The sequence below is a fragment of the Pseudonocardia lacus genome (genome assembly GCF_018531445.1).
Classification (GTDB): domain Bacteria; phylum Actinomycetota; class Actinomycetes; order Mycobacteriales; family Pseudonocardiaceae; genus Pseudonocardia; species Pseudonocardia lacus.
On the sequence record NZ_JAHDTH010000001.1, the window covers coordinates 56,952 to 138,319 of the forward strand.

Here is an 81,368-nt window from a genome sequence, read left to right on the forward strand (position 1 = left end):
CCGCCGCCCGCCCGGCCGCCGGGTTGACCTGGTCGCGCCCGGCGAACGTGGTCGGCTCGGTGCGCATGGCGGTCGCGTGGATCCAGGCCGGGCGCTGCGCCGCGTCGCCGGCCGCCTCGTCGCCGATCACCACCGCGCAGGCGCCGTCGGAGGAGGGGCAGGTCTCGTCGTAGCGGATGGGGTCCCACAGCACGGCCGAGGCCCGCACCGACTCCACGGTGATGTCGGGCTGGTGCAGGTGGGCGTAGGGGTTGCGGGCGCCGTTGCGCCGGTCCTTCACCGCGACCATGGCGCCGATGTGCTCGGGCGCGCCAGAACGTCGGATGTAGGAGCGCACGTGCGGGGCGAAGTAGCCGCCCGCGCCCGCCCCGACCGGCATCGAGAACGGCGGCACGATCGACAGCGCCCACATCGCGTTGGACTCGGACTGCTTCTCGAACGCCACCGCCAGCACCCGCCGGTGCACGCCCGCCTGCACCAGGCTCGCCGCGACGACACCGGTCGAGCCGCCGACCGAGCCCGCCGTGTGCACCCGCAGCAGCGGCTTGCCGGTGGCGCCGATGGCGTCGGCCAGCATGAGCTCGGGCATCATCACGCCCTCGAACAGGTCCGGCGCCTTGCCGAGCACGACGGCGTCGATGTCGGCCATGCCGACGCCGGCGTCGGCCAGCGCGCGGTCGATCGCCTCCCGGCACAGCCCGGCCATCGACACGTCGGTGCGCCGGCTGACGTGGTGGGTCTGCCCGGTGCCCAGCACCGCCGCGAGCTGCCCAGCCCCGGACGTCCCTGCCCCGGCCATCAGTCGCGTCCTTCCATCACGCACACCAGGTTCTGCTGCAGCGCCGGACCGTTGGTGGCGTGCGCCAGCACCCGGTCGGCGCTGCCGTCCATCACCCGCGACGCCGCTTCGCCGATGCGGGTCAGCCCGGCGGCGAACATCGGGTTGCCGCACAGCGGCCCGCCCGACGGGTTCACGCGCGCGGAGTCGGGCAGCCCGACCTCGCGGCGCAGCAGCAGCTCCTGGGAGCTGAACGGGGCGTGCAGCTCGGCGACCTGCACGCCGTCGGTTCCGATATCGCCGCAGGCGGCGGCCGCGGCGGCCGCGGTCGACGGGCTGCGGTGCAGCTCGCGCGCCCCGAGCACGGGGGAGTCGATGCGGTGCTCCAGCCCGGTGATCCAGGCCGGGTGCTCGCACAGGTCCTCTGCCGCGCTGGCGGCCGCCAGCACCACCACGGCGGCGCCGTCGGTGACCGGGGGGCAGTCGTGGGCGCGCAGCGGCTCGGCCACGTAGGGCTGGTCGAGCAGGGTGGCCGCGTCGACCTGGTCGCCGAGCTGGGCGTAGGGGTTGGCGATCGCATCGGCGCGGCTGCGCGCGGCCACCTCGGCCATGTCCTTCTCGCTCCACAGCCCGGCGTCCAGCCCGGCCCTGGCCTGCAGCGCCGCGACGCTGACCGCGTCGGGCCACAGCGGCGCGACCGTGTAGGGGTCGAGCTGAAGCGCCAATACCCGGCGCAGGTCGCCGGCCGAGGACTTGCCGAACCCGTACACCGCGGCCGTGCGCGCCTGCCCGGTGCGGATCTTGACCCAGGCCTCGTAGAACGCCCAGGCGGCGTCGGCCTCGACGTGCGACTCGACGATCGGCGGCACGGCGCCGATCGCGTCGACCGCGGAGACGAACGAGAACGCGCGCCCGGCCAGGTAGTCCGAGGAGCCCGAGCACCAGAAGCCGACCTCGCGCCGCGGCAGTCCGGTGGTCTCCAGCACCTCGGTGATGATCGGGACGAGCATCTCCACGCCGTTGGTGGTGCCCGTCGTCTCGGCCACCTGGGGCGCCTGCGCGAACCCCACGACCGCGATGTCGGTGCGATTCACTCTCCCTCGCTTCGCTCGGTCGGTGCTGTGTTGAATGGTTCGCCCGCAAGCTCGCTCACTACAGGTGCTCCCGGTAGGACTCGAAGGGGGCGTCGGGTTCGCCGGTGGGCCGGAAGTGGTCGACGTTCTCCAACGAGGTGGTCCACCGCTCGCGCGGCTTCCACGCCGCCTCGACCCGCATCCCCATCCGCACCTCATCGGCAGCGCAGCCCAGCACCAGGTGCAGGAACGCGATGTCGGCCCCGTCGAGCAGCACGTACGCCGCGACGTAGGGGGGTGTGATCCGTTGCCCCAGGAAGGGCACGTTGACGATGCAGAAGGTGGTGACGATGCCGCGGTCGGGCAGTTCCACCTCCTCCTCGGTGGGCACCCCGTCGGCCGGGCAGGCGCCGCGCGGCGGCACGTAGACCTTGCCGCAGGCCGGGCAGCGCTGGCCGATGAACCGGCCCTCGGCCAGCGCGCGCAGGTAGCGGCTCTCCTGCACCGAGGCCGAGTGGCGGTAGGCCAGGTGCACCGGGGTGGTCAGCATCGTCACCGGCTCGGTGCCGGCGGGGGGCGGCGCGGCGGGTCCGCGCGGCTCGGCGCCGGGTCCGGCGGGCTCGAAGCAGGCGATGTCGCGGATCGAGCCGACCGGCTCGTCGACCCAGCGCGCCCGCACGCGCATCCCGGTGCGCATCCGGTCGGGTGAGCCGGCGTCGACGGCGTGCAGCAGCGCCGTGTCGGCGCCGTCCAGGCGCACCAGCGCCCAGCCGAACGGGTGCTGCAGCGGCTGGCCGGCGATCGGGTCGGGCATCCACGACCAGGACACGACGGTGCCCTCGTCGGCCACCCCGACCGGCTCGGACAGCGCCTCGGAGGTCACCGGGTCGAACTCCACCGGTGGTACGTGCACCCGGCCGTCCGAGCCGCGGACGCCCTCGATCCGCCGCTCGCGCAGCGCGGTCATGAAGCGGCCGAGCACCGGACCGAGCGATCGCGTGTAGTCGAAGCCGACGTCCAGCGGCGCGGAGAGCGGGGTGTCCGGAGCGAGCGGGGTGGCCACCGAGCAAGTAGAACAGGTTCTCGATCGGCTCGGCAACCACCGCCAGCAACGCTGCCGCGGACCGCTGGGATCGAATAGAACAGGTTCTCGACCGGACTGGCAGGATGGTCGGCATGCGACTGGGGCTGCAGCTGGGGTACTGGGGAGCGCGTCCGCCCGCGGGGGCCGCTGAGCTCGTGGTGGAGGCCGAGCGGGCCGGCTTCGACGCCGTGTTCACCGCCGAGTCCTGGGGCTCGGACGCGTTCACGCCGCTGGCCTGGTGGGGCGCGCGCACCGAGCGCGTGCTGCTGGGCACGTCGGTGGTTCAGCTGTCCGCGCGCACCCCCACGGCGTGCGCGATGCACGCGCTCACGCTCGACCACCTCAGCGGCGGCCGGGCCGTGCTGGGGCTGGGCGTGTCCGGGCCGCAGGTCGTCGAGGGCTGGTACGGCGCCCCGTTCGGCAAGCCGCTGGCGCGCACCCGCGAGTACGTCTCGATCGTGCGCCAGGTGCTGGCCCGGGAGGCACCGGTGCGCAACGACGGTCCGCACCACCCGCTGCCCTACACCGGGCCGGGGGCCGTCGGGCTGGGCAGGTCGCTGCGCCCCATCACCCACCCACTGCGCGCCGATCTGCCGATCTGGCTCGGTGCGGAGGGCCCGCGCAACGTCGCGCTGGCGGCCGAGATCGCCGACGGCTGGCTGGCGATCTACTGGTCACCGCGGCTGGCCGCGACCTACGAGGAGTGGCTCGCCGAGGGCTTCGCCCGCCCGGGAGCCCGTCGCACCCGCGAGGAGTTCACCGTCGCGGCGTCGTGCCAGGTGGTGATCACCGACGACCCCGCGCCGGCCGTGGCCCGGACGAAGCAGACGATGGCGCTGTACCTGGGCGGCATGGGCGCGCCGGGGATGAACTTCCACGCCGACGTCTTCGCCCGCATGGGCTACGCCGACGCGGTCGCCGAGATCGGCGCGCTGTTCCGGGAGGGTCGCAGGGACGACGCGGCCGCCGCGGTTCCCGACGAGCTCGTCGCCGACACGGCGATCATCGGTCCGGCCGGGCACGTCCGCGAGGAGGTGGCGCGCTGGGAGGCGGCCGGCGTCGGCATGCTGCTGGTCGGCTGCGCGGACGTCGAGCAGGCGCGGTTGCTGGCGAGCACGCTCGGCGCGGGACGGGCTCTTGTCACCGAGTGAAACACGTTCTAGTTTCCCGGTGTGACCGCGCTGGGCCTGTGGGGCATCGCCGCTGACGAACCCGACCGCACCGCCGTCGTCGACCCCGACGGGCGGTCGGTCACCTACGGCGAGCTCGCGGCGATGGCCGACCGCTACGGCCGGGGGTTGCAGGCGATGGGCCTCGGGCCCGGCGACGCCGTGGTGCTGATGCTGCCCAACGGGGTCGAGATGGTCGCGCTGCACTTCGCGGCCCAGCAGACCGGCCTTTACACGGTGGCGGTCAACTGGCACCTCGTCGGCCCGGAGGTCGCCTACATCCTCGCCGACAGCGGCGCGAAGGCGTATTTCGCGCACGAGCGCTTCGCCGACGTCGCGGTGGCCGCGGCCGAGGAGGCGGGCTTCCCGGAGCCCGGCCGCTTCGCGGTGGGTGACGTGCCCGGCTTCCGCCCGCTGGCCGACCTGGGCGCCGCCGAGCCCGCCGGCCGGCCGGACGTCCGCACCCTCGGGGCGCCGATGCTCTACACGTCGGGCACCACCGGCCGGCCCAAGGGCGTGCGCCGCCCGCTCACCGGCGCCGACCCCGACGACGCCCCCGGCACCGCGCTGTGGTTCTTCGGCATCTTCGGGCTGGCCCCGCACGACGGGCACGTGCACCTGTGCGGGTCGCCGCTCTACCACACCGCGGTGCTGAACTTCGTGACCATCTCCGTCCAGCTCGGGCACACCGCGGTGCTGATGGACCGCTGGGACCCGGCCGAGATGCTGCGCCTCGTCGAGCGCCACCGGGTGACCCACAGCCACATGGTGCCCACCCAGTTCGTCCGGCTGCTGGCCCTGCCCGAGCGCGAGCGCACCCGCTACGACCTGTCCTCGCTGCGCACGATGATCCACGGCGCCGCGCCGTGCCCGCAGGAGGTCAAGCGGCGCATGCTCGACTGGTGGGGGCCGGTGATCACGGAGTACTACGCGGCCACCGAAGGCGGCGGGACGACCGCCACCGCCGAGGACTGGCTGCGCAAGCCCGGGACCGTCGGGCTGCCCTGGCCCGGCTCGGTGGTCAAGGTGCTCGACGAGCGGGGCGAGGAGCTGCCGCCCGGCGAGCCCGGCCTGGTCTACCTGCGGATGGGCACCTCGACCTTCTCCTACCACCGCGACGAGGCCAAGACGCGCGCGGCCCGCGTGGGCGACCTGTTCACCCTGGGCGACGTCGGCCACCTCGACACCGACGGCTACCTGTTCCTGCACGACCGCAAGGCCGACATGATCATCGTCAACGGGGTGAACGTGTACCCGGCCGAGATCGAGGGCGAGTTGGCCGCGCACCCGAAGGTCGCCGACGTCGCGGTGTTCGGCGTGCCGCACCCGGAGCGCGGCGAGGAGATCAAGGCCGTCGTGCAGCCCGCCGACGGGGCCGAGCCGGGCGACGCGCTCACCGCCGAGCTGCTGGAGTTCGCCGGCACCCGGCTGGCCCGGTTCAAGCTGCCGCGCAGCATCGACTACGTCGACGCGCTGCCCCGTGACCCCAACGGCAAGCTCTACAAGCGCAAGCTGCGCGAGCAGTACGTGCCGGCCTGACGGGGTCGGATCCCCGCGGTGACCGGCACCCTCACGCACCTGGACCGGCTCGAGGCCGAGAGCATCGACATCCTGCGCGAGGGGGTGGCCGAGAGCGAACGCCCCGTCCTGCTGTACTCGATCGGCAAGGACAGCTCGGTGCTGCTGCACCTGGCCCGCAAGGCGTTCCACCCGTCGCCGGTGCCGATGCCGCTGCTGCACGTGGACACCACGTGGAAGTTCCGCGAGATGATCGCCTTCCGCGACCGGACGGCCGCCGAGCTGGGCCTGGACCTGGTCGTGCACCGCAACCCCGAGTGCGTCGCGCTGGGGATCAACCCGTTCGACCACGGCTCGGCCGCGCACACCGACCTGTGGAAGACCCAGGGCCTGCGCCAGGCGCTCGACGAGCACCGCTTCGACGTGGCGTTCGGCGGCGCGCGCCGCGACGAGGAGCGCTCGCGGGCCAAGGAGCGGGTGTTCTCCTTCCGGACCGCGCAGCACCGCTGGGACCCGCGCAGCCAGCGCCCGGAGCTGTGGCGGCTCTACAACACCCGGATCGGCCCCGGGGAGGGCATCCGGGTGTTCCCGCTGTCCAACTGGACCGAGCTGGACGTGTGGCGCTACGTCGAGCGCGAGTCGATCCCCGTGGTCCCGCTCTACTTCGCCGCGCCGCGCCCGGTCGTGGACCGCGACGGCGCGCTGATCGTGGTCGACGACGACCGCATGCGGCTGGAGCCGGGGGAGCGGCCCCGCGTCGAGTCGGTGCGCTTCCGCACGCTGGGCTGCTACCCGCTGACCGGCGCCGTCCGCAGCACGGCCGCGACGCTGCCCGAGGTCATCGCGGAGATGGCGGCGGCCACCAGCTCCGAGCGCGCGGGCCGGGTCATCGACCACGACCGGTCGGGATCGATGGAGCGCAAGAAGGCGGAGGGCTACTTCTGATGGCCCCGGTGCCGACGGAGCCGGACCTGCTGCGCTTCCTGACCTGCGGCAGCGTCGACGACGGCAAGAGCACGCTGATCGGGCGGCTGCTCTACGAGTCGGGGCGGCTGCCCGACGACCAGCTCGCCGCGCTGGAGGCCGACTCCAAGCGCGTCGGCACCCGCGGCGGCGACCTGGACTTCGCGCTGCTGGTCGACGGGCTCACCGCAGAGCGCGAGCAGGGCATCACCATCGACGTGGCCTACCGGCACTTCGGCACCGCCCGGCGCCGGTTCGTCGTCGCCGACACGCCGGGCCACGAGCAGTACACCCGCAACACGGTCACCGGGGCCTCCACCGCCGAGGCCGCGGTGCTGCTGGTGGACGCGCGCGCCGGTGTCGTGCGCCAGACCCGCCGCCACACCCACCTGGTCGGGCTGCTCGGCATCCGGCGGGTGGCGCTGGCGGTGAACAAGCTCGACCTGGTCGACTTCGCCCGGCCCGTCTTCGACCGGATCGCCGCCGAGTACCGCGCGGTCGCGGCGGGCGCGGGGATCACCGAGGTGAGCGCCGTGCCGGTGTGTGCGCTCGACGGCGACAACGTGGTCACCCCGAGCCCGCGCACCCCCTGGTACGCCGGGCCGACGCTGCTCGACTGGCTGGAGTCGGTCCCGGTCGACGACCAGGCGGCGGCGGGCCCGCTGCGCGTCGTCGTGCAGTGGGTGAACCGGCCGGGCCCGGACTTCCGCGGGTTCTCCGGGCGGGTCGTGGGCGGCTCCGTGCGCCCCGGCGACCGGGTCGTCGTGCTGCCCGCCGGCAAGCGGGCCACGGTGGCCCGACTGGTCACCTACGACGGCGAGCTGGACGTCGCCACGGCCGGGCAGTCGGTCACGGTGGTGCTCGCCGAGCCGGTGGACGTCGGCCGGGGCGACCTGCTGGCCGCCGTCGACGACGCGCCGGTCCCGGCCGACCGGTTCGAGGCCGACCTGATCTGGATGGACGAGCAGGACCTGCGCCCCGGCCGCCAGTACCTGGCCAAGATCGGCGCCCGGACGCTCGGGCTCACCGTCGACGCCGTCGCGCACCGCCTCGACGTCACCACCCGGGAGCGGGTCGCGGCGACCGGGCTGCGGCTCAACGAGATCGGGCTGGCCGAGGTCCGCTTCGCCGCCCCGGTGGCCGCCGACCCCTACACCCGCAACCGCGACACCGGCGGCTTCCTGCTGATCGACCGGCTGACCAACGCCACCGCCGGCGCCGGGCTGCTGCGCGGCGAGCTGCGCCGCCCCACGAACGTCCGCTGGCAGGCCCTCGACGTCGACCAGGCGATGCGCTCGGCCCTGAACGGCCACCGCCCCTGCGTGGTCTGGTTCACCGGGCTGTCCGGCGCCGGCAAGTCGACGATCGCCAACGTCGTCGAGCGCAGGCTGCACGTCGAAGGCCGCCACACGATGCTGCTCGACGGCGACAACGTCCGCCACGGCCTCAACCGCGACCTGGGCTTCACCGCCACCGACCGCGTCGAGAACATCCGCCGCGTCGCCGAGGTCGCCGGGCTGATGGTGCAGGCCGGGCTGATCGTGCTGGTCGCGTTCATCTCCCCGTTCCGCGCCGAGCGCGAACTGGCCCGCGGCGTGGTCGGGTCGGAGGCCTTCCGCGAGGTCTTCGTGGACACGCCGCTGCCGGTGGCCGAGCAGCGCGACCCCAAGGGCCTCTACGCGAAGGCGCGCCGCGGCGAGCTGCCCGACTTCACCGGCATCGACTCGCCCTACGAGCCGCCGCTGGACCCGGACCTGCGCATCGACACGACGACCACGGACCCGGATGAGGCCGCCACCCTCGTCATCGACGCCCTGCGCGCCGCGGGCATCGTCTAGCCGGCTCGGCGGCTACCGACCCGGCGCACCGCGTATCACGACGTCCCCTTCTGCCATCTTCACGAGTCCGGCCAGTCAGAGCGGGCCGGCGCGGCGGCGACAGGATGGGGCGAGTAGTGAGCGCGGTGGACTCGACAGCACAGTCGACGGCTCCTGCGGCGACCGTTCTCGGGCTCGTCGCGGAGTACGGCCACTCACCGGCGCCCGCGATGCAGGACTTCGTCGCTCTCGCGGCGGCAGCCCAGCGCATGCGGTCCGCCCGTCGTGCCAGCGCTGCCGACTCGGTCACCCGATCCACCGCCCTCTGGGCCGTGATGCACCTCGACGCGGGCATCGCGACGATCTGTGCGGACGCGGGGGCGTCCGAGACCGGCTTCGGCCACCTGCTCGGGCTCGATGATCCGCCCGACCCGAGCGAGGTCTCCGACGCCCAGGTGAACCACTCGTTCGCGCGGGCACTCGACTCCCACCTCGCCGCGCTTCCCCCGGCTCAGCGGGTGGGTCTGCGCGACATCTCGGTCGCGGTGCTGCGCGACGCACAGGACGAAGGCGGTGCGTTGCGCGAGCGACTCGCCGGGCTGTACATCGACGTCGGTGCCCTTCTCGCCCGACTGTCGCGGTCGGTCGCCGGGTCGACGGCGTCGGCGCAACACGAGGTGCTCAGCCCCGCTGCCGCGGTCCACCTCGGCCTCTACGAGGCCCTGCGGCAGGTGCACCCGGACGTTCCCGTGGGCGGTGACGCCGACGGGGCGCTGTGGGCGGCGCTCGGTCTGCTCGCCTGCCGGGCGGAGGGGCGGTTCACGCTGGCCCCGGTGCTCACCCGCGTGGTCCTGCGGCTGCAGGGCGAACGCGTGTCCCGGGTCGACATCGCCGCCGTGCGAAGGGCGTTCGGTGTGACCGGGGAGGTCGACCCGATCCCGGTCGAGCGCATTGCGGACCTGTCGAGCCACCCGTTGCTGGTGCAGGCGCGCCACGTGCGGGACCGGGTGGAGCCGGGCGAGAGCGTCCACCTCCGGCACCTCATCGCCGCCGGGTTCGAGCAGCGCTCCGGCCCCCGCGGAGCGCGGACCCGTGCGGAGGACGTCCGGACCCTGCAGCAGGCGTTCCTGCGGCAGATCGGGACCGATGCAGAGCCGGACGTCGCCACGAGATGGCGGGCGCACTTCGCCGACGAGCCTGGTAGGAGACGCGCCGCGGTGGTGGCCACCGCCGGGCCTTCCGGTCGAGCGGTGGCGGGGCACCGCGTAGACCTGGTCGACGATCGCACCGTACTGGGCGACGAGTTGAACGTCGTCGACGACGTCGTGACGCTGTGCGACGTCCTGGCGGCCAAGGACGCGCCCCCACCGATCTCGGTGGGGCTGTTCGGGCGCTGGGGGAGTGGCAAGAGCTATTTCATGGCGCTGATGCGCCGCCGCATCGACGAGATCCGGCTCGCGGCGTCTCACGCGAAGGAGAACGGTGGGGAGACCGCCTACTGCACCGAGATCGTGCAGGTCACGTTCAACGCCTGGCACTACATGGACGCCGACGACCTGTGGGCCACGCTTGCCGTCCACCTCTTCGGGGCCATCGCCCAGATCGATCCGGACGACGACAGCGCCCGCCCTCGCGCCGACGTCGTGCGAGAGCTCGAGCAGCGCGAGCGAGAGATGGAGACGGTCGACCGCAAGATCACCAGGGTGCTGGGCGATCGGCGGGTCGACGCGGTCGCCGAGCGCATGGGGGTCAGCGGCGCGCGGGCCGACATGCTCCGGCTGCTGCACGAGGTGGGCAGGTCGGCGGGCCTGGTGGCGGCGGTGCGCGTTCTGCTCACCGCGAGGGGGCGCTCGCGGGGTCGGCGCTGGTGGGGTGCCGGCCTCGGTGTGCTCCTGCTCGCGTTGGTCGTGCTCGGTGCGCTGATGATCTCCGGCGTCCTACCGGCCGGGGTACTGGTGGCCTGGGTGCCGGCCGCCGCGACGGTGCTCGCGACCGGGGCCACCTGGCTGCACCGGATCACCGAGGGACTGGAGCAGCTCAACCGCATCGCCGCCGAGTCCGGGTTGGAGCCGGAGGACCTCACGGTGCAGCGCGTGGCGCGAGACGACGAGGTCCGCGCCCTGCGCGCCGAGCTGGAGGCACTCGACCGGCTGTCGGGCATGCGCGAGTTCGTCCAGGCGCGTGCGCTGAGCGCCGACTACACACGGCACTTCGGTGTCATCTCGGTCCTGCGGGGCGACCTGGAGGCGTTGGTGGAGAAGCAGCGGCGCGACGCCCCCGACCGACGGATCATCCTCTACATCGACGACCTGGACCGCTGCGCGCCGGCACGGGTCGTGGAGGTGCTGCAGGCCGTGCACCTGCTGCTCGCTTTCCCACTGTTCGTCGTGGTCGTCGGGGTCGATCCCCGGTGGTTGCTCGGCTCCCTGGAGCGCCACTACCGCCGGGTTCTGTCGGTCTCCGACGGCGGGAGCGACCCGCTGACCGGGACGACCCCGCACGACTACCTGGAGAAGATCTTCCAGATCCCCTTCTCCCTGCGGCCGATGCAACGCGAGGCGTTCGGTCGCCTGATCAGCTCCCTGACCGGACACACCGAACCGGCGCCTGGTTCCGCCGACGTCCCGGTGCCACCACCTGTCACCGATGACCTCGTCGCCCCCGGCCCGCCGCCCTCCCGATCCGAGGATGACCCGGCTGGTCCGGCGGTGCCGGTCGACTCCTCGACCAGTACCCTCCCCGGCCCGGATGCCGGTCGAGGCTCGGGGTCGGAAGGCGAAGCGCAGGCTCTGGACGAGGTCGCATTGGTCTCGCCCAACCCGCCGCAACTGCAGATCACCGCGGAGGAGGTCGCGGCGCTGCGGCGGACGGCCCCGCTGATCGGCACGCCGCGGGCGGCGAAGCGGCTGGTGAACCTCTACCGCCTCATCCGCGCCGGCCTGGCCGACGACGAGGTCGAGGCATTCGTGGCGCAGGCGGAGTTCCGGACGTTGTTGGTCGTGCTGGCCGCCCAGATCGGCTTCCCGCGAGCGGCGGCATCCCTCGTCGAGGAACTGGTGCTCACCGGCGAGGCGAACCTGGCCGCCGCGCTCGACGCGCTCGACGCGCAGCAGTCGCGCGTCGATCCGGCCGGATCCGACCGCGCCCGCCTCCGGGTGGCTCTGCGGGCGATCTGCGTCGACGACGAGGGCCGCCCGAGCGCCGAGTCCTCGACGCCCGTGCCCGAGCTGGGGACCAGAGCGCGGGAGCTGCGGCGCTACTCCTTCGACGGCGCGCTCGGCCGGTCGGTATGACCAACCTTCGGGGCCCGACGACGGCGCCGCTCGAACTCAGCAGAGCGCCTGCCGGTGGTGGAGGGGCCGGGGACTCCCGCGCTCAGGCCGACGGGGCGACCAGCTGCTCGTGCCCGGCGAGCAGGGCGTGGAACCGGCCGTGCGCCCGCCGCTCCAGCCGGTTGATCACGCACCCGCACTGCCCGCAGGTGACCAGCAGGCCCGGGTCGACCGTCTCGGCCGTGGCGATGTCGACCGGGAGGGCGAGGTAGCCCGCCGGGGTGGGCGGGGGCGGCGGGTCGAGCCGGAAGCCGGCCGTGCGGGCGGCGAGCATCCAGCGCCACGCCTCCCGGGTCGCCGCGACGCGCCGGCGGGCGCTGAACCCGTCCCAGCGCAGCCCGTCCGCGTCGGCGCGGGCCTGCGCCAACTCCTCGGCCGCGGCGGCGTCGGCGGGCTCGGGCGGGCGGGGTTCGGCGGTAGCCGTCCGGCGACGGAGCGGGTTGCGCATCTCCCCATGGTGCCGCATCCGCTCTGCACCCCATCCGTCGAGAACGTCGTTCGACGGTCAGGGGGTGGGGCGGAGGGACTCGGCGCGGGCCTTGAGGGCGTGCGCCACCGCGTCGAAGCCCTGCTTCACCCACCGGCCGTGCGAGGCGAACAGCGACCCGGCGTACTTCCCGGAGAACGTGTCGGTGGTGCGGTACGCGCACCGGTCCGGGCCCAGCGGCTCGATGTGCTGGTCGCGGACGCCGTGGATGCCGGGGATCTCCTCGCCCGTGTCGTAGCGGAGGTGGCCCGGCCGCACGTCGGAGGGTGGCTCGACCACCCGGATGTACTCCCGGTTGACGAACGTGCCGGGGGAGCCGTCGGGGTTCGGCACGTCCAACTCGATCGGCGAACCGATGGCCAGCGTCGTACGGGCCGCGACGGTGTAGGGGTTCCACTCGGGGTAGCGCTCGTAGTCGACCAGCACCGCCCACACGAACCCGGCCGGCGCGTCGATCTCCACCGTCACCGACTCCACGACCAGCTCACTCACGGCGTCGGAGGGTTCGTTCGCGAGCTCACTCACGGCGTCGGATGGTTCGTTCGCGAGCTCACTCACAGCGGCATGTACCCCCCTCCGTTCACGTCGAGGACCGCGCCGGTGACCTCGCTGGCGTAGCGGGAGAGCAGGAACAGGATGGGGCCGGTGCAGGCCTCGTCGGTGGGGATCCGGCCCAGCGCCAGGTCGGCGGCGATCTCGTCGTAGACCTGCTGCTCGGTGATCCCGCGCTGCGCGGCGGTCATCGACAGGTAGAGCCGCACGCCGGGGCCGTCCATCCAGCCGGGGGTGGCCTCGTTGACCCGGATCCCGTGCCCGCCCAGCTCCACGGCCAGGTACTTCGACGCGCAGGACATCGCGGCCTTGGTCAGCGCGTAGCCGGCTTCGCCGCGGGCGGGCCTGCGGGTGGCCATCGTGCCGATGTTGACGATCGAGCCGCGGCCGGCGGCCTTCATGTGCGGCACGACGGCGCGGGTCATCGCCAGCGCGCCGTGCACGATGATGTCCATCGAGCGCCGGACGGCCTTCTCCGGGGTGTCGACCAGGTCGGCGAAGCCGGGGTGGCCGAAGGCGGAGTTGACCAGGCCGGTGACGGTGCCGAAGCGCTCGACCGCGGTGGCGACGACCCGCTGCACGTCTTCCGGGCGGCGCACGTCGCAGGCCACCCCGACGGCGTGGCCACCCGCCTCGGCCACCTCCTTCCCGACGCGGTCCATCACGTCGGTGGAGCGGGCCGCCATCACCACCTTCGCGCCCTCGGCGGCGGCGCGCGCGGCCAGCTTGGCGCCGAGCCCGGGGCCCACCCCGGTGATCACCACGACCTCGTCGGACAGGATCACGGGCGGGCCTCCGCGTAGAAGGAGAAGTCGCGTTCGAGCTGGTCGGTGGACAGGCCGAAGTCGGCGGCGGTGTAGCGGTGGCCACCGCCGCGGCGCTCCCGGCGGTTCTGCTCCAGGTAGGCGGTGAACGCCGCGTCGTCGGCCGCGTCGGCCGGGGTGCCGAGCTCGTCGAGCACCCGGCGGGCCTGGCCGAGGGGGTCGTCCAGCAGGGCCCGGTAGCCGACGTCGACGACGCGGTCCGGGCGAGCCGCGCGCACGGCGTCGAAGCCGCGCAACGACTCCGCGAATCGCCGCGACCAGTACCGACCGGCCGCGACGGGGTCGACGTCGTCGCTGTACTGCCGGCTCATCGTGGTCACCATCGAGGCGTAGGAGGGCACGGCGTCGACCGGGGAGCGGTGGGTCATCACGATCCGCGCGCCGGGGAACGCGTCCAGCACGGTGTCGACCGCGGTGAGGTGGTGGGGCGACTTGAGCACCCACCGCGCGCCGGCCCGACCGGGGTCCTGCCACTGCAGGACCTGCAGCCACTCGCGCAGCTCCCGGTAGGCCGGGGCCTGGTCGAACGAACGCAGCCAGACGCCGTAGGTGGGCGCCCAGTAGAACGAGTCGAAGCTCATCGTGGTGAACGAGCGGTCGAGCAGGATCACGTCCTCCTCCGGCCCGTCCCAGATGACGGTGTGGATGGCGGCGAAGTCGGGCGACAGCGCCAGGAACGCCTCCATCTGCTCCTGCGCGCGGCGCTTGCGCAGCGGCGCCCCGGCCGGCTCGTCGGGGAAGGGCAGCGGGAACGACGTCTCCCACGACAGCGTCGCGGTGAGCCGGGGCGAGGCGGCCAGCAGCCGGTGCACCAGGGTCGACCCGGTGCGGGGCAGCCCGCAGATCGCGGCGGCGACGCGGACCGGCTCGTCGAGCACCTCGGGGTGGCGGCGCTGGAACTCCCGCAGCCGCAGCCGGTCGGCCAGCAGCGCGATGAGCCGGCGGCGGGTCAGGTCGAGGCCCAGCGGCGACAGCCGGGCCTCGTCGTTCAGGCTGGCCACCAGCACGGAGAGCGGCTCGACGAACCAGCGGTCGCCGAACTCGGCGAGGCCGGTCTTGGCGCTGGCCGCGTCGAGCAGGTCGACGACGCGCAGCTCGCCGCTGCTCATCGGACCCACTCAAGCGCGCCCAGCTCGGACAGCGGCACCACCCGGCAGCGGGGGAGGGGGTGCTCGGTGGCGCCGAGCCAGCGCAGCAGCGCGGTGCCGCTGGTGTGCCCGGCGGTGTCGATCCAGTTGCCGTGCCCGGGATCGGTGTCGGCGACGACGATAGTGAGCCCGCCGTCCTCGTCCAGCGTCGCCGTGTGCTTGTTGACGGTGATGCGGCGTTCGTGGTCGAGCGACTCCATCCACCAGTTGTCGAGCTGGAAGTTCCAGTACGGGCAGTCGGGCACCGCGGTCTCGATCACCCAGGCCTCGCCGGGGCGCAGGGTCCAGTAGCCGTGCAGGTAGAAGATCTCCGGGTCGCCGCCGGCGCGCTGGAACATGGCCTGGCCGAAGTCGGGCAGCTCGTTGGGCCTGGTCATGAACAGCTCGGTCCACCCGGCGAACGTCTCGGCGGTGCCGTGCACCCCGAGCGCGGCCCGCTGCAGGGCCGTGACCAGGGTGGCGGGGTCGAGCGGCGGGGGCGGGCCCGGCGGGTCGAGCCGCTCGATCCGCCAGCTGCCCGGTTCCTCGGTGGCGCGGTCGAGGTAGGACTGGCGCACCACGAGCCCGGTGGAGTCCGGCGCGAGCGGCAGCCAGTTGTGGCCCTGCCGGGTGGCGCTGGCGATGATCTCGATGCGGCCGTCGGGCTCGACCACCAGCTCGGCGTCGGTGAGCTCGCCGGTGGAGGCCATGGTGCCGTCCTTGGCGTACCGGTTGGCCTTGGAGCCGATGGAGAAGTAGGCGATGCTGCCGCGCCGGCCGGTGATCCGGTAGCTGCGGTCGCCGCGGACCGGGGCCGAGAGGTAGACGTTGTCGGGGTTGTCCGCGCCGATCTTGACCAGGTCGAGCTGGTGGAAGCGCGGCCGGTCGGGGTCGGCGTTGTCGACCGTGGAGTAGAGCATCTCGCGCAGCAGCCGGGTGAGGTAGCGGTAGCCCTCCGCCCGGTCGAGCGCGGTGGCCGGGGCGCTGTCGCGCAGCACCGCCCGCCCGGCCCGTTCCAGCGCCTGGCAGAACTCCGACCAGGCCCTTCCGCTCAGCACAGCCTCTTCGGCGTCGGCCACGGGTCCCCCACCGCTCGTAGGTAGAACACGTTCTACCACGGTGGTGCGCGGGCTGTGAACGCCTCGGTCAGCGGTCCTCGAACCGCGGGCGGCGCTTCTCGGCGAACGCCCGCGGCCCCTCCTTCGCGTCCGCGCTGCGGAACACCGCCGTGCCGATGCCGGCCTCGACGGCGAACGCGTCCTGCTCGGCCATGCCCTCGGTCTCCCGGATCGTGCGCAGGATCGCCCGCACGGCGACCGGACCGTTGGCCGCGACCAACCCGGCCAGCTCCATGGCCTTGGCCAGCGCCTCCCCGTCCGGGACGACGTGCCCGATCAGGCCGAACTCCAGCGCCTCGGCCGCGGTGATGTGGCGCCCGGTGAGCAGCAGGTCGGCGGCCACGGTGTAGGGGATCTGGCGGGGCAGCCGCACCGCCGAGCCGCCCAGCGGGAACAGCCCCCAGCGGGCCTCGGAGACGCCGAAGCGGGCGCTGCGCCCGGCCACCCGGATGTCGGTCGCCTGCAGGATCTCGGTGCCCCCGGCCACCGCGGGACCCTCGACGGCGGCGATCAGCGGCTTGGTCAGCCGCCTGCCCTTGAGCAGCGGTTCGATCACCCGCAGGCCGGCGCCGCCGTCGGTGAACGAGTCGCCCGGGTGGCTCGCGGTCATCGCCTTGAGGTCCGCGCCGGCGCAGAACGCCCCGCCCGCGCCGGTGAGCACGCAGGCCCGGACGCCCGGGTCGCGGTCCACCTCGTCCCAGGCCTCTTTCATGATCGCCATCATCTCGGCAGAGAGCGCGTTGCGGGCCTGCGGCCGGTTCATCGTGACGACCAGGACCGCGCCGTGCCGCTCGACCAGGCAGTGCGGTTGGGCGGCGGGGACGGCGGAAACTGAGCTCACCCATTACCTCCAGGACCAAGTGGCGGATTGTCGCGAACGATAACAGGTTCTAGTTTGTCCGGATGGCGGCCAACATCGCGGATCTCGTTGAGCATGCTGTGGACCTGGTGCCGGAACGGGTCGCGATCATCTGCGGCGACCGGCGCGTCACCTACGCCGAGCTGGAGCAGCGGGCCAATCGACTGGCCCATCACCTGGCCGAACAGGGGGTGGGGCCGGGGGCGCACGTGGGCTTCCAGTGCCGCAACTCCGTCGAGGCCCTGGAAACGATCGTCGCGGCGTACAAACTGCGCAGCGTCCCGGTGAACATCAACTACCGCTGGGTCGAGAACGAGTTGCACTACCTGTACGACAATGCCGATCTTGTCGCGCTGGTGCACGACCGAGCCTTCACCGACCGGGTGCGCGCCGTGCTGCCGCGGGTGCCGAAGCTGCGCCACGTGATCGTGCTCGACGACGGCGAGGGCCCCGAGGTCCCCGAGGGACACGGCGTCGACTACGAGCAGGCGCTGGACGGCTCCCGCCCCGAGCGCGACTTCGACGAGCGCAGCGGCGACGACATCTACATCCTCTACACCGGCGGCACCACCGGGCACCCCAAGGGCGTGATGTACCGCCACCACGACGTCTGGTGCGCGCTCGGCGGCGGCATCGACTTCTTCACCGGTGAGCCGCTGGCCGACGAGTGGGTGCAGTCGCGCACCGGCAAGGACTCCGCCCTGGTCCGGATGAGCCTGGCGCCGCTGATCCACGGCGCGGCCCAGTGGGCGGCGCTGCAGGCGCTGTTCACCTGCGCCACCTACGTGCAGATGCCTCGGTTCGACCCGCACGCGGTGTGGCGGGCCGTCGACCAGCACAAGGTCAACATGCTGACCCTGGTCGGCGACGCGATGGGCCGCCCGCTGATCGAGGCCTACCACGAGGGCGACTACGACGGCTCGTCGCTGTTCTCGATCTCCAGCCAGGCCGCGCTGTTCTCGCCGTCGGTGCAGCGCCAGTTCCTCGACGCCTTCCCCAACGCCGTGCTGACCGACGCGGTCGGCTCGTCGGAGGGCGGCTTCAACGGCATCCAGATGATCACCAAGGACGGCGCCTACACCGGTGGGCCGCGGATCACGATCGGTCCGGACGTCATCGTCATCGACGAGGACGGCCGGCCCGTCGCGCCCGGCTCCGGGGTGATCGGCAAGATCGGTCGCACCGGTCCGGTCCCGATCGGCTACTACAAGGACCCGGAGAAGACCGCGGCGCTGTTCGTCGAGGTCGACGGCAAGCGCTACGTCGTCCCGGGCGACTTCGCCCGCGTCGAGGACGACGGCACGGTCACCCTGCTCGGCCGGGCCAACACCTCGATCAACACCGGCGGGGAGAAGGTCTTCCCCGAGGAGGTGGAGGGCGCGCTGAAGTCGCACCCGGACGTGTTCGACGCCCTGGTGATCGGGGTGCCCGACGAGCGCTTCGGCCAGCGCGTCGCCGCGGTGATCGCGCCCCGGCCAGGGGCGGTTCCCGACCCGGCGGCGCTGGACGCCCACGTCCGCGGCCTGATCGCCGGCTACAAGGTGCCGCGCACGCTGTGGCTGGTCGACGAGATCGGCCGCCTGCCCAGCGGCAAGCCCGACTACCGGTGGGCGCAGCGCCACGTCGCCGAGCACGACCCGGTCCCCGAGGCCGGCACCGCGGCGCCGGTGGAGGCCTGATGGTGCGCACCGAGCTGTGCGAGCGCTTCGGCATCGCGCACCCGATCGTCGGGTTCACGCCGTCGGCGCACGTGGCGGCGGCGATCAGCCGGGCCGGCGGGCTCGGGGTGCTGGGGTGCGTGCGCTACAACGACCCCGCCGACCTCGACGCCGCGCTGAGCTGGATGGACGCCAACACCGACGGCCGCCCCTACGGCGTGGACGTGGTGATGCCCTCGACCGTCCCGACCGAGGGCACCCAGCTCGACCTGTCCGAGCTCATCCCCGCCGAGCACCGCGCCTTCGTCGAGAGGATGCTGGCCGACCTCGGGGTGCCCCCGCTGCCGGAGGGCGGCGGGGCCGGTGGCGGCGTGCTGGGGTGGCTGCACTCGATCGCCCGCTCGCACGTCGACGTGGCGCTCAAGCACCCGGTGCGGCTGATCGCCAACGCCCTGGGCTCGCCGCCGCCGGACGTCATCGAGCAGGCCCACCGCTGCGACGTGCCGGTGGCCGCGCTGGCCGGCACCGCCGAGCACGCCCGCCGCCACGTCGCCAAGGGCGTCGACGTGGTGGTGGCGCAGGGCTACGAGGCCGGCGGGCACACCGGCGAGATCGCCTCGATGGTGCTGCTGCCCGAGGTGGTCGACGCCGTCCGCGACGCCGCGGGCGACCGGGTCCCGGTGCTGGCCGCCGGCGGGATCGGCAGCGGGCGCCAGATCGCCGCGGCACTGGCGCTGGGCGCGCAGGGGGCCTGGATGGGGTCGATCTGGCTGACGACCGCCGAGTACACCGAGGGGCTGGCCGCGTCGGCCACCCAGCAGGCGCTGCTCGCGGCCACCTCGGCCGACACGGTGCGCTCGCGCATCTACTCCGGCAAGCCCGCCCGGCTGCTCAGGACCCGCTGGACGCAGGCGTGGGCGGCGCCGGGCGCGCCGGAACCGCTGCCCATGCCGCTGCAGAACATCCTGGTCAGCGAGGCGCACGAGCGCATCCAGCGCTCCGCCGACCCGGAGGTCGTGGCGATGCCCGTCGGGCAGGTCGTCGGGCGGCTGAACGAGATCCGCCCGGTCTCCGAGGTCGTGGCCGACCTGCTCGCCGAGCTCGACCGCACCCTCGACCGGCTGAGCACCCTGCGCTGACCCCGCCGTCGGCCCCCTCCCCGTCGGCCCCCTCCCCGTCGGCCCCGGTTCAGGAAAGCCACGTTCCTGCCCGCAGAGGGCAGGAACGTGGCTTTCCTGAACTCCGGGCCGACGGGTCAGGTCAGGCGCGGGCGGCGAGGAGGTCGCCGAGGGTGCGCAACTGCTCGGTGGCCCCGCCCAGGCCGAACTCGATGCGCTTGGCCGCCACGAAGTAGCGGTGGATGCCGTGGTCGAGGTCGATCCCGACCCCGCCGTGGACGTGCACGGCGGCGTGCGCGACGCGGTGCCCGCCGTCGGCCGCCCAGAACTTGGCGGTGGCGATCGCGGCGTCGGCCGGCCGGTCCGCGGACAGCAGCCACGCGGCCTGCCACAGCGTCAGCCGGATGGCCTGGACGTCGACGTAGGCGTCGGCCAGGCGCTGCGCCACGGCCTGGAACGCGCCGATCGGCCGGTCGAACTGCACGCGGGTGCGGGCGTACTCCGCGGTGAGCTCCAGGGCCCGCTCGGTCACCCCGAGCTGGGCGGCGCACAGCCCCACCGTGGCGTGCGCGGTCAGCCGGGCCGTGACGGCGTCGCCTGCGCCGACCCCGCCCAGGACGCGGTCGGCGTCGAGCTCGACCCCGGCCAGCTCGACCCAGCCGGCGTCGTCGCCGTCCACCATCGCCTGCCCGGTCACCGTCACGCCCGGATCGTCGGTGTCGACGACGAAGACGGTGCTGCCGGCGTCGGTCGACGCCGGCACCAGCACCGCGTCGGCGATCGTGCCGGCCGGGACCGTGGCCACGGTGCCGGTGAGCGACCAGCGTCCGTCGGCCCGCCGGGTGGCGGTGACCGGCTCGGCGCCGTGCGGGGTGCCGTCGAGGGCGGCGGTGAGCACGAGCTGCCCGGCCCCGGCCGGCGCCGCCCAGCGGGCCCGCTGCGCGGCGTCCCCGAAGTGGGCGACGGCCGAGGCGCCCACCAGGATCGAGGCGACGTAGGGCGCCGGCGCGACCGCGCGTCCGATCTCGACGGCGATGCTGCACCGCTCCAGGATCCCGAGGTCGTCGTCGCCGCCGGCGTCCGCGGGCAGCGCGGCGGCCAGCACGCCGGCCCCGGCCAGCGCCGACCACAGCGCCCGGTCGAACCGGCCCGGCGCCGCGTCGACCTCGCGCAGCCGTTCCGGGGTGACCCGGTCGGTCAGGATGGTGCGGGTCAGCGCGGCGAGGTCGGTCTGCGCCTCGGTGGGGGTGAAGTCCATCGCGGTCCGTCCGTTCCCGGGGAGTCGGGGTGGGGTGGCGGGGAGCGGGGTCAGCGGCGGAACGGCAGGCCGAGCGCGGTGGCGGCGATCATGTCGCGCTGCACCTCGTTCGTGCCGCCGCCGAAGGTGAGGATCAGGGCGGAGCGCTGCATGCGCTCGATGCGCCCGCCCAGCACGGCGCCCGGCGAGCCGTCGCGCACGGTGGCGGCCGGCCCGAGGACCTCCATGAGCAGCCGGTAGGCCTCGGTGGACAGCTCGGTGCCGTAGAGCTTGGTGGCCGAGGCCTCGGCCGGGCCCGCGTCGGTCGCCGCGGCGGCGATCCGCCAGTTCATCAGCTTGAGCGCCTCGGCCTTGGCGTGCACCCGGGCCAGGTGCACGCGCACCCACTCCTGGTCGAGTGCGCCGGTCTCGCGGGCCCATTCCAGTACCGCGTGCAGGGCGCTGAACAGCGGGGCGGCCCCGGTGAGCGCGACCCGCTCGTGGTTGAGCTGGTTGGTGATCAGCCCCCAGCCGCGGTTCTCCTCGCCGACCAGCGCCGTGCGCGGCACCCGCACGTCGGAGTAGTAGGTGGCGCTGGTGGTGACCCCGGCCATGGTGCGCACCGGCGTCCAGGAGAACCCGGGGGCGTCGGTCGGCACGATGAGGATCGACAGGCCGCGGTGGCGGGCCGCGTCCGGGTCGGTGCGGCAGGCCAGCCAGACGTAGTCGGCGTGGTCGATGAGGCTGGTCCACATCTTCTGGCCGTTGATGACGTAGTCGTCGCCGTCGCGGACCGCGCGCGTGCGCAGCGCGGCCAGGTCGGTGCCGGCGTCGGGCTCGGAGTAGCCGATGGAGAAGTGCAGCTCGCCGGCGGCGATCCGGGGCAGGAAGAACGACTGCTGCTCTGGCGTGCCGAACCGCATGATCGTCGGGCCGATGGTGTTGAGGGTCAGGAACGGCACCGGCGCCCCGGCCACGGCGGCCTCCTCGGCGAAGACCAGCTGGTCGGCCGCCGAGCGCTGCTGCCCGCCGAACTCCTTGGGCCAGCCCAGCACCAGCCAGCCGTCGGCGCCCATCTGCCGGACGACGTCGCGGTAGACCGAGCCGTCGCCGTACTCGCCCGAGCCGGAGCCGAGCGCGGCCCGCCGCTCGGGGGTCAGCAGCGCCGCGAAGTACCGGCGCAGCTCCGCGCGCAGGTCCTCCTGCTCCGGGGTGCTCGCGACGTGCATCGGCCCTCCTCGAGGAGATGGAACAGGTTCTACTCACCATAGATCGGCGGGCGCTGGTGGTCGATGGGCGATCCTGGACGGCTATGGGAACACGTTCTAGTGTGGGCCCGGGTCGGACGAGGGGGTGCACGTGGACCGCACGCCGGGGCTGAGCCTGGAGGGCACGGTCGCGATCGTCACCGGGGCGGGGGCGGGCCTGGGCCGGGCCGAGGCGCTCGCGCTGGCCGCCGCCGGCGCCGACGTCGTGGTCAACGACGTCGATCCGGCCGCCGCGGCGGTGGTCGAGGAGATCGAGCGGATCGGCACCAAGGCCGTCCTGGTGACCGGCGACGTGGGCGAGCGGGCCACCGCCGACGCCCTGCTCGCGACCGCGCTGGAGCGCTTCGGCGCCCTGCACATCGTGGTCAACAACGCCGGCGTGCTGCGCGACCGGATGCTGTTCAGCATGTCCGACGAGGAGTGGGACCTCGTGGTGCGGGTGCACCTGCGCGGGCACTTCCTGCTCTCGCGCAACGCCGCCGCGCACTGGCGGCAGCGGTCCAAGCAGCGCGGCCGGCCGGTCCACGGGCGCATCGTCAACAGCACCTCCGAGGCGTTCCTGCTCGGCTCGGTCGGCCAGCCCAACTACGCCGCGGCCAAGGGCGGCATCGCCGCGTTGACCGTGTCGTCCGCCCGCGCGCTGCGCCGCTACGGCGTCACGGTCAACGCCATCTGCCCGCGCGCCCGCACGGCGATGACCGCCGAGGTGTTCGGGCCGCCCCCGACCGACGGGCCCGACCCGCTCTCGCCCGACCAGGTCGCCCCGTTCGTCGCCTACCTCGCCTCGCCCGCGGCCGGGTCGATCAGCGGTCAGGTGTTCGTCGTGCACAGCGGGGTGGTTGCGCTGCTCGCCCCGCCGACGGTGGAACGGCGCTTCGACGCGACCGGCGACCTCTGGACCGCCGCCGACCTCGACGCCCAGGTCGGGGCGTTCTTCGCCGACCGGGACCCGGAGCGCACGTTCGCCAGCACGGACGTGCTCGACCTGCCCTAAGGCCGGCGGACCGGGCTGCTGGTGCCCTACCGGGCCGACTCGATGCGCAGGGGCACCGACACGCAGCCGATCTCCGGCATGCGGGCGCCCTCGATCGGCCCGTCGACGTGGAACCGGGTCGTGGACGTGAGGAGCTCACCCAGCGCGACGCGCAGCGCCATGCGGGCCAGCGGCATCCCGGCGCAGGCGTGCCGGCCGCGCCCGAACGCCAGGTGCGCGGCGATGTTGGGGCGGTCGAGGACGAACCGGTCCGGGTCGGGGAAGACCGACTCGTCGCGGTTGGCCGAGGCGTAGACCAGCGTCACCGGCTCGCCGGGGCGGATGGTGCGCCCGTGCAGCCGCACGTCGTGCGCGGCGGTGCGGGCGAAACCGCGGTAGGGGGTGTGCAGCCGCAGGAACTCCTCGACCGCGGCCGGCAGCAGCGCCGGATCGGCGCGCAGCCGCCGCTGCAGGTCCTGGTCGTCGGACAGGTGCGCGCAGATCGAGCCGAGCAGGATCGGCGGCGCGACCATGCCGACCACCAGCGACTGGCGCAGCGCCCCGACGATGTGCTCCTCGTCCAGCGGCTCGCCGCCGGGGCGCTCGGCCAGCAGCGAGCTGGCCGGGTCCTGCTCGACGGGGCGGGGCGCGCGGCGCCGGTCGCGGACCAGGTCGCGGGCGATCCCGTACATCCGCTCGCTGGTCTCGTTGACGACGTCGCGGTCGAGTGCGCGCCAGGCGCGCACCCACGTGGCGGCGGTCTCGGCCAGCACCGGGGCGACCTCGGGCTCCAGGTTGAGCCACTCCGTGGTGACCCACGCCGGGAACCGGGCCCCGTACTCCTGGGCGATGTCGCCGCCGCCGCGTTCGAGCAGCGGCGCCAGCTCCCGGCCGGCGTGCGCGCGCAGCGCCGGTTCGAGGCGGGTCAGTCGGGCCCGTTGGAGCGTGCGGTCGAGGGCCCGCCGGTAGGGGGTGTGCGCGGGGGCGTCGTAGTTGAGCGGCGGGCGCCGCAGGCCGCGCGGGTCGCTGGGCACCACGGCGCGCACCGAGGAGATGAAGGTGGTGGAGTCGCCGGCCGCCGCCGCGACGTCGGCGTAGCGGGTCAGCGCCCAGAAGCCGCCGTGGGCGTCGCTGCGGGCCACCGGGCACTCGTGGCGCAGCCGCCGGTAGAGGGCGTGCGACTCGGCGGGGGAAGAGGCGGTCGCCGGGTCGAAGTCCGGTGTCGGGCGCTGCCCGGTCACCGGCGACCGACCGTCGAATTGCCACCAGGAGTAGCGACGACAGGACGTCTGTTCGTCGTGTGACTCTGGTCCCGCGCCGACGCGGCTGGCAACCTCCGGTCAGAGGTTACCCGCATTGACCAGTGTCCGACCGTGCAACGGCGCATCATGTGGCAGAAGTGTTGACGGTCGACGTGTCATGTGCAAGCTTTGCGTCCACTTCTTTCCCGACGAGGAGCGACGATGACGTCAGCCGTTCGCAGGTCCCCCGCTCGCCGGATCGCCGTGGCCGCCCTCGCGGTGGGGACCGCGGCGGTGCTCGTCGCCTGCGGGTCGCGCGGCCCCGCCGCCGTCGAGGAAGCCGGCCCGCCCCAGCGCGGCGGCGACGCCACGATCGTGTTGGGCGTCGAAGCCGTGCGCGGGCTCGACCCGGCGATGCTGTTCAACCTGACCCCGTCCGGCGACGCCAACCGGATGTCGGCGATCTACGGCACGCTGCTGTGGGCCGACGCGGCCACCGGCGCGGTCTCGCCCGGGCTGGCCGAGAGCCTCACCCCGAGCGCCGACGGCGCGCAGTGGACGCTGGTGCTGCGCCCCGCCCTGACGTTCTCCGACGGCACCCCGCTCGACGCCGAGGCCGTGCGGTTCAACTACGCCCGCATCGCCGACCCGGCCACCCGCTCGCCGCTGGCACCGCTGCTGGCCGGCGTCACCACGACCGTGCGCGACGCCCGCACGCTGCAGATCGACCTGGCCACCCCGAACTTCAGCTTCGACCGGGTGCTGGCCACCAACCTGACCTTCATCGGCTCGCCGACGGCCATCGCGGCCGACCCCGCGGGCTTCGCGAACGAGCCCGTCGGAGCCGGGCCGTTCGTGCTGCGGGAGTGGGTCCGCGACGACCACATGACGCTGGAGCGCAACCCCACCTACGCCGGGCCCGACGAGCCGCTGCTGGACACGGTCACCTTCACCGTCATCGCCGACCCCACCCAGCGCATCAACACCGTCGCCTCCGGGCAGGCCCAGGCCGCGGTGCCCGGCTCGGACCTGTCCTTCCGCGACGCTGCGGCGCAGCGCCGGCTCGCCGTCACCGAGGCGCCCGCCGGCGGCGGCCCGACGTTCCTGTTCAACACCGCCCGCGCCCCGTTCGACGACGTCCGGGCCCGGCGGGCCGTGGCGATGGCGCTCGACCTGGCCGACCTCGACTCGGTGATCGACCCGGGGTCGGCCGCTCCGGAGGGCCTGTTCGGGCCGGGATCGCCGTTCGGCTCGCCCGGCCCGCTGGTCGAGCACGACGCCGCCGGGGCGCAGCAGCTGCTCTCCCAGCTGGCCGCGGAAGGCAAGCCGGTCGAGTTCACCGTCACCCTGACCCCCAGCGGGCTGTTCAAGCGGACCGCGGAGTACGTGCAGAGCAGGCTGAGCACGTTCCGCGACATCGCGGTGACCATCGACATCGTCGACAACGCCACGATCGACCAGCGGGTGTTCCGCGACCGCGACTACGACATGTCCGCCCAGATCGTCCCGGTGCCCGACCCCGAGCCCAACCTCTACAAGCTGCTGCACTCCACCGGGCAGACCAACTACACCGGCTTCGCCGACCCCGCGCTGGACGCCGCGCTCGACGCCGCCCGCTCCACGCAGGACACGGCCGCTCGCGAGGCGGCCTACGCCACCGTGCAGCGGATCGTCGCCGACCAGGTGCCGATCCTGCCCTTCCGCGAGCAGGTGGCCTACACCGTGCACCGCCCCGAGCTGACGGGCCTCGTTCTGCACGGCGACGGCGCGCTGCTCTACGACCGGCTCGGCCTGGCCGCGTCGTGACCCCAGCCGCACCGACCGTCCCGGCCACGACCGCCGCGGCCGAGCGCCCCACCCGGCGCCGGCGGCACGGCCGCCTCCTGGCCCGGCTCGCCCACCTGGTCGGCGTGCTGGTGCTGGTGACCCTGGCCGCCACCGCGCTGGTCGACCTGCTGCCGGGCTCGCCGGCGGCGACCATCCTCGGCCCGACGGCCACCGCGGAGGCGATCGCCGAGCTGGAGGCCGAGACCGGCTACGACCGGCCGCTGCCCGAGCGCTACGCCACCTGGCTGGGCAACGCGCTGACCGGCGACCTGGGCAGCTCGGTGCAGTCCAACCGGCCGGTGCTGGAGCAGATCCTGGACCGGGTTCCGGTCACCCTGGAGCTCACCGTGCTGGCGCTGGTCATGGCGCTGGCCGCGGCCGTGCCGGCGGCGCTGCTGGCCGCGCACCGGGAGGGCGGGCCGGCCGACCGGGCCGCCACCGGGCTGGCCTCGGGGCTGCTGTCGGTCCCGGTGTTCGTGGCCGGGGTGCTGCTGATCTACGCCTTCGCGGTGGTGACCGGGTGGTTCCCGGTGTCGGGGTGGTCGCCGCTGTCGGACGGGCTGGTCGACAACCTGGCCTTCGCGTTCCTGCCCGCGCTGGCGCTGGCGATCGGGGAGGCGCCCGGTTTCTACCGGCTGCTGCGCGGCGACCTCGTGCACACGCTGCACCAGGACTTCGTGCGCACCGCCGAGGTGCGCGGGCTGCCCCGGCGCTACGTGCTGCTGCGCCACGCGCTGCGGCCCTCGTCGTTCTCGCTGCTCACCGTGGCCGCGATGACCTTCGGGCGGCTGCTGGCCGGCTCGGTGGTCGTGGAGAGCCTGTTCGCGCTGCCCGGGCTGGGCGCGCTGGCCCTGCAGGCCATCCCGGCCCGCGACCTGCCGCTGATCCAGGGGATCGTGGCGCTGGTCGCGGTGGTCTACGTGGTGGTCAACATGGTGGTGGACGCGGCGTACGCGGTGCTGGACCCGCGGGTGCGGGCCGCATGAGCACCGGCACCGGCACCGCCGTCGCGACGCCGGTCGCGAAGCGCCGTCCCGCGCTCTGGCTCGCCCTGGGCTGGCTCGGGCTGGTCGTGCTGCTCGCGCTGACCGCCGACCTGCTGCCGCTGCCGGCGCCCGACGAGCCGGTCGGCGCGCCCAGCCTGGCGCCGTTCGCCCCGGACGGCCCGCTGCTGGGCACCGACCCGATCGGCCGCTCGGTGGCGTCCCGGCTGGTGCACGGCGCCCGGCTGTCGCTGCTGGTCGGCCTGTCGGCCACGCTGATCGCCGCGGTGGTCGGCACCGCGCTGGGGCTGTGCGCGGCGTACCTGCGCGGGGCGGCGGAGCGGGTGATCGCGCTGGTCACCGACTCGCTGCTGGCGTTCCCGCCGCTGCTGGTGCTGCTCGCGCTGGCGGCGGTCGTCCGGCCGGGGCTGACCACCCTGGCCGTCAGCCTCGGGCTGTTGTTCGTGCCGGCGTTCACCCGGCTCAGCAAGGCGCTGGCGGTGGTGGAGATGGGCCGGGAGTACGTGCTGGCCGCGCGCGTGCTGGGGGCGTCCGGGCCGCGGATGCTCACCCGCGAGCTGCTGCCGGTGTGCCTGGCTCCGGTGGCCGCGTACGCGGTCGTGGTGCTGGCCACGATCATGGTGATCGAGGGGTCGCTGAGCTTCCTGGGCGTCGGCATCCCGCCGCCCGCGGCCAGCTGGGGCTCGATGATCGCCGGCGGGAAGGACTTCCTGTTCGACGCGCCGTACCTGATCGCGCTGCCCTGCCTGGCCATCTTCGCCACGGTGTTCGCGCTGAACACCGCGGGTGATTGGTTCCGCGGGCTGACCGCGCGGGGCGAACGGTGACCGCCGCGACCCGCCGCGGCGGCGACGCGGCCACCGACCTCGCCACGCCCGTGCTGGAGGTCGTCGACCTGGGCTGCGCGTTCCCCAGCGCCCGCGGCCCGGTCCGGGCGCTGTCCGGGGTGTCGCTGCGGGTGCCCCGCGGCCGGGTGCTCGGGATCGTGGGCGAGTCCGGCTCCGGCAAGTCCACGCTGGCCAGGGCGGTCGTCGGGGCCACGCCGGCGACGGCCGAGCTGACCGGCGGCATCCGGGTCGGGGGCGCCGACCTGGCCGAGCTGCCCCCGGCGCGGCGCCGCGAGCTGCGCGGGCGCCGGATCGGGATGGTGTTCCAGGACCCGATGATGGCGCTCAACCCGGTCGTCCCGGTGGGCCGCCAGGTCGCCGAGGCCGCGCGCCACCACCTGGGGCTCTCGCGCCGTGATGCGACCGAGCGGGCGGTCTCGCTGCTGGAGCAGGTGGGCGTGCCGGCGGCGCGCTCGCGGCTGCGGTCCTACCCGCACCAGTTCTCCGGCGGGCTGCGCCAGCGGGTGACGATCGCGATGGCGCTGTCCTGCGATCCCGACCTGCTCATCGCCGACGAGGCCACCACCGCGCTGGACGTCACCGTGCAGCGCCAGATCCTCGACCTGCTCGCCGCGCTGGTCGCCGAGCGGTCCATGAGCATGGTCCTGATCAGCCACGACCTGGGCGTGGTCGCCGGGCGCACCGACGAGGTGGCCGTCATGTACGGCGGGCGGGTCGTCGAGCACGGCCCGACCCGCGAGGTCTTCCACCGCCCGCGCCACCGCTACACGCGGGCGCTGCTGGACAGCGTGCCCCGGCTCGACCGGGTGCCCGACCGGCTCTCGGCCATCCCCGGCCAGCCGCCGGACCCGGCGGCGCTGCCGCCTGGCTGCGCCTTCGGCCCGCGCTGCCCCGCCACCGCCGAGGACTGCCGGTCCGCGCCGCCCCGGATGGTGGCGGTCGACGGGCACCGGGCCGCCTGCCTGCACCCACCGGAGGAGCCGTGAGCGCCCTGCTGGAGGTCCGCGACCTCGTCAAGACCCACCGGGTCGCCGCCGGCACCGTGCACGCGGTGTCCGGGGTGAGCCTGCGTCTGGACGCGGCGGAGACGCTGGCCCTGGTCGGCGAGTCCGGCTGCGGGAAGTCCACGGTGGGTCGGGCGATCCTGCAGCTGCCCCCGCCCGACAGCGGCCGGGTCGCGTTCGACGGCACCGAGCTGACGACGCTGAGCCGGCGCCGCATGCGGGCGCTGCGCCCCGGGCTGCAGATGGTCCTGCAGGACCCGCGGGCCGCGCTGCACCCGCGCCGCCGGGTCCGCGGGATCGTGGCCGAGGGCCTGGTGAACGCGCGCCGCCCGAAGGGCGAGACCGCGGCGACCGTCGACGCCGTGCTCACCGCCGTGGGCCTGGACCCGGCGCAGGTGGCGGACCGCAGGCCCGAGGAGTTCTCCGGCGGGCAGTGCCAGCGCATCGCCATCGCCCGCGCGCTGGCCGTGCAGCCGCGGCTGCTGGTGTGCGACGAGCCGGTGGCCTCGCTGGACGTCTCGGTGCAGGCCCAGGTGATCAACCTGCTGGCCGACCTGCGGGCCGAGCGGGGGCTGGCGATGCTGTTCATCTCCCACGACCTCGCCGTCGTGCGCACCATCGCCGACCGGGTCGCGGTCATGTACCTGGGTCGGGTCGTGGAGACCGGCCCGGTGGCCGAGGTCTACGCCCGGCCGCGCCACCCGTACACCCGCGCGCTGCTGGACTCCAGCCCGGTGCCCGACCCGGACGCCCCGCCGCTGGGACCGGCGCTGAGCGGGGAGGTGCCCTCGCCGCTGGACCCGCCGTCGGGCTGCCGGTTCCGCACCCGCTGCCCGCTGGCCGAGGCCCGGTGCGCGGCCGAGGTGCCCGCGCTCGCCGAGGTCGGGGCCGGGCACCGGTCGGCCTGCCACTTCGCGGCGGACCTGTGACGGCGGACCCGACAGCGAACCTGACAGCGGACCTCACGGCGGCGCTGGCCGGTTTCGCCGCCGGCACCACGGCCGACCTGCCCGAGCCCGTGCGCGAGCGGATCGCCGTGCACACCGTCGACGCGCTGACCGCAACCGTGGTCGGCGCGGCGATGCCGTGGACGGCGGCGGTGCGCGGGTACGCGGTCGAGGAGTCCGCGCCCGGGCCCAGCTCGGCGGTCGGTACCGCGCGGCGGCTGCGCCCGGAGCTCGCCGCGCTGGTCACCGCGACCGCCGCGCACGGCATGGAGATCGACGACTACGCGCTGCCCGCGCTGTCGCACCCCGGCTGCGTGGTCGTGCCGGTGGCGCTGGCCGTCGCCGAGGACGTGGGCGCGGGCCCGGCCGAGGTCACCGCCGCGCTCGCCGCCGGGTTCGAGACGGCGCTGCGCATCGCGGAGGCGGTCACCCCGTCGCTGACCAGCGACCGCGCCTTCCACGTCACCAGCGCGATCGGCGTGCTCGCCGCGGCCGCCACCGCCGGGCGGCTGCACCGGCTCCCGCCGCCGGTCATGGCGCACGCGCTCGGGCTGGCCGCGGCGCACGCCGGGGGCACCGCGGAGTTCTCCCGCACGGGCGGCGACGTCAAGCGCGCGCACGCCGGATTCGCGGCGGCGGCCGGGATCCGGGCCGTGCGCCTCGCCGGGCACGGGCTCACCGCGCCCCGCCGGGCCCTCGACGGCGAGCGCGGGTTCCTGACCGCGTTCTCGGCCGGGGTGGGCGCCGCGGCCCGCGAGCGCCTGGCCGACCGGCTCGGCGTCGAGTGGCGCACGGCCGCGCTGGCGGTCAAGGCGTACTGCGCCTGCGCCGGGCTGCAGGCCCCGATCGCCGCCGCCGAGGCGCTGCGCGCCGACGGCTGGCGCGCCGCGGACGTCGACCGGCTGGTCGTCGGCCTGGACCGGGCCACGCTCGCGCACGTCGGCACGATCGGGCCGCGCCCACCGGACCTCACCGCCGCACAGCTCAGCGCCCACCACGCGGTCGCCACCCGGCTGGTGCTCGGCGGCAACGACCCCCGTCACCTGCGGCGCACACCGCCGGAGGTGACGGCGCTGGCCGAGCGGGTCGACGTCGAGCTCGACCCGTTGGCCGAGGAGCTGTTCCCGCACAGGCTGGTCGCCTCGCTGCGGCTGCGGGCGCGCGACGGCCGACAGGTCGCGCTCGCCGTCGAGGCGCCCGGCTCGCCAGGGCGCCCGCTCGACCGGGCCGCGGTGACGGCCAAGGCGGCCCGGCTGGCCGGTCCGCTGATCGGGGCGGACGGCACCGCCGCCCTGGTGGCCGCCGCCGATGCCCTCGATGTCCCCGCCGTCGCCGCTGTGCTGCGCGGCGTCCCCGCCCGTCCCGGACAGGAGTGAAGCCCGTGCTGCTGCGCGCCGTCGGCGACATCGGCCCCGAGCGGGCCGACCCGGACACGCTGTTCGACCGCGTCCGCGACCACCTCCGGGGGGCCGACATCACCTTCGGCCAGCTGGAGGTCACCCTCACCGAGCGCGGCACGCCCGTCCCGCAGGTCCGCCACACCGCCCGCAGCGCACCGGCCGCGGCGCACGCCCTGCGCCGCGCCGGGTTCGACGTGATCTCCTGGGCCGGCAACCACTGCCTGGACTGGGGCAGCGACGGCTTCCTCGACACCATCGACGCGCTGGAGTCGGCCGGGCTGACCCCGCTCGGGGTGGGCGTCGACATCGCCGCCGCGCGCCGGCCGCGGATCGTCGAGCGCGACGGCGTGCGGGTCGCGTTCCTGGCACTGTGCAGCATCCTGCCCGCCGACTACTGGGCCACCGAGCGCAGGCCCGGCTGCGCCCCGATGCGCGCGCACACCGTCTACCAGCCGCTGGAACCCGACCAGCCGGGCACCGGGTGCCGCATCCTGACCTTCCCCGACGGCGCCGACCTGGCCGCGCTGCTGGCCGGGATCCGCGAGGCCCGCGCGCAGGCCGACGCGGTCGTCGTGTCGCTGCACTGGGGCATCCACTTCGTGCCCGCCGTGCTCGCCGACTACCAGCGGGCCGTCGCGCACGCCGCGATCGACGCCGGGGCCGACCTCATCCTCGGCCACCACGCGCACATCCTGAAGCCGATCGAGGTCCACCGCGGCCGGGCGATCTTCTACAGCCTCGGCAACTTCGCGATGGACCTGCCGATGACCTCCGAGCACGCGCAGCGCCCGACCTTCCGGATGCTGCAGTCGCTGCACCCCGGCTGGGAGGTCGACCTGGCCAGCAGCTACAACTTCCCGCCCGACTCGCGCCGCACGGTCGTCGCCGAGGCGGAGATCACCGCGGCCGGGGTGGGCCGGGTCGGGCTGCGCCCGGCCCTCATCGGCGTGCACAACGGCACAGACTCCGTGCCCGCGCTGCTCGACGCCGCCGACCCGCGCCACGGCGAGGTCGTCGACTACCTGCGCGAGATCGGCGCGGACCAGGGCATCGACACCGAGTTCGGCACCGGGTCCGCCGCCGACGGCGACCTGGTGGTGCTGCCCGCGACCGCGTCCTGAGCGGCTGCGATCCTTGCCGGTGACAGGCATGGAGGTCAGCAGGTGAGCCCGCAGGACAGCGCCACCGCCCTGCCCCGCCGGCAGGCCGGGGCCAGCCCGCAGCACCTGCTGGCGACGTTGCTGGGCGAGTACTTCGACCCCGCGGGCGACGCGGTGCCCTCGGCCGCGCTCGTCGCCCTGATGGGGGAGTTCTCGGTGTCGGAGGCCAGCGCGCGCACCGCGTTGAGCCGCGTCGCCCGCCGCGGCCTGCTGCAGGCCGTGCGCCACGGCCGGGCGTCGGCCTACCGGCTCACGCCGGAGGCGTCGTCCAAGCACAAGCAGCGGATGCAGCACTTCCTGACCTTCGGCGCGGCCGGGTCGGCGGGGGCGTCGTTCTCGGGGGAGTGGACCGTCGTCGCGTTCTCGGTGGCCGAGGAGCAGCGCTCGGTGCGCGCCACCCTGCGCCGCGAACTGCAGGCGCTGCGCTTCGGCCGGCTGTTCGACAGCGTCTGGGTCCGCCCCGGCGACCACACCGACGCGGTCCGCGCGGTCGTCGCCGACGTCTCGCGCGGCGGCGCGGACGTCGGCGCCTCGGTGATGCTGTCGCGCTTCGCCGCCGGCCGCGGCGTCGTCGACCCGCTCTCGGCCTTCGACCTCGCCGGCCTCGGCGCGGACTACGCGGCGTTCACCGCCCGGTTCGCGCCACTGCGGGCGCGCACGCGCGACGGCGCCGTGCCCCCGGCCGAGGCGCTGGTCGCCCGGACCGAGCTGATGGACACCTGGCGCGCCTTCACCGACACCGACCCCGACCTGCCGGCCGAGCTGCTCCCGGCCGGTTGGGAGCGCGACGGGGCGCGCCGGACGTTCCTGGAGATCCACACCGGGCTGGGCCCGCTGGCCGAGCAGCGGCTGCGCCAGATCGTGGCGCGGTACTCGGCGGAGGCGGCCGAGGCGGTGCGCCACTACTCGGCCGACTGACCGTCGAGAACGACGTTGCGGTGATTGTGGACCGGTCCAATCGACAGCAGCTTCGTTCTCGACGGGGCGGGGCTAGTTGGTGCGCAGCACCACGAACTGGAAGCGGCCCTCGACGAAGTAGGTGCGGCTGTGCGCCACGGCGGTGCCCCGCCGGCTGAAGTGCACCTGGTCGAGCAGCACGTACAGGCCGGGCACCGGCTTCTGGGGGCCCCACCCGATGGTCTCGTCGCTGATCGCGTGCACCTCGGCGAGGGCGCGGGCCGGCATCAGGCCGGCCCGGTCGAGCGTGGCGAACAGGCTGCCCGCGCCGAGCTGCTCGACCAGCTCGGCCGGGAAGCCGGCCAGCGGCACCACGTCGTAGGAGTAGGCCACGGCCTGGTCGTCGGCCAGGATCATCCGCTCGACCGCGAGCACGTCCTCGCCCGCGGCGATGCCGAGCTTGCCGGCCTCGGCCGCGGTCGCCGGGCGGCGCACGCGGGCGTGGCGCTCCATGCGCGGCTCGTGGCCCATCTCCCGGATGGTGTCGCTGATCGAGCGCAGCTCCTGCAGGCCGGCGCGGATCCCGGCGCCGAAGTCGCTGACGAACGAGCCCGAGCCGTGCCGGACGTCGACCAGGCCCTGGGCCTCCAGCGTGCGCAGCGCGGTGCGCACCGTGACCCGGGAGACCTCGTAGTGGCGCACGAGTTCGGCCTCGCTGGGCAAGCGCTCTCCGGGTGCGTACTCCCCGGACATGATCCGGGAGCGCACGTCCTCGGCGAGCCGGCGCGCCAGCGAGGTGCGGGCACCCAACGATGTCGACACGGGCACACAGTAACGGTTGACAGTCGTCCTACATCTCCTTAGCGTGCGGTTTCCGCACGAGTTGTAGGACGACTGACAGATCCGGGAGGCAGCGTGCCGGTCAGGACGGTGGAGTGGCTCGACGGGCCGGTCCCCGCCGTGCGGTTGATCGACCAGACCCGCCTGCCGGTGGAGGAGGTCTACGTCGAGGCGATCGACGTCGACGCGCTGGTCGACGCGATCGTGCGCCTCGCCGTGCGCGGCGCGCCCGCGCTGGGCGCGGTGGGCGCGCTCGGGGTCGTGGTCGCCATGGCCCAGGGCGAGCGCGAGGGCTGGGACGACGTCCGGCTGCGCGGCGAGGTCGTCCGCCTGCGCGACGCCCGCCCGACCGCGGTGAACCTCGCCTGGGCGGTCGACCGCGTGCTGCCGCTGCTGCCCGACGGGCGCGACGCGGTGCTCGCCGAGGCGCTGCGCGTGCTCGCCGAGGACGAGGCGGCCAACCGCTCGCTGTCCGCGCAGGGCGCCGACTGGCTGCTCGCGCGGTGCGCCGAGCGCCCCCTGCGCCTGCTCACCCACTGCAACACCGGCACGCTCGCCACCACCGCGTGGGGCACCGCGCTGGGGATCGTGCGCGAGCTGCACGCCCGCGGCCGGATCGAGCTGGTGCACGTCGACGAGACGCGCCCGCTGCTGCAGGGCTCCCGGCTCACCGCGTGGGAGCTGCGCGCCGACGGCATCGACCACGTGGTGCAGGTCGACAGCGCCGCGGCCGGCGCGATCCTGCGCGGCCTGGTCGACGCCGTCGTCATCGGCGCCGACCGCATCGCGGCCAACGGCGACACCGCCAACAAGGTCGGCTCCGTCGGCCTGGCGCTGGCCTGCGCCGACGCCGGCATCCCGTTCGTGGTGGCCGCGCCGTGGTCCACCGTCGACCTGGCGACGCCCGACGGCTCGGGCATCGCCATCGAGGAACGTGCCGCGGACGAGGTGGTCGCCTTCGGGGGTGTGCCCACCGCGCCGGCCGGCAGCCGGGTGTTCAACCCGGCGTTCGACGTCACACCCGCCCGGCTGATCGACGCCGTCGTCACCGAGCGCGGTGTCGTCGAACCGAAGCTCCGCCCCGACATGTCCGCGGTCCACCAGCCCCTGTAACTCCACGCCGCAACTCCACGCCGCGACGAAGGCGCCTCACCCCGAAGGAATCTGTCTGCCATGTCAAAGTCGTCAACGTCGACCCACCTGACACGCGGCCGTGCCACCGTCCGCGCCGGCGCCGCGCTGCTGGGCTCGGCCCTGCTGCTCGCCGGCTGCTCGCAGGACCTGGGCCCGACCGGGTCGGCGGCCCCGCCCCCGGAAACGGCCACGGTCGGCGAGGCCACCGGGCAGAAGCCGGCCCCCTTCGACGGCGCCGAGCCGGTGAAGATCGCGCTCGTGCAGAACAGCGGCGCCGGCGACTACTTCCAGCAGTGGACCAACGGCGCCCGCCAGCAGGCCGAGGCGCTGGGCATCGAGATCCAGGTCTACGACGCGCAGGCCGACAACGCGCGCCAGGCCACCGACATGCAGACCGCGATCGGCTCCGGCGTCGACGCCATCATCGTCGACCACGGCCAGTCCGACACCATGTGCCCGCTGATCAACGACGGGCTCGACGCCGGGCTGCCGGTCGTCATCTACGACGTCGAGATCACCGCCTGCGCGCCGAAGGCCGTGGAGACGGCCCAGGACGACGCGAGCCTGGCGAGCCTGATCCTGGACAAGATGACCGAGGACATCGCCCCGGGCTCGCCGGTCGGCTACGTCAACGTGCTCGGCATCGCCCCGCTCGACCGGCGCAACGCGGTCTGGGACGAGGTCCGGGCGAAGAACACCTGGGACCAGAAGTTCTTCGTCGGCGAGTTCACCAACTCGGTGGCCACCGACAACGCCCAGCTGGTCGACGCGGCGCTGAAGGCCAACCCCGGCGTGGCCGGCATCTTCGCGCCCTACGACGAGCTGACCAAGGGCACCGTCTCGGCGGTCCAGCAGAACAACCTGCAGTCCCAGGTCAAGGTCTACGGCGTGGACATCTCCACCGCCGACATCGAGGTCATGACGGCCGAGGGCAGCCCGTGGGTCGCCACCGCGACCACCGACCCCAACGCCATCGGCGCCGCCGTGGTCCGGGTGACCGCGCTGGAGCTGGCCGAGCAGCTGGACTCCCGCGAGGTCGTCTTCCCCGGCACGCTGGTCACCCAGGAGCTGCTCAAGCAGAACAGCATCCAGAACCTCGACCAGCTGCGCGCCGAGCTGCCGGAGCTGAACATGACCGAGGTCGCCACGGCGGACTGGATCCCGGTCGTCTCCTTCTGACCGGGCGCACCCGGCCCTCGTACTGACCGACCACCTCGGAGTCGAACTCGTGGCGATGATCGAGCTGCACGACGTGCGGCACGCGTTCAGCGGCAACCCCGTGCTGCGCGGCGTCAGCCTGTCCTGGGACGCCGGCGAGGTGATGGGCCTGATGGGGGCCAACGGCGCGGGCAAGTCCACGCTGATCAAGGTGCTGGCCGGGGTGCACCCCCTGCAGCACGGCCGGATCAGCGTGGACGGCGCCTCGCCCGACGCCGCCGACGGCCCGCTCGCCGCCCGCAGGCTGGGAATCGAGACGGTGCACCAGCGGATCGACGAGGGCGTGGTCCCCGGCCTGTCGGTGGCCGAGAACCTGCTGTTCGAGCGGATCGCGCAGGGCGAGCTACCGGCGGTCGGCTCGCTTCGGGGCCTGTTGCCGGCGGCGCGGGGGGTCGCCGCCGGCCTCGGGCTCGACTGGGGCGACGCGGTCCTGCGCCGCGACGTCCACGAGCTGGGCATCGCCGACCAGCAGCTCGTGCTGCTGGCCAGGGCGCTGTCGCGGCGCCCGAAGCTGCTGGTGCTCGACGAGCCGACCTCGGCGCTGTCTGCCGCGGAGACCGAACGGCTCTTCGGCGTCGTGGAGGACATGCGCCGCGGCGGCGTCGCCGTCCTCTACGTCTCCCACCACATCAACGAGGTCGACCGGCTGGCCGACCGGATCGCCGTACTGCGCGACGGCAGCATCCGCTCCGAGCAGACCCAGCCGTTCGACTGGTCGGTCGCGGTGCGCGACATGCTCGGTGAGCGCGGCGTCCGGGAGCTGGCCGAGAAGAACGACCAGCGCGGCGAGGACACCGTGCTGGAGCTGCGCGGGGTGCAGCTGTTCGCCGGCAGCGCGCCCTTCGACCTCGACCTGCGCCGCGGCGAGGTCACCGGGGTCGTCGGGCTGCTCGGGGCGGGCAAGAGCGAGCTGGCGCTGGGCGTGTTCGGAGCCCAGCCCTTCCAGGCGGGCACGATGCGCCTGGACGGTGCGCCATATGCGCCGAAGTCGCCGGCGAAGGCGGTCGCCGAGGAGGTCTACCTCGTCCCGGAGGACCGCGCCGCCCAGGCGATGCTGCCCGGCTGGTCGATCGCGCGCACGGCGTCGCTGCCGTTCCTGCGGGCGCTCTCGCCCAGCGGTGTGCTGCAGCGCCGCAAGGAACGCGCCGACGGGCGCGCCGTCATCGACCGCTTCGGCGTCGTGGCCTCCTCGGAGGCCCAGGGCGTGGACTCGCTGTCGGGCGGCAACCAGCAGAAGGTCGTCGTGGGTCGGTGGCTGCGCGGGCGACCGCGGGTGATGCTGCTCGACGAGCCGTTCCGCGGCATCGACATCGGCGCCCGCCACGACCTGTCCGCGCGGGTGCGGGAGCTGGCCGCGGGCGGGTCGGCGGTCGTCGTGCTCGCCTCGGACGTCGACGAGGTGCTGGAGGTGGCCGACCGGGTCATCGTGCTGGTCGAGGGGGTGCCGCGGCTGGACTCCTACGCCGTCGACGTGACCCGGGATCGGATCGTCGCCCGGACGGCGGCGCTCAACGGAGAGGACGTGGCCTGAGTGGCTGTGCCGGAGGTCAAAGGGCCGCAGGTGGACGGGGACGGCGCGAAGGCCGACCCCGCGGAGAAGGTGACCGCGACGGCACCGTCGCCGCGGACGGGCGTGCGAGAACTCGCCGTCCGCTACGGGTTCATCGCGATCACGGTGGTGCTCTTCGTCTACTTCGCCGTGGCCGAGGAGAGCTTCCGCCAGCCGAGCACGCTGTTCTCGATGCTGAAGTTCGCCTCCGTCGTCGCCGTGGTCGGGCTCGGGGTGACCCTGACGATGGTGGTGGGCGGGCTCGACCTGTCGGTCGGGTCGGTCGCCGGCATGTCGGTGACGATCTCGGCGATGGCGATGGTGTTCTACGCCCAGGTCGGCGGTGTGGCCATCGCGGTCGTGCTGCTCGCCGGTGCGCTCGTCGGGGCGGTGAACGCGCTGCTCATCGTGGTGCTTCGGATCCCCGACCTGCTGGCCACGCTGGCCTCGATGTTCGTGATCATGGGCCTGAAGCTGGTGCCGGTGGACGGCCAGTCGGTGTCCTCGGGCATGGTGCTGCGCGACGGCAGCGTGGCGCCGGGCAAGTTCACCCCGGACTTCCTGGCCATCGACCGCGCGTTCATCGGCCCGGTGCCGCTGCCGGTCGTGATCGTCGGCCTGCTCGCCGTGGGCACCTGGTTCTTCCTCACCCGCACCCGCTGGGGCCGGCTGATGTACGCCGTCGGCGCCAACCCCGAGGCCGCCCGGCTGGCCGGCGTCCGGGTCGGGCGCTACCGCGCGCTGGCCTACGTGCTGTCGGGGGTGTTCGCCTCCATCGGCGGGCTCATCCTGTCCTCGCGCATCGGCCAGGGCGACATCAGCGCGGGCAACTCCCTGCTGCTCGACGCCGTCGCCGTGGCGCTGGTCGGCACGTCGGTGCTCGGTCTGGGCCGCCCCAACGCGTGGGGCACGATCCTGGGCGCGGTCCTCATCGGCATCCTGATCACCGGGCTGACCATCACCGGGTTCCCGTACTACGGCCAGGACATCGTCAAGGGGATCGTCCTGCTGCTGGCCCTGCTGTTCTCGTTCACGCTGTCGCGGCGCCGCTCCCGGTACGCGCCCGCCGCGGTCATCTGAGGGAGTGACATGACGACCGACGCGGCGCTCGACGCGCCCTACGAGCTGCTCACCCCGGACACCGCGGCCGCCTTCCTGCGCTCGCGCCCGGCACTGGCCGGCCGGATCGACGCCGACGACCTGCGCTCGGTGCGCGAGATCGGCGACGGCAACCTCAACCTCGTGTTCATCCTGGCCGACGGGGCCGGGCGCGGGCTGGTGCTCAAGCAGGCGCTGCCCTACGTGCGGCTGGTGGGCCCGAGCTGGCCGCTGGGGCCGGACCGGGCGCGCCACGAGGCCGAGGCGCTGAGCCTGCACGGCCGGCTCGCCCCCGACCTGGTGCCGGCGCTGCTCGACTACGACCCCGACCGCTACGTGCTGGCGATCGAGGACCTGTCCGACCACTCGGTGTGGCGCACCGCGCTCAACGACGGCCTGCGCCACGACGGCGCCGCCGAGGCGATGGGCCGCTACGTCGCCGCCGTCGCCTTCGGCACCTCCGTGCTCGGCATGGACGCCGCCGAGCGGGCGCGCACCCTGGCCAGCAGCGTGAACCCCGAGCTGTGCCTCATCACCGAGGACCTCGTGTTCACCGAGCCCTACGTCGACGCGGGGCGCAACAGCGTGCTGGCGGCCAACGAGCCCGACGCCGCCGAGCTGGCTGCCGACCGCACCATGGTCGAGGCGATGGGCCGGGCGAAGTGGACGTTCATGACGCGGGCCGAGGCGCTGGTGCACGGCGACCTGCACACCGGCTCGGTCATGGTGCGCGCCACCGACGGTGCGCAGGGTCCGGTGGACTCGGCGAAGGCCTTCGACCCCGAGTTCGCGTTCTACGGCCCGGTGGCCTTCGACCTGGGCGCCCTGTGGGGCAACTACGTCATCGCCGCGGCCCGCGCCACCGCCCTCGGCGACGACGACCGCGCCGCGTGGGCGCTGGGGCTGTGCACCCGCACCTGGGACGCCTTCGAGGCCGAGTTCCGCCGGGTGTGGACCGACGGCCGGGTCGATCCCCGCATGTTCGGCGACGACCTGCGCGAGCACCTGCTCGCCACGTGGCGGTCGGAGGCGTGGCTGTTCGGCGCGGCGAAGATGACCCGGCGCATCGTCGGGCTGGCCAAGACCACCGACATCGAGTCGCTCCCGCCCGAGCTGCGCGAGGGTGCGGCCCGGGGGGTGCTGCGCACGGCGCGCCGGTGGGTCCGGGAGCACGAGGGCGACAGCACCCCTCGGCGTGCGGAGGAGGTCGCGGGGCAGTTGCTGGGGGAGTCGGCGACGCGCTGACGCGGGCGCGTCACCTCAGCCGCGCTGCGGCAGGCGGGGCGGCAGCGGGGCGTCCCACCCGCGCAGCAGCGCGACGACGCGGATGACGAGCACGGCACCGGCCGCGCAGAGGGTCGTGGGCCCGGGCGGCAGGCCGCTCTCGTGGCCCACGACCACCAGCGCGGCGCCGACCAACGCCGGGACGGCGTAGATCTCGCGGCGCAGCACGTGCGGCACCTCCCCGACGAGGAGGTCGCGCAGCACGCCGCCCCCGATCGCGGTGATCAGGCCGACGACGACGGCGGTGACGGCGGGGGCGCCGGTGGCCAGCGCGGTGCCCGCGCCTGCGGTGGCGAACAGCGCCAGGCCGAACGCGTCGGCCCACTGCACGGCCCGGCGCAGCTTGCTCACCAGGGGGTGGAAGGCGAACACGGCGATCCCGACGACGACCGGCACGAGCAGGTAGGGCCACTGGCGCAGGCTGGTCGGGGGAGTGATCCCGAGCAGGACGTCGCGGACGACACCGCCGCCCAGCCCGGTCAGCGCCGCGACGGTGACGACGCCGAAGACGTCCATCCGGGCGGCGACGGCGGCCAACGCGCCCGACACGGCGAACACGGCGATGCCGGCCAGGTCGAGGACGATCAGCAGCACGTCACGACTCGCGTCGAGGACTGATATATCACTGCCGCCACGGTAGTGCGTGCCGACGGCGCCGTCAAAGCGAGCCTGGCCACCCGCACCGGATCTGCTGCCGCGGTGGACGGGCAGCGGTCGGACCTCTCAGACGCGCCTCAGCCGCGGTGGCGCAAGATGGAGGTGCCGGTTCCGGGCGGATGCTCCGGTTCGGCCCCCGAGGAGGACCTGGATGTCGGCGATCGGCTCGTTGCTGGGTGTGCTGCTGCTGCTGTTCGGGCTGGTCATGGTGGCCCGGTTGGTCGTCGACTGGGTGGGGGTGCTGGGCGACTCGCGGGCGAGCTGGCTGCCCCCCGCCCGCCGGGTCACCCACGGGATCACCGAGCCGGTCATCGCGCCGGTGCGGCGCGTGCTGCCGGCGATCCGGACCGGGTCGGTGGCGATCGACCTGGCGTTCACGGTGGTGTTCGTCGCCGTGTGGATCCTGCAGTCGATCGCGTTCTCGCTCTGAACCGGGCTCAGTCCGGGCGCCCGCCGCGGCGGCGGTCGGCGGCGTAGACGGCGGCCTCGGTGCGCCGCGCCATGCCCAGCTTGTGCAGCAGGGAGGAGACGTAGTTCTTGACGGTCTTCTCGGCGAGGAAGAGCTCGGCGCCGATCTGGCGGTTGGTGAGCCCGTCGGCGATGTGGTTGAGGATGCGGCGCTCCTGGGGGCTGAGCGAGGCGTAGCGCGGGTCCTCGGGTTCGTTGCCCTTGCGCAGCCGCTCCAGCACGGCGGCGGTGGCGCGGGGGTCGAGCAGCGAGCCGCCGGCGGCGATGGTGCGCACGGCGCCGACGAGGTCGGTGCCGGTGACCTGTTTGAGCAGGTAGCCCGCGGCGCCGGCCATGATGGCGCCGAAGAGGGCCTCGTCGTCGGAGTACGAGGTGAGCATCAGGCAGGCCGGTGGGGGGTCGATCGCGGCGCGGACGTCGCGGCAGACGGATATGCCCTCGCCGTCGGGGAGGCGGACGTCGAGGATGGCGACGTCGGGGCGCAGGGCGGGGATGCGGGCGAGGGCCTGGGCGGCGGTGCCGGCCTCACCGATCACCTCGATGTCGTCCTCGCTCTCCAGGAGCTGGGCGATGCCGCGCCGGACGATCTCGTGGTCGTCGAGCAGGAACACGGTGATGGCCACGGGTCCACGGTAGGGCCGTGGACCCGTGCCGCGCAGGAGCCCGCCGGCCTAGGCGCGACGGGACTTCGGTCCCGTCCCGCCCGCCGATGGTCCCGGCGGGGGCGACGGGTCGAGCCGCGCCCTCCCGGCTGGGCGGCGGGCAGGCGTCCTCGGTGAACACGACCCGCCCGACCGCCGTCTTCGCGAGCAGGCGCAGGCACTCGACCGGTCGAGCTCGACGAACTCGGCGGCGGCGCCGTCGGAGTCGGTCGGGACGCGCATCCGGTGATCATCGCGCTTGGCGGAGCCGGCGCGCGGACGCAAACGCTGGGCGCGCTCGCAGCGCCGGGTGTGTGGTTGCAGCTCGCCGGCGCGCTGCGACGACCCAGCCAGCGCTGCGAAGTCTCCCGTCAGCGCTCGACGACCCGACCCGACCGGCGCTCCGACCACCTAGGCGGGTTCGAGGACGACCACGGGGATCCGGCGCTCGGTGTAGCTCTGGTAGGTGGCGTAGGGCCGGTAGACCTCGACCAGGCGCGGCCAGAGCGCGTCGCGCTCGGCGCCCTCGGCGACGCGTGGGCGCACCTTCCGGCGCAGGCCGCCGGGCAGTTCGACCTCGGCTGTGTCGGCGGCCATGAGGTTGTGGAACCAGGCGGGGTGCGCGTCGGTGCCCCCCTTCGACGCGACGATCACCAGGTCGGGGGCGTCGTCGAGGTAGATCAGCGGGCTGGTCCTCGCCTGGCCGCTGCGGCGGCCGACGTGGTCGAGCAGCAGCACCGGCGAGCCCCGGAAGCCGGCGCCGAACCTGCCCCTCGTCGCGCGGAACACCGCCGTGTTCAGCCGGGCGAACTGGCGGTGCAGGGTCCAGTAGGGGGAATCGGGACGAGGTGCTTTCGGCATGCCGACGATTCTGTCGGTGTATGACAAATGGCAGCAAGTGCCAGATCATGGACGTGGCGGTCGTCGCACCCCGACCGCGGGCCAGCGGCGCATAGGCTCGGGCGATGAGCACACCCGGTCTCCGGGAGCGGAAGAAGCAGCGCACGCGCGACGCCCTCACCGATGCCGCCTACGCGCTGTTCCGCGAGAAGGGCTTCGACGCCACGACCGTCGACGAGATCGCCGCGGCCGTCGAGGTCTCCCCGCGCACGTTCTTCCGGTACTTCGCCTCCAAGGAGGACCTCGCACTGGCGCCGCTGAACCAGCAGCTCGCGGCGATGCTGACGGCGCTGGCCGCCCGGCCGGCCGGCGAGTCGGTGCTCACCGCGCTGCGCGCGGCGACCGTCGAGGTGCTCGAGGCGTGCGAGGCGGGGATCGGCGGGTTCGACGGCGAGCGCTTCCGCGCCATGCAGGCGCTGCTCGCCGAGAACCCCACCCTGCGCGCCGCCGGCCCCGAGTACAACGCCGCCGTCTTCGACGAACTGGCGGAACTGGTCGGCGCCCGGATGGGGGTCGACCCGACCGGCGACCCGCGGCCCTACCTGGTGGCCTCGGTGACGCTCGGCGCGGTCCGCACGGCGGGCGACGCCTGGCGCGTCCACCACCCGGAGGTCCCCGCGTCCCGGCTGTTCGCGGGCATGATCGACCTGCTGGCCGCCGGCGTGGACTACCCGTCGGCCGCCGGCAGCTGAAGCACCGGGCAGAACAACACCGGCAGAACAACGACGTCGAACCGGGAGCGATCGATGGCGCAGGGCTGGGAACAGATCGACCACGGCGCGGTGGCCGTGCTGCGGGCGGCCAACGGCGGCGGCTACCCGTACGGGAACTCGCTCGTGGTGCGCGGGTCGGGCGGGTCGCTGCTGGTCGACCCGTCCCTGGCGCTGGGCGGCGCGGAGGAGCTGCCCCCGGTGGACGCGGTCGTGGTCAGCCACGCCCACGAGGACCACGTCGTGGGCCTGGGCGAGATCGACCGGCCGGTCCACGTGCACGAGGCCGACCTCGCCGCGGTGCGCTCGACGCGGGCGCTGCTGGACGGCTACGGGCTGCCGCCCGCCGCGGCCGCGGACATGGAGCAGAGCCTGGTCGCGGAGTTCCGGGTCGGCTCCCGGCCCGACGCCCTCCCCGTCCCGGACGGCCACGTGTTCGACCTCGGCGACCGCACGGCGACCGTCGTGCACCTGCCCGGGCACACCGCCGGGCACAGCGGGTTGCTGGTCGAGCCAGACGGCTTCTTCTACATCGCCGACATCGACCTGACCTCGTTCGGTCCGTACTACGGCGACGTCGGCAGCGACCTGGAGGCCTTCGAACGCTCCATCCGCGCCTGCGCCGAGGTCGACGCCCGCTGGTACGGCACCTTCCACCAGAAGGGCGTGGTCGAGGGGGCCGAGGAGTTCCGCACGCGACTGCAGGCCTACCGGGCGGTGATCGCCCGCCGCGACGCCGCGCTGACCGCGTTCCTGGCCGAACCGCGCACACTGGCCGACGTCGTCGCGCACCGCCTGGTGTACCGGCCGCACGTCGACACGGCCTACGTCGACACGGTCGAGGAGCGCACGGCCGAACTGCACATCGACCGGCTGGTCCGCGCGGGCTCGGTCGCCGAGGTCGGGCCGGGGACGTACCGGGCGGTCTGAGCGCGAACCGTCCTCAGTGGACGGCCGGGGGGAGCGTGTACTCGAACTCGTCGTCGTGCACCTGCGGCCTGCCCTGCCCGCCCAGCGCCACCGTCACCGGCGCCAGCGCGTCCGCGTCGGTCCTCGACCAGCCGACGACGAGGTGCTGGGCCTCGTCGATCGTGACGATGAGCGGGTAGCCCTGCGGGATCATGTCCATGCCCGTGCCCTCCCGGCCGGCGTCGCTGGGACCGGCCGCGCCCATCATCACCCGATCCGGTGGACCCGGCTCGGCGGCGGCATCGGGGTGCGCCAGGTCACGCCCTCTAGCCAAGAGCCACAGCTCTGGTTAGCCTCCCCTAACTGAGGGCCGCCTCGGCTCACCTCGTCGACGTGAGAACGGAAGACCCAGCATGCGCGTGTGGCGTTCGGTCCTGGCCGTGGCCGCTCTGGGCGTGGCGCTCGCCGGTTGCGGCGCCGAAGCCCCCTCCTCCGGCGGCGCCGCCCCGGAGGCGTCCGGACCGTGGTCGTTCACCAGCGGGAGCGGCGAGGTGGTGACGGCGGAGCGGGTCCCGACCCGGATCATCGCGCACGCCGGCGAGGCGGCCGCGCTGATGTCGTTCGGCATCCGGCCCGTCGGCATCTACGCCGACGAGGCCGTCACGACCGACCCCAACCTCAAGGACCTCGACCTGAGCGGGATCGAGATCCTCGGCGAGGAGTGGGGCAAGATCGACGTGGAGAAGGCGGCCTCGCTGCGGCCGGACCTGATCGTCGGCGACTGGTGGCCGGCCGAGAAGGCCTACAGCGGCCTGGAGGAGGGCGTCGACGAGAAGAGCAAGAAGCTCGCCGAGCTCGCCCCCGTCGTCGGGGTCTCGCAGGGCAAGTCGATCGTCGAGCTGGCCGAGGGCTACGAGGACCTGGCCGAGAGCCTGGGCGCGAAGGTCGACGACCCGCGGATCGCGGCCAACAAGCAGCGGTTCGAGGAGTCGGTCGCGCGGTTCAAGGAGGCGGTCGCGGCCAAGCCCGGCCTCACGGTGCTGGCGATGTCGCCGGCCGACGACATGGTCTACGTGGCCAACCCCGAGTACGCGCCCGAGCTGCTGGACCTGCAGAGCTGGGGCCTGCAGGTCATCAACCCGGACAGCCCCGACCCCGGCTTCCCGTACTGGGAGAACCTCAGCTGGGAGAACGCCGACAAGTACCAGCCCGACCTGATCCTGTGGGACGGCCGCTCGTTCACCCCCACCGCCAACGCCGAGTGGGGCGCCAAGCAGCCCACCTGGTTCCAGATCTCGGCGGCCGGCGCCGGCGCGGTGGCGGCCTGGCCGGCGTACTGGCTGCACACCTACGGCCACTTCGCCACCGAGCTGGACAAGCTCAGCGAGGCCGTCACGGCCGCGAACGCGGACATCGGCACCTGACCCCCGCGTGAAGACCACCTCCACCCGCACGGCACGGCGCGCGTCGGCACTCGGGCCGGGGCTCGTCGTGCTGGGCGCGGTGCTGGCGCTGGTCGCCTTCCTCAGCATCACCCAGGGCTCGCGCTCCATCGGCCTGGGGGAGGTGCTCGCCGCGCTGGGCAGCATGCACGGCGACGGGACGATCACCAGCACGGTGACCCTCGACCTGCGCGTGCCCCGCACGCTGCTCGGCGTCCTGGTCGGTGCCGCGCTCGGCGTCGCGGGCGCCGTCCTGCAGGGCGTCACCCGCAACCCCCTCGCCGACGCCGGGATCATGGGCGTCAACGCGGGCGCGGCCGCGTTCGTCGTCCTCGCCGTCACCGTGCTGGGCGTGCGCGGAGTGGGCGTCTCGGTCTGGTTCGCCTTCGCCGGCGCCATCGTGGCGATCGTGCTGGTCTACGCGGTCGCGTCGATGGGCCGGGAGGGCGCCACGCCGGTGAAGCTGGCGCTGGCCGGGGCGGCCGCCACCGCCGGCTTCGGCTCGGTCACCACCGGGATCGTGATGACGAACATCGACGCGCTCAACGAGCTGCGCTTCTGGCAGGTGGGCTCGCTCGCCGGGCGCTACGCCCCGGTCCTGCTCGGGGTCGCCCCGTTCCTGGTCGTCGCGCTGGTCGTCGCGCTGGGCTTCGGGCGCGCCCTCAACGGGCTGGCGCTGGGCGAGGACACCGCCCGCGGGCTCGGCCTGCGGGTCGCCCGCACCCGGGCCGCCGCGTTCGTCGTGGTCGCGGTGCTGGCCGGCGCGGCCACCGCCGCCTGCGGGCCGATCGTGTTCGTCGGGCTCGTCGTGCCGCACGTCGCCCGGTTCCTCTGCGGGCCCGACTACCGCTGGGTCCTGCCGTACTCGATGCTGCTGGGCCCGGTCGTGCTGCTGCTGGCCGACGTGCTCGGACGGGTGGCAGGGGCGCCGGGGGAGCTGCAGGTCGGTGTCGTCCTCGGAGTGCTCGGGGCGCCCGCGTTCATCGGCATCGTCCGTCGCGGCCGGCTGTCGGAGGTGTGAGCGCGATGTCGGTGATCACCGCCGCTGGGCCGGCCGCCGTGGACGGCGCGCTGCGCGCCGGCCGGCGCCGCCGGACGACGCGCGCCGCCCTGGTGATCGGTGGGCTGGCCGCCGTCGCGGCGGGCCTGTTCGTGGTGACGATGATGGTGGGCAGCTTCGCGCTCACCGCCGTCGAGGTCGTCGGCTCGCTGCTGGGCCTGCGCGACGACCCGAGCGTCGACTTCATCGTCCTGGGGCTGCGGCTGCCCACCGCGACCGCGGCGTTGGCGGTCGGGCTGGCGCTCGGCGCCTCCGGCACGATCTTCCAGCAGCTGCTGCGCAACCCGCTGGCCTCGCCCGACTTCGTCGGCATCACCTCCGGGGCCGGGCTCGCCGCGGTGAGCGGGATCGTGTTCCTGCAGGTCGGTGGGATCGTGATCAGCGGTTTCGCGCTCGGCGGGGCGCTGCTGGCGGCCGTGCTCATGTACGCGCTCGCCTGGCGGGGCGGGGTCAGCGGCTACCGGTTCATCCTGATCGGGATCGGCGTCCTGGTCTTCTTCGACGGCCTGATCGGCTACGTGATCAGCCGGGCCCAGCTCACCGAGGCCCGCCAGGCCATGCACTGGCTGACCGGGTCGATCGGGCAGGCCGGCCCCGACGAGCTGCGCCTGCTGCTGGGCGCGCTCGTCGTCATGCTGCCGCTCGCCGTGCTGCTGCAGCGCCAGCTGCGGGCGCTGGAGCTCGGCGACGACGCCGCCGCGGCGCTGGGCAGCCGCACCGAGCTCAGCCGGGCCGGACTGCTCGCGACGGCGGTGGTGCTGGTGGCGCTGGCCGTGGCCGTGGCGGGCCCGCTGCTCTTCGTCGCGTTCGTCGCGGGCCCGGTCGCCGACCGGCTGCTGGGCCCCGCGACCGGGGGCATCCTCGCGGCGGCGCTGGTGGGTGCATCCCTGCTGCTGACCGCCGACCTCGCCGCCGTGCACCTGATGCCCACCCCGCTGCCGACCGGTGTGGTGACCGGCGCCGTCGGGGCCCCGTACCTGCTGTGGCTGCTGGCCACCACGAACCGGCGAGGAGCGGGCGGATGACCCGGTTGAACGCGCGCGGCCTGACCCTGGGCTACGACGACCGCGCCGTCGTGCAGGGCCTCGACATCGACGTGCTCGACGGCAAGGTGACCGCGATCGTGGGCGCCAACGCCTGCGGCAAGTCGACGCTGCTGCGCGGGCTGGCCCGGCTGCTGGCACCCCGCGAGGGCGCCGTGCACCTCGACGGGACGGCGCTGGCCGAGCTGCGCACCCTCGACATCGCCAAGGTCCTCGGGCTGCTCCCGCAGACGCCCGTCGCCCCGGACGGGATCACCGTCGCCGACCTGGTCTCCCGGGGGCGCTACCCCCACCAGGGCTGGTTCCGGCGCTGGACCGACGACGACCAGGACGCCGTGGCCCGCGCGCTGGAGGCCACCGGCACCGCCGACCTGATCGACCGCCCCATCCGCGAGCTGTCCGGCGGCCAGCGCCAGCGGGTCTGGGTGGCCATGGCGCTGGCCCAGGACACCGACCTGCTGCTGCTCGACGAGCCCACCACCTACCTCGACATCAACCACCAGGTGGAGCTGCTGCGGCTGCTGCGCCGGCTCAACGCCGACTCGGCCAGGACGATCGTCGTGGTCATGCACGACCTGAACCTCGCCTGCCGGTACTGCGACCACCTGGTGGCGATGGCCGACGGCGCGATCGTCGCCGAAGGCGCGCCGACCGAGGTCGTCACGGCCGAGCTGGTGGAGAAGGTCTTCGGGCTGTCCTGCGTCGTGGTGGCGGACCCGGTCGCCGGGACCCCGATGGTCGTGCCGGCCTGATCAGCCCGCGTCGCGCAGCCGGAGCAGGTAGGTCGCGGTGAGCGCCACGGCGCGGTCCGCGTCGTGCGTGAGGTCGGCGAGGGCGCGCGACGCCGTGGGCCCGGGGATGTCGGCGAACGCCTGCGCCAGCCGTCGACGCGCGGGCTGGTCGGTGGTGGCGTCGGCGAGGCGCTCGACGAGCCGGGCGGCGCTCGCCTCCGCCACCGCGGCGTCGCCGGCCAGTGCGCCGAGCGCATCGGCGGCGTCGGTGTCGTTGGTCCCCTCGACGACCACGTCGACGAGCGCCGGCACCGCGTCGGTCGAGCCGCGCGCCCCGAGCGCCAGCGCCGCCTGCCGGCGGACCACGGCGTCGGCGTGTGTGAGGGCGTCGCGCAGCAGCGCGGTGGCCGCATCGCCCGGGATCTCGACGACCGACCGGACGGCGCGCTCGCGCACCTCGGGCCGCGGCGAGGCCAAGGCCTCGGCCAGCGGTTCGAGGCCGCCGCCGTCCGAGCGCGCCAACGCCCACCGCAGGGCCCCGGCGACGTTCGGGTCCGCCTCGCCCAGCACGGCCTCGACCAGCGCCTCGGCCGGCACCTCGACCTCCTCGGCGGCCGACAGCGCCGCCCGCTGGCGCTTCCCGGCGCTCTCCGACCCCAGGCCGTGCAGCAGCGCCACCACCTTCAGGACGTCCTCCCAGCCGGCGGGCTCGGCCGCGTCGATCCGCCGCAGCCTGGTGAGCAGCTCGGTCTCGGCCGCGATGCGCTCCCGCGTCCGCCGGACGAGGTCCTCGACCAGCGCCGACGGCGCGAAGCCGGGGTCGTCGAGCGCGCGCCCGACCTCGCGCAGCGACAGCCCCAGCGACCGCAGGCTCTCGATGTGGAAGATCCGCCGGATGTCGTCGGCGGAGTACTCGCGGTAGCCGGCCGCGGTGCGGCCGGTGGGCCGCACCAGGCCGAGCGAGTCGTAGTGCCGGAGCATGCGGGCACTGACCCCGGAGCGCCGCGCCACGTCGCCGATCAGCATGGCACCAGCATGGATCAACCCCTTCCGTCGCCGAGGGCCACGATCCGCTTCGCCTCCTCGACCGCGAACTCGAAGCCGGCGTCCGGGTCGCGCAGCAGCAGTTCCACGACCACCGCGTGCCGGCGGACGTGGGGGTCGGCGTGCGAGGTCGCGGCGTGCAGGGCCGGCACGGCCGCCTCGCCGAGCGCCACCAGCGCCCGACCGAGGCTCAGCTGCACCTCGCGCCCGCCGCGCCCGAGCTGCGTCGCCAGCGCGGCGGCCAGCTCGGTCCGCGCGCCGTCGGGCACGAGCACCACCGCGGCCCGCCACGCGCTGCGCGCCACCTCGTCGTCGGCGTCGGTGAGCAGCGCCCGGGTGATCGCCGGCCAGGCCCGCCGGTCGCCGATCTTGGACAGCGTGTGCAGCGCCTGGCCGCGGGCCTGCGCGATCCGCGAGCCCAGCTCGGCGACGAGCGCCGGGACCGTCGTCGAGGCCGGGTGGCGGGTGAGCGCCCAGGTCAGCATCTCGCGCACCGAGAAGTCGGGCTCGACCGCGCACCGCGCGACGAGCGCCTCGACGGTCCGCGGGTCCGGGGCCGTGCCGATGGCCAGGGCCGCCCGCAGCCGCACCGACGCGCTGTCGGCCTCCAGCGCCCGCAGTGCCTGCGGCGTGTTCGTGTCCTCGTCCGTCACGGTCATCGCGACCACCTCCGGGAGGCAGTCCAGACCTTGTCACCGTGTCAAGGTCAAGCGGTGTCGCGGTCGAGCACACTCGGCCGGGCCCGCCCGCGGGTGGTGGGCTACTTGCCGAGCCGGCGTTCCCGGCGGCCGTAGTCGCGCAGCGCCCGCAGGAAGTCGACCTTGCGGAAGGCGGGCCAGAAGGTGTCGCAGAAGTACAGCTCGGCGTGTGCCGACTGCCACAGCAGGAACCCGGACAGCCGCTCCTCGCCGCTGGTCCGGATGATCAGGTCGGGCTCCGGGCGCCCGGCCGTGTACAGGTGCGCGGCGATGGCCTCGTCGGTGATCCGGGAGGCGACCTCGGCCAGGTCGGCCCCGGCGCGGGCCTCGGCCTCCAGCAGCGAGCGCAGCGCGTCGACCACCTCGACGCGGCCGTCGTAGCCGACCGCGATGGTGGCGTGGGCCCCGGTGGCGCGGTCGCGGGTGCTCTCCTCGGCGAGCTTGAGCGCGTGCGCCGTCGAGTCGGGCAGCACGTCGAGCCGGCCGGCCAGGTGGACCTGCCACGGGCTGGCCGGGCCGGCCAGGCGCTCGGTGACGACCTCCTCGATGACCTCGAGCAGGTGCGCGACCTCGTCGCCGTGGCGCTTGTGCAGGTTGTCGATGGAGGCGACGTAGACGGTGACGTGGTCGATGCCCATCTCCCGGCACCAGCCCAGGACCTCGTGCACGTGCTCGGCGCCGTAGCGGTGCCCGAGGCGGCCGTCGATGCCGCGCTGGCGGGCCCAGCGGCGGTTGCCGTCCATGACCAGGGCGACGTGGCGGGGCAGGTTGCCGGCCGACACGCGCTCGGCGAGCCTGCGCTCGTAGAGCCGGTAGATCGGTGAGGACGCCCGGCCGTGTCGCACCGTGGGAGGCTACCGGTGCCGCCGCCGGCCGCGGACGAGGTGGTCGAACCCGCCGCGCTCGGTCTCAGGCGTCGGCGCGGATGTTCTCGCGCGCCCAGGTCTCGAAGCTGGTGAGCGGGATCCCGAGCTCCCGCGCGTACTGCGGCCGCCCCGGCTGCTCGGCCACGTTCATCCAGTCGTGCCCGGCGCCCATCGGCGGCATCCCGGCGGCGACGGCCTCGTCCAGGGTCATGTCCGGTGCGGACAGCGGTGTGCCCAGTGCCCGGGAGAGCACGTCGGCGATCCCGGTCATCGACAGGTGGTCGCTGGCGAACTCCAGCTCGACCCGGTCGAAGCGCTCCGGCTCGGCGATGGCGGCGGCGGCCGCGCGACCCACGTCGGCCACGTCGACCAGGGCCAGCCGGGTCCGCGGCTTGAGGACGCTGACCAGGCCCCCTTCGATGCCGCGCGGGAACAGGAACCGCATCGAGGGCAGGAAGTTCACCATGAAGAAGCCGGGCTTGATGATCGTCCAGTGCTCGAAGTCCGCCTCGCGGACGCTGTCCTGCACGGCGCTCTTGGCGCTCATGGTCGGCTCCAACGGCGCCCAGCGGCCCTCCGCCCAGCCGGGGGTCTCGGTGTGCTGCCCGGCGCCGGTCACGGAGGTGTGCACGAACTGCGCCACGCCGGCGGACTTCGCGCCCTCGACGAGGTTGATCCCCTGGGTGGCCTCCCCGGCGAAGTCGAAGCCGTCGCCGGTGAAGGCCGGCATCTGCACGGAGAAGACGGCGCGGGCGCCCTTGGCGGCCCGCACGATCGAGTCCCGGTCGTGCAGGTCACCGGTGACCAGTTCGGCGCCGAGCGCCTCGACCGCCCGGGCGCGCTCGGTGGTCGTGTCGCGCAGCAGCGCGCGGACGGGGACGCCGGCCGCGAGCAGGGCGCGGGCGGTGGCGCCGCCCTGGCGGCCGGTGGCGCCGGTGACCAGGACGGGTGCGGGATCTGCTGACATGGTGCTCCTCGACCGTGCGGCAAGAAATGGCGGGGTCCGCCAGTTATGCTGCCGGACGATATGGCGGACCCCGCCACTTATCAAGCCCGTCCGCCGCGGCGGGCCGATCGGAGGACGACGCCGTGCCCGACCGCCAGCGCGCCGACGCCCGGCGCAACTACGCGCGCGTGCTCGCCGTCGCCGAGCGGGAGGTCGCCGCCCACGGCGCCGGCGCCTCCCTGGAGCAGATCGCCCGCACCGCCGGGGTCGGCTCGGCGACGGTGCGCCGGCACTTCCCCACCCGCCGCGCGCTGCTGGAGGCGGTCTCCCACGGCCGGATCGAGGCGCTGTGCGCGCGCGCCCGTGAGCTGACCGGGGTCGGGGACAGCCGCGACGCCCTGCTGGAGTGGCTCGACGACGTCGTCGACTACTGCGTCGCGGCCCGCGGGCTGGCCGAGGCGCTGGCCTACGACCCCGCCGGCGCCGACCCGGTGCGCGGGAACAGTTGCGCCACGACCCTCCAGGACGCCGGTGAGCCGCTGCTGCGCGCCGCCGTGCGCGACGGCGCCGTCGCAGCGGACGTCACGGTGGAGGAGTTGATCACGCTGATCGTCGGCATCGTGCTGGCCACCGAGCACCACCCCGGCCCGTCCGCCGCGGCGACCCGGTTGTTCCGGTTGGCCGTGGCCGGGGTGAGCCCGCGCGATTGACACCGCGACCCGCGATGGCGCCGGTCGGACCATTGCCCGTCGGACAGCAAATGCTGCCGCTGCCGGCAGGCATCACATCCGCCATCGACCCTGTCCGGCGACCCCGCGCCGTGATGTGCTCTCCCCGCACGATTCGATTCATGGGGGGAACAATGGGACTTGTCACCACCGATGCCGGGCGGCGTTGGCCGCGCGGCGTCATTCCGTTCGAGATCGACGAGATCGCGTTCCCGGAGGGGACGCCGCAGCGCCGGCTCGTCGAGGCCGGAATCACGCTGTGGAACAACGGGCAGCAGTTCGTCCGGCTGGTGCCGCGCGACGGGCAGAGCGACCACGTGCAGTTCCGGGAGAGCCCGACGGACTTCGCGAGCCCGGTCGGGCGCCAGGGCGGTCGCCAGCCGCTGTGGTGCGACGTCGGCTCCAGCAACGAGGTGCGCATCCCCGGCCAGCAGAGCAAGGCGACCCCCGCGCTCGCCGCGTTCGGGGGCCAGCTGCACATCGTGCACCTCGGCGACGCCTCGAACGACATCTGGCACTCGGTGTTCGACGGCAGCACCTGGACCGCGAACGTGACGATCCCGGATCAGCAGAGCAAGGCGACCCCGGCCCTCGCCGCATTCGGGGGCGTGCTGCACATGGTGCACCTGGGAAACACCTCGAACGACATCTGGCACTCGGTTTTCGATGGCACCGCGTGGTCGTCGAACGTGCGGATTCCCGGGCAGCAGAGCAAGGCCGCGCCGGCGCTGGCGGTGCTGGACGACCGGCTGCACATGGTGCACCTCGGGGACGGCTCGAACGACATCTGGCACTCGGTTTTCGACGGCAGCGGGTGGTCGTCGAACGTGCGGATTCCCGGGCAGCAGAGCAAGGCCGCGCCGGCGCTGGCGGTGCTGGACGACCGGCTGCACATGGTGCACCTCGGGGACGGCTCGAACGACATCTGGCACTCGGTTCTCGACGGCACCGGGTGGACGCCGAACGTGAAGGTCCCCGACCAGCGCAGCTGGGCCACTCCGGGCCTGGCCGCGCTGAACGGCCGGCTGCACATGGTGCACCGGAGCGAGAGCTCCAGCGCCCTGTGGCACTCCACCTGCGACGGCACCACCTGGACCGCCGCCGTCGAGGTGGCGGGGGAGAAGAGTTCCGCCGGTCCGGCGCTGGCCGCGTTCGCCGGCCGCGTGCACACGGTGCACCTGGGCGAGAGCTCGACCGACCTGTGGCACTCCCGCGTCGACCAGGGCGTGTCCGGCTCGGCGACCACGATCGTGCACGAGATCGGGCACGCGGCCGGGCTGCACCACGAGCAGTGCCGCGAGGACCGCGACGAGTTCGTCCTGGTCGACGAGGACCGCATCAGGGACGGGTACGCGAAGGCCTACCGCAAGCACACCGACGACGCCGACGACAGCGGCCCCTACGACTACGGCTCGGCCATGCACTACTCGGCGATCGGCTTCGCGAAGGACCCGAGCCTGCCGGTCATGTCGCCCGGCCCGGCGACCGGCGGGTTCCTCAGCTCGTTCCCGAACATCGGCCAGAGCTTCGGCCTGTCCGCGGGCGACGGCGAGACGCTCTACGCGCTCTACCCGGCCTGGACCGCCACCACCCGCACCGTCGGGAAGACCAGCCGGCTGGCCCCGGCCGTAGCGGCGCTCGACGACCAACTGCACCTCGTGCACGTCGGCGAGGGTGGCAACCAGCTCTGGCACGCCCGGTTCGACGGCTCGACCTGGACCGTCGACGTGGTCGTCCCCGGCCAGTCCAGCAAGGCCACCCCGGCGCTCGCGGCGTTCGGCGGCGAGCTGCACATGGTCCACCTCGGCGACACCGAGAACGACCTGTGGCACTCCCGGCTCACCGCCTCCGGGTGGACGCCGAACGTGCGCATCCCCGGGCAGCAGAGCCGGGCCACGCCCGCGCTGGCCGAGTTCGACGGGGCGCTGCACCTGGTCCACCTGGGCGACGACTCGACCACCCTGTGGCACTCGTCGACCACCGACGGCAGCACGTGGACGCCGAACGTGCGGATCGAGGACCGGGCCAGCGGCGCGCCGCCGGCGCTGGCCGCCCTCCCGGGCGGGCTGCACATGGTGCACGTGGCGGAATCATCGACCGAGCTGCGGCACTCGGTGTTCGACGGCGCCGGGTGGTCGCCCGCCGAGCGCATCCCCCACCAGAGCACCCGGGCAGCGCCGGCCCTCGCGGCCTACCGGGGCCGGCTGCACCTGGTCCACCTCGGGGAGAGCGCGACCACCGTGTGGCACTCGGTCTTCGACGGCAGGTGGCGGCCGAACGTGCCGATCGAGGGGCACTCCAGCACGACCCCGGTGGCGCTGGCCGCGCACCTGGACCGGCTCGCGATGCTGCACCGCGGGGCGGGCTCGGCGAACCTCTGGATGAGCCACCACGACCGCTGAACCCGGCCGGTGGGTCGCGGCACCGCCCGCGGCCCACCGGACGTCGCGCTGCCGGCGGGCGCGGGTCAGGCGCGGGACTTGCGCCCGGTCACCTTGTTGTAGATCACCAGCACGATCACCGCGCCGATGACCGAGCCGATCCAGCCGGCCGGCTGGAAGCCGCGGAACCCGACGGTGAGCAGCCCGAACACGAAGCCGCCCACGACCGAGCCGACGACGCCGAGCAGGATCGTGCGCACCAGGCCGATGTCGTCCTTGCCGGGCACGATCGCGCGGGCGATGAAGCCGGCGATCAGTCCGAACAGGATCCAGCCCAGGATGGTCAGCAGCATGTCGCTACTCCTTCTCTCGTGATGGTGGGACGGTCGGACGGGTGCACCGCTCGTATGCGGGCACGAGCGCGCGGACGGCGAGCAGGTAGCCGGCGACGATGACGGCCAGCCAGGCCAGCGCGGCCGGCGGGATCGCGGTCATGTCGACCGCGGCGGCGAGGGGGGTCGCCGGCAGGGCCAGCGCGAGCACGGCGACGGCGGTGGCGACCACGGTGAGCGCCGTGGACGGGCCCGGGGCGCGGCGCGGGCGCAGCACCAGCAGGACCAGTATCTGCGACAGGATGCCCTCGATGAACCAGACCGCCTGGAACACCTGCTGCTCGGCGGGGGTGTCCATGCCCAGCACGCTCCACACCACCAGGAACGTGAGCAGGTCGAACGCGGTGCTCAGGCCGCCGAGCAGGAGCATGAACCGCAGCAATCCGCGGTGCTGCCAGCGGTGCGGGTGGCGCAGCCGGTCCGGGTCGGCCCGGTCGTGCGGGATGGCCAGGGCCACCGCGTTGTAGAGCAGGTTCTGCAGGATCAGCTGGACCGGCAGCAGCGGAAGGAACGGCAGGAACGTGCCCGCCAGCGTCATCGACGCCGCGTTGCCCAGGTTGAGCCCGGCGGTGATGGTGCTGTAGCGGGTGGCCGCGGTGAGGGTGCGCCTGCCCTCCTCGATGCCGGTCGCGACGACGCCGAGGTCGCCGCGCAGCACGACGAGGTCGGCCGCGGCCCTGGCCGCCTCGGCGCCGTCGGCCAGTCCGATGCCGACGTCGGCGGTGCGCAGTGCGTCGACGTCGTTGACGCCGTCGCCGAGGAAGCCGACCGAGCGCCCCTGGCGGCGCAGCGCCGCGACGAGGCGGGCCTTGTGGTGCGGGCGCAGGCCCGCGAACAGCGCGGCGTCGCGGACGACCGCGTCCAGTTCGTCGTCGTCGAGGGCGTCGACGTCGTCGCCGAGCACCGCCCGCCGCGCGGAGCCGCGGGCCGGCAGCGGGATCCCGGCCGCGAGGCAGACCCGCTCGGCGACCTGGGGCGCGTCGCCGGTGAGCACCTTGACCGCCACACCGAGTTCGGCGGCTCGCGCGACGGCCGCGGCGGCGCCGTCGCGGACGGGGTCGACGAAGCCCACGAAGCCCAGCAGCGTGAGGTCGCGCTCCAACTCGCGCACCGGGCCTGCGGGCCGGCCGACGCGCCGGGTGGCCACGGCCAGCACCCGCATGCCCTGGCCGCGGTGCTCGTCCAGGCAGCTCGCCGCCCGCTCGCGCAGGTCGGCGTCGAAGGCGACGGTGGCGCCGTCGGAGACCACCGTGGCGCACAGCGGCAGCAGGGCGTCCGGGTCGCCCTTGGTGACCAGTAGCAGCGGCGCCCCGTCGCCGTTGAGGGTGGCGCGCAGGACCAGGGTGCTGCGGCGGCGCCCGTGGTCGAAGGGCAGCTCGTCGACCAGGTCGTACACGGCGTCGCTGAGCAGGGTGTCGGCGTCGGAGACCAGCTCGGCCAGCGCCTCGTCGAGCGGGTCGGCCGGCACGGTCTGGAAGTGCGCGGCCAGGAACGCGTGCCGGGCCACGCCGGCGTCGGGGCGCGAGCGGATGTCGACGGCGTGGGTGTAGACGACGCGGCCCTCGGTGAGGGTGCCGGTCTTGTCCAGGCAGAGCACGTCGACGCCGCCGAGGTCGTGGATGGCGTCCAGGCGCGAGACGAGCACGCCCGCCTCGCGCAGCCGGCGCGCGCCGCGCGCGAGGGTGGTGGTGACGATGATGGGCAGCAGTTCGGGGGTGAGCCCCACGGCGACGGCGACGGCGAAGGTGGCCGCGGTGGCCCAGTCGCCGGTGAGGGTGCCGTTGACCAGCAGCACCACCGGCACCAGCACGAGCATGAACCGCAGCAGGTCCCACGTGGTGGCGCGCACCGCGGACTCGGCGGCGCTGCGCGGGCGGGGCCGGGGGAGCGCCGTGGCGTGCAGGCGGGTCCGGTCGCCGGTGGCGACGACGACCGCCGTGGCGGTGCCGCGGACGACGGTGGTTCCGGCGAAGCCGATGGTGGGCGGCTCGTCGGTGGGCCCGGTTGCGCCCGCCGGTCCGGGCGGGGTCGGGTGGGGTGCGTGCTTGGCCACCGGCAGTAGCTCGCCGGTCAGCACCGACTGGTCGATCAGCAGGTCGGTGCAGCTCAGCAGGCGCACGTCGGCGGGGACGAGGTCGCCGGCGGCGAGTTGCACGACGTCGCCGGGAACCAGGTCGGCGACGGGGATCTCGCGCTGGTGGGTCGGCCCGTCGCCGATGCGGCGGCGCACCAGCGCGGTGGTCGTGGTGTGCGAGCGCAGGGTCCGCAGCACGCGCCGCGCGCGCAGCTGCTCGGCCAGCCGCAGCGCGATGCCGCACGCGGCGATGGCCAGCACCATGGCCGCGCCTGCGGCGTTGCCGACGGCGAGCAGGATCGCGCCCAGCACCAGCAGCATCCCCGCGAACGGGCTGCCCACCGCCGTGCGCAGGTGGGTGGCGAGCCCTGGGTCGCGGGCGGGGGTGGGCGCGTTGTCGCCGTGACCGGCCAGGCGCCGCGCGGCGTCGGCCTCGTCCAGGCCGTTGAGCGAGCTGCGCGTGCGGCGCAGGACCACCAGCGGCGGGGCCTGGGCCAGGTCCTCGGGAGCCGTGCCCGCGCGGGGGGCCGGCCGGGTCGTCGTCGGCTCGTGCCGCTCGTCCATCCGCCTCCCGCCAGCGCTTTCCATGGGACACCCCGGATGGGCCTCCGCCCGACCGACGGTATCATTTGCGCAAGTGACGCAAGTGTTGGAAGCTGCACAGGCACCCGGAAGGAGCGCCGTGCCCGAACTCGAACCGGTGGCGGTGCCGGTGCTGGAGCCGCACCTGCTGCACGACGTCGCCTCGGTGTTCGGCCTGTTGAGCGCCACCGCCCGGCTGCAGATCATGTGGCTGCTGTCGGCGGGCCCGCGCGACGTCGGCACCCTCGCCGCCGACCTGGGCCAACCGGTGGCCGCGGTCAGCCAGCACCTGGCCAAGCTCAAGCTGGGCGGGCTGGTGCGCGCCCGTCGCCAGGGCAGGCGCCGGATCTACGCCGTGGACGACGAGGTCATGGGCGAGGTGGTGCGCATGGTCGTCGCACGCCTCGACGGCGGCGGCGCGGCCGGCGCCGCCCGGCGGGTCGGACCGGCCTGAGAGTGGTCAGGGAGTGCGCCGTGGGCGCGTTGGGACGCCCCCGGCAGTGCCCGGGGCGTGGCGGGAAGGGCGTGGAGCTCAGGTGAGGACCGTGCGCGTCACCGAGGTCGTCGGGATCAGTGCGGAGTCGTGGGACGCGGCGGGTCGCGCGGCGGTGGCCGAGGCCACCAGGACGGTGCGCGGGCTGCAGGCCGCGGAGGTCGTCAAGCAGGACCTGGTCATCGAGGACGGCGTGGTGGTCGGCTACCGGGTGCGGCTGGCGATCGCCTTCGACCCCAGCCTGCCCGCCCCCGCCCCTACCGCCACCTCTACCGGGGCCCGGACCGGTGGCGCAGCCCTCGCCGCGTCCGGCGCACCCAGGGTCGCGATCGTGCAGGGCCCTCCCGCGCCGTCGGCGCTCAGAATGTGAGCACCAGCCGCCCGCGCACCCCGCCGGCCTCCAGCCGGCGGTGCGCCTCGGCGGCCCGCTCGGCGGGCACCGTGTCGGCCACGCGCAGGGTCAGCTGACCGGCCAGCACCAGCTCGGCGAGGCGCGCGATGCCGGCGCCGTCGCGCAGGTGGTCGCGCACCTTCACCGGGTGGACCCGGACGCCGCGCTCGGAGGGCCCCGACCAGAACCGCACGGTGGCCAGCACCCCGCCGTCGCACACGATGCCCAGCGCGGCGGCGTCCAGCACGGCCGCGTCGATCAGCCCGTCGACGCCGTCGGGCACGGCGTCGCGGAACGCCGCCACCTCGGCCGCGGCGTCGCGGGAGGACGGCACCACAACGTCGGCGCCCAGCCGGGTGACCAGATCGTGGTCGCGTTCGGAGGTGTCGGCGACGACCCGCAGCCCGGCGACCTTGCCCAGCTGGATGGCGTATCCGCCCACCGCGCCCGCCGCCCCGGTGACGCCGAGCGTCGCGCCAGGGGCGAGCGCCATGTGGTGCAGCGCGGAGGCCACGGTCAGGCCGTTCATCGGCAGTGTCGCGGCCTCGGCGTCGGAGATCGCGTCGGGCACGGCGGCCACGGCGTCGGCCGCCACCACGACCCGCTCGGCGTAGGAACCGCCCTGCGCGCGCCGGGGCGTGACGATCGCCATGACCCGCTGCCCGGGCTCCCACGCGACCCCCTGGCCGGCGGCGTCGACGACGCCGGCCAGCTCCATGCCGGGGATCCACGGCGGCGCCAGCCCCTCGTCGGCAGCGGGGCCGACCTGGCGGAACACGGTGTCGGTAGGGTTGACCGCGGCGGCGGTGGTGCGGATGCGGACCTCACCGGGACCCGGCTCGGGCACCGGCAGCTCGACGGTCTCGAGCGCCTCCGGGCCGCCGGGGGAGCGGACGCCGATCGCGTGCATGGTGGTCGTCATGCCCCACACCTACCGTGATCCACCGGTCGGGGCAGGGTGGGCGGCGGACGCCTCACCCGCCCGCGGTGCGCGCCGCGCCGAGCATCCGCCCCACGACCAGGTCGACGTAGCCGACCACCACCGCCTCCAGATCGAGCTCGCCGTCGTCGTGGAACCAGTTGCTGATGCCGTTGAGCGCGTCGCACATCGCGAACGCGGCCAGCCGGGCGTCGGGCACGTCGAACTCGCCGGTGCGCATCCCCGCCACCACGACGTCGCGGACCCGGCGCTGGTAGTAGCGCCTGTGGTCGTCGACGACCGCCCGGTGCCGCGGGGTCAGCGAGGCCAGCTCGTGCAGGCCGACGAGGTGCTCGACCCGCCTGCGGTGCAGGTGCTCCAGGTGCGCGCGCACGAGGGCGGACATCCGCTGCGCCGGCGTGCCCGGCGCGTCGAGCAGCGGCAGGTTCAGCTCGTTGGGCTCCTCGGTGACGGTCAGGCAGATCGCGTAGAGGATCTCCTCCTTCGAGGCGAAGTGGTGGTAGAGGCTCGCGCCGCGGATGCCGACGGCCTCGGCGACGTCGCGCATGCCCACGGCGGCGTAGCCGTCGCGGGCGAACGTGCGCGCCGCGGCGCGCACGATCTCCTCGCGCCTGCCTGTGCCGGCCCGGCGCGAGGAGATCGGTCCCGGTGTGCCCCGTGCCTGGCTCATGCGGGCAGCTCGACCACCCGCAGCTCGCGCTTGAGGACCTTGCCCTGCGCGTCGACCGGAAGCTCGGCGACGACGTGCACCGCTTTGGGCGCCTTGAACACGGCCAGGTGCTCGCGGCAGAACGCGATGAGGGCGGGCGGGTCCGGGTCGGCGCCCGGGCGGGGGATGACGAACGCGGTGACCGCCTCGGACCAGTAGTCGGCCCGGCGGCCCACCACCGCGGCCCGCAGCACGTCGGGGTGGGAGTGCAGGACCCGCTCGACCTCCTGCGAGGACACGTTCATCCCCCCGGACTTGATCATGTCGGTGAGCCGGTCGTGGAAGAACAGGTTGCCCTCGGCGTCGACGCGCACGATGTCGCCGGTGTGCAGCCACCCGTCGCGCAGCACCGCGGCGGTCTTGTCGGGGTCGCGGTGGTAGCCCAGCATCACCGACGGCGACCGGCACACCAGCTCGCCGACCTCGGCGTCGCGGCCCTCGTCGTCGACCACCCGGACCTCCAGGTGGGTGACCGGCTTGCCGATCCAGGACGGGTCGCCGCCGGGGATGTCGTCGAGCGTGGCGAACCAGCCGACCGTGCCCAGCTGCGACAGCTCCGACTGCCCCCAGTAGGTGCCCCAGCGCGCGTCCGGCGCGGCCGCCGCCCACGCCTCGATCGCCGCGGGCGCCACCTGCCCGCCGTAGGTCATGCACCGGCGCACCGCGCCCACGGCATCGGCGCCGAAGCCCGGCTGCGCGGCCAGCCCCAGGTAGAACGTCGGGGTCTGGGCGATCACCGTGACCCGCTCGCGGGCGATGATCTCCAGCGCGGTGGCCGGCTCGACCGTCGAGGGCAGCACCAGGGTGGCGCCCATCAGGGTCAGGGTGGTCATGGAGCCGAGCCCGGCGATGGTGAAGAACGGCATCACGAACAGCCAGGTGTCGTCCGGGCCGGTCTGCAGGCCCCAGCTCCACGCCGGCGCGGTGGAGATGAGGTAGTTGCGGTGCGGGATGAGCACGCCCTTGGCCGCGGCCTCGGTGCCGCTGGTGTAGACCAGCATCGCCACGTCGTCCTCGTCGACGTCGGCGTCGGGCTCGGTGTCGGGCAGCCCGGCCAGCTCGGCGTCCATGCCCGGGCCGAGCAGCACCGGCTCCGCGCCCGCCCCGGCGAGCCGCTCGGCGAACTCGGCGTCGCCGAGCACCAGCGCGGGCCGGGCGTGGGCGAGCTGCTCGCCGATCTCGCGCGCCCCCAGCAGCACGTTCACCGCGCTGAACGCGGCGCCGACCTTCAGCGCCCCGTAGTAGGCGGCGATCATCGCGACGCTGTTGCGGCCCATCGCCGAGACGACGTCGCCCCGCCCGACGCCGCGGGCCCGCAGCAGGTGCGCGTAGCGGTTGGCCAGCCGGTCGAGCTCGCCGTAGGTGACCTCGGACCGCTCGGGCGCGTAGGCCACGACGGCGAGCTCGTCGGGCTGCGTGCGGGCGTGGCGGCGCAGCTGGTCGCCGATCGTGGCGCGACCGACCCGCGTCCGGTACTGGGCGCGGTCGAGGCCCGCCCAGCCGTCGTGGCCCATCGGTCAGGCCTCCGCGGGGGTGGGGAAGCAGGGGCGGCCGAAGGTCTCGGCGAACACGATCTCCTCGACCGGGGAGCGGGAGAGCTTGCGCGGGAACGGCCGCTCCGGGTACCCGACGGCGATGTGGCCCGCGGTGATGAAGTCGTCCGGGATGGCCAGCAGCTCGCGGACGGCGGGCTCGGTGATGCAGAGCAGCGTGGTGAACGCCGTGCCGACGCCCTCGGCGCGCAGCGCGAGGCACAGGTTCTGCACGGTCGGGTAGATCGACCCGCCGCCCACCACGGACAGCCTGCCCAGCTCGGTGTCGGTGGGGTGCAGCCCGGCCAGCTCCGCGCAGGCCACCACGATCGCCGGGACCTCGGCCAGGTGCTCGGCGAAGTGGTCGGCGTCGAGCACCGTCTGCGGCAGCGCCCCCACGTTGACGTCGCCGGAGGAGATGCCGTCGAAGTAGGCCTTCCACAGCGGGAGGTAGAGGTCGGCGAGCGCCTGCTTGGTGGCGGGCTCGCGCACGACGACCCAGCGCACCGGCTGGCGGTTGCCGCCCTGCGGGCCGAACCGGGCGACCTCGAACGCGCGGTGCAGCACCTCGTCGGGAACGGGGTCCGGGCAGAAGTACCGGCAGGTCCCCGTGGTGCGCATGGCCTCGGTCAGCTCCATTGCTGTCCTCCCTGTCCGCGGTTAGGTCGGGCCCGGGAAGGATGGCGGTGATCGCCGCGGGTCGTCAACCACTGCTTTCGTCCGGACCTAACGGCGGTTAGCTTGGGGGGATGAGCGCCGACCCCCTGACCGAGCCCGTCCCCGGGACCCCGCCGGACCGCGACGCGCTCGCCGCGGCGCTGGAGCACGCCAACTTGCCCTCGCTGGTCCCGGTCCTGCACCAGCTCACCGGCGAGCGCCGCTGGCTCGCCGAGCCCTACCGGCCCGAGCGCAGCCGGGGCATGGACGACAACGACGACGGCGGGTTCGCGCCCGAGGTGCGCGCCGAGATCAGGGCGGCCGCCCTGGAGGCCGTGCTCGCCTGGTCGGCGGGGCGCCCGCCCGCCGTGCCGGCCCCGACCGGCGAGGCGCTCGTCGAGCTGATGGGCCTGGCCGTGGGCGAGCCGGTGCCCGCCGAGTACGCCGCGATGACCGCCGAGGACATGGGCTTCGCGCCGCCCGAGCCGGTCCGCGTGGTGCCCGGCTCGGACCTGCGGGTGGTCGTGATCGGCGCGGGCGTCTCCGGGATGCTCGCCGCGATCCGGCTGCACGAGGCCGGGATCTCCCACGTCGTGCTGGAGAAGAACGACGACGTCGGGGGCACCTGGCTGGAGAACGCCTATCCCGGGGCGGGGGTCGACACCCCGAGCCACCTGTACTCCTACTCATTCGCGCCGCGGCGGTGGTCCACCCACTTCGGCAAGCGCGACGAGGTGCTGGCGTACCTGCGCGAGGTGGCCGACCGCTACGACCTGCGCTCGCGCATCCGGTTCGGCGTCGAGGCCGCCGGCGCCGACTACGACGCCGACCGCCGCCGCTGGACGGTGCGCACCACCGACGGCGAGCGCATCGAGGCGCACGCCGTGATCACCGCCGTCGGCCAGCTGAACCGGCCCAAGGTGCCCGACCTGCCCGGCATGGGGGAGTTCCGCGGGCGGCTGTTCCACTCGGCGCGCTGGCCGGCCGACCTCGACCTGACCGGCAAGCGGCTGGCCGTGATCGGCACCGGGGCCAGCGCGATGCAGATCGTGCCCGCCGTCGCCGGCACCGCCGCGCACGTGACGATCTTCCAGCGGTCGCCGCAGTGGGCCGCGCCCAACGGCGTCTACTTCAGCCCGATCGACGAGCACGTCCAACTGCTGATGGACGCCGTGCCGTTCTACCGGCGCTGGTACCGCACCCGGCTGGCCTGGAACTTCAACGACCGGGTCCACCCGTCGCTGCAGATCGACCCCGAGTGGGAGCACCCGCGGCGCTCGGTCAACGCGGTCAACGACGCCCACCGCCGCGTCTTCACCCGCTACCTGCAGTCCGAGCTGGCCGGCCGCGACGACCTGGTGGCCAAGGCGCTGCCGGACTACCCGCCCTTCGGCAAGCGGATGCTGCTGGACAACGGCTGGTACGCCGCGCTGCGCCGCGACGACGTCACCCTGCTCACCGAGCCCGTCGCGGCGATCACCCCGACCGGGGTCCGGGGCGCCGACGGCACCGAGGTCGAGGCCGACGTCGTCGTGCTGTGCACCGGCTTCGAGACGCACAAGCAGTTGCACCCGCTCGACATCCGCGGCCGCGACGGCGCCTTGCTGCGCGAGCTGTGGGGCCCCGACGACGCCGACGCGCACCTGGGGATCACCGTGGCCGGCTTCCCGAACCTGTTCCTGACCTGCGGCCCGGGCACGGTCCTCGGGCACGGCGGCAGCTACATCACCATCGCCGAGTTCCAGGTGCGCTACATCGTCGAGGCGCTGGTGACGATGGCCGAGCGGGGGATCGGTGCCGTCGAGTGCCGCCCGGAGGCGCACGCCGACTACGCCGCCCGCCAGGACGCCGCCCACGAGCGGATGATCTGGACGCACCCGGGAATGGGCAACTGGTACCGCAACCCCGCCGGGCGGGTGGTCTGCACGCTGCCCTGGCGGATCGTCGACTACTGGGCGATGACCCGCCACGTCGACTGGGACGACTTCAGCACCGAGCCGGCGCGGTGAGCCGCGGGCCTCAGCGGCCGGTGGAGCTCGCGACCGGCTCCGGCGCGCCCACCGCCACCGGGGCGTTGCGGCCGGTCCGTGCGGAGCGCCGGGCGCCGAGCACCGCCAGGATCGACAGCGCCGAGACGACCGCCATGCCGGCGAGGGTGACCCGGTAGCCCAGCACCAGCTGCTCGACCGCGGCGGGCGCCACGTCGGCGAGCGTGCCGGCGAACACGGCGGGGCGCAGCGCCGCGGGCAGCGCGGCGGTCACCGAGGTCAGCGCCAGCGCCGTGGTCACCACGATCGCGGTGTTGATCACCATCAGCCGCATGGCGTTGACGATGCCCACCCGGTTGGCCGGCAGCTCGTCGAGCAGGGCGGTGGTGTTGGCCGGCACGAACAGCCCCGAGCCGACGCCCAGCAGGACCAGCGCGACGCAGACCGTCGCGTAGCCGCCCGTCGCCGAGATGCTCGCGGTCAGCAGCAGCAGGCCCGCGGTGCTGACCGCGTTGCCCAGCACGGCGACGCGGCGCGCGTCGAGCCAGCGGTGCAGCAGCCCCGAGCTCGCGGAGAAGACCATCATGGCCGCCGACATCGGCAGCACCCGCAGCCCGGCGGTGATCGGGTCCTCGCCGTGCGCTGCCTGGTAGAACAGCGCGACCAGCAGGACGACGGCCATCCGCGACGACGTGCTGAGGAACGACGCGGTCAGCCCGAGGCTGAAGACGCGGTCGGTGAACAGTCCCATGTCCACGACCGGGTTCGCGCTGCGCCGCTCCACCACCACGAACACCGGCAGCAGCACCACGAACAGGGCGATCCCGATCAGCACGACGGGGGCGGTCCAACCGTGGTCGGACACCTGCGACAGCCCGATGAGCAGCCCGCCCAGCGACACCAGCACCAGCAGGTTGCCCGGCAGGTCCAGGCCCCGCTCCCCGGTGGTGGGGGGCGCCCGGCGCAGGGCGACGATCCCCCACACCAGGCAGACCAGCCCCAGCGGCACGCTGAACCAGAACACCCACTGCCAGCCGAACCGGTGCGACAGGAACCCGCCCAGCGTCGGCCCGACCACCTGGGCCACCGAGAACGAGGCGATGTAGACGCCCATGCCGCGCCCGAGCAGGTGGCGCGGGAAGGCGTCGGTCAACAGCGCGGCGCTGTTGGCCAGCAGCATCGCCCCACCGGCCGCCTGCACGACCCGCAGCCCGACGATCCACCACTCGTCGGGCGCGAAGCCCAGCGCCAGGCTGGCGGCGGTGTAGGTGGCCAGGCCCCACAGGTACATCGAGCGCCTGCCGAACATGTCGGCCAGCCGCCCGAAGACCACCATCAGCACGGTGTTGGCCAGCATGAACGACAGCAGCATCCAGCTCGCGGCCGCCGCGCTCGCGTCGAAGGCCCGCACGACGTCGGGCAGGGCGACGTTGAGCGAGCTGGTGCCCAGCGCGAAGGCGATGCTGGCCATGCTGACCACCGACAGCACCCGCCACGCGTAGCGCGTCCGGTCCCGATCGGTCGGGTCGGGCGCCACCACAGCCTCCAGCCGCCCGGGGGCCGGGCGTCGACGGTCGAAAAACTTGTTCGATGCTAAGTGTTGATCCGGGGGTCGGGGAGTGGCCTTCCTCACCGCTGGTCAGACGTGGATCACCCGCGGAAGTCGATGACGCTGCGCACGACGTCGCCGCCGTCCATCGCGGCGAACGCCCCGTCGATGCCGTCGAGGGTGATCCGCCGGGAGACCAGACCGGTCAGGTCGAGCCGCCCGGCCCGCCACAGCGCCAGCACCCGGTGGAAGTCGGTGCGGACGTCCGCCGAGCCGTACAGGCAGCCGAGCAGCCTGCGCTCGGCGGAGAACAGCTCGCCCACGCTGAACGAGACCATGTCGGTGCGGCTGCCCGCGCCGACCACCACCGTCGTCCCGCCCCGGCGGGTGGCGTCCCACGCCGCGCGCACGGTCTCCGAGCGCCCGACGACCTCGAACGCGTAGTCGAAGCCGTCGCCGCCGGTCAGGTCGTCGGTGGCGGCGCGCAGCCCGTCGGGCGCGACCGCGTGCGTCGCCCCGAACCGCCGGGCGATCTCCAGCTTCCCGGGCGCGCGGTCGACGGCCAGCACCGTCGCGGCCCCGGCCAGCCGGGCGCCCTGCACGACGTTGACGCCGACCCCGCCGCAGCCCACCACGACCACCGACGAACCCGGCACGACCCGCGCCGTGTTGATGACCGCGCCGACCCCGGTCATGACCCCGCAGCCGACGAGCGCGGCCACGTCGAACGGCACGGCCCGGTCGATCGGCACCACCGACTCCACCGGCACCACGGTCTGCTCCGCGAACGTGCCCACGCCCAGCGCCGAGGCCACCGGGCCGTCGGCGGTCGACAGTGCCGGCTCGCGCTCCGCCCTGGCCAGCCGCCCGGCGGTGCACAGCTGCGGCTGGGCGCCCAGGCAGAACCGGCAGCGCCCGCACGGCGGGATCCACACCAGGATCACGTGGTCGCCCTCGGCCGCGCCGCGCACGCCGGGGCCGACCTCCACCACCACGCCCGCGCCCTCGTGGCCGAGCACGGCCGGCACGACGCCGGCCAGCGTCCCGTTCTGGATCGACAGGTCCGAATGGCACACCCCGCTGGCCCGCAACGCCACCCGGACCTCGCCCGGGCCCGGCGCGCGCAGCCGCAGGTCGTCGCGGACCACCAGCGGCTCGCCGATCCCGGTCAGCACCGCGCCGCGCACGGTGGTGCTCACCGGTAGACCAGGCCGTCGTCGAGGTCGGCCACCGGGAGCGTGGTGCGCTCCTCGTGGAACTCTCGCATGTGCGTCCACGGCTCCCGGTCGCCCTGGCGGAACATCCGGTGCTGCGAGCGCAGGACGTAGCCGGCGTTGAAGTTCTCCGGGTCGGCCCAGGGCAGCAGCGCCATGTCGGCGTCCTCGGGCCGCAGCGTCGGGACGACGCTGCGCGCGCCGCGCTCCTTCATCCGCACCATCAGCCGGCAGACCACCTCGCTGACCAGGTCGGCGCGCAGGGTCCAGCTGGAGCGGAAGTAGCCGAACACGTAGGCCATGTTCGGCACCCCGCTGACCATGAACCCGCGGTAGGTGACCCGCTCGGTGAAGTCGACCGGCTCGCCGTCCACGGCGAAGGCGATCTCGCCGAACAGCGACAGGTCGAAGCCGGTCGCGGTGACCACGACGTCGGCCGCAAGGAAGTGCCCGGAGCTCGTGCGGATGCCGTCATCGGTGAACTCCTCGATCGTGTCGGTGACCACCGAGGCCCGCCCGTCACGGATCGCGGTGAACAGGTCGCCCTCGGGCACCACCGCGATCCGCTGCTGCCACGGCCGGTAGGCCGGGTTGAAGTGGCGCTCGACGTCGAAGCCCTCCGGCAGCAGCTTGCGCATCTCCTCCAGCAGGAACGCGCGCAGCTTCTCCGGCTCCTCGAACGACATCCGGGTGACTTCCTCACCCTGCTTGAAGTAGGCGCGCCGGACGATCTCGTGGGTCCACTCCTCGGGCACGTCGAGCTCGCGCAGCGTCGTGGCCAGCTCGTGGGTGCGCGGCCGGGCGATGAAGAACGTGGGCGTGCGCTGCAGCATCGTCACGTGCTCGGCCGTCTCGGCCAGCGCCGGGATCAGCGTGGCCGCCGTCGCGCCGGAGCCGATGACGACGACCCGCTTGCCGGTGCAGTCGAGGTCCTCCGGCCAGCGCTGCGGGTGCACGACCGGCCCGGCGAAGCGCTCCAGGCCCGGCCACCGCGGCACGTAGCCGGCGTCGTGGCGGTAGTAGCCCTGGCACATCCACAGGAAGTCGGTGGTGAACCGCACCGGCTCGCCGGTGCTGGTACGCACGGCGTCGACCGTCCAGCGCGCGTCCTCGGAGGACCACGAGGCGGCCGTGACCCGGTGGCCGTGCCGGATGTGCTCGCCCAGCCCGTTCTCCTCGACGACCTCCTCCAGGTAGGAGCGGATCTCCTGGGCGGTGGCGATCGACGGCCCCCGCCACGGCTTGAACGAGTAGCCGAAGGTGAACAGGTCGCTGTCGGACCGGGCCCCGGGGTAGCGGTGGGTCCACCAGGTGCCGCCCGCGCCGTCGAGTGCGTCGAGCACGGTGAAGCTGCGTTCGGGGAAGTGCTGGCGCAGGTGGTACGCGGCGCCGATGCCGGAGATCCCGGCCCCGACGACGAGCACGTCCACGTGCGCGGTGGGGGTTGCGACCGGAGGGTGTGGTGTCGCCAAGGTCGAGGGCCTCCTTGCCCGGCGCGGGTGCCCGGCCGGCGCGGGTGCCCCACCCCGGCACCCGACTTCAGAGAGGACTTCTAGAAGAATATTCTAGGTTGATACGCCGATCAACCTGGTCGAACGGTCCGTGGGCTACCGGGGGGCGAGCGCCCGCACCGTCGCGACCGGGTCGCCGCCGCCCAGCGGCGCGAGCACGGGGGTGGTGATGCCGGCCTCGACGTAGGCCCGCACCTGCTCGCGCACCGACTCCGCGGGACCGTGCAGGATCAGCGCGTCGACCACCTCGTCGGGGATGGCGGCGAGGGCGCCGCGGCGGTCGCCGTCGGCCCACAGCTTCCACATCCCGGCCAGCTCGGTGCGCCCGAGCCACTCGTGGAAGGCGCGGTAGACCGGGACGTTGAGGTAGGCGGCGATGGCGCGACGGCCCAGCGCGCGGGCCTCGTCGGCGGGCACGTCGGGCAGCACGAAGATCCGGGCCACCAGCTCGGCGTCGGGCTTGCCCTGGCCGCGCACGTGCGGGGCGACGGTGGCGACGTCGGTTGCGGCGAGCCAGTTCAGGATCGCGCCGTCGCCCTCCCGCCCGGCCAGGCGCAGCATCCCCGGGCGCAGCGCGGCCACCAGGACCGGGGGAGTCGGGTCGGGGGCCTCCGGGAGGCGGAAGCCGCGGATGGTGAAGGACGGGTACTCGCGTTCGACCTTCTCGCCGGCCAGGGCCGGGCGCAGGAAGCGCAGCAGGTCGCGCGTGCGGGCGTAGGGCTCGTCGAACGGGATGCCGTTCCAGTTCCGCACGATCACGTCCGAGGACGTGCCGATGCCCAGGGCGAAGCGGCCCGGCGCGAGCCCGGCCAGCGTGGCCGCCGACATGGCCACGGTGGCCGGACCGCGGGTGAAGGCCGGGATGATCGCCGTACCCAGCCGCAGCGCAGGCGCCCACTGCGAGGCCAGCACCAGCGGGGTGAACCCGTCGGTCCCGCCGGCCTCGCCGGTCCAGGCGTCGGTGTAGCCGAGGTCGGGCAGCCCCGCCACGACCTCCCGCTGCTCGCGCAGCGGGAGGCCGGCCAGCGGGAGGGTGATCCCCCAGCGCTCGGTCACGACTTGCGCACCCCCAGCGTCCGGAAGTTGATCTGACCGGTCACCAGCGTCTCGAAGCCGACGACGGTGTCCTTGGTCGCGATCACCGACTGGTCGGAGGCGATCGGCACCTGGAACGCCTGCTCCACGAGCTCACCGACCTCCTCGTGGATCGTCGCCGTGCGCTCGTCCGGGTCGAGGGTGTCCAGTGCCTGGCGCTGCAGCTCCTCCAGCCGCGGCGTGGTGTGCCGGCCGGGGTTGGAGAACCCGTCGCCGGTGAACTGCAGGTCGATGGTCATCGACGGGTCCGGGCGCCCGCCCCACTGCGAGACCAGCGCGTCGCCCTGCTGCTGGCGGTAGTAGACGTCGGCGGTCTGGGCGGCCTCCACCGAGCGGATGTTCGCGGTGATGCCGACCTCGGCCAGCATGTTCTGCACGGCTTCGCCGGCCTGGATGTAGGTGCCCAGCGAGGTCACCAGCATCTCGAACGAGAAGCCCCCGGCCAGCCCGGCCTGGGCCAGCAGGTCGCGGGCCTTCTGCGGGTCGTAGGGGTAGTAGTCGCCCGGGTAGGCCGGGTTGTGGGCGTAGTAGCCCTCCGGGAACGGCTGCACGGTCGGGGTGCCCGCGCCGAAGTAGATGCCGTCGACGATGGCCTTGCGGTCGATGGCGTGGTTCAGCGCCTGGCGCACCAGCGGGTTGCCGAACTCCGAGCGCGCGCGGTTGAGGTAGAGCACCAGGTAGGTCAGCGTCGGGTCGCGGTGCACCACCGTGCCGGGCAGGCCCTCGGCCTCGGCGGCCAGCCGGCCGGTCAGCAGGGCCATGTCGACCTCGCCGGTGCGCAGCGCGTTCATCCGGGTGACCTCGTCGGGCAGGATCCGCAGCTGCAGCTCCTTGACCCCGACGACCTCGGTGTCCCAGTAGTCGGGGTTGCGCTCGTAGAAGATGGTGTCGTTGGGCCGGTACTCGCGCACCTTGTACATGCCCGTGCCGACCGGCGCGAGGTCGAGGTCGGGGTTGTCGAAGGCGGTGGGGCTGACCATCGCCCCGGCCCGGTGCGAGAGCAGGCCCGGCAGCATGCTGTTGCGCTCGCTGAGCCGCAGCCGCACGGTGAACGGGTCGACCACCTCGACGGTGCTGATCATGGCGAGGTCGGAGGCGACCGAGGAGCCCTCGACGGTCTTGGCCCGCTCGATGTTCGCCCGCACCGCCTCGGCGTCGAAGGGGGCGCCGTCGTGGAAGGTCACGCCCTGGCGCAGCACCATCTTCAGGGTGAGCCCGTCGTCCTCCCAGGTCCACTCGGTGGCCAGTCCGGGGATCGGCTCGCCCTCGGGGGACAGGTGCACCAGCCGGTCGTAGACCGGCGCGAAGAACCGGATGTCCTGGCCGATGGTCGAGCGGTGCGGGTCGAACCGGCTGGGACCGACCGCGTCGGCGAACCGGATGGTCGCCTCCGGGTCGATGTCCTCCGGCGCGACCGGCGCCTGCTCGGCGGGTTCCGGTCCGCCGCCTCCGGCGGGCTGGATGGGCGCGCAGGCCGCCACCGGCAGCAACGCCGCCATGGCGGCGGCCAGGGCGGGCACGAGTGTTCGCAGCTTCATGTTCCGGTTCACCCTCCGGTTCCGCGGCGGTGCGGGCGAGGCGAATGCAGGCACTGTTCTGGGGGTGTGGCGCGTCGTTCTGGAGGTGCGCGTCGTCCTGCGGATGGCGTCGTTCTGGAGATGGCCGCGGCGAGGCGCCGGACGCGATCACGGTACCCGGTCGTCGTGCGATTGAGTAGACCGAATTCGGAGGCGGCGGGAGCCGTCGCGGCGCGGCGGACGGGTGGTCCGCGGGCGTCCGGGCATGGAGGCCGGTGGTTACCGAGAGGTAGGCGGCCGTCCAGAGGACGCCCTGACCTGCGGCGCAGCTGCGCCCGAGTGACCCGATCCGGGCAGGCGGGTGACCGTGCGTTGACCATCGGGGTGGCCTCGGTTTACCTTAACGGCCGATCAGTCAGTCCCCGGCTTCCTGGAATGAGTTTCCTGCAAGTTCCGGTGGTGCCCCATCACCAGCCACAGCGAGGTGGCGCGCGGACGCGTCGCCCTCGCTGATCCGATGTGCGGGGGAGAGTGCCTGGAATCGTGCTGCAATACACCGTGAAACGGGTCCTGATGATGGTCCCGCTGCTCTTCCTGGTCTCGCTCGGCGTATTCGCGCTGGTGCTGCTCATCCCGGGGGACCCGGCGATCACCATCGCCGGCGAGAACGCCACCGTGGCCGAGATCGAGGCCACCCGCGAGCGGCTGGGCTTCAACGACCCCGTCATCGTGCAGTACCTGGGGTGGGCGGGCTCGGCGCTCACCGGCGACCTGGGCACCTCGCTGTTCAGCAACGAGTCGGTGACCGGGGCGATACTGGGCCGGTTCCCGGTCACCATCTCGGTCGCCGCGGCCGCGATGACCGTGGCGCTGCTGATCGCGGTGCCCGCCGGCATCATCGCCGCGGTCCACCGCGGCCGCTGGCCCGACCGGCTGGCCACGCTGCTGGCCTCGATCGGCATCTCGATGCCCAACTTCTGGGTGGGCATCCTGCTGATCATCGTGCTGGCCCTGATGTTCCCGATCTTCCCGGCGGTCGGCTACACGCCGATCACCGACGGCGTCGGGGCGTGGGCGTGGGGTCTGGTGCTGCCGGGCATCACCCTGGGCACCACGGTCGCCGCCGAGATCACCCGCCAGTTGCGCGGCTCGCTCCACGACGTCATGCAGCAGGACTACATCCGCACCGCCCGGGCCAACGGCCTGCGCGGCGGGGTGATCATCGCCAAGCACGGTCTGAAGAACGCCGCGGTGCCGGTGGTGACCGTCATCGGCTTCCAGGTCGGCTTCCTGCTGGGCGGCTCGGTCATCGTGGAACGGGTGTTCGGCCTGCCCGGGCTCGGTGACCTGGCCATCCGCGCCGTGCTGCAGCGCGACATCCCGATGATCCAGGGGATCGTCGTGGTCACCGCGCTGGTCGTGATGCTGATCAACCTCGCCGTCGACCTCAGCTACGGCTACCTGAACCCGAAGGTGAGGCAGCAGGGATGAGCGCGGCGACGCTGGACGAGCGCGAGGCGCTCGAGACCCCCGAGCTCAGCGCCAAGGCCCGGTTCTGGCGCCGGTTCCGCCGGCAGGTGCCGGCGCTGCTGGCGCTGGGCTGGTTGGCGCTGGTGGTCCTGGCCTCGATCATCGCGCCGCTGCTGGCCACGCACCCCCCGCTGGAGCAGGACCTCGGCGCGGTGCTGCGGGCCCCCGGCCAGGACGGGCACCTGCTGGGCAGCGACGACCTCGGCCGCGACGTCTACACGCGCGCCCTGTACGCCGGGCGGATCTCGCTGGTGGCCGCCGCCCAGGCGGTGGCGGTCGCGATCGCGCTCGGCGTGGTCCCCGGCCTGGTCGCCGGGTACGCCGGTCGCCGGGTCGACTCGGTGATCATGCGGATCACCGACGGCGTGATGTGCTTCCCGCCGCTGATCCTGGCCATCGCGTTCGTCGGCGTGCTCGGCCCGAGCCTGACCAACGCCATGTTCGTGATCGGGGTGATCTTCGCGCCGCGGTTCGTCCGGCTCGTGCGCGGCAGCGTGCTGTCCGTGCGCCAGGAGACCTTCATCGAGGCGTCGCGCTCGATCGGCACCCCGACCCACCGGGTGATCCGCCGCCACGTCGTGCCCAACGTGCTCTCCCCGCTGATCGTGCAGATCTCGCTGGCCGCGGCGATGGCGATGCTGGCCGAGGCCAGCCTGTCGTTCCTCGGCCTTGGCGTGCAGCCGCCCGACGCCAGCTGGGGGTCGATGATCGAGCGCGGCTTCCGCTACACCGCGGCCGCGCCCTGGCTGACCGTCTTCCCCGGCCTGCTCATCGCGCTGACCGTGCTCGCCTTCAACGTGCTCGGCGACGGCCTTCGCGACTCGCTGGGCCGCGAGGAACGGAGGGCGGCATGACCGCGGCGACGCACCCGGCCGCCGGCGGCGCGGCCGCGGGAAAGACCGACCCGGTGCTGGTCGTCGAGGACCTGGAGGTGGAGTTCGCCACCGACAGCGGCTGGCTGGGCGTGCTCGACGGGGTGTCGTTCGCCGTCGGGCGCGGCGAGACCGTCGGCATCGTCGGTGAATCCGGCTCGGGCAAGACGGTGACCAGCCTGGCCGCGCTGGGCCTGCTGCCCCCGCACTCGTCGCGGATCCCCCGCGGCAGCGTGCGCCTGGACGGCGTGGAGCTGGTCGGGATGCCGCGGCGCAAGCTGGAGGCGATCCGCGGCGACGACATCTCGATGATCTTCCAGGAGCCGATGACCAGCCTGAACCCCGCGTTCAAGGTGGGCGACCAGATCGCCGAGGTGGTGCGCCGGCACCGCGGCGGGTCGTGGCGGTCGGCGATGGCGCGCGCGGTCGAGGTGCTGAGCGAGGTGGGCATCCCGAACGCCGCCCAGCGCGCCCGCAGCTTCCCGCACGAGTTCTCCGGCGGCATGCGGCAGCGCGTGATGATCGCGATGGCGATGGCCTGCCAGCCCAAGGTGATCATCGCCGACGAGCCGACCACCGCGCTCGACGTCACCATCCAGGCCCAGGTGCTCGACCTGATGCGGCGGATGAGCGAGGAGCACGGCACCGCGGTCGTCTTCGTCACCCACGACCTGGGGGTGGTCGCCGACATCTGCGACCGGGCGGTCGTCATGTACGCCGGGCAGGTCGTGGAGCAGGCCGAGGTCGACGACCTCTACCACCGCCCGCGCCACCCCTACACCGCGGCGCTGATGACGGCCATGCCGCAGCTGACCGGCCGGTCGGGCCGGTTGGCCACCATCCCCGGCCGCACGCCGGCCCCGGGCTCGATGCCCCCCGGCTGCCGGTTCCACCCGCGCTGCGCGCACGCCCTCGACACCTGCCGGGCGGGCGACGACGGTGCCGGGGGCCGGGTCGCGATCCGCGAGCTGGACGGCGGGCGGACCAGCCGCTGCCTGCGGGTGCACGAGCTGACCCTGGAGGGGACCGAGTGACACCGCCGGCCGACCGCCCCGCGGTCCCGTTGCGCAAGCCCGGTGCCGCGGTGGCGGACCCACCGGTCCCGGTCGCCGAGGTCGAGGGCCTCGACGTCGAGTTCCGGCTGCGGCGCGGACCGCTGGGCGGCACGGTGCCGCTGCGCGCGGTGCGCGGGGTCGACCTGAGCATCGGCGAGCGCGAGACCGTCGGCCTGGTGGGGGAGTCCGGCTCGGGCAAGTCCACCACCGGCCGGGCCCTGCTGCGGCTGATCGAGCCGACCGGCGGGCGCATCCGGCTCGACGGCCAGGACATCACCGCCCTGCGCGGCGAGGCGCTGCGCGGCGTGCGGCGCAAGATGCAGATGGTCTTCCAGGACCCCTACTCGTCGCTGGACCCGGCGATGGTGGTCGCGGAGAGCATCGCCGAGCCGCTGGACACCCACCTCGACCTGACCCGGGAGCAGCGCACCGCCCGGTTGGCCGAGCTGATGGAGCACGTCGGCCTGTCGCGGCGCCACCTCAACCGCTACCCCTACGAGTTCTCCGGCGGGCAGCGCCAGCGCATCGCGATCGCCCGCGCCGTCGCGGTCAACCCGCGCCTGGTGGTGTGCGACGAGGCCGTGAGCGCGCTGGACGTCTCCACCCAGAACCAGATCCTCAACCTGCTCGAGGACATCCAGGCCGAGTTCGGGATCTCCTACCTGTTCATCGCCCACGACCTGGCGGTGGTCCGGCACATCGCCCAGCGGGTGGCGGTGATGTACCTGGGCGAGATCGTCGAGACCGGACCCATCGACCGGCTCTTCGACCAGCCCGCGCACCCCTACACGGAGGCGCTGCTCTCCGCGGTGCCGCTGCCCAGTCCGCGCCGCCAGCGCGAGCGGGAGCGGATCGTGCTCACCGGCGAGATGCCCGACGCGACGAACCCGCCGCCGGGCTGCTCGTTCCACACCCGCTGCCCGTACGCCATGGACGTCTGCCGGGTCGAGGTGCCGGCGGAGACCCCGGTCGAAGGCGGGGGAAGCGTGCGCTGCCACCTGCGGGGCTGACCGCCGCGCACTAGCCGGCGGCCTGCGCGGCCTCCTGGACCTCGGCGTAGAGCCGCTGCATCTCACCGATGAAGCGCTCGTTGTCGTGGACCTTGTGCAGCCAGTACCCGCAGAACTCGACGCGGCGCTTGTGGACGCCGCGCTCGCGCACCAGGTGCCGGCGAACGTCCTTGACCATCCCGGATTCGCCGGCCACCCACGCGAACACCTCGCCCTCGGGCAGCGCCGCGTCGCGCAGGGTGCGCACCACGACGTCGCTGCGCCCGGCGGTGACGCCGTCGCGGTGCAGCCAGACCACGTCGACGTCGGGGCCGGTGGCCAGGTCGATCCGGTCCTCGGGGCCGCCGACCTCGACGTAGGCCAGGGTCCGCAGGCCCGGCGGCAGCTCTTCGAGGATGACCGAGAGCGCGGGTAGGCCGGTCTCGTCGGCGACGAGCAGCAGCCAGTCGGTCTCCTCCGGCCACTTGGCGCTGGTCCGGTCGTGGCAGACGCCGACCACGTCGCCGGGCGCCGCGCGCAGGGCCCATGCCGAGGCGGGGCCCTCGTCGCCGTGCAGCACGAAGTCGACGTCGAGCTCCAGGGCGTCGGCGTCGAAGCGGCGCACCGTGTAGTTGCGCAGCGCGGGCCGGCGGTCCTCGGGGATCGCCTGGTAGGTCTCCCACCAGTCGCCGCTGTCGGGGATCACCGGCTCGCGTTGCCCGGGCTGCGGGAAGAACATGCGCACGACCTGGTCATGGCCGATGCCGACGAACCGGGCCAGCTCCGGGCCGCCGAGGGTGATCCGGGTCATGTGCGGGGAGACCGGTGCGGTGCGCAGGACACGGGCCGCCATCGCGGCGGGTCGCGAGCTCATCGCCTCAGCTTAGGCTTACCTATTCCAGACGCAAGGTGACGAACGTCAGGTCGCGCGCAGCCACGTCGAGCCGTCCGGGCCGGAGTTCAGGACGTGGCGGTCGCCCGTGCCACCGCGTCGGCCGCGCGCGACGTGACCTCGGACCACCGGCCGTCGGCGAGCAGCGCGGGCTCGACCATCCAGGTGCCGCTCACCGCCGGGACGGCGGGCAGCGCGAGGTAGTCGGCCATGTTCTCCGCCTTGACGCCGCCCGACGGCAGGAACGCCATGGCGGGGAACGGCGCCGACAGCGCCGCGATCGCGGCCGGCCCGCCGAGCAGCCCGGCGGGGAAGAACTTGACCTCCGTCAGCCCCCGCTCCACCGCGGCCATCAGGTCCGACGCGCCGGACGTGCCGGGCAGCGCGGGGACCCCCAGCTCGGCGCAGCGGTCGACGACCGACCCGGAGAACCCGGGGCTGACCACGAACCGGGCCCCGGCCTCGACGACCTCCTCGACGTGCCGGGGGACCAGCACGGACCCGGCGCCGACGAGCAGTTCGGGCAGCGACGCGAGCGCGCGGATGCCGGCCAGGCCGGCCGCCGTGCGCAGGGTGATCTCGACGACGTCGATGCCGCCGGCCAGCAGGGCCTCGCCCAGCGGGAGGGCCTGGGCGGGATCCTCGAGGACCACGACCGGCACGACGGGGCAGCGGGCCAGCAGGGAGGCGCTCAACCGGGGCTCCTCGGGTTCGGCGGACGACATCCGGAAACGGGACCGATCGTCGGGATCGGGGGTCGGGGGTCAGGGGTCGAGAACGGCGTTCGGAACAGGGTCGAAATCAGCGGAGGACCTCGGCGGGTGGGGCGGAGGCGTCGGCGAGCTCGGCCCGGGTGGGCAGGCCCTCCCAGTCGCCGGGGACCCCGCACACGGCCCCACCCGCGGCGTTGCCCGTCGCCAGGCACCGCTCGACGGGGTGGCCCTCGACCAGCTCGGCCAGGTAGCCGGCGACGAACGCGTCGCCCGCGCCGACGGCGTCGACGACGTCGATCGGCCGGGTCGGCGCGTGCACGGGAGCGCCCCCGCCGACCGCCACGGCGCCCAGCTCGCCCAGCTTCACCACAGCGGTCGCCGGCCCGAGCCCGGCCAGCCCGGCGGCCAGGCTCGCGCCCGTCGCGGCGTCGGCCGGTCCGGGGTCGCGGCCCAGCACCAGCGCCGCCTCGTCGGGGCCGGCGAACACCAGGTCGACGGCGGCGACCAGCTCGGCGAGCGCCGGTCGGGCCGCGTCGTCGGTCCACAGCGTGCGGCGGTGGTTGACGTCGACCGAGACGAGCACGCCCGCGTCGCGCGCGATGGCCGCGGCGTGCAGGACGGCGGCGCGCGGCCCCGGACCGAGCGCCGCGGTGATGCCGGTCAGGTGCAGCACCCGGGCGGCGCGGATCTCCCCGGCGACGGCGTCGACGTGGGCGGGGGACAGCCGCGAGGCCGCGCTGCCCGCGCGGTAGTACCGCACCCGGTGCGGCCGGCCGCCGCGCATCTCCTTGAGCATCAGCCCGGTGGGCGCGTCGGCGTCGACGTCGGCGACCACCCGCACGCCCTCGGCCCGGATCTCGCGGACCACGGCCCGGCCGAGGTCGTCGTCGCCGACCCGGGAGATCCAGGTGGCCACCGCGCCGAGGCGGGCCAGGCCGATGGCGACGTTGGACTCCGCCCCGCCGATGCCCACCACCAGCGACGATCCCGCGACGAGCCGACCGGGCGGGGTCAGCAGCGCCATCGTCTCGCCGAGGGTGACGACTCCACTCACGCAGGCTCCCCGTCCGCCGGTCCGGCCCGGGCACGACCTCGCACCCCCCGGGCCGCACCAGCCTGCCACGCCGCCCGCCGGCTCAACTGCGCAACACCGACCACAGCGAGCCGCCCAGCAGCTGGTCGGTCGGGGCGAAGTCGTCGGTGAGCACGTCCGCGCCGGTGGCCAGGGCACGAACGGCGGCGTCGTCGACGACCGAGCCGGGCTCGCCGCGCGACGCCGCGCGGTCGGCGAGGGCGCCGAGGTCGAGCGGGCGGTCGGAGGCGACCAGCACGACGTTGCCCCCGCCCCCCGGCGCGAGCTGGTCGGGCCGGACCAGCAGCGCGACGTGCCCGAACCGGGTGGCCAGCGTCGCGGCCTCGGCGGCCACCAGCGCCATCGGGTCGGCGTCGATGACGTTGAGCAGGTAGACGCCGTCGGGGCGCAGCACGCGGTGCACCTGCCCGACGAACTCCGCGGTGGCCAGGTGCCAGGGCACCGTGCGGGCGCCGAACGCGTCGCCGACGACGAGGTCGGCCGACGCCGCCGGGAGCTGGGCCAGCGCCGTGCGCGCGTCGGCGATCCGGACGTCGAGGCCGGGGATCGCGTCGACGCCCAGCTCGCGCCGCCCCAGCTCGACGACACCCCGGTCGACCTCGAGCACGACCGACCGCGATCCGGCGCGGGTGGCCGCGAGCCAGCGCGGCATGGTGAAGCCCCCGCCGCCCAGGTGCACCGCGTCCAGGGCCTGCCCGGCGGGGAAGGCGGTGTCCACTGCGTCGGCGAAGCGCTGGGTGTAGGCGAAGCGCAGGTGCCGGGGGTCGGCGAGGTCGACCGCGGAGTGGCGCAGGTCGTCGAGGACGAGCACGCGCGTGGAGGGGCCGTCGGACTCCACCCTGGCGCAGTGGTGCACGGTGTCGGTGTCGCAGCGGCCGGGCACCGCCACCAGCGCGACGGCGAGCAGCGCCGCGGTCGTGCCCACCCGCGCCGCGTGGGCGCGCGACGCGGCGGTGAGCAGGGCCAGCAGCAGGCAGGCGCCCGCGGTCACCAGCAGGATCGCCGACACCGGCAGCAGTGCGACCAGCACGAACCCGGTGAGGAACGTGCCGGCCAGCGAGCCGAGGGTGCCGGCGGCGGAGAGCTGGCCGATCACCGCGCCGGAGCCGTCCACGGTGTGCAGCCGGGCGCGGGTGACCGCGGGCGTCACCATCGCCAGCGCGGTGACCGGGGCCAGCGTCGACGCCGCCACCAGCAGCACCGCCGCGACCGGCCCGGGCCCGACGGCCGGGCCCAGCACCCGCACGAGCGGCTGCACCGCGAGCACGCCCAGCCCGCCGACGGCGAGCGCGCCCGCCGCGACCCGCGTCGGCGCGACCACGTCGGCCCAGCGCCCACCCAGCGCCGCCCCACCCGCGATGCCGGCCAGCGCCACGCCGATGACGGCCGTGGTGGACTCGAGCGTCAGCCCGACGTACGGGGCGACCAGCCGCGTCGCGAGGGTCTCCACGATCAGGATCGCCGCGCCGGACAGCAGCACGACAATTCGGGCGAAAAGGGGTGTCACGGGGTAAGTGTCCGGTACGCGCGCCACCGTCGCGCAGGCCCCTCGCGATGGCGCCGGTCTCAGCCGCGACGCAGCTGCCGCACCCCCAGCGCGGCGAACCAGACCAGCACCGGCAGCTGCAGGGCGTAACCGGCCTGTTCGGCCGTCGGCGACAGGCCCGCGGTCCCCGTCGTCCACGGCAGGGCGACGGCGGCCAGGCCGAACAGCACCGCGGCCCGACCGGTCAGCCGCAGCCGTCGGGGCAGGTCGAGCCCGACGGCCGCGGCGGCGAGCGCCGCCGCCCACAGCAGGCCGGCGAGGTTGACGCCCCACTTCGCGGTGAGCAGCAGGGCGTGCGCCGCGGCGACGGTCGCCGGGTCGTCGGCCGCCGCCAGCTGCGTGATCGCGAGGTTGCCGGCGTCGTGCAGCAGCCCGGCCAGCCCGGCGGCGGCCAGCAGGCCGCC

General features: G+C 74.3%; 73 protein-coding genes and 1 pseudogene (1 of these 74 only partly in view). 37 read left to right on the forward strand and 37 right to left on the reverse strand.

Features of this window, described 5'->3' with window-relative positions; translation table 11 throughout:
* The 3 genes in view from KIK08_RS00275 to KIK08_RS00285 are tightly spaced (at most 58 nt apart) and all read right to left on the reverse strand, a layout consistent with a single transcriptional unit that may run on beyond the window.
* Positions 1-799, reverse strand: partial view of a thiolase family protein gene (locus KIK08_RS00275; protein ID WP_214400870.1) — the 5' portion only. The gene continues 380 nt to the left of window position 1, outside the view; only the first 799 of its 1,179 coding nucleotides appear in the window; the start codon lies at positions 797-799; the stop codon falls past the left edge of the window.
* A complete protein-coding gene (locus tag KIK08_RS00280; protein WP_214400871.1) occupies positions 799-1,872 on the reverse strand; it encodes a thiolase family protein in 1,074 nt (357 codons plus the stop codon). Before KIK08_RS00280 ends, KIK08_RS00275 begins: the two co-directional genes overlap by 1 nt.
* 58 nt (positions 1,873-1,930) lie before the next feature.
* Positions 1,931-2,914 (reverse strand): Zn-ribbon domain-containing OB-fold protein, encoded by a 984-nt coding sequence (locus KIK08_RS00285; protein ID WP_308257282.1) that lies wholly within the window; start codon positions 2,912-2,914, stop codon positions 1,931-1,933.
* Between the two features lie 113 nt (positions 2,915-3,027).
* On the opposite strand from KIK08_RS00285, the gene KIK08_RS00290 reads away from it, so the two are divergent.
* The 5 genes from KIK08_RS00290 (at position 3,028) to KIK08_RS00310 (ending at position 11,695) form a co-directional block, all read left to right on the forward strand.
* Positions 3,028-4,086 carry an LLM class F420-dependent oxidoreductase gene (locus tag KIK08_RS00290; RefSeq protein WP_214400872.1) on the forward strand — a complete coding sequence of 353 codons (1,059 nt, stop codon included), beginning with the start codon at positions 3,028-3,030 and terminating at the stop codon, positions 4,084-4,086.
* 21 nt (positions 4,087-4,107) lie between these two features.
* Positions 4,108-5,643 carry an acyl-CoA synthetase gene (locus KIK08_RS00295; protein ID WP_214400873.1) on the forward strand — a complete coding sequence of 512 codons (1,536 nt, stop codon included), beginning with the start codon at positions 4,108-4,110 and terminating at the stop codon, positions 5,641-5,643.
* Positions 5,644-5,652: 9 nt separating this feature from the next.
* Entirely contained in the window at positions 5,653-6,567 is a 915-nt protein-coding gene (gene cysD, locus KIK08_RS00300) for a sulfate adenylyltransferase subunit CysD (RefSeq protein ID WP_434056937.1), read from the forward strand.
* Positions 6,568-6,575: 8 nt separating this feature from the next.
* A complete protein-coding gene (gene cysN, locus KIK08_RS00305) occupies positions 6,576-8,423 on the forward strand; it encodes a sulfate adenylyltransferase subunit CysN (RefSeq protein ID WP_308257284.1) in 1,848 nt (615 codons plus the stop codon).
* Between the two features lie 314 nt (positions 8,424-8,737).
* Positions 8,738-11,695, forward strand: coding sequence for a P-loop NTPase fold protein (locus KIK08_RS00310; protein WP_250556017.1), 2,958 nt, complete (start codon positions 8,738-8,740; stop codon positions 11,693-11,695).
* Positions 11,696-11,777: 82 nt separating this feature from the next.
* Here the strand turns inward: KIK08_RS00310 and KIK08_RS00315 are convergent, their stop codons facing one another.
* The 6 genes from KIK08_RS00315 to KIK08_RS00340 all read right to left on the reverse strand — a co-directional run bounded on the left by KIK08_RS00315 (position 11,778) and on the right by KIK08_RS00340 (position 16,683).
* Positions 11,778-12,182, reverse strand: coding sequence for a hypothetical protein (locus KIK08_RS00315; RefSeq protein ID WP_214400877.1), 405 nt, complete (start codon positions 12,180-12,182; stop codon positions 11,778-11,780).
* A 57-nt stretch (positions 12,183-12,239) separates the two neighbouring features.
* Positions 12,240-12,746 (reverse strand): SRPBCC domain-containing protein, encoded by a 507-nt coding sequence (locus KIK08_RS00320; RefSeq protein ID WP_308257285.1) that lies wholly within the window; start codon positions 12,744-12,746, stop codon positions 12,240-12,242.
* A gap of 29 nt (positions 12,747-12,775) precedes the next feature.
* On the reverse strand, positions 12,776-13,558 hold the full coding sequence (locus KIK08_RS00325; protein WP_214400878.1) for an SDR family oxidoreductase: 783 nt from the start codon (positions 13,556-13,558) through the stop codon (positions 12,776-12,778).
* Positions 13,555-14,706, reverse strand: coding sequence for a sulfotransferase family protein (locus KIK08_RS00330; protein WP_214400879.1), 1,152 nt, complete (start codon positions 14,704-14,706; stop codon positions 13,555-13,557). Before KIK08_RS00330 ends, KIK08_RS00325 begins: the two co-directional genes overlap by 4 nt.
* Positions 14,703-15,803 (reverse strand): DUF1214 domain-containing protein, encoded by a 1,101-nt coding sequence (locus KIK08_RS00335; RefSeq protein ID WP_308257286.1) that lies wholly within the window; start codon positions 15,801-15,803, stop codon positions 14,703-14,705. The genes KIK08_RS00330 and KIK08_RS00335 overlap by 4 nt, the downstream gene beginning before the upstream one ends.
* 67 nt (positions 15,804-15,870) lie before the next feature.
* Positions 15,871-16,683, reverse strand: a complete 813-nt coding sequence (locus KIK08_RS00340) for a crotonase/enoyl-CoA hydratase family protein (RefSeq protein ID WP_214400880.1) — start codon at positions 16,681-16,683, stop codon at positions 15,871-15,873.
* Between the two features lie 62 nt (positions 16,684-16,745).
* Here KIK08_RS00340 and KIK08_RS00345 point away from each other — a divergent pair, with 62 nt between their 5' ends.
* Together KIK08_RS00345 and KIK08_RS00350 are read left to right on the forward strand one after the other, a co-directional pair.
* On the forward strand, positions 16,746-18,380 hold the full coding sequence (locus tag KIK08_RS00345; protein WP_214400881.1) for an acyl-CoA synthetase: 1,635 nt from the start codon (positions 16,746-16,748) through the stop codon (positions 18,378-18,380).
* Between the two features lie 2 nt (positions 18,381-18,382).
* A complete protein-coding gene (locus KIK08_RS00350; RefSeq protein ID WP_214400946.1) occupies positions 18,383-19,498 on the forward strand; it encodes an NAD(P)H-dependent flavin oxidoreductase in 1,116 nt (371 codons plus the stop codon).
* A 121-nt stretch (positions 19,499-19,619) separates the two neighbouring features.
* Here the strand turns inward: KIK08_RS00350 and KIK08_RS00355 are convergent, their stop codons facing one another.
* Both KIK08_RS00355 and KIK08_RS00360 read right to left on the reverse strand, forming a co-directional pair.
* The gene (locus KIK08_RS00355) at positions 19,620-20,735 is read right to left on the reverse strand and encodes an acyl-CoA dehydrogenase family protein (RefSeq protein WP_214400882.1); all 1,116 of its coding nucleotides are present in this window, start codon (positions 20,733-20,735) and stop codon (positions 19,620-19,622) included.
* A 50-nt stretch (positions 20,736-20,785) separates the two neighbouring features.
* Entirely contained in the window at positions 20,786-21,943 is a 1,158-nt protein-coding gene (locus KIK08_RS00360; protein WP_214400883.1) for an acyl-CoA dehydrogenase family protein, read from the reverse strand.
* A gap of 148 nt (positions 21,944-22,091) precedes the next feature.
* Between KIK08_RS00360 and KIK08_RS00365 the strand changes: the two genes are divergently transcribed.
* On the forward strand, positions 22,092-22,976 hold the full coding sequence (locus KIK08_RS00365; RefSeq protein ID WP_214400947.1) for a 3-oxoacyl-ACP reductase: 885 nt from the start codon (positions 22,092-22,094) through the stop codon (positions 22,974-22,976).
* Between the two features lie 26 nt (positions 22,977-23,002).
* Here the strand turns inward: KIK08_RS00365 and KIK08_RS41410 are convergent, their stop codons facing one another.
* The gene (locus tag KIK08_RS41410) at positions 23,003-24,196 is read right to left on the reverse strand and encodes a cytochrome P450 (protein WP_214400884.1); all 1,194 of its coding nucleotides are present in this window, start codon (positions 24,194-24,196) and stop codon (positions 23,003-23,005) included.
* Positions 24,197-24,418: 222 nt separating this feature from the next.
* Here KIK08_RS41410 and KIK08_RS00375 point away from each other — a divergent pair, with 222 nt between their 5' ends.
* Genes KIK08_RS00375 through KIK08_RS00410 form a run of 8 tightly spaced genes read left to right on the forward strand, consistent with a single transcriptional unit; the run spans position 24,419 to position 33,304 of the window.
* Positions 24,419-26,002 carry an ABC transporter substrate-binding protein gene (locus KIK08_RS00375; protein ID WP_214400885.1) on the forward strand — a complete coding sequence of 528 codons (1,584 nt, stop codon included), beginning with the start codon at positions 24,419-24,421 and terminating at the stop codon, positions 26,000-26,002.
* Positions 25,999-27,009: an ABC transporter permease gene (locus KIK08_RS00380; protein ID WP_214400886.1), complete on the forward strand. Its 1,011-nt coding sequence runs from the start codon at positions 25,999-26,001 to the stop codon at positions 27,007-27,009. Before KIK08_RS00375 ends, KIK08_RS00380 begins: the two co-directional genes overlap by 4 nt.
* Positions 27,006-27,854, forward strand: coding sequence for an ABC transporter permease (locus KIK08_RS00385; protein ID WP_214400887.1), 849 nt, complete (start codon positions 27,006-27,008; stop codon positions 27,852-27,854). The genes KIK08_RS00380 and KIK08_RS00385 overlap by 4 nt, the downstream gene beginning before the upstream one ends.
* Positions 27,851-28,861: an ABC transporter ATP-binding protein gene (locus KIK08_RS00390; RefSeq protein WP_214400888.1), complete on the forward strand. Its 1,011-nt coding sequence runs from the start codon at positions 27,851-27,853 to the stop codon at positions 28,859-28,861. Before KIK08_RS00385 ends, KIK08_RS00390 begins: the two co-directional genes overlap by 4 nt.
* Positions 28,858-29,808, forward strand: coding sequence for an ABC transporter ATP-binding protein (locus KIK08_RS00395; RefSeq protein ID WP_308257287.1), 951 nt, complete (start codon positions 28,858-28,860; stop codon positions 29,806-29,808). The genes KIK08_RS00390 and KIK08_RS00395 overlap by 4 nt, the downstream gene beginning before the upstream one ends.
* Complete coding sequence (locus KIK08_RS00400; RefSeq protein WP_214400889.1) at positions 29,805-31,202, forward strand: MmgE/PrpD family protein; 1,398 nt, start codon at positions 29,805-29,807, stop codon at positions 31,200-31,202. The genes KIK08_RS00395 and KIK08_RS00400 overlap by 4 nt, the downstream gene beginning before the upstream one ends.
* A gap of 5 nt (positions 31,203-31,207) precedes the next feature.
* Positions 31,208-32,347, forward strand: coding sequence for a CapA family protein (locus KIK08_RS00405; protein WP_214400890.1), 1,140 nt, complete (start codon positions 31,208-31,210; stop codon positions 32,345-32,347).
* 42 nt (positions 32,348-32,389) lie between these two features.
* Positions 32,390-33,304: a PaaX family transcriptional regulator gene (locus KIK08_RS00410; protein ID WP_214400891.1), complete on the forward strand. Its 915-nt coding sequence runs from the start codon at positions 32,390-32,392 to the stop codon at positions 33,302-33,304.
* Positions 33,305-33,376: 72 nt separating this feature from the next.
* Here the strand turns inward: KIK08_RS00410 and KIK08_RS00415 are convergent, their stop codons facing one another.
* Positions 33,377-34,105 carry a GntR family transcriptional regulator gene (locus KIK08_RS00415; RefSeq protein ID WP_214400892.1) on the reverse strand — a complete coding sequence of 243 codons (729 nt, stop codon included), beginning with the start codon at positions 34,103-34,105 and terminating at the stop codon, positions 33,377-33,379.
* A 93-nt stretch (positions 34,106-34,198) separates the two neighbouring features.
* On the opposite strand from KIK08_RS00415, the gene mtnA reads away from it, so the two are divergent.
* From mtnA to mtnK, 5 genes are read left to right on the forward strand one after another with little or no spacing between them, the layout of a single operon-like run.
* The gene (gene mtnA / locus KIK08_RS00420; RefSeq protein WP_214400893.1) at positions 34,199-35,236 is read left to right on the forward strand and encodes an S-methyl-5-thioribose-1-phosphate isomerase; all 1,038 of its coding nucleotides are present in this window, start codon (positions 34,199-34,201) and stop codon (positions 35,234-35,236) included.
* 60 nt (positions 35,237-35,296) lie between these two features.
* Entirely contained in the window at positions 35,297-36,436 is a 1,140-nt protein-coding gene (locus tag KIK08_RS00425; protein ID WP_214400894.1) for a substrate-binding domain-containing protein, read from the forward strand.
* A 55-nt stretch (positions 36,437-36,491) separates the two neighbouring features.
* Positions 36,492-38,006: a sugar ABC transporter ATP-binding protein gene (locus KIK08_RS00430; RefSeq protein ID WP_214400895.1), complete on the forward strand. Its 1,515-nt coding sequence runs from the start codon at positions 36,492-36,494 to the stop codon at positions 38,004-38,006.
* Between the two features lie 30 nt (positions 38,007-38,036).
* The gene (locus KIK08_RS00435) at positions 38,037-39,104 is read left to right on the forward strand and encodes an ABC transporter permease (RefSeq protein ID WP_214400896.1); all 1,068 of its coding nucleotides are present in this window, start codon (positions 38,037-38,039) and stop codon (positions 39,102-39,104) included.
* 9 nt (positions 39,105-39,113) lie between these two features.
* Positions 39,114-40,367 carry an S-methyl-5-thioribose kinase gene (gene mtnK / locus KIK08_RS00440; RefSeq protein WP_214400897.1) on the forward strand — a complete coding sequence of 418 codons (1,254 nt, stop codon included), beginning with the start codon at positions 39,114-39,116 and terminating at the stop codon, positions 40,365-40,367.
* A 15-nt stretch (positions 40,368-40,382) separates the two neighbouring features.
* On the opposite strand, the gene KIK08_RS00445 is transcribed toward mtnK, so the two are convergent.
* Entirely contained in the window at positions 40,383-41,000 is a 618-nt protein-coding gene (locus tag KIK08_RS00445) for a trimeric intracellular cation channel family protein (RefSeq protein ID WP_214400898.1), read from the reverse strand.
* A 214-nt stretch (positions 41,001-41,214) separates the two neighbouring features.
* Here KIK08_RS00445 and KIK08_RS00450 point away from each other — a divergent pair, with 214 nt between their 5' ends.
* Positions 41,215-41,493, forward strand: a complete 279-nt coding sequence (locus tag KIK08_RS00450; protein ID WP_214400899.1) for a YggT family protein — start codon at positions 41,215-41,217, stop codon at positions 41,491-41,493.
* A 7-nt stretch (positions 41,494-41,500) separates the two neighbouring features.
* Here the strand turns inward: KIK08_RS00450 and KIK08_RS00455 are convergent, their stop codons facing one another.
* Positions 41,501-42,154, reverse strand: a complete 654-nt coding sequence (locus tag KIK08_RS00455; protein ID WP_214400900.1) for a response regulator — start codon at positions 42,152-42,154, stop codon at positions 41,501-41,503.
* Between the two features lie 429 nt (positions 42,155-42,583).
* Positions 42,584-43,033, reverse strand: coding sequence for a nitroreductase/quinone reductase family protein (locus tag KIK08_RS00460; RefSeq protein ID WP_214400901.1), 450 nt, complete (start codon positions 43,031-43,033; stop codon positions 42,584-42,586).
* 104 nt (positions 43,034-43,137) lie between these two features.
* Here KIK08_RS00460 and KIK08_RS00465 point away from each other — a divergent pair, with 104 nt between their 5' ends.
* Together KIK08_RS00465 and KIK08_RS00470 are read left to right on the forward strand one after the other, a co-directional pair.
* Positions 43,138-43,764 carry a TetR family transcriptional regulator gene (locus tag KIK08_RS00465; protein WP_214400902.1) on the forward strand — a complete coding sequence of 209 codons (627 nt, stop codon included), beginning with the start codon at positions 43,138-43,140 and terminating at the stop codon, positions 43,762-43,764.
* 54 nt (positions 43,765-43,818) lie between these two features.
* Positions 43,819-44,712 carry an MBL fold metallo-hydrolase gene (locus KIK08_RS00470; RefSeq protein WP_214400903.1) on the forward strand — a complete coding sequence of 298 codons (894 nt, stop codon included), beginning with the start codon at positions 43,819-43,821 and terminating at the stop codon, positions 44,710-44,712.
* 13 nt (positions 44,713-44,725) lie between these two features.
* Here KIK08_RS00470 and KIK08_RS00475 read toward each other — a convergent pair whose 3' ends face one another.
* Positions 44,726-45,025, reverse strand: coding sequence for a hypothetical protein (locus tag KIK08_RS00475; RefSeq protein WP_214400904.1), 300 nt, complete (start codon positions 45,023-45,025; stop codon positions 44,726-44,728).
* 79 nt (positions 45,026-45,104) lie between these two features.
* On the opposite strand from KIK08_RS00475, the gene KIK08_RS00480 reads away from it, so the two are divergent.
* Genes KIK08_RS00480 through KIK08_RS00495 form a run of 4 tightly spaced genes read left to right on the forward strand, consistent with a single transcriptional unit; the run spans position 45,105 to position 48,988 of the window.
* Complete coding sequence (locus tag KIK08_RS00480; RefSeq protein WP_214400905.1) at positions 45,105-46,115, forward strand: ABC transporter substrate-binding protein; 1,011 nt, start codon at positions 45,105-45,107, stop codon at positions 46,113-46,115.
* Positions 46,116-46,122: 7 nt separating this feature from the next.
* Positions 46,123-47,154, forward strand: coding sequence for a FecCD family ABC transporter permease (locus tag KIK08_RS00485; protein WP_214400906.1), 1,032 nt, complete (start codon positions 46,123-46,125; stop codon positions 47,152-47,154).
* 5 nt (positions 47,155-47,159) lie between these two features.
* Positions 47,160-48,218, forward strand: a complete 1,059-nt coding sequence (locus KIK08_RS00490; RefSeq protein ID WP_214400907.1) for a FecCD family ABC transporter permease — start codon at positions 47,160-47,162, stop codon at positions 48,216-48,218.
* Positions 48,215-48,988 (forward strand): ABC transporter ATP-binding protein, encoded by a 774-nt coding sequence (locus tag KIK08_RS00495; RefSeq protein ID WP_214400908.1) that lies wholly within the window; start codon positions 48,215-48,217, stop codon positions 48,986-48,988. The genes KIK08_RS00490 and KIK08_RS00495 overlap by 4 nt, the downstream gene beginning before the upstream one ends.
* Here KIK08_RS00495 and KIK08_RS00500 read toward each other — a convergent pair whose 3' ends face one another.
* The 4 genes from KIK08_RS00500 to KIK08_RS00515 all read right to left on the reverse strand — a co-directional run bounded on the left by KIK08_RS00500 (position 48,989) and on the right by KIK08_RS00515 (position 52,542).
* Entirely contained in the window at positions 48,989-49,993 is a 1,005-nt protein-coding gene (locus tag KIK08_RS00500; RefSeq protein WP_214400909.1) for a MerR family transcriptional regulator, read from the reverse strand.
* A gap of 14 nt (positions 49,994-50,007) precedes the next feature.
* Positions 50,008-50,670, reverse strand: a complete 663-nt coding sequence (locus tag KIK08_RS00505; RefSeq protein ID WP_214400910.1) for a HEAT repeat domain-containing protein — start codon at positions 50,668-50,670, stop codon at positions 50,008-50,010.
* 101 nt (positions 50,671-50,771) lie between these two features.
* A complete protein-coding gene (uppS, locus tag KIK08_RS00510; protein ID WP_308257289.1) occupies positions 50,772-51,554 on the reverse strand; it encodes a polyprenyl diphosphate synthase in 783 nt (260 codons plus the stop codon).
* Between the two features lie 64 nt (positions 51,555-51,618).
* Positions 51,619-52,542 carry an NmrA family NAD(P)-binding protein gene (locus tag KIK08_RS00515; RefSeq protein ID WP_214400911.1) on the reverse strand — a complete coding sequence of 308 codons (924 nt, stop codon included), beginning with the start codon at positions 52,540-52,542 and terminating at the stop codon, positions 51,619-51,621.
* A 122-nt stretch (positions 52,543-52,664) separates the two neighbouring features.
* Here KIK08_RS00515 and KIK08_RS00520 point away from each other — a divergent pair, with 122 nt between their 5' ends.
* Both KIK08_RS00520 and KIK08_RS00525 read left to right on the forward strand, forming a co-directional pair.
* Entirely contained in the window at positions 52,665-53,231 is a 567-nt protein-coding gene (locus KIK08_RS00520) for a TetR/AcrR family transcriptional regulator (protein ID WP_214400912.1), read from the forward strand.
* Positions 53,232-53,371: 140 nt separating this feature from the next.
* Positions 53,372-55,651, forward strand: coding sequence for a M12 family metallopeptidase (locus KIK08_RS00525; protein ID WP_214400913.1), 2,280 nt, complete (start codon positions 53,372-53,374; stop codon positions 55,649-55,651).
* A 65-nt stretch (positions 55,652-55,716) separates the two neighbouring features.
* On the opposite strand, the gene KIK08_RS00530 is transcribed toward KIK08_RS00525, so the two are convergent.
* Together KIK08_RS00530 and mgtA are read right to left on the reverse strand one after the other, a co-directional pair.
* Complete coding sequence (locus tag KIK08_RS00530) at positions 55,717-55,983, reverse strand: GlsB/YeaQ/YmgE family stress response membrane protein (protein WP_214400914.1); 267 nt, start codon at positions 55,981-55,983, stop codon at positions 55,717-55,719.
* A 4-nt stretch (positions 55,984-55,987) separates the two neighbouring features.
* The gene (gene mgtA, locus KIK08_RS00535) at positions 55,988-58,660 is read right to left on the reverse strand and encodes a magnesium-translocating P-type ATPase (RefSeq protein WP_214400915.1); all 2,673 of its coding nucleotides are present in this window, start codon (positions 58,658-58,660) and stop codon (positions 55,988-55,990) included.
* 118 nt (positions 58,661-58,778) lie between these two features.
* On the opposite strand from mgtA, the gene KIK08_RS00540 reads away from it, so the two are divergent.
* Both KIK08_RS00540 and KIK08_RS00545 read left to right on the forward strand, forming a co-directional pair.
* Complete coding sequence (locus KIK08_RS00540) at positions 58,779-59,132, forward strand: ArsR/SmtB family transcription factor (protein WP_308257290.1); 354 nt, start codon at positions 58,779-58,781, stop codon at positions 59,130-59,132.
* Positions 59,133-59,214: 82 nt separating this feature from the next.
* Complete coding sequence (locus KIK08_RS00545) at positions 59,215-59,541, forward strand: dodecin family protein (RefSeq protein ID WP_214400916.1); 327 nt, start codon at positions 59,215-59,217, stop codon at positions 59,539-59,541.
* Here the strand turns inward: KIK08_RS00545 and KIK08_RS00550 are convergent.
* Genes KIK08_RS00550 through KIK08_RS00565 form a run of 4 tightly spaced genes read right to left on the reverse strand, consistent with a single transcriptional unit; the run spans position 59,531 to position 63,382 of the window.
* On the reverse strand, positions 59,531-60,484 hold the full coding sequence (locus KIK08_RS00550; RefSeq protein WP_250555998.1) for an NADP-dependent oxidoreductase: 954 nt from the start codon (positions 60,482-60,484) through the stop codon (positions 59,531-59,533). The two genes, KIK08_RS00545 and KIK08_RS00550, sit on opposite strands and share 11 nt — an antisense overlap.
* Before the next feature lie 52 nt (positions 60,485-60,536).
* Entirely contained in the window at positions 60,537-61,172 is a 636-nt protein-coding gene (locus KIK08_RS00555) for a TetR/AcrR family transcriptional regulator (protein ID WP_214400917.1), read from the reverse strand.
* Positions 61,169-62,725: a class I adenylate-forming enzyme family protein gene (locus tag KIK08_RS00560; RefSeq protein WP_214400918.1), complete on the reverse strand. Its 1,557-nt coding sequence runs from the start codon at positions 62,723-62,725 to the stop codon at positions 61,169-61,171. Before KIK08_RS00560 ends, KIK08_RS00555 begins: the two co-directional genes overlap by 4 nt.
* 3 nt (positions 62,726-62,728) lie before the next feature.
* On the reverse strand, positions 62,729-63,382 hold the full coding sequence (locus KIK08_RS00565; RefSeq protein ID WP_214400919.1) for a nitroreductase family protein: 654 nt from the start codon (positions 63,380-63,382) through the stop codon (positions 62,729-62,731).
* 110 nt (positions 63,383-63,492) lie between these two features.
* Here KIK08_RS00565 and KIK08_RS00570 point away from each other — a divergent pair, with 110 nt between their 5' ends.
* Positions 63,493-65,409, forward strand: coding sequence for a flavin-containing monooxygenase (locus tag KIK08_RS00570; RefSeq protein WP_214400920.1), 1,917 nt, complete (start codon positions 63,493-63,495; stop codon positions 65,407-65,409).
* A gap of 10 nt (positions 65,410-65,419) precedes the next feature.
* Here the strand turns inward: KIK08_RS00570 and KIK08_RS00575 are convergent, their stop codons facing one another.
* The 5 genes from KIK08_RS00575 to KIK08_RS00595 form a co-directional block, all read right to left on the reverse strand.
* On the reverse strand, positions 65,420-66,925 hold the full coding sequence (locus KIK08_RS00575; protein WP_214400921.1) for an MFS transporter: 1,506 nt from the start codon (positions 66,923-66,925) through the stop codon (positions 65,420-65,422).
* Between the two features lie 113 nt (positions 66,926-67,038).
* Positions 67,039-68,136 (reverse strand): zinc-binding dehydrogenase, encoded by a 1,098-nt coding sequence (locus KIK08_RS00580; protein ID WP_308257291.1) that lies wholly within the window; start codon positions 68,134-68,136, stop codon positions 67,039-67,041.
* Positions 68,133-69,623: a flavin-containing monooxygenase gene (locus tag KIK08_RS00585; protein WP_214400922.1), complete on the reverse strand. Its 1,491-nt coding sequence runs from the start codon at positions 69,621-69,623 to the stop codon at positions 68,133-68,135. Before KIK08_RS00585 ends, KIK08_RS00580 begins: the two co-directional genes overlap by 4 nt.
* 135 nt (positions 69,624-69,758) lie before the next feature.
* On the reverse strand, positions 69,759-70,718 hold the full coding sequence (locus KIK08_RS00590; protein ID WP_214400923.1) for an LLM class F420-dependent oxidoreductase: 960 nt from the start codon (positions 70,716-70,718) through the stop codon (positions 69,759-69,761).
* Positions 70,715-72,295: an ABC transporter substrate-binding protein gene (locus KIK08_RS00595; RefSeq protein WP_214400924.1), complete on the reverse strand. Its 1,581-nt coding sequence runs from the start codon at positions 72,293-72,295 to the stop codon at positions 70,715-70,717. The genes KIK08_RS00590 and KIK08_RS00595 overlap by 4 nt, the downstream gene beginning before the upstream one ends.
* Before the next feature lie 537 nt (positions 72,296-72,832).
* On the opposite strand from KIK08_RS00595, the gene KIK08_RS00600 reads away from it, so the two are divergent.
* From KIK08_RS00600 to KIK08_RS00615, 4 genes are read left to right on the forward strand one after another with little or no spacing between them, the layout of a single operon-like run.
* Positions 72,833-73,765: an ABC transporter permease gene (locus KIK08_RS00600; protein ID WP_308257292.1), complete on the forward strand. Its 933-nt coding sequence runs from the start codon at positions 72,833-72,835 to the stop codon at positions 73,763-73,765.
* The gene (locus KIK08_RS00605; protein ID WP_214400926.1) at positions 73,762-74,658 is read left to right on the forward strand and encodes an ABC transporter permease; all 897 of its coding nucleotides are present in this window, start codon (positions 73,762-73,764) and stop codon (positions 74,656-74,658) included. The genes KIK08_RS00600 and KIK08_RS00605 overlap by 4 nt, the downstream gene beginning before the upstream one ends.
* Positions 74,655-75,710 carry an ABC transporter ATP-binding protein gene (locus KIK08_RS00610; RefSeq protein WP_214400927.1) on the forward strand — a complete coding sequence of 352 codons (1,056 nt, stop codon included), beginning with the start codon at positions 74,655-74,657 and terminating at the stop codon, positions 75,708-75,710. Before KIK08_RS00605 ends, KIK08_RS00610 begins: the two co-directional genes overlap by 4 nt.
* A 50-nt stretch (positions 75,711-75,760) precedes the next feature.
* Positions 75,761-76,741, forward strand: coding sequence for an ABC transporter ATP-binding protein (locus KIK08_RS00615; RefSeq protein WP_214400928.1), 981 nt, complete (start codon positions 75,761-75,763; stop codon positions 76,739-76,741).
* 10 nt (positions 76,742-76,751) lie between these two features.
* Here the strand turns inward: KIK08_RS00615 and KIK08_RS00620 are convergent, their stop codons facing one another.
* The 5 genes and pseudogenes from KIK08_RS00620 to KIK08_RS00640 all read right to left on the reverse strand — a co-directional run.
* Positions 76,752-77,594, reverse strand: a complete 843-nt coding sequence (locus KIK08_RS00620; RefSeq protein ID WP_214400929.1) for a siderophore-interacting protein — start codon at positions 77,592-77,594, stop codon at positions 76,752-76,754.
* Between the two features lie 86 nt (positions 77,595-77,680).
* Complete coding sequence (gene eda / locus KIK08_RS00625) at positions 77,681-78,307, reverse strand: bifunctional 4-hydroxy-2-oxoglutarate aldolase/2-dehydro-3-deoxy-phosphogluconate aldolase (RefSeq protein ID WP_250555999.1); 627 nt, start codon at positions 78,305-78,307, stop codon at positions 77,681-77,683.
* 106 nt (positions 78,308-78,413) lie between these two features.
* Positions 78,414-79,379, reverse strand: coding sequence for a sugar kinase (locus tag KIK08_RS00630; protein ID WP_214400931.1), 966 nt, complete (start codon positions 79,377-79,379; stop codon positions 78,414-78,416).
* An 82-nt stretch (positions 79,380-79,461) separates the two neighbouring features.
* Positions 79,462-80,925 (reverse strand): fused MFS/spermidine synthase, encoded by a 1,464-nt coding sequence (locus KIK08_RS00635; protein ID WP_214400932.1) that lies wholly within the window; start codon positions 80,923-80,925, stop codon positions 79,462-79,464.
* Between the two features lie 59 nt (positions 80,926-80,984).
* Positions 80,985-81,368, reverse strand: a pseudogene (locus KIK08_RS00640) (hypothetical protein); the annotation flags it as partial.

Coding starts and splice junctions, on each gene's coding strand:
- KIK08_RS00345 (WP_214400881.1), top strand. CDS start 16,746: ATGGCGGCCAACATCGCGGATCTCGTTGAGCATGCTGTGGACCTGGTG.
- KIK08_RS00555 (WP_214400917.1), bottom strand. CDS start 61,172: ATGAGCCAGGCACGGGGCACACCGGGACCGATCTCCTCGCGCCGGGCC.
- KIK08_RS00565 (WP_214400919.1), bottom strand. CDS start 63,382: ATGGAGCTGACCGAGGCCATGCGCACCACGGGGACCTGCCGGTACTTC.
- mtnK (WP_214400897.1), top strand. CDS start 39,114: ATGACGACCGACGCGGCGCTCGACGCGCCCTACGAGCTGCTCACCCCG.
- KIK08_RS00310 (WP_250556017.1), top strand. CDS start 8,738: ATGCACCTCGACGCGGGCATCGCGACGATCTGTGCGGACGCGGGGGCG.
- KIK08_RS00355 (WP_214400882.1), bottom strand. CDS start 20,735: ATGGACTTCACCCCCACCGAGGCGCAGACCGACCTCGCCGCGCTGACC.
- KIK08_RS00595 (WP_214400924.1), bottom strand. CDS start 72,295: ATGAAGCTGCGAACACTCGTGCCCGCCCTGGCCGCCGCCATGGCGGCG.
- KIK08_RS00480 (WP_214400905.1), top strand. CDS start 45,105: ATGCGCGTGTGGCGTTCGGTCCTGGCCGTGGCCGCTCTGGGCGTGGCG.
- mgtA (WP_214400915.1), bottom strand. CDS start 58,660: ATGGACGAGCGGCACGAGCCGACGACGACCCGGCCGGCCCCCCGCGCG.
- KIK08_RS00430 (WP_214400895.1), top strand. CDS start 36,492: ATGATCGAGCTGCACGACGTGCGGCACGCGTTCAGCGGCAACCCCGTG.
- KIK08_RS00460 (WP_214400901.1), bottom strand. CDS start 43,033: ATGCCGAAAGCACCTCGTCCCGATTCCCCCTACTGGACCCTGCACCGC.
- KIK08_RS00465 (WP_214400902.1), top strand. CDS start 43,138: ATGAGCACACCCGGTCTCCGGGAGCGGAAGAAGCAGCGCACGCGCGAC.
- KIK08_RS00560 (WP_214400918.1), bottom strand. CDS start 62,725: ATGGGCCACGACGGCTGGGCGGGCCTCGACCGCGCCCAGTACCGGACG.
- KIK08_RS00425 (WP_214400894.1), top strand. CDS start 35,297: ATGTCAAAGTCGTCAACGTCGACCCACCTGACACGCGGCCGTGCCACC.
- KIK08_RS00515 (WP_214400911.1), bottom strand. CDS start 52,542: ATGTCAGCAGATCCCGCACCCGTCCTGGTCACCGGCGCCACCGGCCGC.
- KIK08_RS00620 (WP_214400929.1), bottom strand. CDS start 77,594: ATGAGCTCGCGACCCGCCGCGATGGCGGCCCGTGTCCTGCGCACCGCA.
- KIK08_RS00385 (WP_214400887.1), top strand. CDS start 27,006: ATGAGCACCGGCACCGGCACCGCCGTCGCGACGCCGGTCGCGAAGCGC.
- KIK08_RS00490 (WP_214400907.1), top strand. CDS start 47,160: ATGTCGGTGATCACCGCCGCTGGGCCGGCCGCCGTGGACGGCGCGCTG.
- KIK08_RS00375 (WP_214400885.1), top strand. CDS start 24,419: ATGACGTCAGCCGTTCGCAGGTCCCCCGCTCGCCGGATCGCCGTGGCC.
- KIK08_RS00450 (WP_214400899.1), top strand. CDS start 41,215: ATGTCGGCGATCGGCTCGTTGCTGGGTGTGCTGCTGCTGCTGTTCGGG.
- KIK08_RS00610 (WP_214400927.1), top strand. CDS start 74,655: ATGACCGCGGCGACGCACCCGGCCGCCGGCGGCGCGGCCGCGGGAAAG.
- KIK08_RS00570 (WP_214400920.1), top strand. CDS start 63,493: ATGAGCGCCGACCCCCTGACCGAGCCCGTCCCCGGGACCCCGCCGGAC.
- KIK08_RS00500 (WP_214400909.1), bottom strand. CDS start 49,993: ATGCTGATCGGCGACGTGGCGCGGCGCTCCGGGGTCAGTGCCCGCATG.
- KIK08_RS00360 (WP_214400883.1), bottom strand. CDS start 21,943: ATGCACGTCGCGAGCACCCCGGAGCAGGAGGACCTGCGCGCGGAGCTG.
- KIK08_RS00550 (WP_250555998.1), bottom strand. CDS start 60,484: ATGACGACCACCATGCACGCGATCGGCGTCCGCTCCCCCGGCGGCCCG.
- KIK08_RS00530 (WP_214400914.1), bottom strand. CDS start 55,983: ATGCTGCTGACCATCCTGGGCTGGATCCTGTTCGGACTGATCGCCGGC.
- KIK08_RS00470 (WP_214400903.1), top strand. CDS start 43,819: ATGGCGCAGGGCTGGGAACAGATCGACCACGGCGCGGTGGCCGTGCTG.
- KIK08_RS00315 (WP_214400877.1), bottom strand. CDS start 12,182: ATGCGCAACCCGCTCCGTCGCCGGACGGCTACCGCCGAACCCCGCCCG.
- KIK08_RS00290 (WP_214400872.1), top strand. CDS start 3,028: ATGCGACTGGGGCTGCAGCTGGGGTACTGGGGAGCGCGTCCGCCCGCG.
- KIK08_RS00330 (WP_214400879.1), bottom strand. CDS start 14,706: ATGAGCAGCGGCGAGCTGCGCGTCGTCGACCTGCTCGACGCGGCCAGC.
- KIK08_RS00505 (WP_214400910.1), bottom strand. CDS start 50,670: ATGACCGTGACGGACGAGGACACGAACACGCCGCAGGCACTGCGGGCG.
- KIK08_RS00495 (WP_214400908.1), top strand. CDS start 48,215: ATGACCCGGTTGAACGCGCGCGGCCTGACCCTGGGCTACGACGACCGC.
- KIK08_RS00525 (WP_214400913.1), top strand. CDS start 53,372: ATGGGGGGAACAATGGGACTTGTCACCACCGATGCCGGGCGGCGTTGG.
- KIK08_RS00605 (WP_214400926.1), top strand. CDS start 73,762: ATGAGCGCGGCGACGCTGGACGAGCGCGAGGCGCTCGAGACCCCCGAG.